91 protein-coding genes and 3 tRNA genes (2 of these 94 cut by a window edge) are annotated in these 115,343 nt (G+C 66.5%); 45 read left to right on the top strand and 49 right to left on the bottom strand.

Annotated features, from left to right (window positions below; all coding sequences use genetic code 11):
* The 4 genes from arcC to BM297_RS09845 all read right to left on the bottom strand — a co-directional run.
* A protein-coding gene (gene arcC / locus BM297_RS09860; RefSeq protein WP_092430724.1) for a carbamate kinase crosses the window boundary here: on the bottom strand, positions 1-266 show its beginning. 661 nt of this gene lie to the left of the window's left edge; 266 of the gene's 927 nt are visible here — the first part of the coding sequence; the start codon lies at positions 264-266; its stop codon lies off the left edge, out of view.
* A 13-nt stretch (positions 267-279) separates the two neighbouring features.
* Positions 280-1,290 carry an ornithine carbamoyltransferase gene (locus tag BM297_RS09855; RefSeq protein WP_092430722.1) on the bottom strand — a complete coding sequence of 337 codons (1,011 nt, stop codon included), beginning with the start codon at positions 1,288-1,290 and terminating at the stop codon, positions 280-282.
* A 78-nt stretch (positions 1,291-1,368) separates the two neighbouring features.
* Positions 1,369-2,622 (bottom strand): arginine deiminase, encoded by a 1,254-nt coding sequence (gene arcA, locus BM297_RS09850; protein ID WP_092430720.1) that lies wholly within the window; start codon positions 2,620-2,622, stop codon positions 1,369-1,371.
* Positions 2,623-2,735: 113 nt separating this feature from the next.
* A complete protein-coding gene (locus BM297_RS09845; protein ID WP_092430718.1) occupies positions 2,736-4,478 on the bottom strand; it encodes a SulP family inorganic anion transporter in 1,743 nt (580 codons plus the stop codon).
* Between the two features lie 455 nt (positions 4,479-4,933).
* Between BM297_RS09845 and BM297_RS09840 the strand changes: the two genes are divergently transcribed.
* The 3 genes from BM297_RS09840 to BM297_RS09830 all read left to right on the top strand — a co-directional run bounded on the left by BM297_RS09840 (position 4,934) and on the right by BM297_RS09830 (position 9,595).
* Complete coding sequence (locus BM297_RS09840; RefSeq protein ID WP_092430716.1) at positions 4,934-7,237, top strand: Orn/Lys/Arg family decarboxylase; 2,304 nt, start codon at positions 4,934-4,936, stop codon at positions 7,235-7,237.
* 70 nt (positions 7,238-7,307) lie between these two features.
* On the top strand, positions 7,308-8,642 hold the full coding sequence (gene potE, locus BM297_RS09835; protein ID WP_092430714.1) for a putrescine-ornithine antiporter: 1,335 nt from the start codon (positions 7,308-7,310) through the stop codon (positions 8,640-8,642).
* Between the two features lie 47 nt (positions 8,643-8,689).
* Positions 8,690-9,595: an amino acid ABC transporter substrate-binding protein gene (locus tag BM297_RS09830; protein ID WP_092430712.1), complete on the top strand. Its 906-nt coding sequence runs from the start codon at positions 8,690-8,692 to the stop codon at positions 9,593-9,595.
* A 139-nt stretch (positions 9,596-9,734) separates the two neighbouring features.
* On the opposite strand, the gene BM297_RS09825 is transcribed toward BM297_RS09830, so the two are convergent.
* Both BM297_RS09825 and BM297_RS09820 read right to left on the bottom strand, forming a co-directional pair.
* Entirely contained in the window at positions 9,735-10,091 is a 357-nt protein-coding gene (locus BM297_RS09825; RefSeq protein ID WP_092430870.1) for a bacteriocin, read from the bottom strand.
* A 213-nt stretch (positions 10,092-10,304) separates the two neighbouring features.
* Positions 10,305-13,115, bottom strand: coding sequence for an AMP-binding protein (locus BM297_RS09820; protein ID WP_092430710.1), 2,811 nt, complete (start codon positions 13,113-13,115; stop codon positions 10,305-10,307).
* A gap of 250 nt (positions 13,116-13,365) precedes the next feature.
* On the opposite strand from BM297_RS09820, the gene BM297_RS09815 reads away from it, so the two are divergent.
* The 6 genes from BM297_RS09815 (at position 13,366) to BM297_RS09790 (ending at position 26,789) form a co-directional block, all read left to right on the top strand.
* On the top strand, positions 13,366-14,685 hold the full coding sequence (locus tag BM297_RS09815; RefSeq protein ID WP_092430708.1) for an MdtA/MuxA family multidrug efflux RND transporter periplasmic adaptor subunit: 1,320 nt from the start codon (positions 13,366-13,368) through the stop codon (positions 14,683-14,685).
* Positions 14,682-17,798 (top strand): MdtB/MuxB family multidrug efflux RND transporter permease subunit, encoded by a 3,117-nt coding sequence (locus tag BM297_RS09810; RefSeq protein WP_092430706.1) that lies wholly within the window; start codon positions 14,682-14,684, stop codon positions 17,796-17,798. Before BM297_RS09815 ends, BM297_RS09810 begins: the two co-directional genes overlap by 4 nt.
* Entirely contained in the window at positions 17,795-20,902 is a 3,108-nt protein-coding gene (locus BM297_RS09805; protein ID WP_092430704.1) for an efflux RND transporter permease subunit, read from the top strand. Before BM297_RS09810 ends, BM297_RS09805 begins: the two co-directional genes overlap by 4 nt.
* A complete protein-coding gene (locus BM297_RS09800) occupies positions 20,899-22,359 on the top strand; it encodes an efflux transporter outer membrane subunit (protein ID WP_092430702.1) in 1,461 nt (486 codons plus the stop codon). Before BM297_RS09805 ends, BM297_RS09800 begins: the two co-directional genes overlap by 4 nt.
* 257 nt (positions 22,360-22,616) lie before the next feature.
* On the top strand, positions 22,617-24,095 hold the full coding sequence (locus BM297_RS09795; protein ID WP_092430700.1) for a Fic family protein: 1,479 nt from the start codon (positions 22,617-22,619) through the stop codon (positions 24,093-24,095).
* 225 nt (positions 24,096-24,320) lie between these two features.
* Positions 24,321-26,789 (top strand): patatin-like protein, encoded by a 2,469-nt coding sequence (locus BM297_RS09790; protein ID WP_092430698.1) that lies wholly within the window; start codon positions 24,321-24,323, stop codon positions 26,787-26,789.
* 39 nt (positions 26,790-26,828) lie between these two features.
* Here BM297_RS09790 and BM297_RS09785 read toward each other — a convergent pair whose 3' ends face one another.
* Positions 26,829-27,839 (bottom strand): DctP family TRAP transporter solute-binding subunit, encoded by a 1,011-nt coding sequence (locus tag BM297_RS09785; RefSeq protein ID WP_092430696.1) that lies wholly within the window; start codon positions 27,837-27,839, stop codon positions 26,829-26,831.
* 227 nt (positions 27,840-28,066) lie between these two features.
* Between BM297_RS09785 and BM297_RS09780 the strand changes: the two genes are divergently transcribed.
* A complete protein-coding gene (locus BM297_RS09780; protein ID WP_092430694.1) occupies positions 28,067-29,797 on the top strand; it encodes an autotransporter assembly complex protein TamA in 1,731 nt (576 codons plus the stop codon).
* Between the two features lie 8 nt (positions 29,798-29,805).
* Complete coding sequence (locus BM297_RS09775; RefSeq protein WP_092430692.1) at positions 29,806-33,465, top strand: translocation/assembly module TamB domain-containing protein; 3,660 nt, start codon at positions 29,806-29,808, stop codon at positions 33,463-33,465.
* A 113-nt stretch (positions 33,466-33,578) separates the two neighbouring features.
* On the opposite strand, the gene BM297_RS09770 is transcribed toward BM297_RS09775, so the two are convergent.
* From BM297_RS09770 to fnr, 9 genes are all read right to left on the bottom strand, one after another.
* Positions 33,579-35,723: a putative bifunctional diguanylate cyclase/phosphodiesterase gene (locus BM297_RS09770; RefSeq protein ID WP_342742279.1), complete on the bottom strand. Its 2,145-nt coding sequence runs from the start codon at positions 35,721-35,723 to the stop codon at positions 33,579-33,581.
* Positions 35,720-36,154, bottom strand: coding sequence for a response regulator (locus tag BM297_RS09765; protein ID WP_092430690.1), 435 nt, complete (start codon positions 36,152-36,154; stop codon positions 35,720-35,722). Before BM297_RS09765 ends, BM297_RS09770 begins: the two co-directional genes overlap by 4 nt.
* A 4-nt stretch (positions 36,155-36,158) precedes the next feature.
* Positions 36,159-38,435 (bottom strand): sensor histidine kinase, encoded by a 2,277-nt coding sequence (locus tag BM297_RS21985; RefSeq protein ID WP_092430688.1) that lies wholly within the window; start codon positions 38,433-38,435, stop codon positions 36,159-36,161.
* A gap of 114 nt (positions 38,436-38,549) precedes the next feature.
* Positions 38,550-40,367 carry an ATP-dependent zinc metalloprotease FtsH gene (gene ftsH, locus BM297_RS09755; RefSeq protein ID WP_092430686.1) on the bottom strand — a complete coding sequence of 606 codons (1,818 nt, stop codon included), beginning with the start codon at positions 40,365-40,367 and terminating at the stop codon, positions 38,550-38,552.
* A gap of 335 nt (positions 40,368-40,702) precedes the next feature.
* On the bottom strand, positions 40,703-42,421 hold the full coding sequence (polX, locus tag BM297_RS09750) for a DNA polymerase/3'-5' exonuclease PolX (RefSeq protein WP_092430684.1): 1,719 nt from the start codon (positions 42,419-42,421) through the stop codon (positions 40,703-40,705).
* Positions 42,418-43,548 (bottom strand): CapA family protein, encoded by a 1,131-nt coding sequence (locus BM297_RS09745; RefSeq protein WP_092430682.1) that lies wholly within the window; start codon positions 43,546-43,548, stop codon positions 42,418-42,420. Before BM297_RS09745 ends, polX begins: the two co-directional genes overlap by 4 nt.
* Before the next feature lie 63 nt (positions 43,549-43,611).
* The gene (locus BM297_RS09740; protein WP_217648255.1) at positions 43,612-46,032 is read right to left on the bottom strand and encodes a Lon protease family protein; all 2,421 of its coding nucleotides are present in this window, start codon (positions 46,030-46,032) and stop codon (positions 43,612-43,614) included.
* 169 nt (positions 46,033-46,201) lie between these two features.
* Positions 46,202-46,738: an Hsp20/alpha crystallin family protein gene (locus BM297_RS09735; RefSeq protein ID WP_092430680.1), complete on the bottom strand. Its 537-nt coding sequence runs from the start codon at positions 46,736-46,738 to the stop codon at positions 46,202-46,204.
* Positions 46,739-46,881: 143 nt separating this feature from the next.
* Positions 46,882-47,643 (bottom strand): fumarate/nitrate reduction transcriptional regulator Fnr, encoded by a 762-nt coding sequence (gene fnr, locus BM297_RS09730; protein ID WP_281250242.1) that lies wholly within the window; start codon positions 47,641-47,643, stop codon positions 46,882-46,884.
* Positions 47,644-47,788: 145 nt separating this feature from the next.
* Here fnr and fdhF point away from each other — a divergent pair, with 145 nt between their 5' ends.
* The 3 genes from fdhF to BM297_RS09715 are packed head-to-tail and all read left to right on the top strand — an operon-like array spanning position 47,789 to position 51,754.
* Complete coding sequence (fdhF, locus tag BM297_RS09725; protein ID WP_092430678.1) at positions 47,789-49,879, top strand: formate dehydrogenase subunit alpha; 2,091 nt, start codon at positions 47,789-47,791, stop codon at positions 49,877-49,879.
* Positions 49,872-50,921, top strand: coding sequence for a 4Fe-4S dicluster domain-containing protein (locus tag BM297_RS09720; RefSeq protein ID WP_245768243.1), 1,050 nt, complete (start codon positions 49,872-49,874; stop codon positions 50,919-50,921). The genes fdhF and BM297_RS09720 overlap by 8 nt, the downstream gene beginning before the upstream one ends.
* The gene (locus BM297_RS09715; RefSeq protein WP_092430676.1) at positions 50,909-51,754 is read left to right on the top strand and encodes an FAD/NAD(P)-binding protein; all 846 of its coding nucleotides are present in this window, start codon (positions 50,909-50,911) and stop codon (positions 51,752-51,754) included. Before BM297_RS09720 ends, BM297_RS09715 begins: the two co-directional genes overlap by 13 nt.
* Positions 51,755-51,854: 100 nt before the next feature.
* Here BM297_RS09715 and BM297_RS09710 read toward each other — a convergent pair whose 3' ends face one another.
* Positions 51,855-52,352 carry a CBS domain-containing protein gene (locus tag BM297_RS09710; protein WP_175526630.1) on the bottom strand — a complete coding sequence of 166 codons (498 nt, stop codon included), beginning with the start codon at positions 52,350-52,352 and terminating at the stop codon, positions 51,855-51,857.
* 190 nt (positions 52,353-52,542) lie between these two features.
* Between BM297_RS09710 and BM297_RS09705 the strand changes: the two genes are divergently transcribed.
* Positions 52,543-53,214 carry an acyl-CoA thioester hydrolase/BAAT C-terminal domain-containing protein gene (locus tag BM297_RS09705; protein ID WP_092430672.1) on the top strand — a complete coding sequence of 224 codons (672 nt, stop codon included), beginning with the start codon at positions 52,543-52,545 and terminating at the stop codon, positions 53,212-53,214.
* 103 nt (positions 53,215-53,317) lie between these two features.
* Here BM297_RS09705 and phaC read toward each other — a convergent pair whose 3' ends face one another.
* From phaC to phbB, 3 genes are all read right to left on the bottom strand, one after another.
* The gene (gene phaC, locus BM297_RS09700) at positions 53,318-55,033 is read right to left on the bottom strand and encodes a class I poly(R)-hydroxyalkanoic acid synthase (protein ID WP_092430670.1); all 1,716 of its coding nucleotides are present in this window, start codon (positions 55,031-55,033) and stop codon (positions 53,318-53,320) included.
* 134 nt (positions 55,034-55,167) lie between these two features.
* Positions 55,168-56,346 (bottom strand): acetyl-CoA C-acetyltransferase, encoded by a 1,179-nt coding sequence (locus tag BM297_RS09695; protein WP_092430668.1) that lies wholly within the window; start codon positions 56,344-56,346, stop codon positions 55,168-55,170.
* 95 nt (positions 56,347-56,441) lie between these two features.
* Positions 56,442-57,191, bottom strand: a complete 750-nt coding sequence (phbB, locus tag BM297_RS09690; RefSeq protein WP_090311470.1) for an acetoacetyl-CoA reductase — start codon at positions 57,189-57,191, stop codon at positions 56,442-56,444.
* 468 nt (positions 57,192-57,659) lie between these two features.
* Between phbB and phaP the strand changes: the two genes are divergently transcribed.
* Complete coding sequence (phaP, locus tag BM297_RS09685) at positions 57,660-58,235, top strand: TIGR01841 family phasin (RefSeq protein WP_092430666.1); 576 nt, start codon at positions 57,660-57,662, stop codon at positions 58,233-58,235.
* A 195-nt stretch (positions 58,236-58,430) separates the two neighbouring features.
* Here phaP and phaR read toward each other — a convergent pair whose 3' ends face one another.
* Entirely contained in the window at positions 58,431-58,961 is a 531-nt protein-coding gene (gene phaR, locus BM297_RS09680; protein ID WP_092430664.1) for a polyhydroxyalkanoate synthesis repressor PhaR, read from the bottom strand.
* 234 nt (positions 58,962-59,195) lie between these two features.
* Here phaR and BM297_RS09675 point away from each other — a divergent pair, with 234 nt between their 5' ends.
* On the top strand, positions 59,196-59,606 hold the full coding sequence (locus BM297_RS09675) for a PA2779 family protein (RefSeq protein ID WP_092430662.1): 411 nt from the start codon (positions 59,196-59,198) through the stop codon (positions 59,604-59,606).
* A 311-nt stretch (positions 59,607-59,917) separates the two neighbouring features.
* On the opposite strand, the gene BM297_RS09670 is transcribed toward BM297_RS09675, so the two are convergent.
* Positions 59,918-61,264, bottom strand: coding sequence for an amidohydrolase (locus tag BM297_RS09670; RefSeq protein WP_092430660.1), 1,347 nt, complete (start codon positions 61,262-61,264; stop codon positions 59,918-59,920).
* Positions 61,265-61,382: 118 nt separating this feature from the next.
* Here BM297_RS09670 and BM297_RS09665 point away from each other — a divergent pair, with 118 nt between their 5' ends.
* The 5 genes from BM297_RS09665 (at position 61,383) to BM297_RS09645 (ending at position 67,148) form a co-directional block, all read left to right on the top strand.
* The gene (locus tag BM297_RS09665; protein WP_092430658.1) at positions 61,383-62,366 is read left to right on the top strand and encodes a LysR family transcriptional regulator; all 984 of its coding nucleotides are present in this window, start codon (positions 61,383-61,385) and stop codon (positions 62,364-62,366) included.
* Complete coding sequence (locus tag BM297_RS09660) at positions 62,357-63,655, top strand: tyrosine-type recombinase/integrase (RefSeq protein ID WP_394328013.1); 1,299 nt, start codon at positions 62,357-62,359, stop codon at positions 63,653-63,655. The genes BM297_RS09665 and BM297_RS09660 overlap by 10 nt, the downstream gene beginning before the upstream one ends.
* A gap of 107 nt (positions 63,656-63,762) precedes the next feature.
* Entirely contained in the window at positions 63,763-65,097 is a 1,335-nt protein-coding gene (locus BM297_RS09655) for a ferredoxin reductase family protein (RefSeq protein WP_092430656.1), read from the top strand.
* A 130-nt stretch (positions 65,098-65,227) separates the two neighbouring features.
* A complete protein-coding gene (locus BM297_RS21855) occupies positions 65,228-65,365 on the top strand; it encodes a hypothetical protein (RefSeq protein WP_175526629.1) in 138 nt (45 codons plus the stop codon).
* Between the two features lie 61 nt (positions 65,366-65,426).
* Positions 65,427-67,148, top strand: coding sequence for an ABC transporter ATP-binding protein/permease (locus BM297_RS09645; RefSeq protein WP_245768242.1), 1,722 nt, complete (start codon positions 65,427-65,429; stop codon positions 67,146-67,148).
* Here the strand turns inward: BM297_RS09645 and BM297_RS09640 are convergent.
* The gene (locus BM297_RS09640; RefSeq protein WP_092430650.1) at positions 67,134-68,240 is read right to left on the bottom strand and encodes a glycoside hydrolase family 5 protein; all 1,107 of its coding nucleotides are present in this window, start codon (positions 68,238-68,240) and stop codon (positions 67,134-67,136) included. The two genes, BM297_RS09645 and BM297_RS09640, sit on opposite strands and share 15 nt — an antisense overlap.
* Before the next feature lie 122 nt (positions 68,241-68,362).
* Positions 68,363-69,337, bottom strand: coding sequence for a site-specific integrase (locus tag BM297_RS09635; RefSeq protein ID WP_092430648.1), 975 nt, complete (start codon positions 69,335-69,337; stop codon positions 68,363-68,365).
* A gap of 180 nt (positions 69,338-69,517) precedes the next feature.
* On the opposite strand from BM297_RS09635, the gene BM297_RS09630 reads away from it, so the two are divergent.
* Complete coding sequence (locus BM297_RS09630; protein ID WP_092430646.1) at positions 69,518-70,546, top strand: DNA-binding protein; 1,029 nt, start codon at positions 69,518-69,520, stop codon at positions 70,544-70,546.
* Positions 70,547-70,586: 40 nt separating this feature from the next.
* Here the strand turns inward: BM297_RS09630 and BM297_RS09625 are convergent, their stop codons facing one another.
* Positions 70,587-73,310 carry a cation-transporting P-type ATPase gene (locus tag BM297_RS09625; RefSeq protein ID WP_092430644.1) on the bottom strand — a complete coding sequence of 908 codons (2,724 nt, stop codon included), beginning with the start codon at positions 73,308-73,310 and terminating at the stop codon, positions 70,587-70,589.
* Positions 73,311-73,506: 196 nt separating this feature from the next.
* Here BM297_RS09625 and BM297_RS09620 point away from each other — a divergent pair, with 196 nt between their 5' ends.
* Positions 73,507-73,986: a copper chaperone PCu(A)C gene (locus BM297_RS09620; protein WP_092430642.1), complete on the top strand. Its 480-nt coding sequence runs from the start codon at positions 73,507-73,509 to the stop codon at positions 73,984-73,986.
* A 59-nt stretch (positions 73,987-74,045) separates the two neighbouring features.
* Here BM297_RS09620 and gorA read toward each other — a convergent pair whose 3' ends face one another.
* From gorA to gacA, 8 genes are all read right to left on the bottom strand, one after another.
* Positions 74,046-75,404 (bottom strand): glutathione-disulfide reductase, encoded by a 1,359-nt coding sequence (gorA, locus tag BM297_RS09615; protein ID WP_092430640.1) that lies wholly within the window; start codon positions 75,402-75,404, stop codon positions 74,046-74,048.
* A 104-nt stretch (positions 75,405-75,508) separates the two neighbouring features.
* Positions 75,509-76,348: a UTP--glucose-1-phosphate uridylyltransferase GalU gene (gene galU / locus BM297_RS09610; RefSeq protein WP_175526628.1), complete on the bottom strand. Its 840-nt coding sequence runs from the start codon at positions 76,346-76,348 to the stop codon at positions 75,509-75,511.
* A 36-nt stretch (positions 76,349-76,384) separates the two neighbouring features.
* Positions 76,385-76,471: transfer RNA gene (locus BM297_RS09605), tRNA-Leu, on the bottom strand.
* A 136-nt stretch (positions 76,472-76,607) separates the two neighbouring features.
* Positions 76,608-76,681, bottom strand: a tRNA-Cys gene (locus BM297_RS09600).
* Between the two features lie 40 nt (positions 76,682-76,721).
* A tRNA-Gly gene (locus BM297_RS09595) sits at positions 76,722-76,797 on the bottom strand.
* A gap of 64 nt (positions 76,798-76,861) precedes the next feature.
* The gene (pgsA, locus tag BM297_RS09590) at positions 76,862-77,422 is read right to left on the bottom strand and encodes a CDP-diacylglycerol--glycerol-3-phosphate 3-phosphatidyltransferase (RefSeq protein WP_092430636.1); all 561 of its coding nucleotides are present in this window, start codon (positions 77,420-77,422) and stop codon (positions 76,862-76,864) included.
* Positions 77,423-77,455: 33 nt separating this feature from the next.
* Positions 77,456-79,282 carry an excinuclease ABC subunit UvrC gene (gene uvrC, locus BM297_RS09585; RefSeq protein ID WP_092430634.1) on the bottom strand — a complete coding sequence of 609 codons (1,827 nt, stop codon included), beginning with the start codon at positions 79,280-79,282 and terminating at the stop codon, positions 77,456-77,458.
* Between the two features lies 1 nt (position 79,283).
* Positions 79,284-79,928 (bottom strand): response regulator transcription factor GacA, encoded by a 645-nt coding sequence (gene gacA, locus BM297_RS09580; RefSeq protein ID WP_092430632.1) that lies wholly within the window; start codon positions 79,926-79,928, stop codon positions 79,284-79,286.
* A 376-nt stretch (positions 79,929-80,304) separates the two neighbouring features.
* Between gacA and BM297_RS09575 the strand changes: the two genes are divergently transcribed.
* The 7 genes from BM297_RS09575 (at position 80,305) to BM297_RS09545 (ending at position 88,762) form a co-directional block, all read left to right on the top strand.
* On the top strand, positions 80,305-83,325 hold the full coding sequence (locus BM297_RS09575) for a PAS domain-containing hybrid sensor histidine kinase/response regulator (RefSeq protein WP_092430630.1): 3,021 nt from the start codon (positions 80,305-80,307) through the stop codon (positions 83,323-83,325).
* Positions 83,322-84,458 carry a response regulator gene (locus BM297_RS09570; protein ID WP_092430628.1) on the top strand — a complete coding sequence of 379 codons (1,137 nt, stop codon included), beginning with the start codon at positions 83,322-83,324 and terminating at the stop codon, positions 84,456-84,458. The genes BM297_RS09575 and BM297_RS09570 overlap by 4 nt, the downstream gene beginning before the upstream one ends.
* Positions 84,455-86,212, top strand: a complete 1,758-nt coding sequence (locus BM297_RS09565) for a sensor histidine kinase (protein ID WP_217648254.1) — start codon at positions 84,455-84,457, stop codon at positions 86,210-86,212. Before BM297_RS09570 ends, BM297_RS09565 begins: the two co-directional genes overlap by 4 nt.
* The gene (locus BM297_RS09560) at positions 86,212-86,571 is read left to right on the top strand and encodes a response regulator (RefSeq protein ID WP_092430626.1); all 360 of its coding nucleotides are present in this window, start codon (positions 86,212-86,214) and stop codon (positions 86,569-86,571) included. Before BM297_RS09565 ends, BM297_RS09560 begins: the two co-directional genes overlap by 1 nt.
* 197 nt (positions 86,572-86,768) lie before the next feature.
* The gene (locus BM297_RS09555; RefSeq protein WP_092430624.1) at positions 86,769-87,077 is read left to right on the top strand and encodes a hypothetical protein; all 309 of its coding nucleotides are present in this window, start codon (positions 86,769-86,771) and stop codon (positions 87,075-87,077) included.
* 253 nt (positions 87,078-87,330) lie between these two features.
* Positions 87,331-88,044: a hypothetical protein gene (locus BM297_RS09550; RefSeq protein WP_092430622.1), complete on the top strand. Its 714-nt coding sequence runs from the start codon at positions 87,331-87,333 to the stop codon at positions 88,042-88,044.
* Between the two features lie 64 nt (positions 88,045-88,108).
* Positions 88,109-88,762 carry an OmpH family outer membrane protein gene (locus BM297_RS09545; RefSeq protein ID WP_092430620.1) on the top strand — a complete coding sequence of 218 codons (654 nt, stop codon included), beginning with the start codon at positions 88,109-88,111 and terminating at the stop codon, positions 88,760-88,762.
* A 327-nt stretch (positions 88,763-89,089) separates the two neighbouring features.
* Here the strand turns inward: BM297_RS09545 and BM297_RS09540 are convergent, their stop codons facing one another.
* The 6 genes from BM297_RS09540 to BM297_RS09515 all read right to left on the bottom strand — a co-directional run bounded on the left by BM297_RS09540 (position 89,090) and on the right by BM297_RS09515 (position 93,873).
* Complete coding sequence (locus BM297_RS09540; RefSeq protein ID WP_092430618.1) at positions 89,090-89,524, bottom strand: arsenate reductase ArsC; 435 nt, start codon at positions 89,522-89,524, stop codon at positions 89,090-89,092.
* A 40-nt stretch (positions 89,525-89,564) separates the two neighbouring features.
* The gene (locus tag BM297_RS09535) at positions 89,565-90,485 is read right to left on the bottom strand and encodes a cation diffusion facilitator family transporter (RefSeq protein WP_092430616.1); all 921 of its coding nucleotides are present in this window, start codon (positions 90,483-90,485) and stop codon (positions 89,565-89,567) included.
* Positions 90,486-90,550: 65 nt separating this feature from the next.
* Positions 90,551-91,780 carry an organoarsenical effux MFS transporter ArsJ gene (gene arsJ, locus BM297_RS09530; protein WP_092430614.1) on the bottom strand — a complete coding sequence of 410 codons (1,230 nt, stop codon included), beginning with the start codon at positions 91,778-91,780 and terminating at the stop codon, positions 90,551-90,553.
* Between the two features lie 150 nt (positions 91,781-91,930).
* A complete protein-coding gene (locus tag BM297_RS09525; protein ID WP_092430612.1) occupies positions 91,931-92,938 on the bottom strand; it encodes an ArsJ-associated glyceraldehyde-3-phosphate dehydrogenase in 1,008 nt (335 codons plus the stop codon).
* A gap of 30 nt (positions 92,939-92,968) precedes the next feature.
* On the bottom strand, positions 92,969-93,466 hold the full coding sequence (locus BM297_RS09520) for a cyclin-dependent kinase inhibitor 3 family protein (RefSeq protein ID WP_092430610.1): 498 nt from the start codon (positions 93,464-93,466) through the stop codon (positions 92,969-92,971).
* A 50-nt stretch (positions 93,467-93,516) separates the two neighbouring features.
* A complete protein-coding gene (locus tag BM297_RS09515; protein ID WP_092430608.1) occupies positions 93,517-93,873 on the bottom strand; it encodes a metalloregulator ArsR/SmtB family transcription factor in 357 nt (118 codons plus the stop codon).
* A gap of 217 nt (positions 93,874-94,090) precedes the next feature.
* Here BM297_RS09515 and BM297_RS09510 point away from each other — a divergent pair, with 217 nt between their 5' ends.
* From BM297_RS09510 to BM297_RS09450, 14 genes are all read left to right on the top strand, one after another.
* Complete coding sequence (locus tag BM297_RS09510) at positions 94,091-95,158, top strand: ArsO family NAD(P)H-dependent flavin-containing monooxygenase (RefSeq protein WP_092430606.1); 1,068 nt, start codon at positions 94,091-94,093, stop codon at positions 95,156-95,158.
* 56 nt (positions 95,159-95,214) lie between these two features.
* Positions 95,215-96,294 (top strand): ACR3 family arsenite efflux transporter, encoded by a 1,080-nt coding sequence (gene arsB, locus BM297_RS09505; RefSeq protein WP_092430604.1) that lies wholly within the window; start codon positions 95,215-95,217, stop codon positions 96,292-96,294.
* 10 nt (positions 96,295-96,304) lie between these two features.
* Complete coding sequence (locus BM297_RS09500; RefSeq protein ID WP_092430602.1) at positions 96,305-97,309, top strand: permease; 1,005 nt, start codon at positions 96,305-96,307, stop codon at positions 97,307-97,309.
* 25 nt (positions 97,310-97,334) lie between these two features.
* Complete coding sequence (locus BM297_RS09495) at positions 97,335-97,571, top strand: thioredoxin family protein (protein ID WP_092430601.1); 237 nt, start codon at positions 97,335-97,337, stop codon at positions 97,569-97,571.
* Between the two features lie 100 nt (positions 97,572-97,671).
* On the top strand, positions 97,672-99,102 hold the full coding sequence (locus BM297_RS09490; RefSeq protein ID WP_217648253.1) for a hypothetical protein: 1,431 nt from the start codon (positions 97,672-97,674) through the stop codon (positions 99,100-99,102).
* A 208-nt stretch (positions 99,103-99,310) separates the two neighbouring features.
* Positions 99,311-99,889: a plasmid pRiA4b ORF-3 family protein gene (locus BM297_RS09485; RefSeq protein ID WP_092430599.1), complete on the top strand. Its 579-nt coding sequence runs from the start codon at positions 99,311-99,313 to the stop codon at positions 99,887-99,889.
* A 290-nt stretch (positions 99,890-100,179) separates the two neighbouring features.
* Complete coding sequence (locus BM297_RS09480; protein WP_092430853.1) at positions 100,180-101,412, top strand: tyrosine-type recombinase/integrase; 1,233 nt, start codon at positions 100,180-100,182, stop codon at positions 101,410-101,412.
* Positions 101,413-101,497: 85 nt separating this feature from the next.
* A complete protein-coding gene (locus BM297_RS09475) occupies positions 101,498-102,136 on the top strand; it encodes a hypothetical protein (protein WP_092430597.1) in 639 nt (212 codons plus the stop codon).
* Positions 102,137-102,258: 122 nt separating this feature from the next.
* A complete protein-coding gene (locus BM297_RS09470) occupies positions 102,259-102,471 on the top strand; it encodes a helix-turn-helix transcriptional regulator (RefSeq protein WP_092430595.1) in 213 nt (70 codons plus the stop codon).
* Between the two features lie 149 nt (positions 102,472-102,620).
* Complete coding sequence (locus tag BM297_RS21555; RefSeq protein WP_139231045.1) at positions 102,621-102,872, top strand: hypothetical protein; 252 nt, start codon at positions 102,621-102,623, stop codon at positions 102,870-102,872.
* Positions 102,865-103,755 carry a primase/helicase family protein gene (locus BM297_RS09465; RefSeq protein ID WP_175526627.1) on the top strand — a complete coding sequence of 297 codons (891 nt, stop codon included), beginning with the start codon at positions 102,865-102,867 and terminating at the stop codon, positions 103,753-103,755. The genes BM297_RS21555 and BM297_RS09465 overlap by 8 nt, the downstream gene beginning before the upstream one ends.
* Positions 103,752-105,497 carry a DUF927 domain-containing protein gene (locus BM297_RS09460; protein ID WP_092430593.1) on the top strand — a complete coding sequence of 582 codons (1,746 nt, stop codon included), beginning with the start codon at positions 103,752-103,754 and terminating at the stop codon, positions 105,495-105,497. Before BM297_RS09465 ends, BM297_RS09460 begins: the two co-directional genes overlap by 4 nt.
* A gap of 241 nt (positions 105,498-105,738) precedes the next feature.
* On the top strand, positions 105,739-106,059 hold the full coding sequence (locus BM297_RS09455) for a hypothetical protein (protein ID WP_092430591.1): 321 nt from the start codon (positions 105,739-105,741) through the stop codon (positions 106,057-106,059).
* Complete coding sequence (locus BM297_RS09450) at positions 106,056-106,694, top strand: hypothetical protein (RefSeq protein ID WP_092430589.1); 639 nt, start codon at positions 106,056-106,058, stop codon at positions 106,692-106,694. Before BM297_RS09455 ends, BM297_RS09450 begins: the two co-directional genes overlap by 4 nt.
* A gap of 536 nt (positions 106,695-107,230) precedes the next feature.
* Here BM297_RS09450 and BM297_RS22285 read toward each other — a convergent pair.
* The 10 genes from BM297_RS22285 to hsdR form a co-directional block, all read right to left on the bottom strand.
* Complete coding sequence (locus BM297_RS22285) at positions 107,231-107,365, bottom strand: hypothetical protein (RefSeq protein ID WP_281250241.1); 135 nt, start codon at positions 107,363-107,365, stop codon at positions 107,231-107,233.
* Between the two features lie 51 nt (positions 107,366-107,416).
* Positions 107,417-107,923 carry a glycine-rich domain-containing protein gene (locus tag BM297_RS09445; protein ID WP_092430587.1) on the bottom strand — a complete coding sequence of 169 codons (507 nt, stop codon included), beginning with the start codon at positions 107,921-107,923 and terminating at the stop codon, positions 107,417-107,419.
* Positions 107,924-107,950: 27 nt separating this feature from the next.
* Positions 107,951-108,232, bottom strand: coding sequence for a ParE family toxin-like protein (locus BM297_RS09440; protein ID WP_092430585.1), 282 nt, complete (start codon positions 108,230-108,232; stop codon positions 107,951-107,953).
* 61 nt (positions 108,233-108,293) lie between these two features.
* Positions 108,294-108,983: a hypothetical protein gene (locus BM297_RS09435; RefSeq protein WP_092430583.1), complete on the bottom strand. Its 690-nt coding sequence runs from the start codon at positions 108,981-108,983 to the stop codon at positions 108,294-108,296.
* Positions 108,973-109,320 (bottom strand): hypothetical protein, encoded by a 348-nt coding sequence (locus tag BM297_RS09430; RefSeq protein ID WP_217648252.1) that lies wholly within the window; start codon positions 109,318-109,320, stop codon positions 108,973-108,975. Before BM297_RS09430 ends, BM297_RS09435 begins: the two co-directional genes overlap by 11 nt.
* Positions 109,317-109,862: a hypothetical protein gene (locus tag BM297_RS09425; RefSeq protein WP_092430581.1), complete on the bottom strand. Its 546-nt coding sequence runs from the start codon at positions 109,860-109,862 to the stop codon at positions 109,317-109,319. The genes BM297_RS09430 and BM297_RS09425 overlap by 4 nt, the downstream gene beginning before the upstream one ends.
* A gap of 31 nt (positions 109,863-109,893) precedes the next feature.
* Positions 109,894-111,591, bottom strand: a complete 1,698-nt coding sequence (locus BM297_RS09420) for a restriction endonuclease subunit S (RefSeq protein WP_092430579.1) — start codon at positions 111,589-111,591, stop codon at positions 109,894-109,896.
* On the bottom strand, positions 111,588-113,285 hold the full coding sequence (locus tag BM297_RS09415) for a type I restriction-modification system subunit M (RefSeq protein WP_092430577.1): 1,698 nt from the start codon (positions 113,283-113,285) through the stop codon (positions 111,588-111,590). Before BM297_RS09415 ends, BM297_RS09420 begins: the two co-directional genes overlap by 4 nt.
* 141 nt (positions 113,286-113,426) lie before the next feature.
* A complete protein-coding gene (locus tag BM297_RS09410) occupies positions 113,427-114,158 on the bottom strand; it encodes a DUF3800 domain-containing protein (protein ID WP_092430575.1) in 732 nt (243 codons plus the stop codon).
* Positions 114,158-115,343, bottom strand: partial view of an EcoAI/FtnUII family type I restriction enzme subunit R gene (gene hsdR, locus BM297_RS09405; RefSeq protein ID WP_092430573.1) — the final stretch only. Its footprint extends 1,196 nt past the window's final position; the window shows 1,186 of its 2,382 coding nt (coding positions 1,197-2,382); its start codon lies beyond the right edge, outside the window; it ends in the stop codon at positions 114,158-114,160. The genes BM297_RS09410 and hsdR overlap by 1 nt, the downstream gene beginning before the upstream one ends.

Genomic DNA, 115,343 nt, shown 5'->3' with positions numbered 1-115,343 from the left:
TGCTCAATCATGTAGCCGATCATGCCTTCGGTCTCGGCGCCGAGCACGTCCAGCGGGTAGGGGTTGGCGGCATCGTAGGCCGCGCCCTGCAGGGCCAGCAGGCCGACCTGCGGCCCGTTGCCGTGGGCGATCACCAGCTGGTTGCCGGTGGCCACCTTGGCGATCTGCGCGCAGGCGACGCGCACGTTGTCGCGCTGGTTCTCCGCGGTCATGGCCTCGCCACGGCGCAGCAGGGCGTTGCCGCCCAGGGCGATGACTAGTCGCATGCGGGTTCTCCCTTCAGATGTCCACCAGGGTCGATACCAGGATCGCCTTGATGGTGTGCATGCGGTTTTCCGCCTGATCGAAGGCGATGCACCAGGGCGACTCGAAGACGTCCTCGGTCACCTCGATGCCGTTGGCCAGGTGCGGATATTGCGCGGCGATCTGCTGGCCGACCTTGGTCTCGCTGTTGTGGAAGGCCGGCAGGCAGTGCATGAACTTCACCCGTGGGTTGCCGGCCGCCTTCATCAGCTCGGCGTTGACTTGGTAGGGCAGCAGCAGCTTGATGCGCTCGCCCCAGGCCTCCACCGGCTCGCCCATGGACACCCAGACGTCGGTATGCACGAAGTCCACGCCCTTGACCGCGGCCTGGGCATCTTCGGTCAGGGTGATGCGCGCGCCGGTTTCCTCGGCGAACTGCCGGCAGGCGGCGACGTGCTCGTCGCTCGGCCACAGCGCCTTGGGCGCGGCGATGCGCACATCCATGCCGAGCTTGGCGCCGATCAGCAGCAGCGAGTTGCCCATGTTGTTGCGCGCGTCGCCCAGGTAGGCGTAGCTGATCTCGTGCAGCGGCTTGTCGCTGTGTTCGCGCATGGTCAGCACGTCGGCGAGCATCTGGGTCGGGTGGTACTCGTCGGTCAGGCCGTTGAACACCGGCACGCCGGCGTACTTGGCCAGATCCTCGACGATCTCCTGCTTGAAGCCGCGATACTCGATGGCGTCGTACATGCGCCCGAGCACCCGGGCGGTGTCCTTCATGCTTTCCTTGTGGCCGATCTGCGAGGAGCCCGGGTCGATGTAAGTGACGCTGGCGCCTTGGTCATAGGCGGCCACCTCGAAGGCACAGCGGGTGCGGGTGGAGGTCTTCTCGAAGATCAGTGCGATGTTCTTGCGCCTGAGGTGCTGCTGTTCGGTGCCGGTGTACTTGGCGCGCTTGAGGTCGCGCGACAGGTCGAGCAGGTAACGCAGCTCGCGGGTGCTGTGGTGCATCAGGCTGAGCAGGTTGCGGTTGTGCATGTTGAACGCCATGACGGACTACCTCTCGGGGAATCGGGGCTGCATGGGCTGGCAGGCGCGGCGGCCGGGCGGGGCCGCCGCGTTGGCGAATCAGTAGTCGAGCGGGTCGCGGATGATCGGGCAGGTCATGCAGTGGCCGCCGCCACGGCCGCGGCCCAGCTCGCTGGCGCTGATGGTCACCACCTCCACCCCGGCCTTGCGCAGCAGGGTGTTGGTATAGGTGTTGCGGTCGTAGCCGACCACCACGCCGGGGGACAGGCAGACGACGTTGTTGCCGTCGTCCCACTGCTCGCGCTCGGCCTCGTAGGCGTCGCCGCCGGTCTCGACCACGCGCAGCTGCTTCAGGTTGAGGGCCTCGGCCACCACCTGGATGAAGTGCTTGTCCTCGCGACGGATGTCCAGGCCGCCCGGCTTGCTGGCGTCGGGGCGGATGCTGAACGGCACGATCTGGTTGACCACTTCCGGGAAGACGGTGACCAGGTCGCGGTCGCAGAAGGTGAACACGGTGTCCAGGTGCATGGCCGCGCGCGACCTGGGCATGCCGGCGACCACGACTCGCTGGGCGGCGCCCTTGGCGAACAGGGCCCGGGCCACCTGGCCGATGGCCTGGCGCGAGGTGCGTTCGCCCATGCCGATCAGCACCACGCCGTTGCCCACCGGCATCACGTCGCCGCCTTCCAGGGTGGCGGCGCCGTGGTCCTCGTCCGGGTTGCCCCACCAGATCTCGAACTCGGCATTGGCGAAGTCCGGGTGGAACTTGTAGATCGCCGTGGTCAGCAGGGTTTCCTGGCGGCGCGCCGGCCAGTACATCGGGTTCAGGGTCACCCCGCCGTAGATCCAGCAGGTGGTGTCGCGGGTGAACTGGGCGTTGGGCAGCGGCGGCAGGATGAAGCTGGTGTGGCCGAGGAAGTCGACGAGCATCTTCAGCACGCTGCTGTCGCCGAGGCCCTTGAGCAGATCGGCGGCAGAGACGCCGCCGATCAGGAATTCGGCCAGCTGGCGGGGTTCCAGGCTCTCCAGCCAGCTGCGCATCTCGTCGCCGAAGCCGACGCCGACCTGGTTGGCCGACAGCTTGCGGTCGAGGATCCACTTCAGCGCTTCCTGGTTGTGCACGGTCTCGGTCAGCAGGTTGTGCATCTCCACCACCTCGACCCCGCGATCCTGCATCTTGGAGACGAAGTCGAAGTGGTCGCGCTTGGCCTGGGATACCCAGATCACGTCGTCGAACAGCAATTCGTCGCAGTTTCCGGGGGTCAGGCGCAGGTGGGCCAGGCCCGGCGAGCAGACCATCACCTTGTGCAGCTTGCCGGCTTCGGAATGAACGCCGAGTTTGATCTTGGCCATCGGGAACTCCTTGCGTGGATGCTATTGGTTCAGTGTAGAAAGCCCGGGCGGCGACCCCGCGGCCGCTGACAGCCGGCGTAGCCTGCGCTCAGCCGCCCGGGCAGTCCGTGTGCTCAGGGCGTCCAGTCCACCCCGTGATCGGCGAGGTAGTCATCCACGCCGGCGCCGACGGTGGGCTGGAAGATGTTGTCGCCGAATACCTCCAGCAGGCCGAAGCGCTTGAACTTGTCCTTGACCGGGTCCTTCATCTCCGCGAAATGCAGCTCGATCCCTCGCTCGCGCAGGGTCTCGCACAGCTCGGCGAGCATGTCGGCGGAGGTGACGTCGATGCTGGTGACCGGCTCTGCAGCTACTACCACCCGCCGAACCGGTGTGGGCGATTCCTCGACGGCCTCCATCAGGCATTCGCGGAACAGCTCGGCATTGGCGAAGAACAGCGGCGCATCCCAGCGGAACAGCACCAGGCCCGGCACCCGCCGGGCGTCCGGGTAGCGCTTGACGTCGTGATAGCCGCGCACGCCCGCGGCGCGGCCGAGGATGGCGTAGTGCGGGCGCCAGCCGTCCCACAGGTACTCGATCACCGCGATCCCCACCGCCAGGCAGATGCCGGGGATCGCGCCGAAGACGGCGACCCCGGCGAAGCAGGCCATCGACAGCCAGAACTCCCAGCGCTGGATGCGGAAGATGCGCTTGAGGTCGGCGAATTCGAACAGTCCGATGACCGCGGCGATCACCACCGCCGCCAGCGCACTGTTCGGCAGGTAGCGCAGCAGATCCGGCGCGATCAGCAGCAGCGCCGCCACCGCGAGGGCGCCGACCACCCCGGTCAGCTGGGTCTGCGACCCCGCCGCCTCGGCCACCGGGGTGCGCGACGAGCTGCTGCTGATCGGAAAGCCCTGGAACAGCCCGGCGGCCAGGTTGGCCGCGCCCAGACCGACCATTTCCTGATTGGGGTCGACCTGGGTCTGGGTGCGCGCAGCGTAGGTGCGCGACAGCACGCTGGTGTCGGCGAAGGAGACGATGGCGACCGCGCAGCCGCCGAGTACCACGGTGGCCAGGTCCACGCCGCTGAGCCAGGGCAGGGTGAAACTGGGCAGGCCCTGGGGCAGGTCGCCCAGCACCTTGACGCCGAAATCGTTGAGGTCGAACAGGCCGACCGCCACGGTGGCGAGAATCACCACGATCAGAATGCCGGGCAGCTGCTTGAAGGGCTTGAGCAGCAGGATCAGCGCCAGACTGCCGCCGCCGACCGCAAAGCTGTACCAGTTGGCCTTGCCGGCGGCGATGGCCTCGAGCAGATGCCAGAGATCGATCAGGGGACCTTCGCTGTCGATGGAAATGCCGAACAGCTTGGGCGTCTGGGCGATCAGCACGACCAGGGCGATGCCGTTCATGTAGCCGTAGCGGATCGGCTTGGACAGCAGTTCGGTGATGAAGCCCAGACGCAGCAGGCCGACGACGATGCACACCACGCCGGAAACCACCGCCATCATGCTGGCCAGGGTGATGGCGCGCATCGGATCGCCGCCCGACAGCGGCAGCACCACGGCGAGGATGGGCGCGGCCAGCGAGGAGTCCGGGCCGAGCACGAGGATGCGGCTGGGGCCGAACAGCGCGTAGGCCAGCAGCGGCACTATGGTGGCGTACAGCCCGTAGATGCCCGGCACCCCGGAAGCCTCGGCGTAGGCGATGCCGACCGGCACCAGCATCGAGGTGAGCACCAGGCCGGCGGCCAGGTCCTTGGGCAACCACTCGGTCTGGTATTGCCTGAGCATCAGCAGCCCCGGCAGCCAGCGCAGCCAGGAGGAGGTTCTGGTCGGGCTTGCAGGACTCGCGGGCACTGGCGGCACGGGCATGGTGGGTCGTCCTTGTTGATGACAGGGGGGGGGCTGCGCGGCGGGCACGTTTGCTGAAATCCAAAAGCAAGAGTAGGCCCGGACTGGCGCACACGCTCGGTTGGCCAGCGCTTTCTGGTCGAGATCTGCGCCAGATAATCGCCGGCTCTCCGTGTCTTTACGCCATTGATTAATGTCAATGACGCTGGATTGACGTCTTTTCGCGCCTTGCCGCGGTGCCAGACGCTACTACGCTGGAATTGCCGGGCATGGAAGTTGAGGGCTGTCACCAGTTGCCTCTTGTTGTCTCCCGCCGTCCTTGCCTGTCAGCCGCCACGCCAGGGTCACGTCCGCGTTTCCGCGCAGGAGATGAGTGCTGGGGAGCGTCAGACATGTCCGAGGCAGCCGAACGCCGTCCGCGCGACGGGAGTGCCCTGATGGAAAGCCGCAGCCAGTCCTCAACAAGGAGCTCGTCAATGAGTCGTACGCAAACGCCGTTGCCCCCGTCGCTGGCGCAGCGCTTCCCGGTGCTGGTCGTAGTCGGCAACCATGGCCTGGAGGCCGACAGCTTCCTTGGTCACAGCGCCAGGGCGGTCGGCCAGGCGCTGCGTGCCCACGATCTCGACGTCGAACTGGTGGGCTCGCTGGCGGATGCGGAAATCGCCTTCAGCGCCCAGCCGGCCTACAGCTGCGTGATCCTCGGCTGGGGGCCGTGCGAGCAGAATCTGGACAAGGCGCAGCAGGTGATCCGCCTTATGCGTCGGCGCACCGCGCAGCTGCCGATCATGCTGGGCATGAGCAAGGCGCATCACGGCCAGGTGCCGCTGGAATTCGTCGAGGAGATCGACGGTTTCATCTGGTTGCCGGAAGACAGTCCCGAGTTCATCGCCGGGCGCATCGCCGCAGCCGCCCGGCGCTACCTGGACACCATCCTGCCGCCGTTCTTCGGCGCGCTGGTCAACTTCGCCGACACCTGCGAATACTCCTGGCACACCCCGGGGCACACCGGCGGCACCGCCTTCATGAAGACCGCGGTGGGGCGCAGCTTCCTCGACTTCTATGGCGAGCAGATGCTGCGCTCCGACCTCAGCGTGTCGGTCGGCGAGCTGGGCTCGCTGAACGACCATTCCGGCCCGGTGGCCGCGGCCGAGCGCAATGCCGCGCAGGTGTTCGGCGCCGACTATACCTTCTTCTCGGTGGGCGGCAGCTCGGCCAGCAACCAGATCATCCTGCACTCGGCGGTGACCGACGGCGACGCCGTGCTGGTCGACCGCAACTGCCACAAGTCGCTGAACTACGCGCTGAACCAGTCCGGCGCGGTGCCGCTGTACCTGCGCCCGCGGCGCAACGCGCGCGGCCTGATCGGCCCGGTGCCGCAGAGCGAACTGACCCCGGATGCTGTGGCGAAGAAGCTCGCCGAGAGCCCGCTGGCGCGCGACAAGCAGGCGCGCCCGGTGCTGGCGGTGCTGACCAACTCGACCTACGACGGCCTCTGCTACAACGTGCAGACCACCACCCGCGAGCTGAGCAGGAGCGTCGACCGCATCCACTACGACGAGGCCTGGTACGCCTACGCGCGCTTCAACGCGCTGTACGAGGGACGCTACGGCATGCACCGCGGCGAGCGGCACGCAGACGACGCCACGGTGACCGTGACCCATTCGACCCACAAGCTGCTCGCCGCGCTGTCGCAGGCGTCGATGATCCACATCCGCTCGGGCAAGGTGCCGGTCAAGCCGGCGCTGTTCAACGAGGCGTTCATGATGCACACCTCGACCTCGCCGCAGTACAGCATCATCGCCTCCATCGACGTTTCGGCGAAGATGATGGACGATGCCGGCGAGTACCTCACCGAAGACTCGATCGGCGAAGCCATCGGCTTCCGCCAGGCGATGGTGCGGCTGGGCAACCAGATGCGCATGCGCAACGCGCAGGACTGGTGGTTCGGCGTCTGGCAGCCCGACGTGGTGGACGGCGTGCCCTTCGGCGACATCGACCCGCAGCGCCTGCATCACGGCGATGCCTGGGTGCTCAGGCCCGGCGCCAGCTGGCACGGCTTCGGCGATCTCGGCGCCGACTACTGCATGCTCGACCCGATCAAGGTGACGGTGCTGACCCCGGGGATGAGCCTCGAGGGGCGGATGGAGAGCAGCGGCATTCCCGGGCCGCTGGTGTCGCGCTTCCTCTCCAGCTGCGGCATCGTGGTGGAGAAGACCGAGCCGTACTCGTTCCTGCTGCTGTTCAGCGTCGGCGTGACCAAGGGCAAGTGGGGCTCGCTGGTCGCCGGCCTGCTGGAATTCAAGCGCCACTACGACGCCAACACGCCGCTGGACCACGTGCTGCCGGAGCTGCCGGACAGCTACCCCGAGCGCTACGCCGGCATGGGCCTGCGCGACCTGGCCGAGGCGATGCACCAGGACATGCTGGCTACGCAGATGCTGCACAACATGGATGCCGCCTTCACCCTGCTGCCCGACCCGGTGTCCTCGCCGCGCGAGACCTACGCGCGGCTGGTGCGCGGCGAGGTCGAGCAGATCCCGGTGCGCGACATGCAGGACCGCACCGTCGCCGTGCAGCTGGTGCCGTACCCTCCGGGCATCCCGCTGATGATGCCGGGCGAGAAGGCCGGCGCCGACAAGCGCGCCATCATCGACTACCTGCTGGCGATGGAGGCGTTCGATGGCCATTTCCCCGGCTTCGAGCACGACAACCACGGCGTCGAGATCCACCGCGACGCCCAGGGGCGCCCGGTCTACATGATCTACGTGGTCAAACAGTAACGCCCAGTCGCCCGTCCCGCGGGCCTGGCTGGCCGCGGGCTCCGGGTCAGAGCAGAGCAAGGAGTCTTGTATGGCTGAGTCAAGCAAGAAGATGAGCCTGTTCGGCCTCACCACCCTGGTGGCGGTCAACATGATGGGCTCGGGCATCATCATGCTGCCGGCGAACATGGCGCAGCTGGGCGCCGTATCGCTGCTGTCGTGGATCATCACCGCGGTCGGTTCCATGGCGATCGCCTACTGCTTCGCCCAGTGCGGCATCTACTGCAACCGCTCCGGCGGCATGTCGGCCTACAGCGAGGAGGCGCACGGCAAGTCGGAATTCTTCCTCTGCTCGTTCCTCTACTTTCTGTCGCTGGCGATCGGCAACGTGGCCATCGGCATTTCCGCGGTGGGCTATCTCACCTCGTTCATCCCCTGGCTGGGCAGCGGCGCCATCCCGCTGTGCATCGGCACCATCGCCCTGCTGTGGATTACCACCTTTGCCAACTTCGGCGGGCCGAGCATCACCGGCAAGATCGGCACGGTGACGGTGTGGGGGGTGATCATCCCGGTGGCCGGCCTCAGCGTGATCGGCTGGTTCTGGTTCAAGCCGGAGGTGTTCGCTGCCGCCTGGAACCCTAACAACATCGCCGTCAGCGACGCCATCACCCAGAGCATCCCGCTGACCCTGTGGGCCTTCCTCGGCATGGAGTCGGCGGCGCAGAGCTCCGACGCGGTGGAGGATCCCAAGCGCAACGTGCCGCTGGCCTGCCTGTTCGGCACCCTCGGCGCCGCGGTGGTCTATGTGCTGTCGACTACGGTGATCCAGGGCATAGTGCCCAACGCCGAGCTGGCCAACTCCTCGGCGCCGTTCGCCTACGTCTACGCGCAGATGTTCAACCCGCTGGTCGGCAACATCATCATGGCGCTGGCGGTGATGGCCTGCATCGGCTCGCTGCTCGGCTGGCAGTTCACCCTGGCGCAGACCGCCAAGATGACCGCCGACCAGGGCATGTTCCCGAAACTGTTCTCCAGGGTCACCGCCGCCAACGCGCCGATCATCGGCATGCTGGTCTGCGGCGTGATTCAGACCCTGATGGCGCTGTCGACCATCTCGCCCAATGCCAGCGAGCAGTTCGGCAAGCTGGTCAGCCTGGCCGCGGTGACCAACCTGATCCCCTACGTGACCGCGCTCACCGGCCTCTTGGTGATCATGCACAAGTCCAACGTCAGCGGCGCCGTGTACAGCCGCAACGTGGCGGCGCTGCTGATCGCCATGGCCTACTCGTACTACGCGATCTACGCCTCCGGCAAGGATGCGGTATTCGGCGCCCTGATCGTGATGGCGATCGGTTACCTGCTCTACGGCTTCATCGCCAAGAACTTCGTCGAAGAGCGCCCGGCTGCAATGGCCACCAGAGCCTGAGCGCCATCTCCGGGATTGCCATGACATCTGAGCGTAGGGACCAGGACATGAACATGAAGCCAAACAAACCCGTCAGTCTGCTGCTCGCCGGCCTGTTCGCGCTGCTGCCGGCACTGGCCGGCGCCGACACGCTCGAGCGCGTGCGCAGCAACAACGCTTTCACCATGGGCTATCTGCCGGACCTCGCGCCGTTCACCAGCGGGGAGGGCGGCAAGGCCAGCGGCTACGCCATCGAGATCTGCCAGAAGATCGCCGAGCGGGTGCAGGCCGGCCTCGGCCTCACCGACATGCAGGCGAACTACAAGGCGCTGAGCCTCGGCAAGGTCGTCGAGGCCATCAAGGCCGGCGAGGTCGACCTGTTTTGCAGCCCGACCCCGGAAACCCTGGAGCACCGCAAGTCGGTGAGCTTCTCGCGGCCGGTCTACACCGCGGGGCTCTCCGTGCTGGTGCGCAAGGATGCCCATCCGTCGCTGGTGAATGTGCTGAATGGCGAGGCCGTGCATACCGGCCCGACCTGGCGCGCCACCATCAACCAGGGGCTGGCCAGCCACACCTTCGCGGCCATCAAGGGCGGCGTCACCGAGGACTGGGTGCGCGACAAGATGCGCAAGCTCGGGGTGATCGCCACCCTGATCAACGTCGACAGCCACGAGGCGGGCGTGAAGATGGTCGCCGAGGGCAAGGCCAGCGCCTTCTTCTCCGAGCGCATGCTGCTGCAGAACTACGTGCAGGAGCATGCCGCCGCCGGCGACATGATGGTGCTGGAGCGCATCTTCGAGATCGCCCCGGTGTCCATGGCCCTCGCCCGTGGCGACGAGGACTTCCGCCTGCTGGTGGATACCGCGATCAGCGAGATGTACCAGTCCGGCGAGATGGAGCTGTTACACACCAGGTACTTCGGTGCGCCGGGCGAGATGCTGAAGATCCTCTCCCGCGTGTACGCGCTGCCGTAGGGAAAGCGACTGGAGCGATCTGGCCGCTCGGGGTGTCGGCTGGGCTCTACCCAGCCATGCCGGGAATTGACAGTAAAAAGCCCGCAGAGCGCGGGCTTTTTACTTTTTACTATGGGCGATGCGCTCGGCGCGGCTAGGATCAGCGGCCCATATTGTTGCCGACAGCGCCGCCAGCCGCGCCGCCCAGGCCTGCGCCGATGGCGCCGCCGGTGCTGCCGCCGAGGGTGTTGCCGAGCAGCGAGCCGCCGGCCGCGCCGAGGCCGCTGCCCACGGCGACCTTGGTCTTGTTGCCGCTCTTGGCGGTCATCGCGCCGCCGGCGGCGGCACCCAGGCCGGCGCCGACCGCGGCACCGGTCTTGCCGCCGACTGCCTGGCCGAGAACGTTGCCCAGGGCGCCGCCGACGCCGCCGCCGATGGCCGCCTTGGTGCCGCCATCGGCCATGGCGCCTTGGGCGCACAGCAGGCTCAGGGTCAGAACGGAAAGTGCTTTACGCATGGTGTGAACCTCGATGAAAAAACGCGGTGGATTGTCGCGGGCGGCTCGACGCAGGGCAAACGTCAGGCTCGCCATTTGAGAATTGGTGCGCGCACGGGCGGATGGCGCGGGAGTTCGCATTACTGCGGTTACCCGGGCAGGCTCCGGTTGCGACGCCGCAAGCTGTGACAACGGCGCAAGGCTCTGGTTCGCTGGCCGGCGCGCTGTTGCACCTCAGCTGGGAGCGGCGCCGGCCAGGTCCGCCTCGCCGCAATGGGCGAGAATCGCGCTCCTGGCCCCCGCGCGCAGGGCTAGCGCGGCGTGCCAGTCGTCGCCGTCGGGGGCGAGCGATGGGCAGACGGTGACCGCCAGCGGGCCGCGGCGCGGGCGCCAGGAGCCGTCCGGCAACACCTGGCGACTGCCGGCGAGCGCCACCGGCACCAGCGGCAGGCCCTGCTGCACGGCGATCAGGAAGGCGCCGAGGCGGAACGGGCGCAGGCCCGGTTGCGCGCCGAAGGTGCCTTCGGCGAAGAACAGCAGCGCTGGCGAGGCGCTGGCCAGCGCGGCGAGCGTCCGCACATCCTCTGCTCCCTGCAGGGAGTCGCCGCGCTCGACGAAGCGTGTCCCCATGCGCTCCAGCAGTCGCCGCAACAGCGGGCGGCGTTTGAGCTCGGCCTTGGCGATGAAGCCGACTGCCTGCGGCAGGGCGGCGGCCAGCAGCAGGGCGTCGATGTAGCTGGCGTGGTTGGCGACCAGCACGCAAGGGCCAGCGGGCAGCCGTTCCAGCCCGGTGACCCGCAGCGGACACGCGCAGAGCGCGGCGAGCAGGCGGGTGAGGCCATGGGCTGCCGTCCAGCGCTGGCGCAGGCTCGGCAGCAGGACGATGGCCAGCACGGCGAACGGTAGCAGCACAGCGAAGCAGCTCCAGGCCCAGGCAGCGTAGAGCCACGCGCCCAGGCTGCCGATGCCGTTGCGCAGCCGCCCCGGCAGGCTGGCGCTGACCAGGTGTAGCAGCTGCAGCCAGGGTGCCTGGGCCGAGGCGCCGAGGGTGCCGTGCTCGAAGGCCTCGCGGATCGCCGCACGGCGGATCTTGCCGCTGGAGGTCTTCAGCACGCTGTGCGGCGGCGCCAGCACCACCTCGTCCGGCGGCAGGCCGAGCTGGTCGACGGCGAGCGCGACGATGCGCCGCTGTAGCGCGGCGCGGGCGCCGGCTTCGCGTTCGCGGGTTTCGGCGATCACCACCAGTCGTTCGCCCGCGCTCGCGGTGGCGGGCATGCCGAATACCGCCACGCAGCCGCGGCGCACGCCGGGCAGTTCGCCGACCGCCTGCTCGAGGTCGTAGGGGTAGAAGTTGCGTCCGCCGCGGATGATCAGATCCTTGCTGCGGCCGGTGATGTGCACCTCGCCGCCGGCCAGATAGGCATAGTCGCCGGTCACCAGCCAGTCGTCATGGAACAGCCCGGCGCTGGCCGCCGGGTTGCGGTAGTAGCCGGCGGTGGCCGAGGGGCCGCGAAACTCCAGGTGTCCGACCCGGCGCTCCGCCAGCGGTCGACCGGCGTCGTCGACGATACGCAGCGCGTGACCGGGCAGCGGCGGCCCGCAGGACACGAAGCGCAGCGCCTGGGCATCGTCGGCCGCTGCGGGCTGGGCCAGGCCGTGGGTCATGAACGTCTCGCGCTCGACCCGGTCGACCAGCACGCCGCGCCCCGGCGGCGGTACGGCCAGCCCCACGGTGGCTTCGGCGAGGCCATAGGCCGGGGTGAGGATCTCGCGGCGCAGGCCGTAGCGGGCGAAGCAGGCGGCGAAACGTTCCAGGGTGTCCGGGCTGATCGGTTCGGCGCCGTTGGCCGCCAGCCGCCACGACGACAGGTCGAGGCCGCTCAGCGAGCGGTCGGCGAGCCGTCGCACGCACAGATCGAAGGCGAAGTTCGGCGCCGCCGCGACGGTGCCGCGATGGCGGTGGATGGCCCACAGCCAGCTCTCCGGACGGGCGAGGAAGTCCAGCGGCGACAGCAGCACCAGCGGGCAGGCGTGATACAGGCTGCCCAGCCAGGCGACGATCAGGCCCATGTCGTGATACAGCGGCAGCCAGCTGACGCAGACGTCCGTCGAGGACAGCGCGACCGCGCCGCCCCAGGCGCGGATGTTGGCGAGCACGTTGCGGTGGGCGAGGGTGACGCCCTTGGGGTCGCCGGTCGAGCCCGAGGTGTACTGGATCAGGGCCAGCGCGTCCGCTCCGCTCGTGCGCGGCGCCAGCGGCGCGGCGGCCTGCAGTTGCTCCGGCAGCAGCACCTGGCGCAGGTCGGGAGCGAGGCCGGTGAGCAGGCGGGCCAGCGGGCGCACCAGCCCGGAGGTGATCAGCAGCGGCGCCTGGCAGTTGCGCAGGATGCCGGCCTGACGGCGCAGATGGTCCTCGAGCTGCGCGGGGCGCGCCGGCGGGTACATCGGCACCGGAATGCCGCCGGCGAACAGGATGCCGAAGAAGCAGCGGAAGAAATCCAGCCCCGAAGGCAGCATCAGGGCCACGCATTGGCCCGGTTGCAGGCCACTCGCCGCCAGGGCGGCGGCGATCCGCCCGGCCGCGTCGGCGAGCTGGGCGTAGGTCAGGGTTTCGGTGGTCTGCTCATCGCGGTAGAAGATCACCTGGGGACGGTCGGGGTGGCGCTCGACATGCCACTGCAGCACCTCGACCAGCGTTGCCTGTGCCTCGGGGTGGCCCTCGGCCTGCTCCGGAGCGGATTGGCGGGCATGGGGCAGCTCGGCAGGGCCGGGATTCAGGCCGGCGGCTTCGAGCGCGGTGAGCAGCTGGCGCGGGGTGAGCGCCGTGGCCAGGGTGGCGCTGGGCAGGCGCAGGCCGAACGCGCCTTCGACGCGGGCTAGCAACTCGACCCGGGCCAGACTGTCGAGGCCCAGATCGCGGTCGAGCACGCTGTCGAGCGTGGCGCGCACCGGCATGCCGGGCTGAACTTCCTGGATCAGCTGATCGACCAGCGCCAGCAACCGGGCGGCCTCGGACGGTTGAGTGGAAAGCTTGGAACGAGGCATGCCTGCAGTGTGCGGAGCGGCCGCTCGCTTGGCAAGCCGCCGTGCCGGGCGAAGCAAACGAGCGGCAACAGGCTTGGGCGGTTGCTGCGGCGCCTGGTGCACGGAGGCTGGCCAGCCAGGGCAGTTTGCGGATTCCTCCGGCTTGTCCTGTCAGTAGTTTGCCGGCAACAGGTAAAGTGCAGGTAAAGAGCCTTTGCGCCCCAACTGAGAAGCCTTATCGTTCAGGCTCCCAAGGAAAGTGACCTGCACCATGTCCGAGATCAACCACCCAACCCGTTCTTCCCGTAATCGCTGGCTGGCCGGCGGCATCGTCGTGCTGCTGGCCGCCGCGCTGGCCTGGTGGCAGTGGCCGGCGACCGACCAACCGGCATCGGAGGGTGCCCGCGGGCCGGGAGGCGGCAGCCTGAGCGGTCCGGGCGGTCGCCCGGGCGGTTTCCGTGGCATGGGGATGGGCGGCCCGGTGCCGGTGCGCCTGGCCACGGCGGCGCTCGGCGACTATGCGGTGGAGCTCAAGGCCCTCGGCACCGTCACCGCCTTCAACACGGTGAGCGTGCTGCCGCGCGTCGACGGCCAGCTGGTCAAGGTGCTGTTCGAGGAAGGCCAACTGGTCAAGGCCGGCCAGATGCTGGCGCAGATCGACCCGCGTCCGTACCGTGCGGCGCTGGACAAGGCCGAGGGTGATCTCGCCGAGCGCCGCGCCGAGCTGAAGAACGCCGAGCTGGACCTCAAACGCTACCAGGGCCTGTACGCCGAGGACTCCATCGCCAAGCAGACCCTCGATACCCAGCAGGCCACGGTCGAGCAGCTGCGCGGCGGCCTGCAGAGCCTGCAGGCGGCGGTGGCCGAGGCGCGCCTGAACCTCGAGTTCACCGAGGTCAAGGCGCCGATCGCCGGGCGCCTCGGCCTGCGCCAGGTCGACGTCGGCAACCTGGTGACTTCCGGCGGCACCACGCCGCTGGTGACCATCACCCAGACCGCGCCGATCACGGTCAGCTTCACCCTGCCCGAGGCCGAGCTGCCGGCGCTGCTGGCGCGGCATCGCGGCGGCGAGGCGCTCAAGGTCGAGGCCTGGGACCGCGGCGAACGCCAGCGTCTGGCCGAAGGCGTGCTGGCCAGCCTGGACAACCAGATCGACACCGCCACCGGCACGGTCAAGCTCAAGGCGCGCTTCGATAACGGCGACGAGCGCCTGTTCCCCAACCAGTTCGTCAACGTGCGCCTGCTGCTGGAGACTCGCCGCGAGGCCCTGTTGCTGCCGGCGGCGGCGGTGCAGTTCGGCTCGGCGGGCACCTTCGTCTACGTGGTGGGCGCAGACAACAAGGTGATAGTGCGCCCGGTCACGGTCGCCGCCAGCAATGGCGAGCAGAGCCTGATCGGCGCGGGCCTGGCCGCCGGCGAGCAGGTGGTGCTGGAAGGCACCGACCGCCTGCGCGAGGGCAGCACGGTCGAGGTGGTGGAGGGCGCAGCCAAGGAAGTCACCCTGCCGGTCGCACCCGCCCCGGCTACCAACCCGCGCGGCGAACGGCCGCTGCCGGCTGACGGCGCCCCGGCACGGAAGCCCACGGCATGAGCCTGTCGCGCCCGTTCATCCTGCGCCCGGTGGCCACCACCCTGCTGATGGTGGCGATCTTCCTCGCCGGGCTGATCGCCTACCGCATGCTGCCGGTGGCGGCGCTGCCGCAGGTCGACTACCCGACCATCCGCGTGCTGACCCTGTACCCCGGCGCCAGCCCGGAGGTGATGGGCAGCGCGGTGACCGCGCCGCTGGAGCGCCAGTTCGGCCAGATGCCGGGCCTCAAGCAGATGTCCTCGACCAGCTCGGGCGGCGCCTCGGTGATCACCCTGCGCTTCGGTCTCGACGTCGAGCTGGACGTCGCCGAACAGGAGGTGCAGGCGGCGATCAACGCGGCCAACAACCTGTTACCCAACGACCTGCCGGCGCCGCCGGTCTACAACAAGGTCAACCCGGCCGACACCCCGGTGCTGACCCTGGCGATCACCTCGCAGACCCTGCCGCTGCCCGAGGTCAACGACCTGGTCGACACGCGCATGGCGCAGAAGCTGGCGCAGATCAGCGGCGTCGGCCTGGTCAGCCTGGCCGGCGGCCAGCGCCCGGCGGTGCGCATCCGCGTCAACCCGCAGGCGCTCGCCGCCTACGGCCTCAACCTGTCCGACGTGCGCAGCCTGATCAACGCCGCCAACGTCAACCAGCCCAAGGGCAACTTCGACGGCCCGACCCGCGTCTCCCAGCTGGACGCCAACGACCAGCTGCGATCCGCCGCCGAGTACCGCGACCTGGTGCTCAGCTACAGCGCCGGCGCCACCCTGCGCCTGGGCGACATCGCCGAGGTGGTCGACGGCGCCGAGAACGAGCGCCTGGCCGCCTGGGCCGACCAGAGCGCCGCGGTGCTGGTCAACGTGCAGCGCCAGCCGGGCGCCAACGTCATCGAGGTGGTCGACCGCATCCAGGCGCTGCTGCCGCAGATCAGCGCCAGCCTGCCGGCCGGCGTCGAGGTGGCGGTGCTCAGCGACCGCACCCAGACCATCCGCGCCGCGGTGCGCGACGTGCAGTTCGAGCTGCTGCTGGCCGTGTGCCTGGTGGTGCTGGTGACCTTCCTGTTCCTGCGTCGCCTGGCCGCCACGGTGATCCCGTCGATCGCCGTGCCGCTGTCCTTGATCGGCACCTTCGCGGTGATGCACCTGGCCGGCTTCTCGGTCAACAACCTGACCCTGATGGCGCTGACCGTCGCTGCCGGCTTCGTGGTCGACGACGCCATCGTCATGCTGGAGAACATTGCCCGCCATCTCGAGGCGGGCGAGACGCCGCTCAACGCCGCGCTCAAGGGCGCCAAGCAGATCGGCTTCACGCTGATCTCGCTGACCTTCTCGCTGATCGCCGTGCTGATTCCGCTGCTGTTCATGGCCGACGTGGTCGGGCGACTGTTCCGCGAGTTCGCCATCACCCTGGCGGTGGCCATCCTCATCTCCCTGGTGGTGTCGCTGACCCTGACGCCGATGATGTGCGCGCGCCTGCTCAAGCATCAGCCCGAAGGCGAGCAGGGGCGCTTCTACAAGGCCAGCGGCGCGTGGATCGACTGGCTGATCGCCCGCTACGATCACGGGCTGACCTGGGTGCTGCGCCACCAAGGCGCCACCTTGCTGGTCGCAGTACTCACCCTGGGTCTCACGATTGTTCTGTATCTTGCTGTTCCCAAAGGATTTTTCCCGATACAGGACGTGGGCGCCATACAGGGCATCAGCCAGGCACCGCAGAGCATCTCGTTCAAGGCCATGAGCGAACGTCAGCAGCGCCTGGCCGAGGTGATCCTGCGCGATCCGGCGGTGCTGAGCCTGTCTTCCTACATCGGCGTCGACGGCGACAACGCCACCCTCAACAGCGGACGCATGCAGATCAACCTGGTGCCGCACGGCGAGCGCGAGCTGACCGCCGCCGAGGTGATCGAGCGGCTCAAGCCCGAGCTGGCGCAGGTGCCGGGCATCGAGCTGTTCCTGCAGCCGGTGCAGGAGCTGACCGTCGAGGACCGCGTCAGCCGCACCCAGTACCAGTTCAGCCTGGAGTCGCCGGATGCGGCGCTGCTCGAGGAGTGGACGCCGCGCCTTGTCGAGGCGCTGGAGCCGCTGGCCGAGCTGGCCGACGTCACCAGCGACCTGCAGAACCGCGGCCTGCAGGCCTTCCTGCAGATCGACCGCGACCTGGCCGGGCGCCTCGGGGTGACCATGAGCGCCATCGACAGCGCACTGTACGACGCCTTCGGCCAGCGGCAGATCTCCACCATCTTCACCCAGACCAGCCAGTACCGCGTGGTGCTGGAGAGCCAGGGCGCCCGCGATCAGGGGCTGGCCGCCCTGCGCGAGATCCACGTGGCCGGCACCGACGGCGTGCAGGTGCCGCTGGCCAGCCTGGTGCGGGTCGAGGAGCGCGCCACCGCGCTGCAGGTCAACCGCATCGGCCAGTTCCCGGCGGTCACAGTGTCGTTCAACCTGGCGCCGGGGGTGGCGCTGGGCGAGGCGGTGGCGCGCATCGAGCAGGTCGAGGCCGCGATCGGCCTGCCGGAAGGCGTGCAGAGCCGCTTCCAGGGCGCCGCCGAGGCGTTCCGCGCCTCGCTGTCCAGCACCCTGTGGCTGATCCTCGCCGCCATCGTCACCATGTACATCGTGCTCGGCGTGCTCTACGAGAGCTACATCCACCCGATCACCATCCTCTCGACCTTGCCCTCGGCCGGAGTCGGCGCGCTGCTGGCGCTGCTGCTCAGCGGCAACGACCTGGGGATGATCGCGGTGATCGGCATCATCCTGCTGATCGGCATCGTCAAGAAGAACGCGATCATGATGATCGACTTCGCGCTGGAGGCCGAGCGCCACCAGGGCATGGACCCGCAGGCGGCGATCCACCAGGCGGCGCTGCTGCGCTTCCGGCCGATCCTGATGACCACCCTGGCCGCGCTGTTCGGCGCCGTGCCGCTGATGCTCGCCTCGGGCTCCGGCGCCGAGCTGCGCCAGCCGCTGGGCCTGGTGATGGTCGGCGGCCTGCTGGTCAGCCAGGTGCTGACCCTGTTCACCACCCCGGTGATCTACCTGTGGTTCGACCGCCTGAGCCGGCGCTTCATGGGCCGCAGCGCGGCGGGTGTGGCGGTCGAGGCGATGCCCGAGGGCGGTCGATGAACCTCTCCGCCCCCTTCATCGTCCGCCCGGTCGCCACCCTGCTGCTCAGCCTGGCGATCCTGCTGGCCGGCGCCTTGAGCTTCGGCCTGCTGCCGGTGTCGCCGCTGCCGCAGATGGACTTCCCGGTGATCACCGTGCAGGCCAGCCTGCCCGGCGCCAGCCCGCAGGTGATGGCCTCTAGCGTGGCCACGCCGCTGGAGCGCTCGCTCGGCACCATCGCCGGCATCAGCCAGATGACCAGCCGCAGCAGCCAGGGCTCGACGCGGATCATCCTGCAGTTCGAGCTGGGTCGCGACATCAACGCCGCCGCACGCGAGGTGCAGGCGGCGATCAACGCCGCGCGCAACCTGCTGCCCAGCGCCATGCGCAGCATGCCCACCTACCGCAAGGTCAACCCGTCGCAGGCACCGATCATGGTGCTGTCGCTGACCTCGCCAGTGCTGGAGAAGGGCCAGCTGTACGACGCCGCGTCGACCATCATCGCCCAGAAGCTGTCCCAGGTGCCCGGGGTCGGCGAGGTGCAGATCGGCGGCAGCTCGCTGCCGGCGGTGCGCGTCGAATTGCAGCCGCGCCTGCTCGAGCAGTACGGCCTGGCCCTCGACGACGTGCGCCAGGCGCTCAGCGACGCCAACGTGCGCGGCCCCAAGGGTGCGCTGGAGGCCGGCGCGCGCCACTGGCAGGTGGCCAGCAACGACCAGCTGGACCGGGCCGCCGACTACATCCCGCTGATCATCCGCCACCAGGACGGCGCGGCGATCCGCCTGGGTGACGTCGCCACGGTGCGCGACAGCGTGGAGAACCGCTACAACAGCGGCTTCTACAACGACGAGCAGGCGGTGCTGCTGGTGGTCAACCGCCAGGCCGACGCCAACATCATCGAGACCATCGAGGGCATCCGCGCCGAGCTTCCGGCGCTGCGCGCGGTGCTGCCGGCCAGCGCCGAGCTGGCGGTGGCGATGGACCGCTCGCCGACCATCCGCGCCACCCTGCACGAGGCCGAGCGCACCCTGCTGATTGCCGTCGGCCTGGTGATCCTGGTGGTGCTGGCCTTCCTCGGCCACTGGCGCGCGGCGCTGATCCCGGCGCTGGCGGTGCCGGTGTCGCTGGTCGGCAGCTTCGCCGCCATGCACCTGCTGGGCTTCTCGCTGAACAACCTGTCGCTGATGGCGCTGATCATCGCCACCGGCCTGGTGGTCGACGACGCCATCGTGGTGCTGGAGAACATCGCCCGCCATATCGAGGCCGGCGAGAAGCCGCTGGCCGCCGCGCTCAAGGGTTCGCGCGAGGTGGGCTTCACCCTGCTGTCGATGAACGTGTCGCTGGTGGCGGTGTTCCTCTCCATCCTGTTCATGGGCGGCATCGTCGAGCGGCTGTTCCGCGAGTTCTCCATCACCCTGACGGTGGCTATCGTCATCTCCCTGCTGGTGTCGCTGACCCTGACGCCGATGCTCTGCGCACGCTGGCTGCGTGCCGAGGATAAGGAGCGCGCGCCCAACCGCTTGCAGCGCCTGGGTAGCCGGGTGCAGGAGCGGGTGCTGGCGTTCTACCGCGTGAGCCTGGAGTGGGCGCTCAAGCACTCGCTGCTGACCCTGCTCAGCCTGCTGGCGACCATCGCCCTCAACGTCTGGCTGTTCGTCAGCGTGCCGAAGACCTTCATGCCGCAGCAGGACACCGGCCAGCTGGTCGGCTTCATCCGCGGCGACGACGGCCTGTCGTTCCAGGTCATGCAGCCGAAGATGGAGATCTTCCGCCGCGCGGTGCTCAGGGACCCGGCGGTGGAGAGCGTGGCCGGTTTCATCGGCGGCGAGGGCGGGATCAACAACGCCTTCATGATCGTGCGTCTCAAGCCCGTGGCCGAGCGCGGCGTCAGCGCCCAGCAGGTGGCCGAGCGCCTGCGCCGCACCCTGCCCAAGGTGCCCGGCGGCCAGCTGTTCCTGATGCCCGACCAGGACCTGCGCTTCGGCGGCCACCAGGGCGGCAGCTCGGAGAACGAGTACGTGCTGCTGGCCAGCGAGCTGGAGGATCTGCGTACCTGGATGCCGAAGGTGCGCGATGCGCTGAAGACCCTGCCGGAACTCACCGACATCGACGCCAACGAGGGCGAGGGCGCCCAGCAGATCACCCTGGTGGTCGACCGCGACGCCGCCAAGCGCCTGGGCGTGGACATGAGCACGGTCACCAGTCTGCTCAACAACGCCTTCAGCCAGCGCCAGGTGTCGACCATCTACGAGAGCCTCAACCAGTACAGCGTGGTGATGGAGATCGACCCGCAGTACGCCCAGCATCCCGAGGCGCTCGACCAGGTGCGCCTGGTCGGCAGCGATGGCCAGCGGGTGCCGCTGTCGACCATCGCCCATTGGGAACGCAGCCTGGAGGAGGACCGCGTGCAGCACGACGGCGCCTTCGCCGCCGAGAGCATCAGCTTCGCCCTGGCCGAAGGGGTGAGCCTCGAACAGGCGACCACCGCCATCGAGCGCGCCATGGCGCTGATCGACCTGCCCACCGAGGTGCAGGGCAAGATGGGCGGCACCGGCGGCGCCTTCCAGCAGGCCCAGCAGTCGCAGCCGCTGATGATCCTCGGCGCGCTGCTGCTGGTGTACATCGTCCTCGGCATCCTCTACGAGAGCTATATCCACCCGCTGACCATCCTCTCCACCCTGCCTTCGGCCGGGGTCGGCGCGCTGCTGGCGATCCAGCTCACCGGCGGGCAGTTCAGCCTGATCTCGCTGCTCGGCCTGTTCCTGCTGATCGGCGTGGTGAAGAAGAACGCCATCCTGATGATTGACCTGGCCCTGCAGCTCGAGCGCCAGGAGCGCCTCAGCCCGGCCGAGTCGATCCGCCGCGCCTGCCTGCTGCGCTTCCGGCCGATCGTGATGACCACCCTGGCGGCCATCCTCGGCGCGCTGCCGCTGCTGCTCGGCAGCGCCGAAGGCGCCGAGATGCGCCAGCCGCTGGGCATGACCATCGTCGGCGGGCTGATCCTCAGCCAGCTGCTCACCCTCTACACCACCCCGGTGGTCTACCTGTACCTCGACCGCCTGCGCCACTGCGTCAACCGCTGGCGCGGGCGGCCCAGCGATGCCGCACTGGAAGCTCATCCATGAAACGCAAGCACACCATTCCCGCACTGGCCCTGCTGACCCTGGCCCTGACCGGCTGCGCCATCGGCCCGGACTACCAGCGTCCCGAGCTGAACACCCCGGCGGCGTTCAGGCAGGCAGCAGGCTGGAAGGCCGCCGAGCCGGCCGATGCCCTGGCGCGCGGCGCCTGGTGGGAGCTGTACGGCGACGCCACCCTCAACGACCTGCAGCAGCGCCTCGAGCAGTCCAACCAGAGCCTCGCCCAGTCGCTGGCGCAGTACCGCGAGGCGCAGGCACTGGTGCGCGGCACCCGCGCCGCGTTCTTCCCCTCGGTGTCGGCCAATGCCGGCAGGACCCGCTCGGGACAGGGCGGTGGCAGCAGCACGGTGCGCCTGGCCGACGGCTCCACCGTCACCAGCTCCGGCAGTGGCGGGGTTTCCAAGAGCTACGACCTGACCTTCGGGGTCAACTGGGAGATCGACCTGTGGGGCAAGCTGCGCCGCCAGCTGGAGGCGGACAACGCCAGCCTGTCGGCCAGCGCCGCCGATCTGGCCGCTGTGCGCCTCAGCCTGCAGTCCGAGTTGGCGCAGAACTACCTGCAGCTGCGCGTGCTGGACGAGCAGCAGCGCCTGCTGGATGCCACGGTGGCGGCCTACGCCCGCTCGCTGAAACTCACCGAGAACCAGTACCAGGCCGGCATCGTGCCGAAATCCGATGTGACCCAGGCGCGCACCCAGCTGAAGAGCACCGAGGCGCAGGCCATCGACCTCAAGTACCAGCGCGCCCAGCTGGAGCATGCCATGGCCGTGCTGATCGGCGTGCCGCCTGCCGAGTTCGCGCTGGCCGCGGTGGACGGCGTGCCGGCGCTGCCCGAGGTGCCGGTCAGCGTGCCCTCGCAGCTGCTGGAGCGCCGTCCTGACGTGGCCAGCGCCGAGCGCGCGGTGATGAGCGCCAACGCCGAGATCGGCGTGGCCAAGGCCGCCTGGTTCCCCAGTCTGAATCTGAGTGCCGCCGGCGGCTATCGCAGCGGCACCCTCGATCGGTGGCTCAGCACGCCCAACCGCTTCTGGTCGATCGGCCCGGAATTCGCCATGACCCTGTTCGACGCCGGGCTGATCCGCTCGCAGGTCGACCAGGCCGAGGCGCGCTACGACCAGACCGTGGCCGGCTACCGGCAGACCGTGCTGGACAGCTTCCGCGAGGTGGAGGACTTCCTGGTGCAGCTGCGCGTGCTGGAGGAGGAGAGCGCCGTGCAGCAGCAGGCGCTGGACGCCGCGCGCGAGTCGCTGCGCCTGGTGGAGAACCAGTACAAGGCCGGCACCATCGACTACAACAGCGTGGTCAGCGTGCAGACCGCGGCGCTGTCCAACGAGCGCACCCAGCTCGACCTGCTCGGCAGCCGGCTGACCGCCAGCGTGCAGCTGATCGCCGCGCTGGGTGGCGGCTGGCAGGGGCCGGAACAGGCAGCCAGGCGGGAGTGACCGACTCACCACGGTCATGCTGATACGGTCTGCCTCGTGTAGACCCTGTGCTGCCGGGTGGGGCAGGCTGGCGACGCCCTGCGCATAACCCGGCAGCGACACTATCGGCGAGATATCCAACATGCGGAGCGCATCCGGACCCGCTGACCGACGACGTCTACGCAAAAAAAATGGTAAAACTGCCATCCAGCACAAAAAATCCTGGCGCCGCACAAGAAATTCGCTGTGCTGGGCGGTATTCAAGAGGGAACTGAGCCATGCAACCCGTCGGTTACAGCCGCCTGCTTCAGGAGCCGGCAGTCAGGGCGTTGCCGCCCGTGCGCCTGGCCGAGACCCGGACGGTCACCCGCAAGGAAGTGATCGGCCAGACCCTGGCCATCCCGGCCAGCATGGCACCTGCGGCTGACGACCTGCTCGGGCATGTGCTGTTCGCCCTCAAGCACGAGGGTATTGATCTGGCCATCCTGGCCCAAGTCCTGCCGCTTATCCCCGAGCCGGTCATCCGCGCCGCCATCGACGCCAGCCCTACCAGCCAGTACTTGCGCAAGGTCTGCTACCTGTGGGAGCACTTCACCGGCCAGCATATCCAGCGCCACAGCGACAGTCTGCGTACCACCTACGTGCCGCTGTTCGACCCCGCCCAGTACATCACTGCCGCTGGAGAGAAGAACAGCCGCTGGCGGGTGCTGTTCAACGGCATCGGCAACCTCGACTACTGCATCACCCTGCGCCGCACCGACGAGTTGCAGGCACTGCTCGACCGCAACCTGTTGCAGCAGGCCACCGAATTCAGCGAATCGCTGCCCCGCGACATCCTGAACCGCGCCCTGGCCTGGGCCTACCTGCACGAAACCCGTGACTCCTACGCCATCGAAAGGGAAAGCCCCAGCGAGGACAAGGCCAGCCGTTTCGTTAACCTGCTGAAGCAGGCTCACCAGCCCCGCCCGCTGGACGAAGACTACCTGGTCGAGCTGCAGAATGCGGTGATCAGCAACGTCTACGCCCTCGCGGCGGCCTTCCGCCACGAACAGAACTACCTGAGCAACGGCCTGCGCGGTGCGCTCGGCGTCACCTATGTGCCGCCACCGCCCGAACTGGGGCGCGAGCTGATGGTGCAGCTGATGCAACTGGCCAATCAACCGCCTGGGGATCTCGATCCGCTGCTGCTGGCCAGCATAGTGTCCTTCGGTTTCGTCTTCATCCACCCCTTCATGGATGGCAACGGCCGCCTGTCGCGCTTCCTCTTCCATCAGGTGCTCTGCCAGCGCGGTGCGCTCAAGCACGGCCTGCTGCTGCCGGTATCCGTGGTGCTGCGCCAGAACGAGTCCGACTACCTGGCCACCCTGCAGGGCTTTTCCGAACCGGCACGGCGTTTCTGGGAGGTGACCTTCATCGACGAAGGCCAGTTCGCCTTCGACTTCACCGGCCACCCTGCGCTGTACCGCTACTGGGATGGCACCACCTGTGCCGAATTCATGCTGCGCGCCACCGAGCAGGCACTCGAACGCCACCTCAAGGAAGAAACCCTGTTTCTCAACCGCTACGACGCCATATACCGGCGCATCGACCAGCAGTTCGACATTCCCAACAGCGTCCTGTCGCGGCTGGTGATGTTCTGCCTCGACCAGAACGGCAAGCTCTCGCAGAACCGCCGCAAACAGTACCAGTATCAGGTGCCCGAAGCGGTCTTCGATGCTCTGGAAACTGCCTGGCGAGAGGTGCTGGACCAGCCTTGAAAACAGGGATAGCGACGATGCCCTTGTACTGCCAGCTTGTGTGTGTGTAGAAGGCAGCTCAGCTGCTCCCGGCCGAGTCGGGCCTGCTCAGGGGGACAGGTCATGTGGAGTTGAAGACACTTCGGCAATCGCACGCTTTCTGCGCTAGCTTTGATGGCGGCGGTGGTGTCTGGCAGCCGCCCCGGCGATGACTTGCAAAGGCGCCGCGTCCGCAACGGAGCGACCATGAAAGAGAAAGAACTCCGCTTGGCGCTGGTGTTCTTCGGCGGGGTCTCCCTCGCGGTCTACCAGCACGGCATCAACCGGGAAATCCTCAATCTGGTGCGCGCCTCGAAGGTCTATCACGCCGGCCGCTCCGGCGACGAGGATGTCGGGCCTGGCCGCAGTTTTCACCAGCACTATCCCGACGAGCCAGAGCGCTCCACCGGCGACATCTACCGCGAGTTCCTCGATGCCCTGGGCAAGGACATGGCCCTGCGGGTGATCGTCGACGTCGTCGCCGGCTCCTCGGCGGGCGGGATCAACGGCATCACCCTGTCCGCCGCCCTGGCCCACGACCGCTCGTTGATGCCGATCACCAGCATGTGGCTGGAGCAGGCCGACATGCTCAACCTGCTGGCGCCCGAAGCCAAGGCGCGGATGTGGAGCAAGTGGTATTTCTGGCCGCTGCTGCGCCCGCTGCTGTCGCGCCTCGGCCGCGAGGGCCTGCTGCCGGGGCAGGCGGATGCCGAGATGGGCAAGCGCATCTCGGTGTTCCTGCGCTCGCGCTGGTTCAAGCCACCGCTCGATGGCCGGCTGCTGAGTTCGCTGATGCTCGACGGCCTGACCGCCATGCATGATTCCGGCTCGGCCTGGGATTCACTGCTGCCCAAGGGGGAGCGGCTCGACCTGCTGGTGACGGTGACGGATTTTCGCGGCCTCGAGCGGCCAATCTTCATCCACGATCCGCCGGTGGTCTACGAGCGCGAGCACCGCCATCTGCTGCGCTTCGCTCTCGAACACCGCAAGACCGGCCATCTGCTCAGCGACTTCGATGCCGACAACTTCCCCTCGCTGGCCTTCGCCGGCCGCGCCTCGGCGTCCTATCCCGGCGGCTTTCCGCCCGCTCAGCTGCGCGAGATCGATGACCTGCTGGCCGAGCGACACCTGCCCTGGCCGGCGCGCTCGCGCTTTCTGGCGGAGAACTTCCGCAACTATCGCGAGCGCGGCGAGAACCCCGAGGAAGCGGTGCTGGTGGACGGCAGCATCCTCGACAACAAGCCGATCATGGCCTGTGTCGAGGCGATCCGTACCCACGGTGCCTTCCGCGAGGTGGACCGTCGCCTGGTGTACATCGACCCGCATCCGAAAAGCACCAAGCTACCGCGGGGCAGCGGCGTGCCGGGCTTCTTCGCCACCCTGCGCGGGGCATTCACCGATCTGCCGCGCAACGACCCGGTGTACAACGAACTGGCGATGATCAGCCGCTACAACGTGCAGGCGCGGCGGCTGAAGGCGGCCATCCTCAATGCCCGCCCGCAGATCGCCCGACTGATCGAGGCGGAGACCGAGGGGCGGCTGAAGGGCGAGTTCACCGTCGAGGACCTGCGTCACTGGCGGCTGTTGTCGATCACCCTGCTGTCCGGCACCTCGGTCGTCTACGACGCCTGGCTGCGTTCGCTGATCTTCGAGGCGTTGGACTTCATCGTGCGGCTGATCGCCACCGCCTGCCAGTACGCGCCGGACTCGCCAGAGGCACGGCGTGTCCAGGAGGCCATCGAGGCCTGGGCGCGCCGGCAGGAGATCATTGCCGAGACCTATGCGATGTCGGCGAACCTGTACCGCAACGTCGACCTGCCGCTGTTCGCGCGGATGATCCTCGACTTCGGGCTGATCTACAAAAGGCGCCGGCTGAACTTCGTGCTGCACGAGATCAACGAACTCTACCCCGACGTCAGCGAGGGTCCGGCCGCCGAGGAGGAGACCGAGGCCCTCGACCTGCTGAAGATCAAGATCCACAAGTGCATCACCGAGCTGGCCGCCTACGACGACCTCGACTTCCTCAGCCGCCACGCGCTGAACGCCTGCCGCGAGCTGTTTCTCGAGGACTGGGCGGAGCAGCGCCCGCTCACCGCCGAGGTGGTGGACGCCGACCCGGAGGCGGTTGCCGCGCTCAGCCATCTGATCGAACGGCTGGCCCAGGAGTGCGACATGGCGCGCAGTGCCGACGATTCGGACACGGCGCTGGCCTCGTCGCTGGTGCAGGGGCTCAAGGAGCAGAGCCGCATCGCCATCCTCACCGGCTACCTCGGCTATTTCTTCTGGGACGTGATCCTGCGCCCGACGGCCAGCGCGCTGTCGCTGGACGAGGGACCGATCGAGGAGATTCTGGTCGACCGCATCAGCCCGGAAGACGCCAGCAGCATCGTCCTCGACGAGGGCAAGCCGGTGCTGCTGGGCAGCTCGTTCGCCGGCTTCGGCGGTTTCCTCGGCCGGGCGGTGCGCGAGAACGACTACCTGTGGGGGCGCCTGCATGCGGTGGATCGGCTGTTCGACATCCTGCTCAGCACCGTGCCGGCCAATCTGCGCGATGGTCTGGCGGTCGACGCGCTGAAGAAGCGCGCCTTCGAGCGGGTGCTGGAGGAGGAGGGACGGCGCCTGGAGCTGGTCCCCGAGCTGCTCGCCCGCATCAGTGACGCGGTCAGCCGGCTGTAGCGGCTGCAGGCACCGCGCGCCGAGCGGTGCCTGCAACACTCAGTTCCGCGTCGTGCGGTTGGCCGCCTTGGCGGCGCGCAGCACGGTGGCGCCGATCTCGCCTTCGAACTGCTGCCACACCGGTTGCATGGCCGCCCGCCAGGCGGCGCGCTCCGCGTCGCTGAGGGCGATGATCCGGCTCTGCCCGGAGGCGGCGATGCGCTCGCGGTCGGCGGCGTTGAGGCGCGCGGCCTGCTGGTTCACCGCGTAGGTCACCTCGTCGATGATCGCCTCCAGCTCGCTGCGGATCTCGTGGGGAATGCCGTACCAGAAGCGCGCGTTGCTCACCAGCATGTAGTCCAGCACGCCGTGGTTGGTCTCGCTGATGTAGGGCTGCACCTGGTGCAGCTGCTGGCTGTAGAGGTTCGACCAGGGGTTTTCCGCCCCCTGCACCTTGCCGCTCTGCAGCGCGCCGCGCACCTCGGCGAATGGCAGCTTGACGCTCTTGGCGCCGACGGCGGCGAACTGCGCCTCGAGCACCTTGGACGACTGGATGCGGAAACTCAGGTCGCGGGCATCCGCCGGCTGCTGCAGGGGACGGCTGGCGGACAGTTGCTTCATGCCGTTGTGCCAGTAGGCCAGACCGATGATGCCGTGCTGGTTCATCGACAGCAGCAGGTCGCGACCGGTCGGGCGCTGCTGGAAGCGGTCGACCGCCGCCAGGTCGTCGAACAGGAAGGGCAGGTCGAACACCTTGAGCTTGGGCGTGTACTGCTCGAACTTGGCCAGCGACGGCGCGAGCAGCTGTACCTCGCCGCGCTGCAGGGCGGCCAGCTCCTCGGCATCGCCAAACAGGCTGGAGTTGGCGTGCACCTCGACCTTCACCCGGTCGCCGAGGCGTTCGGTGACCAGTTTCTGCAGCAGCAGGGCACCCTGGCCCTTGGGGGTGTCCTCCGTCACCACGTGGGCGAAGCGGATCACGATGGGTTCGGCGGCCGCGGCCGCCTGGACGATGGCGCTCGGCAGGAGCAGTCCGGTGGCGAGGCCGGCGGCCAGCAGTGTTTTCAGCATGGGGGATTCCCTTTTCTTCTGTTTTTCGGCCCGTGAGGGACCTGTCGACAGGGCAATAGCTGTGCCACACGCTCAGGAATGGGCTGGTGGAATGCAAAGGGTGATGTGGATCACGTTGTGATGGCGGCTTTTCGCCGTTGTTGGCTGATGATTTGGCGGAAATCCGCCACAGGGTCGCGCAGGGTGAATAGCCGGAAATATCCGACGAGCGTGCTAGGATCGGGAGCATGAAAAGCATTTTCCTTTCCGCCCCCGCCGTGCTGCTCGCCCTGCTGGTCGCCACCAGCGGTGCCGCCGCGGCCGAGCTGGAGGTGCTGCTGTCACCCAGAAGCAAGGCACTGCGCGAGAATGTCGAGGCGCACGTCGGCGAGCTGGGCGATCGCGATCTGCGCAGCCTGCAGCGCTTCTCCCGCCACGCCGAGCGCGAGGCCGCCAAGGCGCTGCAGGCGCTGGGCTACTACCGGGCGAAGATCCGCAGCGAAGTGCTGGAAGAGGATGGCAACCCGCTGCTGCGCCTGCACATCGAGCGGGGCGAGGCGGTGCGTCTGCGCACGGTGGAGATCCGCGTTGAAGGCGAGGCCGCGCAGTTCCCGCGCTTTGGCGTACCGCGCAGCGCCAAGCTGGCGCCGGGCGCGGTGCTCGACCACGGCGCCTACGAGGATGCCAAGCGGCTGATCCGCAACCGGGCGCTGCGCTTCGGCTTCTTCGACGGGCGCTTCGTCGAGCAGAGCCTGCTGGTCGATCCCGAGGCCGGGGTGGCCGACATCCATCTGGTCTACCAGAGCGGCGCGCGTTATCACCTGGGCCAGGTGCAGTTCGAGGGCGAGACGCCGTTCGACGCCGACCTGCTGGCGCGCATGGTGCCGTTCCAGGCTGGCGTGCCCTACGACTCCGACCTGATCGGCGAACTGAACCGCGCGCTGGTCTCCAGCGGCTATTTCGAGGACGTGCGGGTGGATGCCGCGCCGGAGCAGGCCGAGGACCATACCATCCCGGTGCAGGTGCGCCTGCAGGCGCGCAAGCCGCGCACCCTGGCAGCCGGTGCGGGTTACTCCACCGACGTCGGTCCACGCCTGCGTGGCACCTGGCGGCGGCATTGGCGCGGCGCGCAAGGCCATCGCCTGGGCGCAGACTTCGAGTTCTCCAGCCCACGGCAGAACATCAGCAGTTGGTACGAGATCCCGCTGGATCCGCCGATGACCGACAGTCTGCGCTTCACCACCGGCTACCAGATGGAAGATCTGGTCGACACCGAGAGCGAGCGGCTGACCCTCGGCGCCCAGTGGCAGCACCTGCCGGAGAACGAGTGGCAGCGCATCGTCTCGCTGCGCTGGGAGCAGGAGCGCTTCACCACCGGTGAGGATGAGGGGCGCAGTACCCTGTTGCTGCCGGGTATCGGCTTCAGTCGCACGGTCAGCGACCACAAGATCGATCCCAGTCGCGGCTGGCGCCTGCAGGCGGACCTCACCGGCGCCAGCCGAGCCTTGCTGTCGGATACCGACCTGCTGCACCTCAACCTGCTGGCCAAGGGCCTGACCAGCTTCGCCGGCGGGCACCGCTTGCTGGGGCGCGTGCAGTTCGGCGGCATCGCCACCAACGACTTCGCCGCCATTCCGCCTTCGCTGCGCTTCTTCGCCGGCGGCGACCAGAGCGTGCGTGGCTACGACTACCAGACCCTGTCGCCGCGCGACAGCGAGGGCGATCGTGTCGGTGGCCGCTATCTGCTGGTCGGCAGCCTGGAATACCAGTACCCGCTGCGCGAGCGCTGGCGCCTGGCCACCTTCGTCGACCACGGCAACGCCATCGACGGCTTCAGCGACCCGCTGAAGACCGGCGTCGGCATCGGCGTGCGCTGGGTGTCGCCGGTCGGCCCGTTGCGCCTGGACCTGGCCCACGCGCTGGACCAGGATGAGGGGTCGGGCTTTCGCATCCACTTCTCCATGGGGCCGGAGCTGTGAAGAGGCGAATGCTGCGCTGGCTGGGCATCGCCGGGCTTCTCCCGCTGCTGGCGCTGGCCGCCGTGCTCGCCCTGCCGGCGACCGAAACCGGCAGCCGCTGGCTGCTCGGTCGGGTGCCGGGCCTGGCGGTGGAGGATTTCCGTGGTCGCCTGCTCGGCGACTGGAGCGCCGGTGCGTTGCGTTGGCAGTCCGGGGAGACGCGGGTGGCGCTGGAGCAGCTCAAGGTGGTCAACCGCCTGGCCTGCCTGCGCCAGCAGCTGCTGTGCCTCGACGAGCTGAGCGCCACGCGCCTGCAGCTGGAGCTGCCGCCCGCCGCGGAGGACGCCGCCAGCGCGCCGCTGAGCCTGCCGGATATCCGCCTGCCGCTGGGCGTGGCCATCCAGCGTCTGCAGCTGGGCAGCCTGGAGATCAATGGCGTGCAGCAGCTGCATGACCTGGCACTGGCTGCCCGCCTGGATCGCCAGGGCTTGCAGCTGTCCGCCGTGGACCTGCAGCGCCCGGACCTGCGCCTGACCCTCAGCGAACTGAGTCTGCAGCCCCACGGCGACTGGCCGCTGCGCGCCCGCGCCACCCTGCAACTGCCGCCGGTGGACGAGCGGGCCTGGCAGCTCGGCCTGCAGCTGGACGGCCGCCTGCTGCAGCGCCTGGAGCTGGTGGCGCACAGCGAGGGCTACCTGAACGGCGAGCTGCGTGGCTGGCTGCAGCCGTTGGGGGAAGGGTTGCCGCTGGACGTCAAGCTCACCGCCACGGATTTCCAGGCCCTGACCAGCCTGCCGCCGAGCCTGCGCTTCACCACCCTCGCTCTGAGCGCCAGTGGCACCCTGCGCGAGGGCTATGCACTGGACGGCACCGCCACCCTGGCCGGAACGGCGCAGCCGGTGAGCGTGGCGCTGCGCGGCAGCGTGGCTGCCGGCGGTGCGCAGGTCGAGCGCCTGCGCCTGCGGGACGCTGCCGGCGAAACCCTGCAGCTCGCCGGCAGCCTCGACTGGCGCGAGACCTTCGCCGCCGACCTGACCCTCGAGGGCGGCGCCTTCGCTTGGCAGCAGCTGTATCCGCAGGAAGGTGTCGATCTGGAGCTCCAGCAGCTGCAGGCCGCGCTCAACTATGCCGACAGCCGCTACCAGGGCGATTTCGATGTCCGCCTGCAGAGCCCGGCCGGGCCGCTGCGCTTGCGCAGCCCGCTGCAGGGCGATCATGGCCAGCTGCAGCTGGCCGAGCTGCGCCTGGACGCCGGCAAGGGCCGGGCGGAGGGCGAACTGGCGCTCGGCTTTGCCGAAGCCTTCAGCTGGCAGACCCGCCTGCAGCTGGCCGAGCTCGATCCGGCCTACTGGCTCAAGGAGTTGCCCGGACGCATCGGCGGCAAAGTGGCCAGCAGCGGCGAGCTGCGCGATGGCCGGCTGCAACTGCAGGCCGACTGGGGGCTGGACGGCCAGCTGCGCCAGCAGCCGCTGGACTTAAAGGGCCGCCTGCAGGGCGAGAACCAGCGCTGGCAACTGGCCGAGCTGGCCTTGCGTCTGGGCGACAACCGCATCGACGGCCAGGGCGCGCTGAATGAGCGGCTGGACGGCCAGTTCAGGCTGGCGCTGGCGCGCCTCGACCAGCTGTGGCCCGAGCTGCACGGGCAAGCCACGGGCGAACTCAAGCTGGCCGGAACCCTGGCTGCGCCGCAGGGCAGTCTTGTGGTGCAGGGTAAGGGACTGGGCCATGCGCAGCAGCTGGTGCGGGAGCTGGCGCTGGATGCCCGCCTCGATGCCCGCCAGCACGCCACTGTGCAACTGGACGCCCGTGGCCTGCGCAGCGGCGACAGCGACTTCGGCCAGCTGGCGCTCAAGGGCAGCGGCAGCCGGCAGCAGCACAGCGTCGAGCTGAACCTCGACGGCGAGCCGCTGCGTCTGGCCCTGGCCCTGGCCGGTGGTCTGGACCACCAGCAGGACTGGCGCGGCAGCCTGAGTCGCGGCGCCGCCAGTGCCGCCGGCTTCGACTGGCAGCTGCAGCGCCCGGCCAGCCTGGAGCGAACCGCCGCCGGACGGATCACCCTGGGCGCCCATTGCTGGCACTCGGAGGAGGCCAGCCTGTGCGCCGACAACCAGCGCCTGCTGCCCGAGCCGCAACTGCGCCTGCGCCTGCGCGATTTCGATCTGGCGCGCCTGCGCCGCAGCCTGCCGCGCGGCACGGCCCTGGTCGGCCGGGTGAACGGCGATGTGCGCCTCGACCTGCCGGCCAGCGGGCCCAACGGCGAGCTGCGCCTGGACGCCGGCAGCGGCCAGCTGCGCATCCGCGAGCGCGGCCAGTGGCTGGAGATTCCCTACCGGCAGCTGCTGTTCACCAGCCAGCTGCGCCCGCAGCAGATCGACAGCCGACTGCTCCTGTCCGGCCCGACCCTCGGCGCGCTGGAGCTGGATGCGCGCATTGACCCGAGCCCGCAGGACAAGCCGTTGTCCGGCAGTTTCCGCCTCGATGGCCTGGACCTCGCCCTGGCGCGACCGTTCGCCCGCCAGGTCGAGCGCATCGAGGGGCGCATCGATGGCAGCGGCCGGTTGGCCGGAAGCCTGCTGGCGCCGGTGGTCAATGGTCGCGTGCAGCTGCGCGACGGCCACCTCAGTGGCGGCGAGCTGCCGCTCACCTTCGAGCAGCTGCAGCTGGCCCTGCAGATCAGTGGCCAGCAGGCGCAGCTCGACGGCAGCTGGCGCAGTGGCGCGCAGGGGCAGGGCAGCGTCGCCGGCAGCCTGAGTTGGGCCGGCACGCCGCAGATGGACCTGCAGGTCCGTGGCAGCCGCCTGCCGGCGGTGGTCGAGCCCTACGCCAACCTCGAGGTCGAACCCGACCTGCAGCTCAGCCTGCGTGACAACCAGTTCACCCTCGGCGGGCAGGTGGCCGTGCCGCGCGGGCAGATCACCGTGCGCGATCTGCCACCAGAGACGGTCAGGGTTTCCGGGGATGCGCAGATCGTCGGCCAGCAGCCGGCTGCCGCGGCCGCCCCCGGCCTGAAGATCGACCTGCGCCTGGCCCTCGGCGCGGAGCGCCTGCGCTTTGCCGGCTTCGGCCTGACCGCCGACATCAAGGGCAACCTGCGCCTGCGCGACAACCTCGACAGCCGCGGCACCCTCGACCTGGAGAACGGCCGCTACCGCGCCTATGGCCAGCGCCTGACCCTGCGCCGAGCGCGGCTGATCTTCGCCGGCCCCATCGACCAGCCGCTGCTGGACATCGAGGCGATCCGCAAGGTCGACGATGTCACCGCCGGCCTGCGCATCAGCGGCCGCGCCGATGCGCCGGTCAGCGAGGTGTTCTCCGAGCCGGCGATGAGCCAGGAGCAGGCGCTGTCCTATCTGGTGCTCGGCCGCGCCCCGGGCAGCAGCGGCGACAGTGACATGCTCAGCCAGGCCGCGTTGGCCCTGGGCCTGGCCGGTGGCACGCCGGTGGGTGGCGCCATCGCCGAGCGCCTCGGGATCAGGGACTTCCTGCTGGAAAGCGAAGGCACAGGCGCGTCCAGCAGCGTGGCGGCCAGCGGCTACCTCTCGGAGAAGCTCAGCCTGCGTTATGGCGTCGGCGTGTTCGAGCAGGGCAACGTCTTCGCCCTGCGCTACGACCTGACCAAGAAGCTCTACCTGGAGGCCGCCAGCGGCCTGGCCAGCTCGCTGGATCTGTTCTACAAGCGGGATTACTGAGCAGGCGCTGAACAAGCCACTTCGGCAACCGCGGGAAAAGGCACCTGTCGTCGCTCCCGCGCAGGCGGGCGGCAGGTGCTGTGCGCCTTGCGGATCCCCGTCTGAGGGAATGACTACTTCTTCAGCGTTTTCCCGGGCTGCCTGGCCTGTTGCAGGTAGCGCTCCAGCTCGGCAAACGGCATGGCCCGGGCGTAGAGGTAGCCCTGGAAGGCGTCGCACTGGTTGCGGCTGAGGAAGTCGGCCTGTTCGGCGGTCTCCACGCCTTCGGCCACCACCATGAGGTCGAGGTGGTGGGCCATGGAGATGATGCCCTGGGTGATGGCAGCGTCGCGGCGGTCGCTGATCAGTTCGTGGACGAAGGAGCGGTCGATCTTCACCTTGTCGATTGGCAGGTCCTTCAGGTAGCTGAGGCTGGAGTAGCCGGTACCGAAGTCGTCCAGCGCCAGGCCGACACCCAGGGCGCGCAGCTCGTGGAGCAGCTCGATGGCTCGCTCGGCGTTTTTCAGCAGCACGCTTTCGGTGATCTCCAGCTCCAGCAGGTGCGCCGGCAGAGCGCTGTTGTCCAGAGCGCGGCGCACGGTCTCGACGAAGTTGCTGCGCAGGAAGTGCACGGCCGAGATGTTCACCGACACAGCACCACGGGCCAGTCCCTGGTCGAGCAGCTGGCGATTGTGGCGGCAGGCGGTATCCAGCACCCACTGGCTGATCGGAATGATCTGCCCGGTGTCCTCGGCCACCGGAATGAACTGCATGGGTGAGATCATGCCGCGCTCGGCGTGCGGCCAGCGCAACAGCGCTTCGCTGCCGATCACGGCGCCGCTGCGCGCATCGATCTGCGGCTGGTAGTGCAGCTCGAAGCTCATGGTCTCGATGGCTTTCTGCAGCTCGTTGCGCAGGGTCATGCGCTCGCTGACTTCCTGATTGAGGTGCTCGGTGTACCACTGGTAGTTGTTGCGGCCGTGCTGCTTGGCCTGGTACATGGCCAGGTCGGCTTCCTGGATCAGCTTCATCGGCTGCTCGATGTCGCCGTCGCTGAGGGTGATGCCAATGCTGGCGGTGACGTGCAGTTCCAGCTCGTTGAAATGGTAGGGGCGGGCGATGCTGTGGATCAGCCGTTCGGCCACCAGCAGCGCATCCTCGCCATGGGCGAGGTCGGGCAGCAGCACGACGAACTCGTCGCCACCGAGGCGGGCCAGGGTGTCGCCCGGGCGGATCTGCGCGTTCATGCGCTGGGCGACTTCCACCAGTATCTTGTCGCCCATCGCGTGGCCAAGGGTGTCGTTGATCGGCTTGAAGCCGTCGAGATCGATCAGCATCACCGCCAGTTCCCGCGCGTAGCGCCGGGCAATCTGGCAGCCCTGCAGCAGGCGATCCTCCAGCAGGGAGCGATTGGGCAGGCCGGTGAGCACGTCGTGGCTGGCGTTGTAGGCTAGCTCGGACTCGAAGCGCTTGCGTTCGGAGATGTCGTTCTGCACACCGATGTAGTGGGTGATCACGCCGCGCTCGTCCGGCACCGGGGCGATGTACAGGTCGTTCCAGAAGGCGCTGCCGTCCTTGCGGAAGTTGCGCAGCACCACGTGCGCCTCGCGCTGTTCGGCCATGCAGCGGCGGATCTCGGCGATGCCGGGTTGCTGGGTCTGGTTGCCCTGCAGGAAGCGGCAGTTGCGGCCGAGCACTTCTTCCTCGCGGTAGCCGGTGATGCGCTCGAAGGCCTGGTTGGCGTAGATGATCGGCTGGTCGGCCGCCCGCGCATCGACGATCAGCACGCCGTTGTAGCTGGCTTCCAGGCAGCGTTGCAGCAGAGTGGAACGGGTATTGCTGCGGCTCAGCCGCTCGCGCGCGGTGGCGCGCTCCAGAGCGTAGCGGATGCTGCGCCCGAGCAGGCGACCGTCGAACTGGCCCTTGACCAGATAGTCCGAGGCACCCAGTTCGATGGCGCGAGCGTCCAGATCGCTGTCGTCCTGGCCAGTGAGGAGAATCAACGGATGCTGCATGCCGCGGGCGCTGGCATGGCGCACCAGTTCCAGGCCGGAGTCGGCGCCGAGCCGGTAGTCGATCAGATAGAGGTCGTGGGCATCGCTGTCGATGGCGTTCAGGCCGCGTTCGAAGCTGTCCACCCATTCCAGCACGTAATGCAGGTTGCCGGCCTCGCGCAGCAGGTCGCGGATGATCAGGAAGTCGTCCTCGTCATCTTCGATCAGCAGCAGGCGCAGCGGGTGCTCGGGCAGGCTCATGGACGGGGCGGCTCCGATGGTCATTCGACGGCTTCCAGGCAGTAGTCACCGAGGCGGCGGACCACCTCTAGCAGGCCGCTGTAGCTGGCCGGCTTGCTGATGAACGAGTCTGCCCCGGCCGCATAGCTGCGGCGAATATCCTCATCGTCGCAGGAGGTACTGAGCACGATCACCGGTATGCGGCACAGCACGGCGTCTGCCTTGAGCGCGTGCAGGGTTGCCCGGCCATCCATGCGCGGCATGTTCAGGTCGAGGAGGATCAGGCCCGGCAGCGGGTAGCGCTGGGCGTCGTTGTAGGGTGGACGGTGGTTCAGGTAGTCCAGCAGCTCTTCGCCATCCTGGACAAAGTCCACGCGGTTGGGCAGCCGGCATTCGCTGAACGCCTCGCGGGTGAGCAGACAGTCGTCGGGGTCGTCATCGGCAATCAGGATGGGGGCGGCGATGGCGCGCGGCATGACTTTACTCCTTGTCCGACGCGGGGAAGGTGACGCGAAAGGTCGCGCCTCGCCCCGGTTGGCTGCTGGCGGACAACCGGGCACCGTGTCGTTCGACGATCTTCTTGACGATCGCCAGCCCGATGCCCGTGCCCGGGTACTGCTGACGGCCGTGCAGACGCTGGAACGGATTGAAGATGCGGTCGAGGTACTTCTCGTCGAATCCCACGCCGTTGTCGCTGATGCACAGGCGCCATTCGCCAGTGGGTTGATTTTCAGCATAGATGCGAACGTTTGGCAATTCGCCCGGTTTGTGGAATTTCACCGCGTTGCTCAGCAGGTTCTGCAGCAGCTGGCGGATTTGCGACGGGTCGCCCTCGATGGCCGGCAGTCGTTCGCGCTCGATGTGCGCGCCGCTGCTCTGCAGGGTGCCCTCGAGGTCCTGCAGCACCTCGTCGAGCACGCGGTCCAGCTCGAGATGGACGAACGGCTCGCGGCGCGTGGCGACCCGCGAGTAGGCCAGCAGGTCGCGGATTAGCGCCTGCATGCGGGCCGCCGCCGAACTCATGCGCACCAGGTAGTCGCGGCTTTGCTCGTCGAGGGCGTCGGCACGGCTCTGCAGGCGTTCGGCAAAGGTCTGGATCTTGCGCAGGGGCTCCTGCAGGTCGTGGGAGGCAACGAAGGCGAACTCCTGCAGCTCGCGGTTGCTGCGCTCCAGCTCGGCGAGGATGTTCCGGTGCTCGATGGCTATGGTCGCCAGATGGCTGGCGGTTGCCACCAGCTCCTCCAGCTCGGTATCCACCTGCAGCGGGCCGCGCTGGTAGATCGCGAAGGTGCCGAGCAGGGCGCCGTCGCCAGCCAGCAGGGGCGTGGACCAGCAGGCATGCAGCCCTTCTTCGGCGGCCAGCTGGTGCAGGCCCTGCCAGCGCCGGTCGTTGGCGATGTCGGCGACCAGCACCGGTTGGCGCAGGTAGGCGGCGCTGCCGCAGGCACCCATGCCCTCGCCGATACGCAGGCCTTCGACGGCCTGGTTGTAGCGCTCGCCCAGGCTGGGGGCGGCACCGATGGTCAGGCGCTGGCGGCTGTCGTCGACCAGCAGCACCGAGCAGATCACCCGGGGATTACCTTGTTCCATCAGCAGGCAGAGTTCGCGCAGGATCTGCTCGAGCGGCTGCAGCGTCGAGATCATGCCCATGATCCGGCGCTGCGCGGCTTCGTACTGCTGCTGTTCCAGCAGGCGCTGCGCCTGCTGCTGGGCATGCCAGGCCAGGCGCTGGCTGACCATCAGGAAAAAGCTCAGGGCCAGGCCGCAGAGCAGGACGAGCAGCGCCAGGTACTGGCCCGACGCATACATGTGGTTGCGATCGAGGTGGGTGCTCAGGGTCCAGGCTGGGGTCTGCGCCAGGCCAAGCGGCTGCGCGCCGACCGGTACGCTGTGGTCTGGCGAGCCGCTGTCGAGTGAGGCGTACAGCTGCAGTTCGCCCTCGTGGACATGGAAGACGAATTCGCCGAGGTGATCGCCGAGGACACGGTGCAGGGTGTCATTCACGGCCAGGCTGGCGACCAGCAGCCAGCCTTCGGCGCCGGGCAGGCTCAGGGGCATGGCGATCAGGGCTTGGGGAGGGTCGCCGGGGCGCGCCTGCGAGGGGCTCAGGTGTGCGCTGCGCCCGCTGCGCACCGCGTGCAGCCAGGCACGTCGCTGTGGCTCGGCGAGAAAATCCTCGAGCCAGCGAGTGGCCGCCGGCTGGCGCTGCTCGCTGCGCCGGACCACAAGGTTCGCGTCGACAATCGCCAGCAGGTTCAGGTCGGGCAGGTCGCGCAGGTAGCTGCCGGTCTCCTGCTGCCAGAGCGAGTCGGAAGGCAGGCTGCCGATGTTCTCCCAGCGCTCGGCCATGCGCCGGATCAACGCCAGGCGGGTGGCGAGGGTGTCTTCGGCGGAGTCCTTGATGCGGTTGAGCAGCAGCTGGCTCTGCTCGGTGATGAGGGTGACGTTGTGCAAGTTGAGCAGATACCAGCCGAGCGTCGACAGCAGCACGCCGAAGGCACCAGCCGCCAGGGTGCGGCGGTCGAAGGAGGGCGGGCCGGGGTGGCCTCGCCGGCGCTGCAACAGCCAAACCCCCAGGGCAGGCAGCAACAGCAGCGCAATGATCGCCAGCAGCATGCCGTCAGACAACGACTGCTGGCGGTGGAGGCCGGGCGCCGGTTGTACCAGGAGATCGAACAGGCTGACCCCGGCCACCGCCAACAGGGTGAACGCCAGGGTGTACAGGTAGGCTTGGAAGATCAGGTGACGATTCTTCATCGGCAGCAATGCTGTCCCGCGTTGTATTGATTGCGGGCGATCATGTCTGCTTCAGTGGCGGGTGACAACCGGCGCTTGCGCTCCTGCGCATGCTGGCCTAAAGGACTGCGGTGGTCAGCTGTTGTTGGCCGCCGGGGTCGGGCGCAGCGGCGGGAAGTCGTCGGGGGTGATGGTCTCGCGCTCCAGCAGCAGGCGGGCGCCTTCGTCCAGATCGGCGCGGCGTTGCAGGAGGATCTCCCCGGCGCGGCGGTAGGCCTTGTCGATCAACTGGCGCACGGCCAGGTCGATTTCCCGCGCGGTCTGCTCGGAATAGTCCTTCTCGCGCATGGCGATCACGTTCTCGCCCAGAAAGCTGTTGCCCTGGCGCTCCAGCACCGCCTGGCCGAGGTCGGCGTTCATGCCGAAGCGGGTGACGATCTGCCGGGCAATGTCGGTGACCTTGACGAGATCGTCGGCGGCACCGGTGGAGATCTCGCCGAACAGCAACTGCTCGGCGGCGCGCCCGGCGAGCAGCACCACCATGCGGTCCTTCAGTTCGCTGTAGGTGATCAGGAAGCGGTCGTCGGTCGGCCGCTGCAGGGTGTAGCCAAGGGCACCGATGGAGCGCGGGATGATCGACACCTTGTGCACCGGGTCCATGCCCGGCAGGGTGCTGGCGACCAGGGCGTGGCCCATCTCGTGGTAGGCCACCACCTCGCGCTCGTGGGGCTGCAGCAGGCGGCCGCGACGCTCGGCGCCGGCGACGATGCGCTCGACGGCGCGGGTGAAGTCGTCCATGGCGACCTTTTCGGCGCTGCGCCGGGTGGCGAGGATGGCCGCCTCGTTGACCAGGTTGGCGAGGTCAGCGCCGGTGAAACCGGGGGTGATGCCGGCGATCTGGTCGAGGTCGACATCGGCGGCAGTCTGCACGCGCTTGATGTGCACCTTGAGGATGGCCACCCGGCCCTTGCGGTCCGGACGGTCGACCACGATTTGACGGTCGAAGCGGCCGGCGCGCAGCAGCGCCGGGTCGAGGATCTCCGGGCGGTTGGTGGCCGCCAGCAGCACCACGCCTTCGCGCGGGTCGAAGCCGTCCAGTTCGGCCAGCAGCTGGTTGAGGGTCTGCTCCTTCTCGTCGTTGCCGCCGAAGGCGCCCACGCCGCGCATCTTGCCCAGCGCATCCAGCTCGTCGATGAAGATGATGCAGGGGGCGGCCTGGCGCGCCTGCTCGAACAGATCGCGCACCCGCGCGGCACCGACGCCGACGAACATCTCGACGAACTCCGAACCGGAAATGGAGAAGAACGGCACGCCAGCCTCGCCGGCCACCGCCTTGGCCACCAGGGTCTTGCCGGTGCCGGGCGGGCCGACCAGCAGGATGCCCTTGGGAATCCGCGCGCCGAGGCGGCTGTACTTGGGCTGGTCCTTGAGGAAGGAGACGATTTCCTCCAGCTCGGCCTTGGCCTCGTCGATGCCGGCGACATCCTCGAAGGTCACCCCGGTGTCGCGTTCCACGTACACCTTGGCCTTGGACTTGCCGACGCTGACCAGGCCGCCGAGGCCCTGCTTGTCGGTCAGGCGGCGGAACAGGAAGCTCCAGAAGGCGAAGATCAGCACCAGCGGCAGCAACCAGGACAGCAGGTTGGAGAGGGCGGTGTTCTCCCGGACCGCGCTGAACTTGGCCCCGGAGGCGGCCAGCTCCTCGGCTAGCGCCGGGTCGACGCGGTTGGTCACGAAGCTGCTGCGGTTGTTGATCGGCTCCAGCAGTTTGCCGCTGATCTGCTGGTTGTTGATGCTCAGCTCGCTCAGCTTGCCTTCGTTGAGCAACTTGAGGAACTCGCTGTAGGCGATCGGCTCGACCGCCTGGCGCTCGGCCCACCAGCCCTGGAACATCAGCAGCAGGCTGAAGGCCAGCAGGAAGTACCAGGCGTTCCACGGAAACTTCTTGTCCATGCGCTACCTCGGTTCGCTCGTAACCCCGCCTGTGCAGGATAGACCCGTCAGACCGAGGAGGGTGGGGGTCGACATCAGTCATTCCACTGGCGCAGAGACCCGCGGCCCCGGCTGGCACGTCCTTACTCGCTCCCCGACGCGATCAGCAGGCGCTGCCGGCAGCCGCCGCCAGGCAGGGCGCCTGTTTGCAGGTTACGTTATTTAACATAATGAAATGGAGGTTCGCCATTAGTGAATTTCCGCTCCGTGCATTGACGGGCAATCAGCGGGAAGGGGCGGGTGGGAGTTCGCGCGGATTGCGCGCTGGTGCAGGGCGGCGCGAGAAACGCTGGGGGTCAGGGCTTGAGCAGTCGCCGCACTTCGCCGAGCGGCCGCGTATTCAGCACGTCCCTGGCTTCCAGCCAGCCGCGCCGCGCCTGACCGATTCCGAAGCGCAGGCCGGCGAAGTCCAGGGTGCTGTGGGCATCCGAACTGATCGCGATGGGGACGCCCTGATCGCGCGCCTCGCGGCAGTGCAGGTCGTTGAGGTCGAGCCGCTCTGGCTGGGCGTTCAGCTCCAGAGCGCAGCCGCGCTCGCGCGCCGCCGCGATCAACGCGGAGTAGTCGCAGTTGATCGGCGGGCGTTCGCCGAGCAGGCGGCCGCTGGGGTGGGCGAGGATGCTGAAGTGTGGGTGCTCGAGGGCACGCAGCAGGCGGCGGGTCTGCTGCTCCTTGGTGAGCGTGAAGGCGCTGTGCAGCGCGCCGACGACCAGATCGAGACGGCAGAGGATGCTGTCCGGCAGGTCGAGGCTGCCGTCCTCGAGAATGTCCACCTCGATGCCCTTGAGCAGGGTGATGCCGCTCAGCCGTTCGTTGAGGGCGTCGATCTCGTCGATCTGCCGGGCCAGGCCGTCGGCGTCCAGGCCATGGGTGATCGCCAGGTGCCGCGAGTGGTCGGTGATCGCCAGGTATTCCAGCCCCGCGGCCTGGGCGGCCAAGGCCATTTCCTCGAGGCCGTTGCGCCCGTCACTGGCGCGGGTATGCGCGTGCAGGTCGCCGCGCAGGTCGCCGAGTTCCACCAGCTGGGGCAGGGTACCAGCCTGCGCAGCCTCGATCTCGCCGCGCGCCTCGCGCAGTTCCGGGGCGATCCACGGCAGGCCGAGGGCCTGGTAGATCGCCGCTTCGCTGTCGCCGGCGAGGCGCTGCCTGCCGCGGTACAGCCCGTATTCGCTGATCTTCAGGCCGCGCTCCTGGGCCAAGCGGCGCAGGGCGATGTTGTGCGCCTTGCTGCCGGTCAGGTAGAGCAGCCCGGCGCCCCAGGCCTGAGGCGACAGCAGGCGCAGGTCGACCTGCAGGCCCGAGTGCAGGCGCACACTGGCGCGGGTGGTGCCGGCGGCCAGCACGCTGGCGACCTGCGCATCGCCGGTGAGGCGCTGGATCACCGGGCTGCCGCGGCGCGCGCTGACCAGGATGTCCAGATCGCCCACGGTATCGCGACAGCGGCGCAAGCTGCCGGCGGTGGCCACCTCGATCACGCCCGGCACTTCGCGCAGCGCATCGAGCAGGCGCTCGGCAATCGGCGCCACACGGGACAGCAGCCAGCGCTGCGGGGTATGCAACAGCAGTTCAACCGATTGCAGGAGCTTTTCCTCGCTGCCCTCGCCGAAGCCGTGCAGCTGGCGAATCTGCCCGCTGCGCGCGGCCTGCTGCAGTTCGGCAGGGGTCTGGATACCCAGCTCGTGCCACAGGCGAGCGACCCGCCGCGGACCGAGCCCGGATACCTTGAGCAGTTCGCGCAGGCCGGCCGGCACCTCGCCACGCAGGCGCTGGAGCAGGGCGCAACTGCCGGTGCCGGCGATTTCGCCGATCTTACCCGCCAGATCCTCGCCGATGCCCGGCAGCTTGGGCAGCGCCTGGCCGCTGGCCAGCAGGCTGGCGATGTCCGGGGCGAAGGCCTGCAGGGTGCGGGCGGCGTTGCGGTAGGCGCGGATGCGAAAGGGATTGGCCGCCTCCAGTTCGAGAATGTCGGCGACTTCCTCGAGTACCGCGGCGATCTCGGCATTGCTGACGGTCACGGCCCGCCACTCCGTGGCCAGGTCAGGGCAAAGGCGCCGTCGGTCTGGATGTGGATGCCGCAGCCGAAGTTGGCGCATTCGCGGGTCAGGGTGTCGAACAGCCAGCGGCGATCGACGCCATCGGCGCGGTTGATGCGCAGCCGCTGCAGGATGGTCGGCACCATCTCCAGTGCCTGCAGGCGGCCGTCGTCGTGCAGGCGCACGAAGTACAGCAGGCCCAGGTCGCCCCGAAAGGCGGGGTGGCCCTCGATGCCTTCGTAGTCGTTGATGCGGTCGCCGCAGCCATAGAGGATCAGCCGTTCGCGATGCACCTCGAGGCCCTTGATGTGGTGCGAGGAGTGGCCGTGGACCAGGTCGACGCCGGCCTGTTCGATCAGGCCGTGGGCGAAGGCGCGCTGTTCGTCGGGAATCGCGAAGCCCCAGTTGTCGCCCCAGTGCAGCGACACCAGCACGCGGTCGCCGCTCTGCCGGGCGGTGCGCACCAGGCTGGCGACATGGGCCAGGCTGCGCGGCGACAGGTCGTCCAGCCGCGCCACGCCGGCCTGGTGCGGCCCGGCCGCCCACCAGAGCGGAATGCCGCTGTCCGGCAGGCCGAAGGCGAACACCAGTAGCCGGCCGCCCCCGGCAAGCGGCAGCACGGCCGGGGCTTCGGCCTGGGTGCGGTCGAGGCCGGCGCCGGCGTTGGGCATGCCACGGGCGGTGAGTGTGTCCAGGGTGTCGCGCAGGCCGGTTTCGCCCCAGTCGAGCACGTGGTTGTTGGCCAGTACGCAGCAGTTGATCCCGGCGGCGCGCAACAGCGGGAAATTCTCCGGGGTCATGCGGTAGTTGATGCCCTTGGGCTCCGGGCGGCCGTGCCGGGTCACCGCGGTTTCCAGGTTGATCAGGCGCACCTGGGGCTGACGCTGCTGCAGCTCGGCCAGCGCATCACCCCACACGTAGGCGAAGTCCACCGGATGCTCGATGGGCCCGCAGCGCCGCTCGGCCAGCGCCACGTAGTCGCGGGCATCGTGCACGTAGTCCTCGTACAGTCGTGGGTCCCCGGGGTGCGGCAGGATCTGGTCGATGCCTCGGGCCGGCATGACATCGCCGAGGAGAAACAGACTGAGGGGTGGATGCACGCTGGCCATGGGAGCCTACCTTGCGGCGCTCGATCCGCCGCCGGGACGATCAGAGTGGGTGTCTCCCTGGGTTCATTTCTCGGTCTGCCCATTGCCGGCAGGTCCGTCCTGTTGTGGATGAGCATAGCGCTGCCGCAGCTCGCTCAGTTCGCGCAGACGTTGTTGCACCGCGCCATTGACCGTCCCCGCCGGGAACCGGCCCTGCGCGTCGGCGCTGCCGGCTGGCTGGCCGGTGAGCAGTTCCATGGCCTGGTCGGCATGCGCGACGGCATACACATGAAAGCGTCCGCCAGCCACGGCCTCCACCACTGCGCGGCGCAGCATCAGGTGCTGGATGTTGCCCTGCGGAATGATCACCCCCTGGCTGCCGGTCAGCCCCCGGGCGGCGCAGAGGTCGAAGAAGCCTTCGATCTTCTCGTTGACCCCGCCGATCACCTGCATGCGGCCGTGCTGGTCCACCGAGCCGGTGATGGCCAGATCCTGGCGCAGGGGCAGGGCGGCCAGGGCCGATTGCAGTACACACAGCTCGGCCGCCGAGGCGCTGTCGCCCTCGACGCCGCCGTAGGACTGCTCGAACACCAGGCTGGCGGAGAAGGACAGCGGCTCCTGGCCACCATAGCGGCTGGCCAGATAGGCGCCGAGGATCAGTACCCCCTTGGAGTGCAGCGCGCCGCCCAGCTCCACCTCGCGCTCGATGTCGATCAGCTTGCCGTCGCCCAGGCGCGCCGTGGCGCTGATCCGCGCCGGGTGACCGAAGGCATGGGCACCCAGCTGCAGCACGGCGAGGCCGTTGATCTGCGCCACGCAGCTGCCGCTGGTGTCGATGTGGTGCAGGTCGCGCAGGGTTGCCTCGAGCAGGCGTTCGCGGATCTGGTCGGCGCGGTGCAGGCGCTCGGCCACCGCGCGCTCGACGTCGTCGCGGCGGACCAGTGTGTGCTGCTGTTCGCCGGCCCAGTAATCGGCCTCGCGCAGCAGGTCGAGCAGATCCTGCTGGTGCAACGACAGCTTCTCGCCATCGGCGGCCTCGCGCGCGGCCTGCTCGATCATCCGCGCCAGCGCCGCGCTGTCCAGCGGCCGCAGCTGCTCGCGGCGCTGCAGGGTGGCGATCAGGCGGGCGTACAGTTGGGTGTTTTCCGCGCTGCGGGGGAAATCCTCGGCGAAGTCCGCCTCGACCTTGAACAGCAGGGGGAACTCCGGGTCGTACTGGGTCAGCAGGTAGTAGAGCCAGCGGTCGCCGATCAGCACCACCTTGACGTCCAGCGGGATTGGGTCGGGCTCCAGGGAGATGGTGCTGGCCAGGCTGAGGACCTGCTCCAGCGACTGGATGCGCAGCTCGCGGGCCTGCAACGCGCGCTTGAGTGCCTCCCAGGCGAACGGCGTGGTCAGCAGCTTGCGCGCGTCGAGCAGCAGGTAGCCGCCGTTGGCGCGGTGCAGGGCGCCACCCTTGATCAGGGTGAAGTCGGTGTGCAGGGCGCCCATGTGGGCCTGATGCTCGATGCGGCCGATCAGGTTCTGGTAGCTCGGGTAATCCTCGTAGATCAGTGGCGCGCCCTGGCTTGCGCCATTGTCCACCAGCACGTTGACGAAGTAGCGGTTGAACGGGGTCAGCCGCTGGCGGTCGAGCAGCTGTTCTGCCGGCGCCGAGCCGAAGATTTCCAGCCCCTTCTCGATGATGTCGCGCTTCACTTCGGCGAGGAATGCGGTGACCTGGGCGAGAGTGGCGTAGCGGGCTTCCAGATCGGCGAACTGCCGCTCGACCGTGGCTCGGGTGACCGCCTCGTTGAGCTGCTCCACCTGCTGGTCATGCTCGCGGCTGGCCGTGGCGACCTGATGCAGGGCCTGGCGCAGCATCTGGCGCAGCTGCTCGCTGCGCTCGTCGATCTGCTGCCGTTCTTCGGCGGAGAGTTTGTCGAAGGCCTCGGCGTCGAGCACCTCGCCGTCCTTGAGCGGGGCCAGGGTGAAGCCGGCCGGGGTGCGCAGCAGGACGATGCCGGCAGCCCGCGCCGCGCTTTCCACCTCGCCGAACAGCTGTTCCTCGCGCGCCTTGAACTTGTCCTTGAGCGTCTGCATCGCATTGCGGTATTCGTCGCTGTCGAACGCCGCCGGCAATGCGACCAGCAGGCTGCGCACGAGGGTGCGCATGTCAGCCTGCAGGACGGCGCCGGTACCGGCGGGCAGACGCAGCGTGCCAGGCTTGTGCGGCGTGCGGAAATTGTTGACGTAGCACCAGTCGCTGGGCGTCTCCACCTGGGCCGCCTGCTGGGCAAGCAACTGGCGGACGATGGCGTGCTTGCCCAATCCCGGCGAGCCCATCACATAGAGGTTATAGCCCTCGTGCTGGATGCCGACGCCGAAGTGCAGGGCACCCAGCGCACGCGCCTGACCGAGGCCGGACTCCAGATCGGGCAGGTCGGCGGTGCTGTCGCAGCCCAGCATCGCCACGTCGCAGGCGTGATAGAGCTGCTGGGCGGTCAGTTCGTGAGGGTTCGACAAGCTGCGCCTCCTTACCCTTGGGGCTGCCCCGCGGGCGTCTGCATTCCATTAAAGATCACCCGCAGGCAAATATCTTGGCGCCGGGCGGGCGGTTTCGGCGCAGGAGAAGTGGAGTGGGTGTGCCTGGAGCGGTGGAGCCCTGCCCGGAGTCGGGCAGGGCTTGCCAGGGTCAGCTGGTCTTGATGTTGATGGTCTTTTCCTTCTGTGCTTCGGGCTTCTTGGGCAGGGTCAGGGTCAGAACACCCTTGCTGAAGTGCGCCTCGATCTTCTCGGGGTCCACACCCTCGGGCATGCCGAAGGTGCGCTGGAAGGAGCCGTAGTGCCGCTCGGAAAGGTAGTAGTCCTTCTTCTTCTCTTCGCGCTCATCCTTCTTTTCGCCCTTGATGGTCAGGTTGCCGCCGCTCAGCTTGATCTGGATGTTCTTCTCGTCCATGCCCGGCAATTCGGCAGAGATCTCGAAGGCATCGTCCTTCTCGATGATGTCGACGGCCGGCATGCCGGTGAAGCTCAGCTCGCGACGCCAGAACGGCTCGATGTCGAAGCCGCTGCGGGAAAAGGGCATCCGCCAACCGCGGTCGAAATCCTCGAACAACCGGTCGACCTGGCGGCGCAGGCCCTCCAGTGGGCGCAGGGCAGTGGACGTGGGACTGGCGGGTTTGGTCGATTTTTCTTCGGTTTCCACAGGGATCTTCTTGTCTTCGTTCATCGCGGACTCCTCCAAAATGGCCTGACATGGCCTGACATGGCCTGACATGGCCTGACATGGCCTGACATGGCCTGACGGATTGCGCCCCCAATCTGTAGCGGCGCAGGGGCGGACGCCTTGACTTTCATCAATCTGCAAATGACCTACTCGTCGGCCAGCGCCGCCGCGGACAACCCACACAGCTGCTGCAGCCGCTGCACGTCCTTGAGCAGCACCTCGCGACCGCGGATTTCCACCAGGCCTCTGGCGCGGTAGCGGGCGAGCAGGCGGCTGACGGTTTCGCTGGTCAGACCCAGGTAGTTGGCGATCTCGCAGCGGCTCATCGGCAGGATGAAGCTCTGCGCGGAATAGCCGCGCAGCAGAAAGCGTTGCGACAGCTCCAGCAGAAAGGCGGCCAGGCGCTCTGCGGCGGGCTTGCGGGTCAGACGCAGCTGTTGGTGATCGGCGTGGATGGCCGCGCTCATCACCCGCAGCAGCTCGGCGCGCAGGCGCGGAATGCTGCCGGCCAACTCCTCCAGCCGGGCCAGCGGGATACTGCAGACCATGCTGGTTTCCAGCGCCACGGCGAACCCCGGGTGGCTGGACGCGCCCAGGCCGTCGAGGCCGAGAATCTCGCCGGGCAGGTGAAAGCCGGTGATCTGTTCTTCGCCTTCGCGGCTCAGCAGGTAGGTCTTGAGGGCGCCACTGCGTACCGCATGGAAATAGTGGAGCGGGGTACCGGCATCGAACAGGGGTTCGCCCTTCTGCAGGGGGCGGCTGCGCAGGATGATGCTGTCCAGTTGCTGCAGTTCGCCGCCCTTCAGGTTGGCCGGAAAACAATGCGGGCGTATCGCGCAGGCGCCGCAGTGGATGCGTTCACGCGAGCATCGAGCGGAGGGCGGCAGGCCATTGTTTTCGGGTATCAAAAGCAGCTCTCCCGCAAGGCAGATAAGTGGTGAGCATCTTCCAGTCTAGGTCATCACTGAAAAACGGCCGTTCCTGATCAGGATCAAGTTCGCCGCTGGTCTGGCGGTCTAGCTTGAAAGGGATTACACGGCAGGAGAGGCGGCGATGCGCGTGGTTCCGAGCATTTGCACGTTCTGCGGGGTTGGCTGCGGTATCGGCCTGCGGGTGGAAGGGGGGCGGGTGGTCGGTGTCGAGCCGCAGCCAGGCCATCCGGTCAGCCAGGGCCAGTTGTGCAGCAAGGGCTGGTCGACCAGCTTCGCCATCGACACCGCCGACCGCCTGACCCGTCCGCTGATCCGCGAGGCCACCGGCTTGCGCCCGGCCAGCTGGGACGAGGCGCTGGAGCGGGTGGCCGGCGCCTTCCGCGACGCACTGGCGGAAGGTGGGCCGGGCGCGGTGGGGGTGATCAGCTGCGCGCGGGCGACCAACGAGGATAATTACGCGGCACAGAAGTTCGCCCGGGCCGTGCTGGGCAGCAACAATGTCGATCACTGTGCACGCATCTGCCACAGCCCCTCGGTGGCCGGCCTGACCCTGACCCTTGGCTCCGGAGCGATGACCAGCAGCATTGCCGATATCGACGAGGCCGACCTGATCCTGCTGATCGGTGCCGACGCCAGCGAGAATCACGCGATGATCGGTGCGCGCATCCTGCGCGCCCAGGCGCGCGGGGCGCAGCTGGTGGTGGTCGATCCGCGCCAGACGCGCCTCGCCCGCCTGGCCGACCAGCATGTGCAGCTCACGCTGGGCAGCAACATTGCCCTGCTCAATGGTCTGCTGCAGATCATCTTCGCCAATGGCTGGGAGAACCGGGCGTTTCTCGACCAGCGCTGCGAGAACGTCGACGTCCTGCGCCAGCATGTGGCCGGCCTGACGCCTGAGCTGACCAGCGCGCAGACCGGCGTGGCGGTGGCCGAGCTGGAGCGGCTGGCCTATGCGCTGAGTCACGCCAGGGCGGCCTTCATCGCCTACGGCATGGGCATCACCCAGTTCCAGAGCGGCACCAACAACGTCATCGCCGTGTCGAACCTGGCCCTGGTGTGCGGCCAGGTCGGCCGCCCGGGTGCCGGCATCAACCCGCTGCGCGGGCAGAACAACGTGCAGGGGGCCTGCGACATGGGCTGCCTGCCCAACGTCTATCCCGGCTACCAGAGCGCGGCCAGCGACGAGGTGCAGGCCAAGTTCGCCCAGGCCTGGGGCGTGCCGATGCCGCAGGCGCCGGGGCTGACCTCGCTGGGCATGACCCAGGCGGCGCTGGCCGGCGAGTTCAAGGCGCTGATGATCATGGGCGAGGAGCCGGTGCTCACCGACCCCGACCAGCACCACGTCGAGCGTGCCCTGCGCGCCCTGGATTTCCTGGTGGTGGTCGAGCTGACGATGACCGAGACCGCCAAGCTGGCCGACGTGGTGTTGCCGGCGGCGTCCTTCGCCGAGAAGGACGGCACCTTCACCAATTGCGAGCGCCGGGTGCAGCGCATCCGCCGCGCAATCAGCCCGCCGGGCGAGGCCTGGACCGACTGGCAGATCCTCGGCGCGCTGGCGGCGCGCATGGGCTATCTGGGGATGATCTGGACGGATGCCGAGGCCATCTTCGACGAGATGGCGGGCCTGACGCCGATCTGCTCGGCCATGAGCTACCCGGCGCTGGATGCCCACCACGGCCTGCACTGGCCGTGCGATGCGGCGCATCCGCAGGGCTCGCCGCTGCTGCATGCGCAGAGCTTCCCACGCGGCCGCGGCCGTCTGCTGCCGGTGTCGCAGGTCGCCCCGGACGAGTGTCCGGATGCCGAGTTTCCGTTCTTCTTCACCACCCAGCGCCTGCACTTTCATTACGGCGGCGGCTCGATGACCCGCAAGTCGCCGCTGCTGGAGCGGGAAACCCCGGCCGGCCTGCTGTTCATCCATCCGCAGGATGCCGCCAATCTGCACCTGCAGGACGGCCAGGGCGTGCGCCTGCGCTCGCGCCGCGGCAGCTTGGAAACCTGCGCGCGGATCACCGACGACGTGCCGCCCGGCACCCTGTCCATGCCGTATCACTTCCGCGAGGCGCCCTGCAACATCCTCACCAACAGCGCCCAGGACCCGCAGAGCAAGATGCCGGAGCTGAAGGCTTGCGCGGTGGCCATCGAGCCGCTGCCGCCGGGCGTGGCGCCGCGCTCGCCGGAAGAGCTGAGCAAGGAGACTGGCGATGGTTAAGGCTGAATCGGACGACTTCGCGCTGGCCTGTTTCGCGCTGGACAGCGTCGAGCGGCTGCGCGCCCACCTGGCTGGCGGCCGTACCCTGTACGAGGTGCGCGAGGACGGTCAGGGCGGACGCCACTGGCAGGCGCTGGCGGCCGACGACCCCACGCCGTTCGTGGCGCAGACCGAGCCGCCGCCGTTCTCCGCCAAGGCGTTCTTCTTCGCCGAGCGCGAGGCGGTGTTCCGTTTCGACGGCGAGCGCTTCGTCGCCATCGAGCCCCCGGCGCCCGCGCAGGTGCTGTTCGGTCTGCATGCCTGCGACCTGGCTGCCGTCGCCTATCAGGACCAGTTCTTCGCTGCCGATGCTCACTATCAGGCCCGCCGTGCGGCGACCCTGCTGGTGGGGCTCGATTGCCGGCACAGCTGCAGCCAGGGTTTCTGCACGCTGGTCGACAGTGGCCCTGAGGTGCGCGCCGGCACCGCCGACCTGATCCTGTTGCCGAGCGAGGACGGCTGGTTGCTGCTGGTTGCCTCGGCGGCCGGCGCTGCGGCGCTCGCCGATCTCGACCTGCCGCCGGCGACCGTCGACTGGCAGGCGCAGCGTGCGCTCCATCGCCAGCAGGTGGCCAGCGAGCAGGGCGACGGGCAGTGGCTGCAGGCGGGCATCGCCGCGATCAATGCCGGCCAGATCAGCGCCGCGACCTGGGAAAGTCTCGGCCTGCGCTGCCTGGTCTGTTCCGGCTGCACCACGGTGTGTCCGACCTGCTCCTGCTTCGCGCCGCTGGAGCGCCAGCTGCCGGACGGTGGCGTGCAGCACGAACGGGTATGGGATTCCTGTCTCTACGAAGGCTTCCAGAAGGAGGCCAGCGGCCACAACCCCGCGGGCATGCCGGGGCAGCGAGTGCAGCGTTTCTGGCAACACAAGTTCGGCGAGGGCTTTCGGCAGACGTTCGGCCGCTATGGCTGCGTCGGCTGCGGGCGCTGCGACCAAGTCTGTCCCGGTGGCATCGGTGTGCATGCGGTCATGCACAAGGTGGGCAAGCCATGCTCGAACTGACGCCGCGGGCGCTGCGCCTGCTCGACTTCTACGCCGACGGCCAGGATAGCCGACACTTTCGCCTGCGCATCGACGCGCCAGAGGCGGGGGATCTGGCGGTGATACCCGGACAGTTTTTCATGCTCGGCGTGCCCGGCTTCGGCGAGGCGCCGTTCACCTATGTCAGCCCGCCGGATGCGGGCGGCGAGTTCAGCGCGCTGATCCGCCGCAGCGGCCGCTTGACCGCGCGCCTGTTCGAACTGCAGGCGGGAGCGCTGCTCGGTTATCGCGGCCCGTTCGGCAAGGGTTGGCCGCTGTTGCTCGGGGCGCGGCGGGTGCTGGTGGTGGCGGGCGGCTGCGGTCTGGCCCCGCTGGCCGGCTGGATCGAGGAAGCCCTGCGCCATGCGGCGCCGCTGCAGCTGCGGGTGCTCTACGGCGCGCGCAGTGCCGCCGCCCAGGTGCTCGGCCGCGAGCGGGAACGCTGGCAGCAGGTCCTGCCGCTGCTCGAGACCCTCGAGCATGGCGGGCCCGAGGCGTTGCGTGGTTCGCCACTGGTGCAACTGGATCGTCTGTTTGCCGAGGAACTGCCGCAGGTGGTGCTGTGCTGCGGTCCGGAGGCCTTCATGCTGGCCATCGCCAAGGCCTGCGTGCGGCGCGGCGTGGCGGCGGACAACATCTGGCTGTCGGTGGAGCGGCGCATGCACTGCGCGGTGGGCCTGTGCGGACACTGCTACATCGCCGACAGCTATGCCTGCGTCGACGGGCCGACCTATCGCTATGATCACTATCGGCAGCTGCTCGCACGCGGCAACACCGGCCGCGCCGGCGGCGAATTGGGGGTGGGGCCCTGTTGAGGCGCCGACCCGGATGCCTGGACTGCAGGTCCGGGCCGGCGTTGGGGAGGTAGGTTTTCCGGGCAGCCTTATCTGCTGCAACCCTTAGCTGCGGTCAAAATTAGCGCCCGTAGTCACCGAAGTCGGGCATGGTGATCGGCAGGCTCGGCGTGGTGACGCTGTTGAAGGCCTCCAGGGCTTCGCGCCAGTCTTCGGGGGCTGTCTGGGCTTTGGCGCCGTACATGCTCAGGCGGTGGAGAATATCCGACATGGCGACCATGCCATGCAGCTCGCCATCGGCGCCGACCACCGGCAGGCGCCGGACCTTCTTGTCCGCCATCATGTGCAGTGCCTCGTGCACATCGGTGTCGTCATGGCAGGTGTACAGATCGTGCTGACCGGTCAGCTCGCCGGCCTTCAACTCCCACAGTGGCTTGTGCCGCTGCGCCGCCGCCAGGGCGATGTCGCGGTCGGTAACGATGCCGACCGCATGATTGCTCTGGTCGACCACGGCGATCGCACCGCAATCGTGCTGGGCCATCATCTCTGCCGCCTGCTCCAGACTGTCGCCGGCATGGCAGCATTGCGCCGGCGTATGCATCACTTCACTGACGTTCATGATCCTGCTCCTCGCTAAGCGGGCGCGCAGTCGTTCCCGGGGCGCTGACCGCATGGACCGAGATCTCATCCTCCGGATGAGCATGGATACATCGATCATTAAACGCCCGTACCGGGGGTTCGGCAACGACCGCCGGACGCCTCGCCTAGACTGTTGGAGTTGCTCTCAATTTCAACAGGAGGCCGCGATCATGGGCGAAGCTCAAGCGCCGCTCCAGCGCAGCATCAGCGTAGCTCTGGAGGATGCCCTGTTGCAGGGCGAACTGACCCTGCCGGAGGGTGCCGAGGGATTGGTGCTGTTTGCCCACGGCAGCGGCAGCAGCCGTTTCAGTCCGCGCAACCAGATGGTCGCGCGCTATTTCAACGATCTAGGGCTGGCGACCCTGTTGCTCGATCTGCTCACCGAGGACGAGCAGGACGTCGACGAGGTGACCCGCGAGTTCCGCTTCGACATCCCGTTGCTGGCGAACCGCCTGGTCGGCGTGGTCGACTGGCTGCAGCAGGAGGAGCAGCTGCAGGAGTTGGCGATCGGCCTGTTCGGCGCCAGCACGGGCGCGGCGGCGGCACTGATCTGCGCGGCGCAGCGCCAGCAGGCGATTGCCGCGGTGGTGTCGCGCGGCGGGCGTACCGATCTGGCCGGTGAGGCGCTGGGGAAGGTGCGGGCACCGACCCTGCTGATCGTCGGCGGCGAGGATGACCAGGTGCTGGCCCTCAATCGCGGCAGCGCGCGGCGCCTGGTGGGTATCCAGCGTCTGGAGGTGGTGGCGGGCGCGACCCACCTGTTCGAGGAGCCGGGCAAGCTGCTGCTGGTGGCGGAGCGGGCGGGAGAGTGGTTCCTGCGCTATCTGCGGCGGATTCCGTAGCCTGGGTTACGGGCTGGCCGCCCCCTGGCGATAGCCGGCCCGTAAAGCAGCAGGCCCGGACAGCATAGGCGCTGGCCGGGCCTGTTGTTTCAACGCACGCGATTCAGTCGCGCTGTTTCACGTAGCTGCCGGGGGCCGCTTCCAGCGGCGGGTAGTCGCTGGAGCCGAGGCTGGCTACGGCAGGCGCGCGCGGGCCGGCATGTTCGGCCAGCCAGGTCGTCCAGTCGCCCCACCAGCTGCCCGGATGCTCCTGCGCGGTTTCCATCCAGCTGTCCGGATCCATCGGCAGCGCGTCGTTGGTCCAGTAGCTGCGTTTCTTCTTCGCCGGCGGGTTGATGACCCCGGCGATATGACCGGAGGCGCCGAGGATGAAGCGCAGCGGACCCTTGAGCAGGCGGGTGCTGGCGTAGGCGCCGCGCCAAGGCACGATGTGGTCCTCGCGGGTACCGACCAGGTAGGTCGGCATGTCCAGCTTGGTCAGGTCGATGGTTTCGCCGCAGCACTGCAGCTTGCCGGTCTTCAGGTCGTTCTGCAGGTAGGTGTGGCGCAGGTAGCCGCAATACATCGGACCGGGCAGGTGGGTGCTGTCGTTGTTCCAGTACAGAAGGTCCAGCGAGCGCGGCTTCTGGCCCTTGAGGTACTTCTCGACGCCGTAGTTCCACCACAGCTCGTTGGGGCGCAGCAGGGAGAAGGTGTTGCCCATGTCTTCGCCACGGAACAGGCCGAATTTGCCCTGTTTCCCGCCGATGGTGCGCTCGCGGTAGCTGACGATCTCCTCATCGACGAACACGTCGAGCACGCCGCTGTTCTCGAAGTCGAGCAGGGTGACCAGCAGGGTCAGGCTGGCCGCCGGCTTCTCGCCGCGCGCCGCGAGTACCGCCAGGCCGCAGGAAAGCAGGGTGCCGCCGACGCAATAGCCGAGGATGTTCAGCTGATCCTGGCCACTGATGGCCTGGCTGACCTTGATCGCCTCGATGATGCCCTTTTCCACATAGTCGTCCCACGTGGCGCTGGCGATGCTCTCGTCGGCATTGCGCCAGGACACCAGGAACACCGAGTGGCCCTGCTCCAGGGCGTAGCGCACCAGCGAGCTTTCCGGCTGCAGGTCGAGGATGTAGAACTTGTTGATCGCCGGCGGCACGATCAGCAGCGGGCGCTGGTGCTGGGTGTCGCTCTGCGGTGCATAGTGGATCAGCTGGAACAGTTCGTTCTGGTAGACCACCTGGCCCGGGGTGGTGGCCAGGTTGACGCCGACCTCGAAGGCGCCGCTGTCGCACTGGCGCAGCTTGCCTTCCTTCATGTCGCTGGCCAGATGCAGCATGCCGCTGAACAGGCTGGCCCCCTGGGTTTGCACCACGCGCTCGAGGGCTTCGGGGTTGCTGTTCAGGTAGTTGCTCGGCGCGCCGGCGGCGACCAGTTGTTCGACCAGGAAGGTCATGCGCTGACGCATCTTGCCGGATTCGATCGGCAGCTCGTCGAGCAGACGCATCAGGAAGCGCGAATTGAGCAGATAAAGCGCAGCCAGCGAGCCGAACAGCGGCTGGCTCCAGGCGTTGCCGGAGAAGCGCGAATCGCTGAAGGTGAATGGCTGCTGGGTCAGCAGCTGCATGCCCAGTTGGGCCCATTCGCCGTTGTACTCGGCCTGCAGGCGGTCGAGTACGGCCCCCTCCACCTCGAACCAGGCGTCAGTGTTCTTGCCCTGGAACCAGGGATTGTGACGCACCCAGAAACGCAGCTGTTCCAGCGCCGCGCGGGCGACAAAGGGCATGTTGGCCGAGAAAAAAGCCGAGAAAGGTGAAGAGGGTGGGGAGTTGTCCATCTCAGTGTCCGCTATCCAGAGTCTGCAGTTTGTCGAAGCTCGCTCATGATCGAAACGCCGATCGTGAACGGGCTATCCGGCCGAGAGAGGCCTGCACCGGCATGGCCATCGACCACGCCGGTGCAGTAACCCTATCAGCGTTCGACTGCCAGGGCGACGCCCTGACCACCGCCGATGCACAGGGTGGCCAGGCCCTTGCTCAGGTCGCTGCGCTGCATCTCGTGCAGCAGGGTGACCAAGATGCGGCAGCCGGAAGCGCCGATCGGGTGGCCAAGGGCGATGGCGCCGCCGTTGACGTTGATCTTGGCGACATCCCAGCCCAGCTCCTTGTTGACGCTCAGGGCCTGCACGGCGAAAGCCTCGTTGGCCTCGACCAGGTCGAGCTGCTCGATGTCCCAGCCGGCCTTTTCCAGGCACAGGCGGGTCGCCGCAACCGGGCCGATGCCCATGATCGCCGGATCAACGCCGGAGCTGGCGTAGGCCTTGACCTTGGCCAGCACCGGCAGACCCAGTTCGGCAGCCTTCTTGGCGCTGGCGAGCAGCACCACGGCGGCGCCGTCGTTGAGGCTGGAGGCGTTGCCGGCGGTGACGCTGCCGTCCTTCTTGAACGCCGGACGCAGTTTGCTCAGGCTGTCGTAGGTGGTGTCGCCGCGCGGCTGCTCGTCGGTGTCGAACACCAGCGGATCGCCCTTGCGCTGCGGGATCAGGATCGGGGTGATCTCGCTCTTGAAGCGCCCGGCTTCGATGGCGGCGGCGGCCTTCTGCTGGGAGGCGGCGGCGAAGGCATCCTGCTGCTCGCGAGTGACCTCGAAGCGCGCGGCCAGGTTCTCCGCGGTGACACCCATGTGGTAGTCGTTGAAGGCATCCCACAGGCCGTCCTGGATCATGCTGTCGACCAGTTCGGCATGGCCCATGCGCAGGCCGGTGCGCGCCTTGGGCAGCACATAGGGGGACAGGCTCATGTTTTCTTGGCCGCCGGCGATGATCAGTTCGGCGTCGCCGCAGCGGATGGCCTGCACGGCCAGTTGCACGGCCTTGAGACCCGAGCCGCAGACCTTGTTCAGGGTCAGCGCCGGCACTTCGTGGGGCAGGCCGGCCTTGATCGCGGCCTGGCGGGCGGGGTTCTGCCCGGAGCCGGCGACCAGTACCTGGCCGAGGATCACTTCGTCGATGGCACCCGGCTGCACGCCGGTCTGCTCGAGGAGCTGGCGAATCACCGCGGCGCCCAGGTCGGGAGCGGAAATGGAGCTCAGGGCACCCTGGAAGCTGCCGATGGCGGTACGGGTAGCGGCGACAATGACAACATCGTTCATGGTGAAACCTCTGCTGCAAACACAATCAAGGGGAGGGGCGACTGGGCGGGGGAGCGATTGCCCGGCCAGTCGCCGCGGTCGGCTGAGCGGGCCGATCAGGCCATGTTCAGACCGCCGTTGACCGAGAAGTCCGCGCCGGTGGCGTAGGCGGCCTCATCGGAGGACAGCCAGGACACCATGGAGGCGATTTCCTCGGGCTGGCCCAGGCGGCCGACCGGAATCCCGGCAACGATCTTCGCCATCACGTCTTCACGGATCACCGCGGTCATATCGGTGAGGATGTAGCCGGGGGAAACGGTGTTGACGGTGACGCCCTTGCTGGCCACTTCCCGCGCCAGGGCCATGGTGAAGCCGTGGATGCCGGCCTTGGCCGCCGAGTAGTTGGTCTGGCCGAACTGGCCACGCTGACCGTTGACCGAGGAGATGTTGATGATGCGGCCAAAACCACGCTCGACCATCGAGTCAACCACCTGCTTGGAGGTGTTGAACAGGCCGTTGAGGTTGGTGGAGATCACCGCGTTCCAGTCTTCCGGGGTCATGCGCTTGAAGGTGGTGTCGCGGGTGATGCCTGCGTTGTTGACCAGGATGTCGATCTGGCCGACTTCCTCGCGCACCTGGGCGAAGGCACGCACGGTGTCGTTCCAGTCGGTGATGTCGCTGGTCATGCAATGAAATTCGTAGCCTTCCTGGCGCTGCTGCTCCAGCCATGCGTCCTTGCGGGTGGACTGCGTGCTGCAGCCGACCACGACGATATAGCCATCGCGGTACAGGCGCTGGCTGATCGCCGTGCCGATACCACCCATGCCGCCAGTTACCAGTGCAATACGCTTGTTGTTGTTGGTCATGCTCGGTCACTCCATCGAATGTTTGAAAGCTGGATAACGCTGCCGGTGCGCTCGGGTCGTGTGGTGCCCGCTCATCTGACCGGCAATCGGGCTTTTTCTGTTCTGGCCCGATGTGACTACCTTGCTGGGGGATTATTGCGTTTTCTTGACGGGAAACCGCGTGGCTTCTCCCGACCGTCGCGTCACCTCCTGTTGCTCTGCAAAAATGCCGTCTGGGTCCATGTCCTCAAGCATCGTCACGTGAAACATAATGGACACAAAATAATGTTACGGCTAGCTGCCTTGGCGCAGATCTCTACGGTTCACCTCCTTTTTGCGGAGTGGCTGAGGGTCTGAGATGGTTTTTGTGCAGTGCAAAAAAATAGTTGCGCATTGCGCCGGAATCGCCAAGAATGAAATTGCAGGTCGGGTGCATGGGTACACGACAGCATGGTTTTTCAGCCTTTCTCATCATCAGGAGATTCATCCATGACCTTCTTCGATTCGGAAAAACTGCAGGCGACCCAGAAGTCCAATCTCGAGCTGCTGCAGCAGATGAACAGCAAGTTCCTCAAAGGCATCGAGCAGATCAGCCATCTGCAGATCGCCACCCTGCGTTCGGCCAGCGAGGAAACCTTTGCCAACGCCAGCAAGCTGCTCGCCGTTCGTGATCCGCAGAGCTTCACCGAAGTGCTCAGCTCCATCGCTCATCCCGCCCAGCAGGCCGAGCGCCTGATGGACTTCAACCGCAAGGTCTACGACCTGCTGTCCAGCACCCAGGCTGACATCGCCAAGCTCAGCGAGCGTCAAGCGGCTCGCAACGCCCAGCAGGTTCAGGAGCTGGTAGAAGAGATTGCAAAGAATGCGCCAGCTGGCTCCGAGTCGGCGGTGGCGGTGCTCAAGTCGGCCGTCGAGACTGCTGGTAGTGTCTACGAAAGTGCACAGAAAACCGCCAAGCAGGCAGCAGAAATCGCCGAAAACGGCATCACTGCCGCGGCCACTGCCGCTGGTCAGGCAACTCGTGAAGCTACCAAGGCCGCGGCTGGTACTACTCGCAGCAAGTAAGCGGTGGGAATGGTGAAAGGAGAGGGGAGTCGCTTGTCAGTGCCGCAATGGTGCTGGATGGGCGGCTCCCTTCTTGCGTCAGGCGCCTGAGCACGGCGGGCACCTGGCGGAGGAAAGGGCTGAGTACGGGGCAGCGTGCAATGCCCCAGCTAGCGCGGCCTTGCACGCATCTGGTGCGAGGTGCTTCAAGACCGTTCAGGCCTTGTCGTCACCATCGTCCTTCTTGTCCTTGTCGCTGCGGCCCGGGGTGCCTGGAAAGCCCGGAAACATGCCGAACAGGTTCTGCGTGTTCAGGTACAGCTGCTTCGACTGCTCGACGTACTGGCCCATCAGATCCTGCATCACCGGCAACTGGCTGCGCATGTAATCGCTCCAGGCCTGGGAGGATTGCTGGCCGGTCTTCGCCTGGATGTCGACGACCGCCTGGATGCTCTTTTCCAGGTAGTTGCCGAGCATGCCCTGGAAGGGGCCATAGAACCGGATGATCCCCCTGAGCATGTCGCTGGAAAAGATCGGCTCGCCGTCGCTTTCGGCTTCCTGAATGATCTGCAGCAGGATGCTGCGGGTCAGGTCTTCGCCCGTCTTGGCATCCAGCACCTGGAAGGGCTCTTCATCGATGACCAACTGGCGAATGTCGTGCAGCGTGATATGCGTGCTGGTCTGCGTATCGTAGAGACGGCGGTTGGCGTATTTTTTGATCAGGCGGACGTGGTTCTGATCAGACATGCTGCGGACTCTCGCGAACAGGGTTGTGTCAGCCATGTTAACCCAAACCACCACGCACTGGACTGACCTGTGCCGTTTGCCTGACACCTCGACGTCAGGGGGGGCTGAGACATCCCGAGCGGAACATGCAGCAGCTTCGTCCATACAGGCGAACTTATTCCCGTCATCTATGCTGCCCTAGAGCCAGCGTCATCCTGCGCTGGTCGATAGCGGATCAAGTAAAGGAGTGCCCTTATGTTCAAGCGTGCATTTTCCCGCCGACTGGCAGTGCTGCTTGCCGCATCGCACCTGCTGCTGGTCGTGCAGGTGCCGGTAGCGCAGGCGTCGATGATCGGCACCACGGAAGTCGTTCAGGCGCAGCAACAACAACTGGATCGCCAGCAACTGCTGGCCATGCTGGATAACCAGGATGTGCAGGGCAAGCTGGAAGCTCTGGGGGTCGAGCGCGATCAGGTCGAGCGGCGCATCCAGAGCCTGACCAATGCCGAACTGGCCCACTTCAACCAGCAACTGAGCGCAGCGCCGGCCGGTGCGGGGGTCGGTGGGGTCCTGGGGATCATCGTGCTGTTCCTGGTGATCTTCATCATTACCGACATGCTGTGCGCCACCAACGTGTTCAAGTTCGTCAACTGCATCAATCGCTGAGACTGGAATCGTCAGCCGGTACCCGGCAGTTGCGCGCACGTGTCGCAGCTGCCGGAGAGCTCCAGACGGTGGCAGAAGAAGAGTGGACCAGGGATGGCGTTGGCAAATCTAGGCAGCTTGAACGCATATACAATTTAACATAACCATAATTATGCGTATTTACGCACAAGTCCGAATCCGAGCCAGGAGGAGTTCATTACGGAAATCCATCAATGCAATATCCGATAACGGCCAGACCCGGATATTGCATTTGAGCAGTGCCTGGGCTCCCGCCGAAGCGGCAACCCAGGCAGATACCTTGCCGTGTCGCCTCAGCGCTTCGACTGTTCCAGATAGTCCAGTGCCAGCGCCGCCAGGCTGCGCGCGCCGACGGCCAGTGCAGCCTCGTCGATCTCGAAGTACGGCGAGTGATTGGGCGCCGCGGTTTTCGGATCCCGCTGCGGATCGGTCGAACCGAGGAAGAAGAATAGTCCGGGCACCTGCTTCTGATAGGCCGAGAAGTCTTCGGACGCGCTGAGCTTGGGTGCAATCACCGCCTTGCCGCCGGTCACCTGGCGCAGCGTCGGTGCCATCTGTTCGGTCAGGCTGGCGTCGTTGACGGTGGTGGCATAACCGGGCTTGAGGAACTTGATCTCGGCCTGGGCTCCGCTGGCCTGGGCGATCGACTCGGCGGTGACCTGCATGCGCTTGAGGGTTTCATCGCGCATGCCGTCATCGAAGGTGCGCACCGTGCCGAGTAGCTCGACACTCTCCGGAATGATGTTCTCCCGGTTGCCGCCCTGGATCGAGCCTATCGAGATCACCGCCGGCTCGCGCGACAGGTTGAGCTGGCGACTGACGATGGTCTGCATTCCCATGATGATCTGCGCGGAGCTGACGATCGGGTCAATACCGTTCCAGGGGAAACCACCGTGGGTCTGCTTGCCGGTCACCTTGAGGGCGAAGGCGTCGCCCGAGGCCAGGATCGGTCCCGGGCGATAGGCCACGGTGCCGGTCGGGAATGCCGGGATCAGGTGCAGGCCGAAGATGGCATCGACCTGCGGATTCTCCAGCACGCCGGCATCGATCATCGCCTGGGCGCCGATGTGCGCATGCTCGTCGTGCGGCTCCTCGGAGTGTCCCTCTTCGGCGGGCTGGAAGATGAACTTGACGGTGCCGTGGATCTGCTCGCGCATGCCTGCCAGCACTTCCGCCGTGGCCATCAGGATGGCCGTATGTCCGTCATGCCCGCAGGCATGCATGACATCCACCTCCTTGCCCATGTGCATCCCCCTCGCCTTGGAGGCGTAGGGCACATTGGTCAATTCCTTGATCGGCAGCGCATCCATATCCGCACGCAAGGCGACCACCCTGCCCGGCTGGCTGCCTTCGAGGATGCCGACCACCCCGGTGCCGCCGACATTCTCGCTGACCTTGAAACCCAGGCTGCGCAAGTGCTCGGCGACAAGTCTGGCTGTGCGATGCTCCTGGTTGGAGAGTTCCGGATGCTGATGGATGTCACGGCGCCAGCCGATCATCCGGGTTTCGATGGCGCTCACCCGTGACTGGATGTCGGCCAGTACCGGCGCCTCGAGGGCATGCGCTGACGGTGCAAGGCTCAGCCAGGTAGCGCTCGTTGCCAGGCCAATGGCAGCGAGCTTCAGATTCTTTCTTGTCATTGTTCTGCTCCGAAACACTCGATCATCCTGGCCTGCTGACCAGTCGATGCAAAATACGAAGCCACTTCTGATGCGTCTAATGCTAAATTTTCATTATTCTGATTACAGAGTGTAATCCTTGAACCTGAATCACCTTCGCCATCTCCTGGCGCTCGCCGAGCATCAGTCCTTTCGCAAGGCCGCCGAGGCGCTCTGCCTGACCCAGCCGGCCCTGACTCGCAGCCTGCAGGCCCTGGAGCAGGAACTGGGCGTGCGCCTGATCGATCGTGCCGGCAAGCGCAATGCCCTGACGGCTCATGGCCGGCAGGTGGTCACTCATGCCCGGCGGATCCTGTTCGAGGCCGCTGATCTGCTGCGCGGCATCGAGCAACTGGAAACCGGTCAGATCGGCAATCTCAGCATCGGCCTTGGGCCTACGCCGGCTTCGATCCTTCTGGTGCCATTTCTGCGTCATATGGCGACGCATCACCCGCGGGTCAGGGTCAAGGTGGCCCGTGGGGCGGTGAACATGCTGGTGCAGTCGCTTCAAGAGGAGTCGGTGGACGTCATCGTCGTCGACCAGCGGGCATTGGCCGCCTCGGACGATCTGCACATCGAACGGCTGGCCTCGCTGGGCGGTGGCTTCCTGTGCCGCGCCGGCCACCCGTTGCTCGAGTTGGCCCAGGTCGACCTGCAGGCGCTGCGCCAGTATCCGTTGGCGTCGATGCCGCTGAGTGACGAGATTGCCCGCAACCTGGTCTGCGAGCTGGGCATCGACGCCCACCCCAACCGTCTGGTGACGATCAATTGCGAGGATGTGAGCAGCATGCTGGAGGTCGTCGAGACCACCGATGCGCTGTTCTTCGGTATCTTCGCCAGCGCCTGCGCGCAGTTGGCCGAGGGCCGGCTGCGCGAACTGCGGGTACAGCCGCATGTCGAGCGCGCCGGGCAATATGCGCTGGTCAGCCTCGCCGGCCGCAGCGAGTCACCGGCGCTAGTTCTCTTTCGCCGCTTCGTGCACGAGCACTTCAAGGATTGCCCAGAGGGAAATTCCGCAAACGCGACCCCATGCCCAGCACAGCCCGGCCCGATCAGAGAGCGGCACACACCTCCATGCCCATAGCCAAGACACCCGCCCCGCTGTTCGACACCTACCGCGAGTTCCTCGCCCTGAACTTCCTGCAACTCAGCGAGGAGCGTCCTCTGGTGCGCGACTACCTGACGAGTTTCCCCGCCGAGCTGCAGGCCGCCGAGGGTTATCTTGCGGTTCGCGGCTTTCTGAAGTCCTACGCCGGCAACGAGCCCACCTTCAATTCCTACCGCACCCATGTCGAGCGTCTGCTGCTGTGGACGTTGCTGATCGCCCGCAAGCCGCTGCTCGAGTTGCGCCGGCGGGATGCCGAAGCCTTCATGGAATTCTGCCTGCGACCACCGAAGGACTGGGTCGGGCCGATGGTCAAGTCGCGCTTCGTGAGGATCGGCGGCCGCAAGAAGCTCGAGTCCGACAGCTATGTGGTCAACGAACTCTGGCGGCCGTTCAGCATGACCGTGTCCAAGCGTAACCGCGCGCTAGCCGAAACGGCCTCTCAGGATGTCAGCGAGCGTCTCTACAAGATGTCCCAGGGATCGGTGGCGCAGGTTTTCGCCGTCTGCGGCAGTTTCTTCCAGCACGCCACCGATGAAGGCCTCACCGAGGTCAATCCGTTCCGGGCGGTCAAACAGAAGTCGATCTACAAGCAGCGCAACACCCTGGACGTTGCGGGTCGCTCGCTCACCCAGTTGCAATGGAGCTACGTGATCGAGACCGCCGAGCAAATGGCCGACGAGGATGAGGGCCACGAGCGCACGCTGTTCATCCTGGCCACGCTGTTCTCGATGTACCTGCGGGTCTCCGACCTGGTCGGCCGCGACAACTGGGAGCCGACGATGGGCGACTTCCGCCGCGATACCACCGGCAACTGGTGGTTTCACGTGGTCGGCAAGGGCAACAAGGCCGCCAAGATCAGCGTGCGCGATGACTACATCCAGACCTACCTGACCCGTTACCGGCGCCATCTGGGGCTGCCTGCCCTGCCCTCGTCCCATGAGACCCAGCCCTTGCTGTCAACCCTCAAGGGGCGTGCCGGCCTTTCCGATCGTCACCTGCGGCTGTTGCTGCAGCAGGTTTTCGATCGCTCGCTGCAACGCATGGTGGCCGAGGGCTGGAGCGATGACGAAGTCGACCACCTGCGCTCCGCCTCGCTGCACTGGCTGCGGCATACCTCGGCCACCTTCGATGCTCCCCATCGGGACATGAAGGACCTGCAGGCCGATCTGCGCCACAACAGCCTGAGCACCACGCAGAATACCTACTACAACTCGCTCGACGAGCAACGCGCGCACTCGGTGAAGAACCTGCGCATCAAGGATTAGCACGCCGTTAGCGGGAACGCTCGGCATGTGAGGGCAAGGACCGGCCGGGATGCCCGCCTGCGGTATGCTGAGCAGGCTCACCGCATTGCAGAAGGATTTGTCCCTCCATGAAGAACATCAAGCTGAGCCTTCTGGCTCTGTTTGTCGGCCTCAGCCTGCTCTGGCTGCTGGCCGACGATATGCTGAGCGTGCCCTATGCGCTCTTTCCCCTGCGCGCCTCGCTGATCAACTACACCGGCGTGCTGGCCATGGGTGCGATGAGTGTCGGCATGCTGCTGGCGATCCGCCCGCGGCGTATCGAGCCCTTCCTCGGCGGCCTGGACAAGAGTTACCGGCTGCACAAGTGGCTGGGCATCAGCGCGCTGGTGCTGTCCATCGTCCACTGGCTGTGGGCCCAGGGGGTGAAATGGCTGGTCGGCTGGGGTTGGCTGGAGAAGCCGGCGCGCAAGGCCGCCGCGGCGACCGCCGAACCCTCGCCCATCGCCGACTTCCTGCGCAGCCAGCGCGGCCTGGCCGAAGACCTCGGCGAGTGGGCCTTCTATGCCAGCGTGGTGCTGATCGTGCTGGCGCTGCTCAAGCACTTCCCCTATCGCTGGTTCTTCAAGACCCACCGACTGCTGGCCATCGTCTACCTGGTGCTGGTGTTCCACTCGGTGGTGCTGATGAAGACCGCCTACTGGAGCTCGCCGATCGGCCCGCTGATGGCCCTGCTGATGCTCGCCGGCAGCGTGGCGGCTGGTATTTCCCTGCTGCGCCGGGTCGGCCACAGCCGGCGGGTGGTCGGCAACATCGAGACCCTCGAGCTGCACCCGGACAATCGCGTGCTCGGCGTCGGCATCCAGCTGCAGGGCAGCTGGGCTGGCCACCAGGCCGGGCAGTTCGCCTTCGTCACCTTCGATCCGGCCGAAGGCCCGCACCCCTTCACCATCTCCTCGGCCTGGCACGACGATGGTCGCCTGCGCTTCCACATCAAGGGCATCGGCGACTACACGGCCAGCCTGCCGCAGACCCTCAAGGTCGGCGACCCGGTCACGGTGGAAGGTCCCTACGGCCGTTTCGACTTCGGTGGCACGCAACCGCGGCAGATCTGGGTGGCCGGAGGCATCGGCATAACCCCGTTCATCGCCCGGCTGCAGGCCCTCGCCCAGCAGCCGGACCAGCGCCCGGTCGACCTGTTCTACAGCACCGCCGAGCCTGACCAGGAGTTCATCCAGCGCCTCAACGCGCTGGCCGAGCGGGCGCAGGTCAAGCTGCACGTGCTGGTCAGCGGCCGCGACGGCCGCTTGAATGCCGAGCGGCTGTGCCAGCAGGTGCCCGAATGGCGGGATGCCTCGATGTGGTTCTGCGGACCGGCCGGCTTCGGCCAGGCGCTGCGCCAGGACCTGGTCGCCCGCGGGCTGGCGGTCGCCGACTTCCACCAGGAACTGTTCGACATGCGCTGAACGCTTCAGCCTCCAGCAGCGCCCGCTGCCCGGCGTGCGCCCTTCTATACTGCAGGACAGCGCGAGCAGCGACCGCTGGCTAGCCGGCCTGCCGCCCCTCGCCCCGTCCGATCGGCACGACGAGGTAACCATGCTCATCCTGGCAGCAGACATCGGCGGTTCCCGCGCGCACCTGTTCTCGCGCCACGGCCGGGGCCGCCGCGAGCGGCCGCTCTCCGGCGCCGGGTCTGCCTTCCTCGTCGGTCGCTTGATCGCTCAGGCGGGCTGAATCGATGGCGCAGTCCAGCCCGCCCCCTGCCCCTCGCCCGCCGGGCCTCAGCAGGCAGTTCATGCGCCTGGGCGGCACCTACTGGAACAGCGAGCGCAAGTGGATGATCCGCAGTGCCGTGCTGTTGCTGGTCGCACTGACCTTGGCCCAGGTGGTGCTGGCAATCTGGATCAGCTACTGGAACCGCGAGCTCTTCGATGCCCTCGAGGCGCGCTCGTTGAACGATCTGTTGCTGTTGATCGCCACCTTCGTGCTGATCTTCGTCCTGACCATGCTGGTCACCGCGCTGCACCTGCACGTCAAGCGCTGGCTACAGTTGGACTGGCGACGCTGGATGACCGCGCGCCTGCTCGATCAGTGGATGGCCCATGCCCGCCACTACCAGCTGCAGTTCACCAGCGGCGAGCACGACAACCCTGACGGCCGCATCGCCGAGGACATCCGCATTGCCACCGAGGCGGCCATCGCTCTGGCCCTGTCGCTGCTCTATTCGCTGCTGATCCTCGGCAGCTTCGTCGACATCCTGCTCAGCGTCTCCGGCAGCCTGCCGATACCCGGCACCAATCTGGAAGTGCCCGGCTACCTGGTGCTGTTGGCCTTCCTCTACGCGGGCGGCGGTACCGTGCTCGGCCTGCTGCTTGGCCGGCCGCTGATCAAGGCCACCAACCGCCTGCAGACGGTGGAGGCCAACCTGCGCTTCGGCCTGGCGCGCGCGCGGGAGAACTCCGAATCGATTGCCCTGATGCACGGCGAGGACATCGAGCACCGCCAGGCCGATCAGCTGTTCGAGGATGTCGGCCGCGGCTGGAACCGCCAGACCTTCGGCTACCTTGGCATCGTGTCCTTCTCCACCGGCTACGGCACGCTGCTGCCGGTCTTCCCGATCCTGGTCGCCGCACCGCAGTTCATCGCCGGGGCCATGTCGCTGGGCATCCTGATGCAGGCGGCGCAGTCCTTCCAGAAGCTCACCTCGGCGCTGTCCTGGCCGATCGACAATCTGGGCGAGCTGGCCAGGTGCCGGGCCTCCGCCGAGCGCGTGGTGAGCCTGTACAACGACATGCTGCTGCTCGAGGAGCGCACCGCCAATCCGCTGGAGCACCGCATCGACCTGCGTCCTGGCCGGGGCGACGAACTGGTGCTGCGCGGCCTGAGCCTGGCCAACCCGGATGGCCGGGTGCTGCTGGAGAACCTCGACCTGAACATCCAGCGCGGCGAGCGCGTGCTGATCAGTGGTGATCCGGGTCTGGCCATCGGCCTGTTCAAGGCGGTCGCCGGACTATGGCCCTGGGGCCGGGGGGAGATTCGCCTGCCGGTCGGGCAGAGCATCGTGTTCCTGCCGCAGCGCCCTTTCCTGCCGGACGGCACCCTGCAGGCGGCGCTCAGCTATCCGTACGCCTCCGGCCATTTCGGTCATGCGCAAATCCAGCATGCGCTCACCTGTGCCGGGATCGCCTGGCTGGCGCCGCGCCTGGAGGACAGCGATGACTGGGACCGGGTGCTGCCGCTGCGCGCCCAGCAGCGCCTGGGTATCGCCCGCCTACTGCTGCATCACCCGGCCTGGGTGTTCATCGAGGAGGCCACCGACGCCTTCGACGTCCAGGGAGAGGAGTGCATGACCGAAGTGCTGCACCGCGAGCTGCAGGGCTCGACGCTGCTCACCATCAGCTTCCACTCCACGCTGGAGCACTACTACACCCGCAAGCTGGTCCTTGACCGCCTCTGCGAAGACAAGTACCTGACCTGCGCGCCCGCCCCCGCCGCCTGCAGCCTACGCGAACCGTGACGGCAGCCAGCCACGCGTCACGCACTCGCGAAAGCACCAGGCGGGGGTGGTTTCGGTCTTGTAGCTCCAGAAGAACCAGCCCAGATACTTCTCGTAGGTCGCCAGCTGACCGGCCGCGTAGCCGCGGTAGGCCACCGTTTCCTGGAAGGCATCCATCTGCTCCAGCGCGTGGTTGAACGGACCTTCCGCCCACAGCGATACCACCTTCAGGTCCAGCCCCAGGCTCCACTCGCCACAGAGCGTCGGCAGGCCCAGCTCGGTGATGATCGCGTCGGCCTCCTGCTTCCACTCGCCGGCTGCCTTGCGGATATGGCCGTAGATGTCCATGTCGATGTCGCCGCGCTCGAAGCACTGGTAGCGATGGATGTCGAAGATCACGTTGCGATAGTCCGGCTCCTGCATGAAGCCCAGGTACTCGCGGAACGAGCGGAAGCCGTCGTGGAACACCACCGCCACGTGGTCGGCCGGGCAGTGCCGGCGGATGTGTTCATAGGCCGCTAGGTAGTAGCTCTTCAGGTAATCGGTGGGTACGTCCCAGCGTGGTTCGTTGAGCACCTCGATGGCATGCAGCGCCGGATGATCGCGATAGCGCTCGGCGAGGCGCTCCAGCACGCCCAGCGAGTGCTCCAGGTATTCGGGACGGGTGTGCCATTCGCAGACGTCCTTGATCCCGCCGTTGTCGAAGCCGTTCTGGCAGCCGGGCGCGGCGTGCAGGTCGAGCACCACGCGCAGGCCGAACTCCTGCGCCCAGTCCATGGCGCGGTCGAGCACCGCGATGCCGCCCACCACGAAGGGATGGCGGTTGGCGCCGTAGCTTGGGTGATAGGGATAGTCGGCGCCAAAGATCCAGTGCCCCAGCGGAATGCGCACGGCGTTCAGGCCGTGCTCGGCCAGCCAGGCAAAGTCGTCGCGGGTGACGAAGCTGTCCCAGTGCCGCTGCAGCTTTTCGCCGGCCGCTGCACCCAGTTCGGCGCACCAGGTGGTTTCATCGGTGGCGGCCAGCCCCTCGAACAGGCTGGGCACCATCCACTTTTCCAGTACCAGCCAGCTGCCCAGGTTGACCCCGCGCAGCTTCATGCCTGCCTGCTTCATCTTTCGCCCCCTGTCCGCAACGGCTGTGCGCCCTGCTATTCACGCTAGCAGATCCGTGGCGCGGTCAGGCTGGCCCGCGCCGGCACTGACTGGAAGCGCTCAACCAGCGGGCTCTGGCCCGATCACCCTGCGGGGCCGGTGTCCCTGCCGATGGCCGTCAGCGGCAAGGCAGCCGCGTCCTGCACGGCCAGGCCGGCAAAGGATGCGGCGCTGTCGATGTAGCGCAGCGCCGACTTCATATCCTTCCAGCCGACATAGTTCATCAGCGCCTTGAGGTCCCAGCCGTTGGCGCTGGCCCAGGTGGCGAAGCCGCGGCGCAGCGAATGGCTGCTGTACAGCTCGCCGGGCACGCCGGCGCGGCTCAGGGCCTGGCGCAGCAGCGGGATGATGCTGTTGGCATGCAGCCCCGCCTCGCCCAGATTGCCCCAGCGATCGATTGCACGGAACAGCGGACCGCGCACCAGGCCGGCGCTGCCAATCCAGTCCATGCAGGCCTGCACCGGGCAGAGCTGCTTGAGTGCCGGCACTTGATAGGTGCTGCCCAGATTGTCACGGTCGCCTTTGCTGCGCGGCAGATACAGGCTCATGCCGACGCCCGGGCGCACGACGATGTCCTCGATCTGCAGACGGCACAGCTCGTCGCTACGAAAGCCGCGCCAGAAACCCAGCAGGATCAGCGCCGCATCGCGCCGGCAGCGCAGCAGTCGGCCCAGGTCGCCGGCGGCAGTGGCCGCGGCGCCCTCCTCGGCCAAGCGCTCGACCACCTGCTGCAGATGGCGCAACTGCAAGGGTTCGGCCTGCCTCTCCCGCACCGGATGCAGCGCGCGAATGCCCTTCTGCGTCTGGCGTACCAGCGGCGCCTTGGTCGGGTCGGGGAAGCCCTGGCTGTTGTGCCACTGGGCCAGCGCCGACAGGCGCAGCTTCAGGGTGTTGAGCGACAGCTTGCCGGCGTAGCTGGCCAGGTAGCGGGCGACGCTCTCGCTGGTCGCCGGCAGGAAGCCGCCCCACTCCACCTCGAAATGCTCGATGGCTGCGCGATAGCTGCGGCGGGTGTTGTCGCGGGTGGCGGCCTGCAGGTAGCGGTCGAGGTCGGACATGCGGGTTTCCAGGGGCGTTTCGTACGGGCAGCGGCGTAGTGTGGCGCGCTTTCGCCAATTCAGATTGGATAATACCAGTATATCCCGCATCTATAACTTCAATTTATAGCGTGCAATTCCTGTTAATTAAATGCGTAATTACATAGTATGTAATACGGTACGAAATCGACGGAGAGCAGCATGGCACGCGGCGGCATCAACAAGGCACTGGTTCAGCGGGCACGGCAGGCCCTGCTCGCTCGTGGCGAGCACCCGAGCATCGACGCGGTGCGTGCAGAACTGGGCAATACCGGCTCCAAGACCACCATTCACCGCTATTTGAAGGAGTTGGACGAGACTGATCCGCGCCAGGCGGGCGGCCAGCAGCAGCTAAGCGCGGAGCTGGGCGACCTGGTGGCGCGACTGGCCGAGCGCCTGCGCGAGGAAGCCGAGAGCGAGCTGCGCGCCGCGCAGGACGTGTTCGCCACCGAGCGGACGGATCTCATGCAGCAGGCCGAACAGGAGCGGGTACGTATCGCTGAACTGGAGCAACGGTGTGCCGGGCTCGAACAGACCCTCTCCAGCGAACAGGCGGCGCACCAGCAGCTGCGTGGCCAGGCCCAGCAGATGCAGGTCGAACTGGCGCGGCTTGACCAGTTGCAGCGCGATCAGCAGATGCGCCTGGACGAGCGCGAGGCGCAGATCCGCTCGCTGGAAGACAAGCACCAGCACGCCCGCGAGGCGCTGGAACACTACCGCACTGCGGTGAAGGAACAGCGCGAGCAGGAGCAGCGCCGCCACGAGGGGCAGGTCCAGCAGCTGCAGGTCGAGCTGCGTCAGGGCCAGCAGACGCTGGCCATCAAGCAGGCAGAGGTTCTCCAGCTCAACCGCGACAACGAGCGCCTGCTCGGCGAGGCGCGCAGCGTCCAGCGCGAGCGGAGCACGCTGCAGGAACAGCTCGAGCGTCTGCAGCGCGAGCAGGCCAGCCTGCACAACCAGTTGGCCCGTCAGGACGCCTTCAACGGCGGACTGCAGGAACGGCTCGCCCAGCTGGCTGGAGAACAGGACGCCCTGCACGCAGCGCTGCAGCAGGCCCAGGCCCGCGAACTGGCCCAGGCTCGCCAGCAGCAGCAGGCCGAGCAGGCCCTGCAAATAGCCCTGGCCAAGGCCGAGGCCGAGCTGCAGCTGCTGCGCCGCCAGGCCGAACAGCCGGCGCCCGCAGGGGAGTGAAACCGGGCGCCGACGGCTCGCGGCCGGTCGGCGCCGGAGCTCAGCCGTGGGCTACCCTCGCCGCCAGCGGGGTGCGGCGGATCACCCACTTCTCCAGCTCGGCGACCACGAACACCAGCAGCCCGGCGCCGAGCACCTTGAGCCAGTCGCCCGCGCTCAGGTCGGTCGAGCCGAAGATGCCCTGCATGAACGGCGCGTAGGTGAAGGCCAGCTGCAGCGGGATGCACAGGGCGATGGCCAGCAGCACGTAGTGGTTGCCGGTCAGGCCCTCGCGGTTGAGCACCGAGGCGAGGATCGAGCGGCTGTTGAGCAGGTAGAACATCTCCGCCATCACCACCGCGTTGACCGCCAGGGTCCGTGCCGTTTCCACGCTGCCGCCGTTGTTCATTTCCCAGAGGAACAGACCGAGCGCGCCGGTCATCATCAGCAGCGAAACCATCAGCACCCGCCAGACGAAGAAGCCGGACAGCAGCGCCTGGCCCGGCGGCCGCGGGCGACGGGCCATGATGGCGCGCTCGGCCGGCTCGAAGGCCAGCGCCAGGCCCAGGGTGCAGGAGGTGACCATGTTGATCCACAGCACCTGTGCCGGGGTCAGCGGCAGGGTCAGCTCGAAGAGGATCGCGGCGATCACCACCAGCGCCTCGCCGCCGTTGGTCGGCAGCATGAACAGGATGAACTTCTTCAGGTTGTCGTAGACCGCCCGGCCCTCGCGCACCGCGGCGGCGATGCTGGCGAAGTTGTCGTCGGCCAGCACCATGTCCGCGGACTCCTTGGCCGCCTCGGTGCCCTTCAGACCCATCGCCACGCCGACATCGGCGCGCTTGAGCGCCGGCGCGTCGTTGACCCCGTCGCCGGTCATCGCCACCACTTCGCCGTCGTCCTGCATCGCCTGCACCAGGCGCAGCTTGTGCTCCGGGCTGGCGCGGGCGAACACGTCGACACTCCTGACCACCTGACGCAGGGTGGCGTCGTCCATCACCGCGATCTCGGCGCCGGTCACCGCCGGGCGTCCGACGCCGATGGCCAGCTGGGCGCCGATGGCCCGGGCGGTTTCGGCATGGTCGCCGGTGATCATCTTGACGTTGATGCCGGCGCGGTGGCAGTCGTCCACCGCGGCGATGGCTTCCTCGCGGGGTGGATCGATGATGCCAACCAGGGCCAGCAGGCTGAAGCCCTCATTCATGTCGTCGAAGGCCAGGTCGCTGCCCTGCGGGCCGCTGTGCCGGCAGGCCAGGGCCAGTAGACGCAGGCCGCGGGCGGCGGTGTCGGTGGCCATGCGCCGCCAGTGATCGACGTCCAGCGCCTGCTCGCCATCCTGACCCATCTGCGTGGCGCACATCTCGAGGATGCGCTCCGGGGCGCCTTTGACGAAGATCCACGAGGCGCCGTCGCTGTCGTGGTGCCAGGTGGCCATGAAGCGGTGCTGCGACTCGAAGGGGATCGAGTCGCGGCGCGGCCAGGCTGCTTCGGCGAGGTGCTGGCTGAAGCCGGCCTTGGCGCCGAGCACCAGCAGCGCACCCTCGGTGGGGTCGCCGCCCACCTGCCACTGGCCATCCTCCTCGTGCAGGCGGGCGTCGTTGCACAGCACGCCGGCGCGGATCGCCAGCGACAGCGGCGGGTAGTGCTCGACATCGACGGCCCGCCCGTCGAGGCTGAAGTCGCCCTGCGGCTGGTAGCCCGCGCCGCCGACGGTGAACACCTGCTCGGCGCAGACCACCCGCTGCACGGTCATCTCGTTGCGGGTCAGGGTGCCGGTCTTGTCCGAACAGATCACCGTCACCGAGCCGAGGGTCTCCACCGCCGGCAGGCGGCGGATGATCGCGTTGCGCTGGGCCATGCGCTGCACGCCGAGGGCCAGAGTCACGGTCATGATCGCCGGCAGACCCTCGGGGATCGCCGCGGCGGCCAGGGCCACGACCATCATGAACATCTCCGCCGCCGGATGACCGCGCCACAGAGTGCCGAACACAAAGGTCAGCGCGGACACGCCGAGGATCGCCAGGGCCAGCAGGCGGCCGAACTGGTCGACCTGGCGCAGCAGCGGGGTGGCGAGGTTCTCGATGCCCTTGAGCATCTGGTTGATCTTGCCCAGCTCGGTGGTCGCGCCGGTGGCCACCACGATGCCGGTGGCCTGGCCGTAGACCACCAGGGTGCCCGAGTAGGCCATGCCGAAGCGGTCGCCCAGCGGCGCATCCTTGGCCGCCTCGCCACAACTCTTCTCTACCGGCAGCGACTCGCCGGTCAGCGCCGCCTCCTCGACGCGCAGCTCGCGGCTGGCGACCAGGCGCAGGTCGGCCGGCACCCGGTCGCCGGAACCCAGCACCACCCGGTCGCCGGGCACCAGTTCGGCGGCATCGATCTCGCGGCGCCGGCCGTCGCGGATCACCGTGGCGTGCGGCGAGAGCATGGCGCGGATCGCATCCAACGCCGCCTCGGCCTTGCCCTCCTGGATGAAGCCGATGATCGCGTTGATCACCGCCGCGGCGAGCAGCACGCCGAAGTCGACCCAGTGGCCGAGCAGCGCGGCGATCACCGCCGCGCCGAGGATCACGTAGAGCAGGATGTTATGGAACTGCAGCAACAGGCGCAGCAGCGGGCCGCGGCGCTTGGGCGGTGCCAGGCGGTTGGGGCCATGCTCCTCGAGGCGGCGCGCCACCTCCTCGGTGCTCAGGCCGCCGCTGCCGCTGTGCAGCGTCTGCTCGACCTCGCCGGGCGACAGGGTATGCCAGGCGGGGGTGTGCGGGGGGAGCGGGCGATCCTTCATCTGGCGGTGCCTCCGGGCGTCCTTAATAAGTGCACTTCGAGCCCCACCCTAGCCTGCTTTGCCGGACGATTCCAATCGCACGGATGCCGGCGCCTGCGCACTGCTGCGCGCTTTGGTCGCGACGCTCACCGACATCGGGCTGTGCTATGTTCGCGGCCATGGCCACCGACCACCCATCCCCCGAGGAGCACCCTGCATGCTGATCCGTTCCCTGAGCTTCGCCGCCCTGCTCGCCTGCGCTCTGCCCAGCGTCGCTGCCCAGTACCAGGCCGGCGATCTGCTCATCGACCAGCCCTGGTCGCGCGAGCTGCCACCCAATGCTCCGGCCGGCGCGGCGTACTTCACCCTGCACAACCAGGGCGGAACCTTCGACCGCCTGATCGGGGCCAGCACCCCGCGGGCCGAGAACAGCGAGCTGCACACCCACGTGCACCAGGATGGCCTGATGAAGATGCAGCAGATTCCCGCCGTGGAGATCCCCGCCAACAGCGCGGTAGTGTTCCAGCCCGGCGGCAATCACGTGATGCTGTTCGGGCTGGGCAAGCCGCTGACGGCGGGCGAGCACTTCCCGCTGACCTTGGAATTCGAGAAGGCCGGCAAGGTCGAGGTGCAGGTCGAGGTCAAAACTGCCGACGGCCAGATGCCGATGTCGCACGGCCAGCACCAGGGCCACTGAGCGAGCGGACAGGAACGACAAGGGCGCTGATGGGCGCCCTTGTCATTTGCGGTGATCGGTCAGTCCGCTCGCGGCGTACGCATGGTGACGAACTCTTCTGCCGCCGACGGGTGAATGCCGAGGGTGTCGTCGAACACCGCCTTGGTCGCCCCCGCCTTCAGGGCCACCGCCAGCCCCTGAATGATTTCGCCAGCGTCCGGACCGACCATGTGGCAGCCCAGCACACGATCGGTTTCGGCATCCACCACCAGCTTCATCAGAATGCGCTCCTGGCAATCGCCCAGGGTCAGCTTCATTGGCCGGAACCGGCTCTCGAACACCTGCACGGCATGACACTGCTTACGCGCCTGCTGCTCGGTGAGGCCGACGGTGGCGATGTTCGGCAGACTGAACACCGCGGTGGGAATCAGGGCATAGTCCACCGGGCGATATTCCTCGGGCCGGAACAGCCGGCGCGCCACCGCCATGCCCTCGGCCAGCGCCACCGGGGTCAGCTGCACGCCTCCGGTCACGTCACCGATGGCGAGAATCGACGGCACGCTGGTGCGATACTCGTCATCAACGCTGATGAAGCCGCGCTCGTCCAGCGCCACGCCGGCATTCTCCAGGCCCAGGTTGTCCAGCATCGGCCGGCGCCCGGTGGCGTAGAACACGCAGTCGGTTTCCAGCACGCGACCATCGCGCATGGTCGCCAGCAGACTGCCGTCGGCCTGCCGCTCGATGCGCTCGATGTCGCTGTTGAACTGCAGGTCCAGGCCCTTCTTGCGCAGCTCTTCTTCCAGATGGCTGCGCACCGCCTCATCGAAGCCGCGCAGCAAGCGCTCGCCGCGATACAGCAGCGCGGTCTGCGCGCCCAGTCCGTGGAAGATCGACGCGAACTCGACGGCGATGTAGCCGCCACCGACCACCAGCACCCGCTTGGGCAGCTGCTCCAGATAGAACGCCTCGTTGGAGGTGATCGCCAGCTCGCGCCCCGGAATCTCCGGCACCTGCGGCCAGCCGCCGACGGCGACCAGGATGTGCTCGGCGCTGAAGCGCTGACCATTCACCTCGACCGCATGGGGGCCGAGAATCCGTGCATGCCCGTCCAGCAGGTTGACCCCGCTGTTGACCAGCAGGCTGCGGTAGATGCCGTTGAGACGTTGGATCTCGCGGTTCTTGTTGGCGATCAGCGTCGGCCAGTCGAAGCGCGCACCCTCCAGCGACCAGCCGAAGTCGCCGGCCTGCTCGAGATCGTCGGCGACATGGGCGCCGTAAACCAGCAGCTTCTTCGGCACGCAACCGACGTTGACGCAGGTGCCGCCCAGGTAGCGGCTCTCCGCCACCGCCACGCGAGCGCCGAAGCCGGCGGCGAAACGCGCCGCGCGCACACCGCCGGAGCCGGCGCCAATCACAAACAGGTCGAAATCAAATGCCATGTCGGATCTCCTTGCCTTGTGCCGGCAGCATACCACCCCAAAAAAACAAAACCGCCCTGCACCGGATGGCGCAGGGCGGCTGGCTGACGCTGGCGAGCAGGCGATCAGTACGCCTTACCGGCCTTGTAGATGTTCTCGAAGCAGAAGTTGGTCGCCTCGACATAGCCCTCGGCGCCGCCGCAATCGAAGCGCTGGCCCTTGAACTTGTACGCGATCACGCAGCCATCCTGGGCCTGCTTCATCAGCGCGTCGGTGATCTGGATCTCGCCACCCTTGCCGGGCGGGGTCTGCTCGATCAGGTCGAAGATGTCCGGAGTGAGAATGTAGCGACCGATGATCGCCAGGTTGGACGGCGCATCTTCCGGCTTGGGCTTCTCGACCATCGAGTTGACCCGGTAGATGTCCTCGCGAATCATCTCGCCGGCGATCACCCCGTACTTGTGGGTCTCCTCGCGCGGCACTTCCTGGATGGCCACGATCGAGCAACGGAACTGCTTGTACAGCTTGACCATCTGCGCCAGTACGCCATCACCCTCAAGGTTCAGACACAGGTCGTCGGCCAGCACCACGGCGAAGGGCTCGTCGCCGATCAGCGGGCGGCCGGTGAGGATGGCATGGCCGAGGCCCTTCATCTCGATCTGGCGGGTGTAGGAAAAGGTGCACTCGTCGAGAAGACGGCGGATACCGACCAGGTATTTTTCCTTGTCGGTATCGCGAATCTGGTGCTCCAGCTCGTAGCTGATGTCGAAGTGGTCTTCGATCGCCCGCTTGCCGCGGCCGGTGACAATGGATATCTCACTCAGGCCGGCGTCCAGCGCCTCTTCGACGGCATACTGGATCAGTGGCTTGTTGACCACCGGCAGCATTTCCTTGGGCATGGCCTTGGTTGCGGGCAGAAAACGGGTGCCGTAACCGGCCGCCGGGAAGAGACACTTCTTGATCATCTGGGAGAAGCCTTGCAGGTAGGAGACAAGGATTTTTGGTGCCCGAAGCCGGACTCGAACCGGCATGACCTTGCGGCCGAGAGATTTTAAGTCTCCTGCGTCTACCGATTTCGCCATTCGGGCGGTAGCGCTGCGCTGCTGAGCAGCAACAAGGGGCGGACTATAAACAGCCGGTGCCACTCCCTGCAAGCTGCCTTGGTAAAACGTACCTGAAAAGAAAAAGCCCTGTAGATCAGAGACCTACAGGGCTTTTCTATAGTGGAGGCCGAGGTCGGAATCGAACCGGCGTACACGGATTTGCAATCCGCTGCATGACCACTCTGCCACCCGGCCTCAAATGAACACCCAAACATCAGCATTCATCATGAAAAATTGGAGCGGGAAACGAGACTCGAACTCGCGACCCCGACCTTGGCAAGGTCGTGCTCTACCAACTGAGCTATTCCCGCTTCGTGGTGACGGGCGCCATTCTATACGAACCCGAACCACTGTCAACCCTTTGATTCAAAAAAGTTATTTCCCGTTGGCACCCTTGCTGAGATGGGGCCAGGCGGCACGCAGATACTGCACCATCGACCACAGGGTCAGACCGGCGGCGACGATGAGCAGGGTGAAGCCGAGGCCGACCCAGAAGTCCATCCGCGGCGGATTGCCGAGCAGGATGATCAGCGCCACCATCTGTGCGGCCGTCTTCCACTTGCCCAGCTGCGACACCGCCACCTGGGCGCGCGCCCCCAGCTCGGCCATCCACTCGCGCAGGGCGGAGACGACGATCTCGCGGCCGATGATGATCATCGCCGGCAGGGTCAGCCACAGGCTGTTGTGCTCCTCCACCAGCAGGACCAGCGCCACGACCACCATCAGCTTGTCTGCCACCGGATCGAGAAAGGCGCCGAACGGCGTGCTCTGCCCCAGGCGGCGGGCCAGGTAGCCATCCAGCCAATCGGTCGCACTGGCCAGGGCAAACACACCACTGGCAGCCCAGTAGCTCCAGCTGAACGGCAAATAGAACAGCCCGATGAACACCGGGATGAGCAGCACGCGCAGGATCGTCAGCAGATTCGGGATATTCATCGGCACGCTTTATATTCAAAGAGTTGCGGCATTCTACTCACTGTGCAGAGCGGTATAAATCGACTCCGCAAGCTTTTTGCTGATACCTGGCGCCTTGGCGATCTCCTCGGCACTGGCCCGGGTCAACTCCTGCAGGCCGCCAAAGTGCTTGAGCAGGTCGCGTCGGCGCTTGGGGCCCACGCCCGGCACCTCCTCCAGGCTCGAGGTACGCCGCGCCTTGCCGCGCCGCGCGCGATGCCCGGTGATGGCGAAACGGTGCGCCTCGTCACGGATCTGCTGGATCAGATGCAGCGCCGGCGAGTCGCCCGGCAGGGTGAACTCGTGCTCGGCGTCGTTGAGGTAGAGGGTTTCCAGGCCCGGCTTGCGGGTCACTCCCTTGGCCACGCCGAGCAGGACCAGATCGACCACGGCCAGCTCCTGCAGCACTTCGCGCGCCATGTTCAGCTGACCCTTGCCCCCGTCGACCAGCAGGATGTCGGGCATCTTGCCCTCGCCTTCCTTGAGGCGGCGGAAGCGCCGGGTCAATGCTTGGTGCATGGCCGCATAGTCGTCGCCGGCCGTGACCCCCTCGATGTTGAAGCGCCGGTAGTCCGACTTCAGCGGACCCTCGGGCCCGAACACCACGCAGGAGGCCACCGCGGCCTCGCCGCTGGAGTGACTGATGTCGAAGCACTCCAGGCGCTGCGGCGGCTGGTCCATGCCCAACGCCTCGCCGAGCGCCTCCATGCGCGCCGCGACATGCTGGCGGTTGGCCAGCCGTGAGGCCAGCGCCTGCTCGGCATTGGTCACCGCCAGTTGCTGCCAGCGCGCCCTGGTGCCGCGCACGCGATGGCTGATGGCCAGCTCGCGGCCGCGCACCTCGGCAATCGCCGCTGCCAGGGTCGGGAAATCCTCGTGCACACAGTTGACGATCAGCTCGTTGGGCAAATCGCGTTCACTGCTGCCCAGGTAGTACTGCGCGAGGAAGGCGACCAGCACATCGGCAGGCTCCTCCTCGATCGCCACTTGGGGAAAGAAGTTCTTGCTGCCCAGCACCCGCCCGCCGCGCACGCTGATCAGGTGCACGCAGGCGCCGCCGGGGCTGACCATGGCCGCCACCACATCCACGTCGCCGCTACCGCCCTCCATGCTTTGTTGATCCTGCACCCGGCGCAGCAGGGCAATCTGGTCGCGCAGCTCGGCGGCGCGCTCGAAGTCCAGTTCGGCGGCGGCCTTTTCCATCGCGGCATTCAGCTCGTCGGCCAGCTGGTTGCTGCGCCCCTCGAGGAACATCGCCGAATGGCGCACGTCCTCGGCGTACTCTTCGGGACTGACCAAGCCGACGCAGGGGCCCTTGCAGCGCTTGATCTGGTACTGCAGGCAGGGCCGCGTGCGATTCTTGAAGTAGCTGTCCTCGCACTGGCGTACCTGGAAGGTCTTCTGCAGCAGGTTGAGGCTCTCGCGGATCGCCAGGCCGCTGGGATAGGGGCCGAAGTAGCGGCCTTTGGCCTTCTTCGCCCCACGATGGATCCCCAGGCGCGGGTATTCGTCCTCACTGCTGAGCAAGACGTAAGGGTAGGATTTGTCGTCGCGCAGCAGGATGTTGTAAGGCGGCCGCCATTCCTTGATCAGCGTCTGCTCGAGCAGCAGCGCCTCGGTCTCGTTGGCGGTGATGGTGGTCTCGATCTGGGCGATGCGCGCCACCAGCGCGGCGGTCTTCGGCGCCAGCCCGCTCTTGCGGAAGTAGCTGGCCAGACGCTTCTTCAGGTTGTTGGCCTTGCCAACGTAGAGCAGGCGGGCTTCGGCGTCGAACATGCGATAGACACCGGGGCGGGAGCTGCACCCGGCGAGGAAGTCGCTGCTGTCGAACGCCGCGCCCATCTCAGCTGACGACATCGACCATGCGATGGCGCACGGCCATCATGGCCAGCTCCACATCGCTGGTGATCTCGAGCTTCTCGAAGATGCGGTAGCGGTAAGTGTTCACCGTCTTCGGCGACAGGCACAGCTTGTCGGAGATGCTCTGCACCTTCTGGCACTCGGCGATCATCAGAGCGATCTGCATCTCGCGCTCGGACAACAGATCGAAGGGCGAAGCATCGCCCTGCGGCTGGAATGGCTTGAGCGCCAGTTGCTGGGCGATATCGGCACTGATGTAGCGCTGTCCGGCGAACACCTGGCGAATCGCCTTGATCATCTCTTCCAGCCCGGCGCCCTTGGTCAGGTAGCCGGCCGCACCGGCCTGCAGCAGTCGGGTGGGAAACGGCTCTTCGTCGCAGGCCGTCACGGCGATGACCTTGATGTCCGCGTGGCTGCGAATGATCTTGCGGGTCGCCTCCAGGCCGCCGATGCCCGGCATCTTCACATCCATCAACACCAGGTCGGGGCGCAGTTCACGCACGCGCAGCAGCGCCTCTTCGCCAGAAGCGGCCTCGCCCACCACGCTGACTCCAGCCACATCGGCGAGCATCCGGCGAATGCCGGTGCGCACCAGATCGTGGTCATCCACAACGAGCACGTTGATCACGCAGTACCTCGATAACCCCAGGTCGTCTCAAGACAGAGCCGAAAATTCAGCGCGGACCTTAACAAATGCGCCCGACAAAGGACAGAAGTGCCAATCTTGTCGAAATTCCAGCTCGCAAGGCGGCAACTATCTGACGCGCCTCAAAGGCATTCCCAGCCATGCAGGGCCTCGCACAGCAGGGCTTGCGCCGTCTTTGCGCATGAAGCATGGCTCACCCGCGGATTGGCTGCCAGACCCGCTGCGACTTGCGTTGGAACAATGCTGATTGCCGTTGAGTTATGCAGACTGCGTCACATAAAATTGGTCGAATAATGACGCCACAAACCGGTGCGCCCCACGGCACCTGTACCGCTCGTGCAGCCCCCGCGGAGCCCCCATGCGCATCGACACCAGCAGCAAGCTGATCAGCCTGATGATCGCCACGCTGTCACTCATCAGTCTCGGCTCTACCCTACTGCACTCGCATTTGCTGCAAATGCGGGACCAGGTTGTCGCCCAGCTCGGCGCTTCGCTGGGCGCCACCCAGTCGTTCGCCGACAGCAGCGACGTCCTGACTCACGCCGCGCGCGGCTATGCGGCAACCGGTGACGAGCGCCACCAGCAGGCCTTCCAGAGCGAGCTGGATATCCTGCTCAGCCGCGAAAGAGCCGTCGAACAACTGCATGCGCTGGGTGCGCTTCCCGAGGAGCTGGCGCTGGTCGCGCAGGCCAAGCAGAACTCCGACAACCTGCTCGACGTCGAGCGACAGGCCCTTGCCGCGGCCCGCAATGGCGACCGCCAGGGCGCCCTGGCATCGCTCTACAGCGTCGACTACGCGCAAGCCAAGGGCGGCATCGCGGCGCCCCTCGATCAGGCGCGCCACCTGATCGAGGCTCGTCTGCAAGGACGGATCGAGCAACTGACGAGCCAGGCGCAACGGGTCGACAGCATCGCGCTCACCCTGCTGGTCGGCAATATGCTGGCGGTGCTGACCGTCCTGCAGCTGTTCTACCGACGCCGACTGGTCATTCCCATCGCCGCCATGACCGCCAAGGCTCGGCGCCTGCTCGCCGATGACCGCAGTGTCCGCTTCGACGAAGGCACACCCGGCTCGGAAATCGCCGCGCTGGCCATGGCGCTGGAGGACTCGCGGCAAGCCGGGCTGGCCCTCCGTGCGCAGGCACTGCAGCTGGAGAACCTGACCCGCGAGCTGAGCGCCGGACAGGAGCGCCTGCGCCAGACCGAAGCCTGGTATCGCAGCATCATCGAATCCGCGCCCGACGGCATCCTGATTGCCGACGAGCAGGATGTGATCCTGCTGGCCAATCCCAAGGCCGAAAGCCTGTTCGGCTACGGCCCCGGCGAACTGATCGGCCGCCACCTGGCGAGCCTGGCGCCGGCCAAGGCATCGACGCCCTACCCGGCGCTGCGCAAGCAGCTCCTCGAGAGTCAGGAGCGACTGCTATTCATGCACCTCGATGGTGCGCGCAAGGATGGCGCGGAGTTCGTGGTCGAGGCCGGACTGGCTCGCCTGCCGGCAGTCGACGTGCACGACTTCAGCCTGTGCGTCATGGTTCGCGACATCAGCGCGCGCCAACAGGCGGAACTCGAGATGCAACAGGCCCGCACGCTCGCGGAACACACGGCCCGGGCGAAGTCGGACTTCCTGGCCAACATGAGTCACGAGATCCGCACCCCGATGAACACCATCATCGGCATGAGCCACCTCATCACCGGGACCAATCTGGATGCCCAGCAGCGCGACTACCTGCGCCAGCTGCAGAATGCCAGCGAACGCCTGCTGACGCTGATCGACGATGTGCTCGACTTCTCGCGCCTCGAGAGCGGCAGCCTGGAGCTGCAGCGCGAGAGCTTCTCGGTACAGGAACTGCTCGATGCCTTGCGCGCCCAGTTTGCCGAACGAGCGCGGGCCAAGGGCCTCAGGCTCGACTGCCGCGCGGAGGCTGACCTGCCTGCCCAGCTGGAGGGCGACAGCCGGCGCATCGGCCAAATCCTCAGCCATTTCCTCGACAACGCCATCAAGTTCACCAGCCAGGGCGAGATCGAGGTCAGCGTGCGCGGCACGCCGTCGGGCACTGCGGCATTCACCCTCAACGTGTTTGTCCGCGACACCGGCATCGGCCTCACCGCGCAGCAGCAAGGCGCCCTGTTCACCGCCTTCCATCAGGCCGACACCTCGAGCACGCGCAAATATGGCGGCACCGGCCTGGGGCTGGCCATCGCCCGCAAGCTCGCCGAGCTGATGGGCGGCTCGGTCGGCGTCGATAGCCAGCATGGCAAGGGCAGCACCTTCTGGCTCAGCGTGCCGCTGCGCGTCGTTCCCGGCAGCCTACAAGAGTTGCTGCCGCGCCTCGATCTGCAGGGTTGCCGGGTGCTGCTGGCCGAGGATCACGAAGTCAATCAGCGTCTGGTCGGCAAGCTGCTGCAGCATGTCGGCGTGGAGGTGGAGGTCGTCGAGAACGGGCAACTGGCCGTGGACCGGGTCCGCGCGCAGGACTACGACCTGGTGCTGATGGACATGCAGATGCCGGTGCTCGACGGCGGCGGCGCGACCCTGGCCATCCGCGCGCTGGGCGCGCGCGGCCAGTTGCCGATCATCGCCATCAGCGCCAGCGCCATGCCCGAGGATCGCCAGCGCTGCCGCGAACTGGGCATGAACGGTTTCCTGGCCAAGCCGCTCAAGGTGGAACAGCTCTATGCCACCCTGCGCCAATGGTTCAAGCGCAGGCCAGGCGCCTCGCCAATGCGGACGCCGCCGCCCGCGCCGGTGCAGGCGCACACCGCCATGCCGACAATCAGCGGACTGGAAGCCCGCGAAGGGCTGCAGCGGGTATTGGGCGACCACAGCCTGTACCTCGACCTGCTGCGCCGCCTGGTCGTCAGCGAGCAGGATACGCCCGGCAATATTCGCCAGGCGCTGGCGCGGGGCGATGCGCCGACCGCCCAACGCCTGGCGCATACCCTCAAGGGACTGGCCGGCACCGTGGGGGCCAATGCCGTGATGGCCTGCGCCGCCGAGCTGGAGCGGGCTATCCACGACGATCTGCCCGCCGCAGCTACCGAGCAGGCCCTGGCACAACTGGAAGCCCAGCTGAGCCCGCTGCTCGTCGCGCTGCAGCAGTTCCTCGGCAGCGTCCCCACTCGGCAGGCCGAGGCGGTGGACCCCGGGCAACTGGCGCAGATCTGCCATAAACTGGCTGGCTTGCTGAACGAGGACGATGCCGAGGCGGCCAGCTGGTTCAACGAGCAGTCAGGGGTGCTGCGCGCCGCCTTCCCGGACGACTATCCGCAACTCGAAGGGGCGATCCGCCGCTTCGAATTCGGCAAGGCGCTGGCCACCCTGCAAACGCTGATGACGCTGCAGCAACCCGAATCCCCCAGGTCGAGAAACGCATGACGATGGACGCCGACAAGAAACCGACCATCCTGGTGGTCGACGACACCCCGGACAACCTGATCCTGGTCAGCAGCCTGCTCAAGCACGAGTACCGGATCAAGGTCGCCAGCGATGGCCAGGCCGCCCTGCGCATCGCCGCCGGCCAGGAGCAGCCCGACCTGATCCTGCTCGACATCATGATGCCGGACATGGACGGCTATGAAGTCTGCCGCCAGCTCAAGGCCGACCTGCAGCTGCGCGACATTCCGGTGATCTTCCTCACCGCCCGCACCAGCATCGAGGACGAACAGCACGGTCTGGAGCTGGGCGCGGTGGACTACATCACCAAGCCGATCAGCCCGCCGGTGATGCTGGCCCGGATCAGGACCCACCTGAAACTCAAGGCTTCCGCCGACTTCCTGCGCAACAAGAGCGCCTACCTCGAGCAGGAGGTCCAGCGTCGCATGCGCCAGGTGCTCGAGGTGCAGGACGTGACCATCGAGATGATGGCGTCCCTGGCGGAAACCCGCGACAACGAAACCGGCAACCATATCCGCCGCACGCAGAACTATGTGCGCACCCTGGCGCAGCACCTGCAGCAGCACCCGCGTTTCCGCTCGTTCCTCACCGACACCCACATCGAGCTGCTGTTCAAGTCGGCGCCGCTGCACGACATCGGCAAGATCGGCATCCCCGACAGCATCCTGCTCAAGCCCGGACGGCTGGACCAGCATGAGTTCGACGTGATGAAGACCCACGCCACCCTGGGGGGCGAAGCCATCGCCCGAGCCGAACGCCATGCCGGCGGGGAAATCCCCTTCCTGCGCATCGCCAAGGAAATCGCTTTCAGCCACCACGAGAAGTGGGACGGCAGCGGCTACCCGCAAGGTCTGATCGGCGACGAGATTCCGGTCGCCGCCCGCCTGATGGCCATCGCCGACGTCTACGACGCGCTGATCAGCAGCCGCGTCTACAAGGCGCCGATGTCCCACGACGAGGCGACCAAGATCATCAGCGCCGGCAGGGGCTGTCACTTCGACCCGGACATGGTCGATGCCTTCCTCGAGCTGCAGGAGGCGTTCCGGGAGATCGCTGCGCGCTACGCCGACCATCCCGAGCCCGTGGCGCTCGACACCAGCGGGGCCTGCGCGTGACCAACTCCGCGTTCCCGACGCTGCCGGCCACGGGCAAAGCACCGTCGTGCCTGCCGCAACCGGTCAAGCCGAGCGGCAGCTGGCGCGAAGGCAAGCTTGCCTATGCACTGCTTCTCGGCCTCACCCTGCTCCTGGTGAGCGCCCTATGGGGCGGGGTGATCCTCAAGACCGCCAGCGAGCAGGTGCGCACCGAGGATGACCTCAAGCGCGACACCCTGAACCTCGCCCGCGCCTTCGAGGCCCACGCCGCGCGCACCATCACCAGCGCCGATCAGTCGCTGCGCTTTCTCCAGCAGCAGTACGAGCTGCACGGCCGCCAGATCGACATCCGCGCGTTTGTCCGCGACGGCCTGATCATCAGCAACATCTTCAACCAGCTGGGCATCATCGACGAAAACGGCACCTACATCCTGTCCAACCTGCCCCAGCACACCGCGATCGACCTCTCCGACCGCGAGCATTTCCGCATCCATCGGGACAACGCCTCCGACGAGCTGTGGGTCAGCAAGCCGGTACTCGGCCGCGCCAGCGGCAAGTGGTCGATCCAGATGACCCGGCGCATCGACAAGCCGGACGGCAGCTTCGGAGGCGTGGCGGTGATCTCCATCGACCCCTTCTACTTCACCAGCCTGTACAACGACGTGGAAATCGGCCGCGACGGCATCATCACCGTGGTCGGCTTCGACGGTATCGTGCGTGCCCGCCGCTCCAGCACCGAAGAGGAGCTCAACAACAATATCGGCCGGGACATTTCCGGCTCGCCGCTGTTCAAGCTGCTCGAGCAGGACAGCCAGGGCCACTACATCAGCGCCAGCCGGGTCGACGGCGTCGAGCGGATCTTCAGCTTCCGCAAGGTGCTCGGTCTGCCGCTGGCCGTGGTGGTCGGCGTCGGTCGCAAGGAAGCCATGGCCGACTACCTGCAGCGGCGCAATGGCTACTTCCTGTTCGCCGGCCTGATGTCGGCGGTCATCCTGCTGTTCGGCCTGCTCTCCGCCGGCCTGTTGCGCCGCCAGCATGCCATCTCCGCCCGTCTGCGCCTGAGCCAGGCCCGCGCCGAATCGGCCAACCGTCTCAAGTCGGAATTCCTCGCCTCGATGTCGCACGAGCTGCGCACCCCGCTCAACGGCATCGTCGGCTACGCCGAATACCTGCGCGAAACCGGCAGCGACGCCACCAGCCGCGAATTCGCCGGGATCATCCACAAGAGCAGCCGCCACCTGCTGAACCTGCTCAACGACATTCTCGACCAGGCCAGCATCGAGGCCGGGCGCATGCAACTGTTCCTGCGCGACGAGGATCTGCACAGTCTGATCAAGGATGCCCTCGACATGCACCGCGCCTTCGCGGCGAGCAAGGGTCTGAGCCTGGAGGTGCAGCTGCCGACCGATCTGCCGGCCAGCCTGCGCTGTGACCGCACCCGCCTGCTCCAGGTGCTCAGCAACCTGCTGCACAACGCGATCAAGTTCACCACCACGGGGCAGGTAAGACTGAACGTCAGGCAGAGCAACGGCGAGCTGTGCTTCGCGGTGGCGGACTCCGGACCGGGCATTGCCAGCGACCAGCATGAGCTGATCTTCGAGCGCTTCCGCCAGGCGGATACCTTCGTGACCCGCCAGCACCCCGGCACCGGCCTGGGGCTGGCCCTGTCCCGCGAGCTGGCGGCCATCATGGGCGGCAGCATCAGCCTGAGTTCCGCGCCGGGCCAGGGCAGCGTCTTCACCCTGCACCTCCCTCTATCCCCGCGGGAGGATTGATGAACGTTCTGCTGGTCGACGACACCGAGTTCAATCGCACCCTGCCGCGGGTCCTGCTGGAGCGCTATGGCTGCCGCGTGAGCGAGTGCAGCAACGGCGCGGATGCCCTGCGCCTAGCCAGCGAGAAGGACTTCGACTGCGTCCTGCTCGACATCATGATGCCGGGCATGTCCGGCATCGAGGTCTGCCAGCAACTGCGCCGCAACCCCGCCCTGGCGCAGCTGCGCATCATCGCCTACACCGCCCATGCCTTGCCGGCGGAAACCCGCGAGATCATGGCCGCCGGCTTCGACGACATTCTGATCAAGCCGATCGACATCCGCAATCTGCTGACCATGGTGGGAATAACTGCCGAGTGAACTGCGTTGTGCGCTGCAACAGCTATATTTAAGCTCGGCCGCAAGTATGTTGAGACGGCCTGGACTGCTGGCATGTGTCTTGCTGTAAGCCTTGCTGAAAGGCACAAGGCAGGTCGCTGACAGATGGCCGCTCAAACAGACATCCTCAACGCCGACACTGCACTGCGCGCACAAATACGAGACATGGAGAACACCGCATGGATGCCCCGTCCCCGCCCGATATCGATTTCGAAGCTGCCTTCACGCTTGCCGAACTCAAGGACATCGAGACGAACGACCGCTTCACCTTTGGCCGCCGCGTGATGCTGCTGGCCTTGAGCAAGAGCAAACCGGAGCTGGCCAGCACGGTACGCAGCATCGGCGCTAAGCCCTTCGGCGCCTGGCTGGACCATATCGAGGTATTCCAGCGTGACCTCAAGCATCTCCAGGAGCTATCCGAAAGCGCCCATGCGCGACTGCTGCTAGCCGGGCAGATGGTGCTCGAGCAGGACCGCCCGGCGAACTGATCAACCTGCCTGAAACGCCAAAGCCCCGGAAACCGGGGCTTTGGCGTATTTGGTAGTCGGCGGGCTGGAGAAAGCCGCGGCACGGTGCCGGAGTTTTTGTGAAACAGGACAGATTTCTGGGTACCTCCATCTGCCAGAAGGTTGTTGCCGGCCCTGGCCAAGGGGCATCCTGCTTGAATCGACAGTCTCGAGACGGGTTGGCCGGACGCTTGCCACTCGAAGACCCCATGTCCCGTTTCCTCGCAGGATGCGCATGAACAAATTTTTTGTACCGGGCCTGTTACTGGCGGCCGGCCTGTATTGGTACCTGTCTCAGCCAGAGAAGTTGAAGGACGAGGTGGTCGCGACGGTAGAACGCATCGAATCGACACTGCCAACCCAGCCTCCCCGTGGCACTGAATCTTCAAGCTGGGTGATCCACAGCACAACCACGCGCGAAGGGACAACAGCCGCAGGCCAGATTTTCTCGCCCAACCCGCAAACTCCGATTCTGTTCAAGGTCGGCTTCCTCATGGCCCAGCACAATCACAACGGCCTGGAGCCGGAGGCCAATTTCCAGCTGATACTTTCCGAATGGCTGACGGATCGGCCGGCACCCATGGAGATATGGGCATCGGAACCCCGCCTGTTACCAAGCATCAGTCAGAGCTCCCTGAGTAGCTGGCAAGATTTCGACATTCCGCACATTCGGCTGGATCCCAGCAAGGAATACATTGCCTGGGTCACGCTCTCCGAGCTGGGCAACCCTGGCGGAACCAGAATCGCCATTCACAACATGGGGCCTAGCTACTCAGGCCCACCAGGCTCCGGTGCCAAGCCACGCTTTGACTATGCAGAGGGCCGCAGCGCCTTCTTCAGGGAGGCGAACCCCAACGGCCGCAGGGAGCACATGGCAGGGTTCGCCTGGCAGACGCAGAATCGCGGGCACAACCTCCACTTCAGGATGTCCTTCGAAAACCGCGAGTGATTGCAGAGCCTGCAGTCATTTGCAGTGATCAACCCATTCCAGCCACTGTGAAAAAGGAGTTTCCATGTTTGCCAGACTTGCCAGACTTGCCAGACTTGCCAGACTACTGATCCTAGCGGTCGCCACCCTGGCCCTTGGAGGTTGCAAGGATGTCTTCCAGGGCGATAGCACACCGGATTGGGCGCTGATCAATACGTCAAAAATCCAGGCTGCCGTTCGCGACATCGTCAAGGAGCAGAATCCGTATCCTGCGGATATCGACGACAACTATCAGGCCAAACAGCAGGAGTACTCGCGAATCAACGAGCAGATCTCCGAGCTCAAGCGAAGCAGTATGCAACGCTGCCTGGGCCAACAGAGTGGCGCTGGTGCCAGGGTATTCGAAGGCAGCGTTCCGCAAGCCATCACCTCGGCCGCCAGTCCAGAGCTACATGCGTGCATCAAAAGCATCGAAACCGATGAACTGATCCTTGACCTGAAAGCCAAAGCGAAGACATTCACTGAACTACAGCAGCGGCGGAGGGAGCACGACATCAAGGTGCAGAAAATCATGGATGAGACCATACGGCAGGCGGTTGCCAGCTACGCAGTCAAGAACGACCTGGCCCTCATCATCACCAACGAACCCAGCATCGCCTACAACAAGGCCAATCAGGTGCTGGATGTGACCGGCGGGGTCATTACACAAGTCCTGAGCCAGCCAGAAGCTTCGCAGTAGAGCTGATTTCAGGCGGACCTGACTTCCTGGAGAGCAGCAGAACGAGCGTCATAGCCCTTTGTCTCGGCGGCGCACGTGCACTGATCCCCTACGGGGACAGCAACCGTATGGAGACGGCGCAAACCCTCCTTACCCAGAAGAAAGAGGTGCTCGCCGACTTCCGTCCACATGGCTTCATCGTGCTGCTGGGCTGCGATGAAGCTACCTGGCGGCACTCCGATATCGGCTATCGGCGCGCAATACCCTCACGACCCGAACGCCTGGGCCTACTGCCCAGAGCGATACCGTATACAAAATGGCAGGGACAAATGTTCCTGCTACTGCGGGTCACCAACCATGCACGGGTAACGTCTTCAGCCAGGCGTCCAGGTTTTCCTTGATCTCCTCCCGGGCCTGGCGAAAAGCTGCCAGCCGGTCAGCGTCCGAGCCAGGAGAGTCGCTCGGATCGCTGCACTGCCAGTGCAGGCTATGGCCGTCCCTGGCGAAGTCCAGGCAACTGCCCACCACTTGCTCACAGAGCGTCACGACATAGTCGAACTGCATGTCCTCGTAGTCGTTGAGGTGCTTGCTCGGCTGCCCGGCGATATCGATGCCGACCTCCTGCATGGCGGCTACCGCCAGCGGATCCAGCGGACGGGGATCGATCCCTGCACTGTGTACCTCGAAGCGGTCGCCGCCCTCGACTCGCAGAAGACCCTCGGCCATCTGCGAGCGGTCGGCGTTACCCTCACACAGGAACAGCACTCGAATGGGCTGGTGCATAGCGGTCACCTCTGTTTGTGCTTGGTGAAGAATCCGTGCTTCAAGTGGCGGCGGGACGGGCGCAGCCCAGCGGGCAGCCAAGATCCCGCTCCAGTTGCAGCGTGGCATGGCTGATGCCGAAGTGCTCGTGCAACTCGTGGGCGACGCTCTGCAGGAAGCAGTCATCCTCGGGCAGCGGACTCATCGCCATGTGCGCGGTCAGCGCCACCTCGGCGGTGCTCATCGCCCAGACGTGCAGGTCGTGCACGTCACAGACGCCCGGCTGCTCCAGCAGGTACCGGCGTACCGCCGCCAGGTCGACGTGCTCCGGCACGCCGTCGAACAGCAGGTGCAGGGACTGACGAAACAGCGACCAGGTGCCGAACACGATCACCACCGCAATCGCCAGGCTGACCAGCGGATCGATCCAGCTCCAGCCCTGCCACAGGTACAGCCCCCCGGCCAGCACCACGCCGATGGAGACCAGGGCGTCGGCCGCCATGTGCAGGAAGGCCCCGCGCAGGTTGAGGTCGCTGCGGCTGCCGGAAAGGAACAGCGCTGCGGTGGCGGCGTTGACCAGCACGCCGATGCCGGCGACCACCATCACCGTCTCGCCGACCATCGCCACCGGCTGCTGCAGGCGCTGGATCGACTCCCAGCCCAGCGAGCCCATGGCCACCAGCAGGATCGCGGCATTGCCGAAGCTGGCGAGGATCGAGCCGCGCTGCCAGCCGTAGGTGTGGCGGTCATTGGGGCGCAAGCGGGTGGCCGCTAGCGCCGCCCAGGCCAGGATCAGCCCGCCAACATCGCTGAGGTTGTGGCCAGCGTCGGCCAGCAGGGCCAGCGAGTTCACCTGCCAGCCGTAGAAGGCCTCGACCAGCACGAAACCGAGGTTCAGCACGATGCCGATGGCGAAGGCGCGGTCGTAGCGCTGCGGTGCGTGGGCGTGAGAATGCTGCTCGTGATGATGGGCATGCGCCATGTGTTGCCTCCACTCCAGTACGCCCGGCATGGGCGCGTCTGGCCAATCCCTGCGCTGGTTCCTGCTCAGGATGCCTGAGCGACCGGGGCATGTCGCGGCAGGCCGATGGAAATCAGCGCGGCGAGCAGCACGAACGCACTGGACACCCACAGGCAGGCTTCGAGGCCCCAGGCCTGGAACACCCAGCCGGACAGCAGGGTGCCGAGCAGCCGGCCCAGCGCGTTGGACATGTAGTAGAAGCCCACATCCAGCGATACGCCGTCCTCCTTGGCGTAGCTGACGATCAGGTAGCTGTGCAGCGAGGAGTTGATGGCGAACAGCGCGCCGAACAGCAGCAGGCCGCCGATCAGTACCGTCTGCGCGGCAAGTTCGCTGCCCAGGCCAAGGGCGATGGCCGCCGGCAGGCCGGCCAGCAGTGTCGCCCAGACGAAGGCCGCACGGCCGTCCGGCAGCCTGCCGCTGCGCTTGCCGGTGAAGTACGGGGCGAACGACTGCACGATGCCGTAGCCGATCACCCAGACGGCGAGAAAGCCGCCGACCTGCCAGAAGTCCCAGCCGAAGCTCGCCGACAGGTACACCGGCAGCGCCACCACGAACCACACGTCGCGGGCGCCGAACAGGAACAAACGGGCGGCGGAGAGGATGTTGATCGCCCGGCTCTTCGACAACAGGTCGCGGAACTTGGGCTTGCTCTTCGCCTTGCCCAGATCCTTCTTCAGGGTCACCAGGCTGGCCAGCCAGATCAGCGCCAGCACCGCCGCCATCGCCAGCACCGCACCGGTGAAACCAACCCCCGTCAGCAGCGCGCCGCCGAGGAAGAAACCGACGCCCTTGAGGGCGTTCTTCGAGCCGGTGAGCAGCGCCACCCACTTGTACAGCGTGCCCTGCTGGGAATCGGCCACCAGCAACTTGATCGAGCTCTTCGCACTCATCTTGTTGAGGTCCTTGGCGATGCCGGACAGCGCCTGCGCCGCCATCACCCAGGGCACGGTGAGCATGGCCGCCGGCACGGTGAGCATCAGCAGCGCCGCCACCTGCAGGCCCAGACCGATGTTCATGGTGCGGTTGAGACCCAGGTGCGCGCCCAGCCAGCCACCGACCAGGTTGGTGACCACGCCGAAGATCTCGTAGAACAGGAACAGCGCGGCGATCTGCAGCGGGCTGTAGCCCAGGCCGTGGAAATGCAGCACCACCAGCATGCGCAGGGCGCCGTCGGTGAGGGTGAAGGCCCAGTAGTTGCCGGTGACCAGCAGGTACTGGCGGATTTCGGGAGAGAGACGGGACAGGGCGTGCATGGGGGTACCCGATGAGTGGAAACCGTAGGGTGGGTTAGGCCGCAGGCCGTAACCCACCAATCGGCCGTGAGGCCGACAACAGGATGCCTACTGGCATCCGTGGCGGGTTACGCCGCGGTGCGGCTAACCCACCCTACGCAAAGCGCGTTTTCAGCCGGCCAGGCCGACCTTGCGCGCCAGTTCGACGGTGCGGTTGGCGTAGCCCCACTCGTTGTCGTACCAGGCGTAGACCTTCACCTGGGTGCCGTTGACCACCAGGGTCGACAAGGCGTCGATGATCGACGAGCGCGGATCGGTACGGTAGTCGATGGACACCAGCGGACGCTCTTCAAAGCCGAGGATGTCCTTGAGCGGGCCTGCGCTGGCCGCGGCCTTGAGCAGGCCGTTGACCTCCTCGGCTGTGGTCGCGCGCTCGACCTCGAACACGCAGTCGGTCAGCGAGGCGTTGGCCAGCGGCACGCGCACCGCGTGGCCGTTCAGCTTGCCGCGCAGTTCGGGGAAGATCTCGGCAATGGCGGTAGCCGAGCCGGTGGTGGTCGGGATCAGGCTCATCAGCGAGGCGCGCGCGCGGCGCAGGTCGGTGTGCGGCTGATCGAGCAGACTCTGGGTGTTGGTCAGGTCGTGGATGGTGGTGATCGAGCCGTGGCGGATACCCAGAGCCTCGTGGAGCACCTTGACCACCGGCGCCAGGCAGTTGGTGGTGCACGAGGCGGCGGTGACGATGCGGTGCTTGGCCGGGTCGAACAGCTGGTCGTTGACGCCCATGACGATGTTCAGTGCGCCCGCCTCCTTCACCGGCGCGCTGACCACCACGCGCTTGACGCCCTGGTCGAGGTAGGCCTGCAGCACGGCGACGGTCTTCATCTTGCCGCTGGCCTCGATCACCAGGTCGCAGCCCGACCAGTCGGTGTCGGCGATGGCCTTGTTGTGGCTGACCTTGATGCGCTGGCCGGCGATGACCACGCAGTCGCCGTCGCTGCTCGCCTCGTGCTGCCAGCGGCCGTGCACCGAATCGAAGTTGAGCAGGTGCGCGTGGGTCGCCGCGTCGGCGGCCGGGTCGTTGATCTGCACGAACTCCAGCTCCGGCCAGCCCCAGGCGGCGCGCAGGGCCAGACGTCCGATGCGGCCGAAGCCGTTGATGCCTACCTTGATGGTCATGGTCTTGTTCTCTCTGTTCCCGGTGAAGGTTTATGCGGCGTCGAACTGTTCGAGCCAGGCGACGTGCGCCGGATGCTGGATGGCCTTGGGGCGCAGGGCCTGCACCAGGGCGATGGCCTCGGCGCGCGACAGGCCGCGGTCGATGAGGATGCGTGCGGCGATCAGCCCGGTACGCCCGGAGCCGCCCTTGCAGTGGATGGCGATGCTGCGGCCTGCGTCGAGCAGGCTGGCGATACGCTCGCGGGCTTGTTCCCAGGCAGCGTCGAAGTCGTCCAGCGGCACCTGCTCGTCGGCCACCGGCAGGTGGAACCATTCCAGGTTGCGCGCGGCACACAGCGCCGGCAGTTCGGCGGCCCGGTTCTGCTCCAGCTCGCTGGCCGGCATCAGGGTGATCAGCGCCTCGGCGCCGGCCGCCTGCAGGGTGTCCAAGGCTTCGGCCACGCTGGTGTCCTTGGTGCCGGGGCACGGAGTGAAGATCAGGCGGCCCGGAGAGCCGGGCGCGGCGAGGATGTCATGGGGATGTTGCACGATGCAGGTTCCTTCGAGTTTCAGGTGACGCGGCCCGCGGCCGGCGTCATTCAGCAGCAGGCCGTGCTGCGTTCGGGGCGCTCGCCCATCTCGGCCAGGCGGCGGGTTTCCGGGCTCAGCCAGTGGCGGTTGGACTCGAGCATCAGCCTGAGCAGGTCGTGCACCCAGTCCGGCAGGTCGGGGTGCAGGCGATAGAAGACCCACTGCCCCTGGCGGCGGTCGGCGAGCAGGCCGCTGCTGCGCAGCTGCGCGAGGTGGCGGGAAATCTTCGGCTGGCTCTCGCCCAGGGCGCAGACCAGTTCGCACACGCACAGCTCGCCCTCGCGGGCGACCAGCAGGGCAATGCGCGCGCGGGTCTCGTCGGCCAGACTCTTGCAGACCAGCGGCGGGGTCAGGTGTTCGGTCATCGGCGGAATCCCGGGCAGAACGGAGGGGCAGAACATATGCCAGATCGAATACTTCGTAAAGACGCAGTATTGTCGGAATTCAGCGTAGCAAGATGGCCATCATTTTCCATCCATGGAGATCTATATCCGCTTATCCATATGTTAAGGTTCGTGCGAATTCTGATTTGCACCCGATGACAGATTGATGACCGGCGCTACCCGCGCCCCGGAGTCGCCCATGTCCGCATCCCCCACCGAAGTCGATGTCCTGGTCATCGGCGGTGGCCAGGCCGCCCTGGCCACCGCCTACTTTCTGCGCCGCACCCATCTTTCCTTCCTGCTTCTCGATGAACAGGCCGCGCCGGGCGGTGCCTGGCTGCATGGTTGGGACTCGCTGCGCCTGTTCTCGCCGGCGACCTGGAGCTCGATCCCCGGCTGGCCGATGCCGGCCAGTGCGTCCACCTACCCGACCCGCGCCGAGGTCATCGACTACCTCAGCCGCTACGAGGAGCGCTACCAGTTGCCGGTACGGCGTCCGGTGCATGTCGCGTCCGTGGAGCGCGACGGCGACCGCCTGCGGGTACGTGCCGATGAGCACGTCTGGCGGGCACGGGCGGTGGTCAGTGCCACCGGCGCCTGGAGCAACCCGTACATCCCCGACTATCCCGGCCGCGAGCAGTTTGTCGGGGTGCAGCTGCACTCGGCGCACTATGTCGATCCGGCGCCCTTCGTCGGCCAGCGGGTGATGATCGTCGGCGGCGGCAACTCCGGGGCGCAGATCCTCGCTGAGGTATCGAAGGTCGCCGAAACCCTGTGGATCACCCCGGAGCCGCCGCTGTTCCTCGCCGACGATGTCGACGGCCGCGTGCTGTTCGAGCGCGCCACCGAGCGCTGGAAGGCCCAGCAGGAAGGCCGCACGGTCGACCAGCCGATCGGCGGCCTCGGTGATGTGGTGATGGTCGAGCCGGTGCGCGAGGCGCGCAGCCGCGGCGTGCTGGTCAGCGAAAGGCCCTTCGAGCGCTTCACCGAGCACGGCGTGGAATGGGCCGATGGCCGCCGCGCCGACATCGATGCGGTGATCTGGTGTACCGGCTTCCGCCCGGCCCTGGCCCATCTTGGCGAGCTGGGCGTGATCGAGGCCGACGGCAAGGTGGCCGTCGAGGGCACCCGCGCGCTGAAGCAGCCCAACCTGTGGCTGGTCGGCTATGGCGAATGGACCGGCGCCGCCTCGGCCACCCTGATCGGCGTGACGCGCACGGCGCGCAGCACGGTCAGCGAGATCGACGCGGCCCTCGGCGGGCACTGATTATCCGGCGCTGCCCGTCGGCAGGCCGCATTTGCACGAAGAGGAAGGAAACACCGATGTCCAGTCCCTGTGAAGTGGCAGCCAAGCAGGCCGCCGGCGCCCCGCTCGGCTTCTTCGAGCGCTACCTGACCCTCTGGGTGTTCCTGTGCATTGTCGCCGGCACCCTGCTCGGCCTGTCGGTGCCGGCGGCGGCCCAGGCGGTCGGTGCGCTGGAGGTGGCCCAGGTCAACATCCCGGTCGGCGTGCTGATCTGGGTGATGATCATCCCCATGCTGATGAAGATCGACTTCGGCGCCCTCCACGAGGTGCGCGAGCAGAAGGCCGGCATGGGCGTCACCCTGTTCGTCAACTGGGCGGTCAAGCCGTTCTCCATGGCGCTGATCGGCTGGTTGTTCATCAAGGTACTGTTCGCCGACGCCCTGCCGGCCGGCGAGCTGGACAGCTACATGGCCGGGCTGATCCTGCTCGGCGCGGCGCCCTGCACAGCGATGGTGTTCGTGTGGAGCAACCTGTGCAACGGCAACGCCAACTTCACCCTGACCCAGGTGGCGCTCAACGACCTGGTGATGGTGTTCGCCTTCGCGCCCATCGTCGCCCTGCTGCTCGGCGTGTCGTCGATCCCGGTGCCCTGGGACACCCTGCTGCTCTCGGTGGTGATGTACATCGTCATCCCGCTGGCCATCGCCCAGTTCCTCCGCGCCCAGTTGCTCAAGCGCGGCGAGGCGGCGTTCCAGGCGGCGCTGGCGAAGATCTCGCCGTTCTCCATCGTCGCCCTGCTGGCCACCCTGGTGCTGCTGTTCTCCTTCCAGGGCGAGGCGATCGTCGCGCAGCCGCTGATCATCGGCCTGCTGGCGGTGCCGATCCTGCTGCAGACCCTGTTCATCGCTGCGCTCGGCTACTGGCTGTGCCGCCGTCTCAAGGTGCGCCACGACGTGGCCGGCCCCGCGACCATGATCGGCGCCTCCAACTTCTTCGAGCTGGCGGTGGCGGTGGCCATCGTGCTCTATGGTTTCGACTCCGGCGCCGCACTGGCCACCGTGGTCGGCGTGCTGATCGAGGTGCCGGTGATGCTCTGGCTGGTGCGCATGGTCAACCACAGCCGCGCTTGGTACGAACGCGCCCTGCCGCGCCGCTGAGGTAACCCGCATGGAAATCTTCAGGTGGCTGAACGATCAGTTGCTGCGCATGGACTGGCTGGCGTACCTGGTGCGCCTGCTGGTCGAGGACGTGTTCGGTCTGGACATGGCCAGCCGTATCGGCGGCAGCCTGCACTTCTTCATCTACGACGTGATCAAGATCTTCATCCTGCTGTCGGTGCTGATCTTCGCCATCTCCTGGGTGCAGAGCTACTTCCCGCCCGAGCGCACCCGCAGGATTCTCGCCGGCATGCAGGGCTTTCGCGCCAACGTGATGGGCGCGCTGCTCGGCACGGTCACCCCGTTCTGCTCCTGTTCGTCGATCCCGCTGTTCATCGGCTTCACCAGCTCCGGGCTGCCGCTGGCGGTGACCTTCTCGTTCCTGATTTCCTCGCCGCTGGTCGACCTGGCCTCGATGGTCCTGCTGGCGAGCATCTTCAACTGGTCGATTGCCCTGGCCTACGTGGCGGTCGGCATCGTGCTGGCGGTGCTCGGCGGCGCCCTGATTGGCCAGGCGCGGATGGAGCGGTACGTCGAGGCCTTCGTGACCCAGCACAAGGTGCTCGACCTACCCCAGGAGCAGCTGAGTCTGCGCGATCGCCTGGGCTACGCCCGTAAGCAGGTCGCCGAAATCATCCGCAAGGTCTGGCTGTATATCCTGATCGGCGTCGGTATCGGCGCAGCGATCCACAACTGGATTCCGGCAGACCTGATCACTGCGCTGATCGGCCGCGACCACTGGTGGTCGGTGCCGCTGGCCGCGCTGGTCGGCGTGCCGATGTACGCCGACATCTTCGGCACCCTGCCGATCGCCGAGGTTCTGGTGGCCAAGGGCGTCGGCCTGGGCACCGTGCTGGCCTTCATGATGGCGGTGACCGCGTTGTCGCTGCCCTCGCTGATCATGCTCAAGAAGGTGGTCAAGGCGCCGCTGCTGGCGCTGTTTTTCGCCATCGTGGTGGTCGGCATCATGGTCATCGGCTATCTGTTCAATACCTTCACCTACCTGTTCCTCTGACCCCTTCCCCTCCAGGAGAACCACCATGATCGTCAAGATCCTCGGTACCGGCTGCAACAAGTGCGTCACCCTCACCGAAAGCGCCCAGCAGGCCCTGCGCAACCTCGGCCTCGACGCGGAGATCGTCAAGGTCACCGACATCGTCGACATCGCCGCCCACGGCGTGATGTCGACCCCGGCCCTGGCCATCGACGACAAGGTGGTGTCGGTGGGCAAGGTGCTCACCCCAGGCGAGGTCGAGGTCCTGCTCAAGGCCCGCTGACCGGCCCGCCCCGGCGGTCTGCCCGCCCTCGCGCAAGGCCGTCCGCATTCGCAGCCGCCGCCTTTCAGGCCCGCTGCCGGACATCTGGAGAGACGCATCAATGACCAAGCCGACCCCGTCACTGCTCGCCAGCGATGCCAGCTTCCTCTCGACGGCAGAGGCCGCCGCCTCCCTGGCCGGCGTTTCCATCGAGGCGCTCAACAGCCGCTGTTTCTGCATCAGCCTGGATCACGAGGCGCTGCGCAAGGCCCTGGCCTCGGCCCTCGATGCACCGGATCTGTTCGAGCTGGTCCGCCAGCGCTGCCCGCACCTGTTCGCCACCCGCCCGGTGTTCGTCGCTCCGGCGCACTTGGAGCGCATGGCCCTGGTCGTGCAGGCCATCGAAACCATCGTCGTCCTGCCAGCCTGGCGCGAGGAGGTGCTGGCCCGCTCGCCGGCCATTGCCCGCCATGATCCCGGCGGCGCCAAGGGGGTGTTCTTCGGCTACGACTTTCACGTCGAGGAAAGCGGACTCGGCCTGATCGAGATCAACAGCAACGCCGGTGGCGCAATGCTCAACGCCGTGGCGGCCCGCGCCCAGCGGGCCTGCTGTCCATCGATTGAGACACTGCTACCGCCCTCGGCCCGTGCCGAGCAACTGGAGGCCCGGATCGTGGCGATGTTTCGCCAGGAGTGGTCGCGCGCCGGACATGACCGGCCGCTGCGCAGCATCGCCATCGTCGACGAGGCACCGGAGCAGCAGTACCTCTACCCCGAGTTCCTGCTGTTCCAGCAGCTCTTCCAGCGCCACGGCTGGCAGGCGGTGATCGCCGATCCCGGCGAGCTCAGCCTCAAAGACGGGCAGCTCTGGCATGGCGAGCTGGCCATCGATCTGGTCTACAACCGCCTGACCGACTTCGCCTTCGAGGATGCCGGCAACGCCACCCTGCGCCAGGCCTATCTGGAGCATGCGGCGCTGATCACCCCGCACCCGCAGGCCCACGCGCTCTATGCCGACAAGCACAACCTGACCCTGCTCAGCGATGATCGGCAGCTACAGGCGCTGGGGGTCCCGGAGGCCACCCGCGAACTGCTGCTGGCCAGCATCCCCCATACCGAACGGGTGAGCCCGGCCAACGCCGAGCGCCTGTGGCGCGAGCGTCGCCGCTTGTTCTTCAAGCCCTGCACGGGCTTTGGCAGCCGCGCTGCCTACCGCGGCGACAAGCTGACCCAGCGCGTCTGGCAGGAAATTCTCTCCGGCGACTACGTCGCCCAGGCGCTGGTCCCGCCCGGACAGCGGGTCATCTCCCGCGCAGCCGAGGAGCAGACCCTGAAGTTCGACTTGCGCAACTACGCTTACGACGGCGCCGTGCAGTGGGTGGCCGCCCGCCTCTATCAGGGGCAGACCACCAATTTCCGCACGCCGGGGGGCGGCTTCGCGCCCGTCTATCCCGGGCCAGCGCCGATGCCGCAAGCAGGACAGGCACACCACGCGAATACCGAGGCTCCGCTCAGCCAGTGCGGGATTAGCCCCGAGGATCAGGAGCGCTGAGCCTCGCGCTCCCGGCAGCGTTTAGCCGAGGCTTGGGCTGCCGGCCGGGTCGACGCAATTATTGGAAATTCATAATTCCCGCTAACCGCACCGACATGCCTCGGGGGCATGGGCTGTACTGTGTTACCGCCCGCTTGCTCCAAGAGGCTTGCCGAGAGCGACAGGATTTCTCGATCAGATGGATCAGGCGTGATTCAAAGGAACATCCATGGCCAATCAACCCGTTTGCTTGATCCTGCACGTCCAGCTGGAGCCGCTGCACTTCAATCCGCCCATCTGGCGCCGTCTGCTGGTCAGTGGCTACTGCACGCTGCGCAAGCTGCATCACTTCATTCAGGCCGCCATGGGCTGGCATAGCTGTCACCTGCACGAGTTCAGCGACGGCATACGGCGTTATCTGCCGCTGGATGCCGACCTCCCCGATTCCGAAGCGCTGGATGATCGCAAGTACAAGTTGCGCCGGCTGCTCAATGAGGGCGACCGTCTGCGCTACGTCTACGATTTCGGTGACACCTGGCAGCACGTCATCGCCGTCGAGGCAGTGGAGCCTTCGAGCATCACCGGCACCTGGTGCGAGGTGCTCGACGGCGCACGGGCCTGCCCTCCCGAGGATGTCGGTGGCGTACCTGGCTACCTGCAGTTCCTCGACGCCATCCACAAACAACCGCTCAGTGAGCAAGGGCGTCAGGCACTGCAATGGGTCGGCGGCTCGTTCGATGCCGAACTGTTCGACCGCCGCGCGGCGAATGCCGCAGTACAGCGAATCTGCAACAACTTCTGGGGATGAGGCGGTAGCCTCCTCAAGAAACGCGGCTATCCAGTCGTGCCCGGTTGGCCTGACGTGAGCGACCCCCAGAAACGACAAAGCCCCGGAATCCGGGGCTTTGTGTGAGGTAGATGGCGGAAGCGTAGTCCGCCAATACTTAGTCCGCACCTTTTCGCAGAATCCCACAAGACATAGATTCCACGCGGCTTTCAGCCTATTATCTGTCCGTAACCGTTCGCCCCGCCCTGCCCCTTTCCACGAAGAAATGGGGGAACAAGTGGGGGAACAGATCCCAGACAATGGAGCTGAGCATGGGCAAGCTGAACCCGAAGCAAGTAGAGAACCTGGCAGAGCCGGGAACCTACGAGGATGGCGACGGCCTGCGCCTCGTCGTGAAGGCGACCGGACGCAAATCATGGGTGCTGCGCTTCCAGCTCAACGGCAAGCGTCGGGAAATGGGGCTAGGCGGCTTCCCTGACGTGAGTTTGAAAGTCGCCCGCTTGGCTGCCGCCGAGCAGCGCAAGCTGCTGAGCACCGGAATCGACCCTATGGCTGCCCGTGACGCCGAACGGGAGCAGCTACGAGCCAGCCAGCTGGCTGCAGCCACCAGAGCTGTAACCTTCAAGACTGTCGCCACTGATTACATCGCTGCGCACCGCGCCGGATGGAAGAATGCCAAGCACGCTCAGCAGTGGGAGAATACCCTGGCCACTTATGCAGAGCCGGTCATCGGCCATCTGCCGACCAGTGAAGTCTCCACAGCTCACGTTTTAGAGATTCTGCAACCGATCTGGACAGAGAAAACCGAGACAGCCAACCGACTGCGCAACCGGATCGAGCTGATCCTCGACGCCGCCAAGGCTCGTGGCCTGCGCGAGGGAGAGAACCCCGCGCGCTGGCGTGGGCACCTAGACAAGCTGCTGCCAAAGCGCTCGAAGGTGCAAGCACGCGCCCATCACGCCGCCCTGCCTTGGCGCGACCTGCCGGCCTTCATGATCGAGCTGTCTAATCATGACGATTTGACCTACAAAGCCATGAGACTGACCATCCTGACCGCATGCCGCACCTCGGAGGTGCTGGGTGCCGCCTGGGAGGAAATCGATCTGGAAACAAGCACCTGGACGATTCCCGCCCAACGCATGAAAGCAGGCAAAGAACACCGCGTCCCGCTATCTGATGCCGCCCTCGAGGTACTGAGCAGCCTCCCTCGTATTATGGGCAGCCCATACCTTTTCCCGAGCACCCGCCAAGGCAAGCACTTGTCCAACATGGCCATGCTGATGGGGTTGCGACGAATAGGCCGTGAGGATCTGACCATGCACGGCTTCCGCTCTACATTCCGCGACTGGGCAGCCGAACGTACACCCTACCCGCGTGAAGTCTGCGAGATGGCCCTGGCTCACAAGGTCGCAGATGGAGCCGAGGCGGCGTACTGGCGTGGTGACATTTTTGAAAAACGCCGCTCGCTAATGGCCGACTGGGCACAGTACGCGACCACCCCGCCAGCGGAAAATGTCATTCATGGCGACTTCAAACGAGCATGAGCGCTGTCCAGTTGGTCCGGGGCCTCTCTACCCCCTGTCGGCCAACTGACCATTCAGGAACCGGGAAAGCCAAGGAGGACGAGCGATGAGCAAGCGCAGCAAGACGGCAAGCACTCAAGAAATCAGCATTGAACTTGCCGAGGAGGCACAAGACGCGCTTCTAGAGGTACTTCAAAAAACCCAGTGGGTCGAGCTGCCGTTCCGGGATGCCGTCATGCACCTTGAGCAAGAGTGCGACCGTTTTTTTGATTCGGAATACCCCGAAGGTTTTTTCTTTTTCGCAGCCCAGTACTTTATTCAAGCAACAGATGAGAGGCGCTTCGGCTCGCCGATGGTTGATCTGCTGGGCGTCCTGTTCGCCTGGGAGACCCAGATTCGAGATTTCGGAAAGGAGTGGTTCAAGGAAAGAACTAGCCACCTTTTCGAGCTCATGAGGACGCTGCCACCAGAGCAAGACATGACACTTCTTGCCCTTTTGCACGCCCTTGATCCCAGCGCACACAAGATCATGTCTAACTTCGCCAGCCAAGCCGCCCGCAAGGCAGCCGATGCCCGTCACGAGTCCAACAGAGTGAAGCGGCGCGCAGTCTTGGCCGAGTGGGATGCCACAGCCAATGAGTATGAAAGCCGCTCCGATTTCGCTCGAATCATCAGCCAACGGGATAAGCTTAAGTATCGTACGGTCCGTGAATGGACTGTCGAGCACGACAAAACCAAGAGCTAGCCCTTACGGTCTGCGCGCACACCGTAACCGTATGCGCGCAGACCGCACTGTAATTGCCCAGCCTCGTTGTATTGAATACCCATCGTCCGCCGCGCATCGCGGCATACCCAGAGGTAACGACGATGGCCGCAACTGTTCAACACCCCCGCTGTATCTACCGCCTGCCGACCGTGAAGGCCCGTACTGGCCTGAGCCGCACCACGATTTACGACCTGATGAAGGAAGGCCGCTTCCCTAAATCCCGTCGTATCGCTGGCGCCCATGCGGTCGGCTGGGACTCGCTGGAAATCGAGGCCTGGATTGCCGAGCAACTGGGCGAGGTGGCCCGGCAATGAGGACCTCCACCCGCACGAAAGAACTGCGCTGCTGCTCGGTCGGCCAGTGTGGCACCGCCACCGATGAAGATCCCTGCAGGATCGCCCGCATCCGCGCCCTGACAGGCCTCGCCAAGACCGACGTCCCAGACACCGCAAGGGAATAATCAATGACCGATTTTCAACGCTGCCAGCAGGCGGCGACGGCACCGGCTTGCCCGGAGAAAGTCACCGGTCTGCTCACACCCCGCCACCTGGAGCTGATCCACCAAATCAGGCAGGCGCTCCATCGAGCCACCAATCCGAACGCCACCGCCGGCGAGCGTGTTGCAGCACTGCCTGCATGGCAAGCCGCTGCAGAGCGCCTGGCCGTAGCTCTTGTTTCCCGTCTAGCAGTCATCGAGGAGGCAGACTGTGAGTGATCCCGTGATTCTGTTCCGCGAGGCTATGGCCGCCACCTTCGGCCCGCTGGACTTCCTGCCGATTCCTGACGGCCAGATCCACCGCTTCCGCGTCCCCGGCGACCGCGCCGGCTCCCGCAATGGCGCTTATGCCCTGTACCTGGACGGCATCGCTTCGGGCTGGTTCGGGAGCTGGAAGGATGGCGTCTGGCAGCCCTGGAGCAGCCGCAAGCCTGCAGACCATCTGGAGGCGGACATGATCGCCAAGCGCATCGAGCAGGCCCGTCGCCAACGCGAAGCCGAGCAGCGCCAGCGCCAGCAGGTCGCCGCCGCTGAGGCTGTGGGGCTGTGGGCCGTCGCCGAGCCTGCCGACCCCGATCACCCCTACCTAGCCCGCAAGGGCTGCCATCCGCACGCCCTGCGCCAGCTCGGCGACGTGCTGCTGGTGCCGCTGTACCTGGGGCGCCAGTTGGTGAACCTGCAACGCATCCACCTAGACGGCACGAAGAAGCGCTTCCTGCCGGGGGGACAGGTGACAGGCTGCTATTCGCCCCTCGGGCGATTGGAGGAAGGACAACGCATCTTCGTCTGCGAGGGCTGGGCGACCGGGGCGACGATCCACGAGTACAACGGCGCTGCCGTGGCCTGCGCGATGTACGCCACAAATCTGTTTGCCGTGGGCGACCGCCTGCGCCTTGCCTACCCGGACAACCCGCTGGTCATGGCCGGCGACGACGACCGCGAGACTGAAGCCGAGGGCAAGGGCAACCCTGGCCGTACTGCTGCCACCAAGGCCGCCGCCGTACTCGGCTGTGAGTTGGTATTCCCGAACTGGAGCGGCGATGAGCCTCTGGAGCTGTCCGACTTCAACGATTTGCGCCAATGGCGGAGGGTCAAGCAATGAGCAACGTCATCGAGCTGATTCCCGCCCCCGAAGCGGCGCCGCTCACGCGCCCGTGCTTCCGCACCTACGACCATGCGACCACTCTGGACGACAAGCCGCTCAAGCCGGGCGTCTGGCACCACGGCAACAAGCGTGACGCGGACGGTAACCTGACGCCCGTGGACGAGTGGCTGTGCGGCCCCCTGCATGTGGAGGCAGTGACGCGCTGCGAGTCGAGGAAAGCCGAGTATGGCCGCCTGCTGCGCTTCCGTAACCTGGACGACCGCTGGTTGACCTGGGCAATGCCCGGTGAGCTGCTGGCCGGCCAGCCTGCCGACGTGCTGCGCGTGCTGTTCAACATGGGGCTGAAGATCGCCCACCGGCACCGCGCCCGTGTGGTGGAGTACATCGCCGAGCAGAGCCCCAACCGCCGCGTGACCGCCGCCACTTCGACCGGCTGGCACGGGCCGGAGCTGTTCATCACGCCCTTGGAGAACATCGGCAAGGGCGACGCCATTCACCAGGCCGAGAGCGCCGCCGATGGCGACTACGGCAAGGCCGGCACCCTGGACGGCTGGCGCGAGGGCATCGCGGCCCTGCTGCCGGGCAATCCCATCCTGCAACTGGCCATCGGCACCGCGCTGGCCGGCCCGCTGCTGGCGCCGCTGAACATCCACACGGGCGGAGGCTTCCACCTGCTGTGGGACAGCTCCAACGGCAAGACCACTGCCGTGCTATGCGCGGCATCGGCCTGGGGGCATGGCGCGCACTTCACCCTGAAATGGAACGCCACCGCCAACGGCTTGGAGGGTATCGCCGCCCTGCGCAATGACGGGCTGCTGGCGCTGGACGAGCTGGGGCAGGCCGATCCGCGCTACGTCGGCGACGTGGTGTACAGCGTGGCGGACGGCACCGGCAAGCAGCGCGCCGGACGGTCGAGTGCTGCGCGCCGGGTGCGCCGCTGGCGGGTGATGCTGCTGTCGTCCGGCGAGGTGACGCTCGAAACCAAGATGGCCGAGGCCGGCAAGCGCACCCGCGCCGGGCAGGAAGTCCGCCTGGTCACGGTATCGGCGGGGCGCACCTTCGGCGCCTGGGACAACCTGCACGACCACCAGAGCGGCGCCAGCCTGTCCGATGCGCTCAAGCGCGCCAGCTCCACCCATTACGGCCACGCCGGCCCGGAGTTCGTGCGCCTGCTGATCGAGAGCGGCGACCTGGGCAGGCTGCCGGAGATGCTGGAGACGATCCGCGCGCATTTCTCGGCACCTCCCGGCCAACCGGCCCGCGTGGCGGAGCGCTTCGCCATCGTCGCCCTGGCGCTGGAGATTGCGGCCGGCATGGGGTTGCTGCCGCTGGCGCAGGGCGCGGCGACCGCCAGCATGGTCGAGCTGTTCGAGGGCTGGCGCGGGGAGCGTGGCGAAGGCCCGAGCGAGGACCGGCAGATTCTCCGCGCGGTTGCCGACTTCATCGACCGCCACGGCGGGAGCCGCTTCCAGTCCCTCGAAAAGGGAGCCATCGAGGTGCGCGACCGTGCCGGCTACTGGGAGAAGACCGACAACGGGCGCCTGTACCTGTTCACCAGCAGCGGCTTGAAGGATGCGGCGCAGGGCTTCGAGCTGGCGCGTGTGGGCCGCGCCCTGGACAGCGTGGGGGCGATTGCCAAGAAGGAGAGCGGTAAATACCAGTACCGCAGGAGCCTTCCAGACGGCAGCAATCCCGGCCTGTACTGGATCAACCCAGCCCGGCTGGACGGCGCGAGCTGATCGCGCTTGCTGTTTCGATAGGGAACACGGGGAGCAGAGGGAACAGCCTAGAGCCACGCGGCTTCCGGCTGTTCCCTGGCTGAAAACGGCCTAGGGAACACAGGGAACAGGCTTCGACCGCTGTTCCCTGTGTTCCCTACCGGGAAATGGCGCAGGGAACAGCTACAACCCGCGCCGTTACTGGCTTTTCCCTGTGATCCCTATGTTCCCTGCGCAAAACGTCAAAGGACGAACACGCATCATGGGCAACCTATTCGATCTGATCGCCGGCCTGAACAAGCCAGCAGCCGAGCGGCCAGCCCTGCACCTGGTGGAGATCCCCACCCCGGAGGCAGCCGCAGACGCACCACCAGCGCCAGCAGCAGAGGCCGCCAGCGAGCCGCAGCACTTCATCCGCACCGCCGCCACGGCTTCACCGGCCTGGCTGGCAGTGCGCGACCAGTTCCACAGCCACATCTTCGGCGATTGCCCTTGCTGCCATCCGCCGACAGGCCGCTACTGCCCGACCGGCGCCGAGCTGCGCGCCACCTACGACACTACCCCTATGGAGCTGACACCATGACAACGGACACCATCCGCAGCCCGGAAGCCATCGCCACCCTGGAGCGCATCGGCAGCAAGCCGGGCACTAGCCACCGCGACCTGCTGACCATCACCCGGCGCATCGTTCGCCACTTCTGGGCGCAGCGTCGCATCATCCGCTCGGAGCGCCAGTCCCTATCCCGGCAGGCTAACAAGCTGCGCCAGTCCGGCCCGTTCAGCCAGCGGCGAGCCGATGCCCTGGAGCAGCTGGCGAACGACCACCGCGCGGACGAGCTGGAGAACGTGCTGGATGTGCTGGAGGACTACGGGCGTGTGTTGGTGCTCGACCGCGAAGGCTACGCCAAGGCGCTGGGCTTCGAGATGTTGGCCGACCTGCTGAACATCAATCGCGTGGACCGTGAGCGTGCACGCCGGGGCGGATGGTTCCGCCTGGTCGATCTGGTCGCCATCGAGGGACTGGAGAACAGCGCCGAGCAGTGTGGCGACGGCCGGGAGTTCCACAGCCCGCTCCAGCTGGCGTGCGTGCTGGCGCTGTGGGTCATGCGTACCCGCCTACCAGACCAGTTGCCCGAGCCGCGCACGGTTGACCGCGCTCGCAAGGGCCCCGTCCTGATTGTTCACGATGCCAGTGGTTCACGTCTGGTGGAGCGGTAGTCGGGGCGACATCCATGAAGCCAGTTGCAGCAGGCGCAAGCCCGATGACGTTCGATGACGGATGACACCGCTGCAACATGAGCCTGGCTCAAGTTCGACAGTCGCAGGTTCGCAAGCAGGTTCGCAAGCAGGTTCGCACGCAAACCTTGCTCAGCGCGGCGGTACGCAGTCTGGTACGCACGTTGGTACGCACGCATTTGCGTATTTTTCTTGCGTACCAGAGCAACGCAGTCACCGGCAACATGATCAAAAGATTGAAGTCTGGCTGGGCCTCGAACGCAATGAGCAGCCTTTTGCGGGTCACCAGCTTGGCCTCCTCACGCAGACGCGGGCGCGGGCGCGGCCGCGGGCGCAGGGAGTCTTCGCGCAGGCTTGCCCACTGACTGCGGTTACCGCTGAGCACTGCGTCATAGTGATCTGCAATTGCAGGCTGCGGTAGGTCGCCAGTACCAGGCGACGCCCCGAGCACATGCCCCCTCATTACGCCCACCTCAACAGCGGCAGGCCCTCCTTCCGAAGGGCCTGCCGGTCAGTGGTTACGACTTCTTCTTCGGCGGGTAGTTACCACGGCCACCGCCCGAGGGATTTCCGGTCGTGCTCGGCAGGTTCGGCACCTTCGGGCGCGGGGCGGGCTGCGGGGGCTTCGGCGGGTTCTGGCTGTTCTTGCTCATGATGGTTGTGCTCCAGTGTCGTTGCGATCTGTGGAAGGCAGGTGCCAGGTATTACTTGCACGCGCCCGGTACACGGCAGGCGCAGCTGGTCGGCGCATGGCAGGCATGATCGTCGCCACAGCGCATCGCCTGCTCCTCGGTGCCGCCGCCCGGATAGGCGCCGAAGTGCTTCTCGTACAGCGCCACGGTGTGGGCGAAGCTGGCCTTCAGGTTCTGGTAATCGTCCTCGCCGTAGATGCCGAAGTACGGGTAGTGGTCGATGAAGCGGCCGAACACCTGGTGGCAGTCCTCGCGATAGGCGCGGGTGTCGAGGATGTGCGCGTGCCAGATCTCGTCGATCTGCTTGCTCGGCACCAGCGCCACCGCCGGGTACAGGCACTTGAGGGTCAGGAAGCGGCGGTACTCGAGCTCCGCGCGATCCCAGTCTTCGGCGCTCATCTGCGCCTCGGACGATGCGGTGTACTTGTGCTTGAGGCGCTGGAAGTCCAGCTGGCTGACCTGCATTTCCAGGCCGTCGGCGCTCAGCAATGGCTGTTTCAGGGCTACGAGGGTGGTCATGGGTGTTTCTCCGGTTAAGTGAAGGAATCAGGGCTTGATGGCCCGTCTTCGCTTCAGTTCACGCTCGAAACACTGGCGGCTGACCAGGCTATGCGGAACGTAGCCGCGTTCGCCGAACACGTAGAGCAGGCGCCAGTCGCAGCCCAGCTTGAAGCGCACCAACCCACTGCGGCAGCGCACGCGCTTGCCACCGAGAGCGGTGAAGGGGATGCCGGACTGGAGGGCCTGATCGATCTCGATGGCCTTGCCCTGATGACAGGGACCGACCTGATGGGGACAGGTCGCGAGGATGTGCTGGATGGTGGTCATGACGTGCTCCTGTGTGATGACGGAGCCAGTGTTTATCTGTGGATTCCACAACCAAGACCGTTCATCGCCAGGCGTCGAGCAGGTCGTCGAAGTCCTTCGCCTCCTGGTAGGCGTCCAGGATCAGTTGCCGATACTGCCGCAACAGCGGGTTATCCGTTTGCAGGCCAATTGCCGCTGCATAGGCCTGCTCCAGCTCGCCATTGAAGTAATGCACCATCATGCTGTCGCCCATCGACAGCGCCGCCGTCTGGGTGGCCAGGGCCTTGAGCAGGTTGCCGCCGTAGTCGCCGAGACCCATCTGCGGCAGCGCGTTTTCGAAAGGGTTGGGCAGGCGCTCCTGCTTGAGATCGGCCGCCGAGTCGAGCAGGTCGAGGAAGCGCAGCAGCTCCCGACTGATCAGCCCCAGGCTCGCAACGGACTGCCTCTCCAGCAGCAGGCTCCTGGCCCACTCGGCATGCTGGCGGCGCTCTTTCGGTTGGCTGAAGATCCTGATCACCACCTTGGGTTCACCGAACACGCCATGCAGCAGGATGGCGTTGTTCAGGCCGATCAGTTCGCTGCGCGGCAGTGTCCAGCGGTTGCGCCCGCTGGCACTGGCAATGCTCTCCTCTTCCAGTTTGAGCTGCTTGGCCTGGCTCATCGCCTTGACCAGCGTGTTCACCGCATTGCGCAGAACCGGGTGCCTGGCCAGCGGAATGCCGAACAAGCGATCCACCGCCTGAGGCAGGGTCAGGCCCTGCTCAATAGCCACAGGCTTTCGCCAGCAGGTCGTCGACATCCAGCTCCTCGAGCTGTGCAGGTGAGTGGCGTGCGATGATCTCGGCCTGGTCGCGCCAGTCGCTTCTCCTGCATTGGTAATGGCGCCGATACTCGTCGAGTACCCCACGGCAATAGCCCGCGCGCATGGCCTCGGAGAGCGCAGTGGTCTGCGCGGCGGCAAAGCGCAGCTGGTCGCGCTTCACGTAGATATCCACCAGCTCGGCGCAACTCTCGACCAGCCGGGACGGATCGGTGCTGGCCTGGCTGGCGTGCATCGGCAGACTGGCCAGCGCCAGCGCCAGCGCCAGCAGGGGGGCGAAGGGTTTCACAGACTGACCTCCTTGTCCGGATTCGAAGAAAGGCTGGGCTCCCGGCGAACGCTGGCCGCCTCGGGGATGGCATCCGCGGCTTTGCGCGGGCGCGTCGGCGCGCCCAGGTAAACCGCCAACAGCACGAAGGCAAGCAGCGAGAGAACACTCTCCTTGTTCTCGTAGCTCAATTCATTGGAAAGCGTTGCCTGTGCTTCCAGTGAAGCGACCAGTCCGAAGACAGCAAGCCCTACGACGAGCACGATGCCCTGCGCGCCCAGCCAGCGCGCCAGCCCCCGCCAGAACCCGTAACCGAAGCGCCGCGAGTAATGGACATGCCGCCAGGTCAGGGCCAGCAGCAGAAGCATGAAGCCCCATTCGTGCAGGGAGATATCGGCCAGGCCCTCGCCGTACTCGAAGATAAGGCCGAAGCAACCAGCGAGGCCGGTCAGGCCCAGCAACCAGAGTGCGAGGTGCTTCAGCCCGCCGAGCAGACCGCAGACCCCGCGTGCCAGGCCGGTATCGGCCTGGCCAAGCAGGGAGGGTTTCGGGGTTTCCATCATGGGGTTACGTCCTTGTAGAAAGAGATGAAGATCAGGCCACCGCCTGCTCGACCAGCACCCCGGCCAACCGCTCGTGGAGCTGGCGGGCGGCGGTCAGGTGGCTCTTGAGCTGGTCGCAGAGGGACATCAACTGGTCGAGCTTGGCGACGATGCGGTGTTGTTCGGGGAGGGGGGGCAGAGCAAAGGGCATGCTTGCGACTTGGTTCGTAGAGATGTGCGGAACCCCATTGCTCCGACCAGGATCAATGGACTCGACGAAAAAGCGTGAATTTAGCCAAGCCGATAGATAACCAACGCTTACAGCACCCGCATACGGGGCTATTTTTGCAACCCGTTGTAGCAGTAAACAGGGAAGATCACTGCTGCTTATGACTGCATACTTCAAGCCTGTCGAAATGATCGGACGATCCAGTGTCAGGACGACATCATTCTCGGCCAACAGAAACCCTTGAAACTCGGCTGCCTGTTCTTCCGAAATGCATGCGGTATCTTTCCAATTGGCTGCACCATGCGAAACATTCACGTTGCGTAGCAAGCGGATGCCCTCTGGCTTAAACCACTCGCTTTTGAAGGCGTACCCATTCAGAAAATTGAAAACCTCCGTCTTTCTTACCCATTGCCAACCCTGCGGTAACTCGAACAGCTTTTCCCCCTCACCAACCTCCGCCAGCGGCTTCTGCTTCCTGAGCTTGCCCTCCGCCACCAGCCGCGCCTTTTCCTCGGCAATCCGCTTGAGCAGCTCGCTGGCCGGCTCGTCGCTCGGATCCTGCGGCACCAGCTTGCCCATCACCGCCAGTTGCAGCAGGGTCTGCTTGAGGGCGTCGATGCTGGATTCGCTGGTGAACAGGCTGTGGAAGTGCTCGGCGAGGCGCTGCCAGCTGGCGGCAAAGTCGTCGGCATCGCTGGCCTGGGTCAGGCTGTCGAGCAGCGCCTGTACCAGCCGGGCATGGGCGCTATCGGCGTCGGCCTGCCGGGCTTCCAGACGGTCACACAGGGCCATCAGCTCGTCGACCTTGGCGACGATACGGTGTTGTTCGGCGAGTGGAGGAAGAACTAGGGTAAGTGCCTCAAGCTTTCCTTTAGTCACATGCTGTAAACCCACACCACCGTGCGCCTTTGAAATGAGTTCATCGAGGCGTGTGTTGATCGAAATCTGCAAAAAATCTTCAAAAAAGGCCTTACCCTTTTGCACACAAGAGAAAATGTGCTGATTGAGTGCCGCCTTTCCTCTGCGCCATATGAAGGCACCAAACGATGTTCCCGGCGTCCCGGACCAACTGATCAAGAAGGTGCCGTCATTGATGAGGTGCCGAGCATCAACATCATCCTCATTGCAGTAGTTGAATGGCGCATCTTCTCTATTCAGATTCTGGATACGAACAATCGGCAAACCCGACGCCTTCCACTCAGCGGGCTTGAATGCTCGGCCGTTGATCATTTCCAGCGAATCACCAAGGCGTACCCACTCCCACCCTTCCGGCAACTCGAACGGCTTTTCCTCCTCGCCAATCTCCGCCAGCGGTTTCTGCTTCCTGATCTTCCCCTCAGCCACAAGCCGCGCCTTTTCTTCGGCGATGCGCTTGAGCAGCTCGCTGGCCGGCTCGTCGCTGGGATCCTGCGGCACCAGCTTGCCGCGCACGGCCAGTTCGAGAATCAGCTCGCGCAGCTTCTGGATGCCGTTAGGCGCGCCGGCCAGCAGCGGCAGGTTGTCGGTCAGCAGCGCGGTCATGCCTTGCTCTCCAGCGCATCGGCCAGCACCGCCTTGAGCTGCTCGCGCAGCTCGGCGATCTCGCCCTGCAACGTGGCGTAGTCGCGCAGCAGCTCGTCCGGATCGTGGCTAGCAGTTTCGGCACGGTGCGGATTCTTGTGGTCGAGGTTGTAGATCGGCCAGTACAACTGGTCGCCTCTGCTCTGTGCGGCTCGTGCTTGCTGACGCAGGGCAAGCGCCTGTTCACGCAGCTTGGCCATCTGCTGCTCGACATGTTTGCGCTGAGTTTGGTCAGTGACGCCCGTCAGGGAGCCTCGCAAGCTTCGGCTTTGGCTCTCGAGGCTGCCCGCATCGGCATTCAACTGATCGGCCTGTTCCCAGTGCGGTTTGGCCGCCTGTTCAGCCTCCTGCCGGCAACTAGCAAAGTCGAATTTCCACGCGAACTCGTTCTCCTCGCGGCTGGCGAAGCCATCGGCCTCGCTGCCCCACCAGGCCTGTTCGGCGGCGAACTCCTCGACACGCATCGGGCGGGTCTTGCTGTAGTTCTTGTAGCCGGCCGGGTACGGGTGCTCGTAGAACCACACGTGCCGGGTCGGCGTGCCCTTGGTGAAGAACAGCAGGTTGGTCTTGATCCCGGTGTAGGGGTTGAACACACCGTTGGGCAGGCGAACGATGGTGTGCAGGTTGCACTCGGTGAGCAGCTTTTCCTTGATCCGCGACTTGATGCCCTCGCCGAACAGGAAGCCGTCCGGCAGCACCACGGCGGCGCGGCCGCCGTCCTTGAGCAGATGCATGATCAGCACCAGGAACAGGTCGGCGGTTTCGCGAGTTTGGAAGGTGGCCGGGAAGTTGGCCTCGATGCCGTCCTCCTCCATGCCGCCGAACGGCGGGTTGGCGACGATGCAGTCGACCCGCTCCTTCGGCCCCCAACTGGTCAGCGGACGGGCCAGGGTGTTGTCGTGGCGGATCTGGCTGGGCACCTCGATGCCGTGGAGGATCATGTTGGTGGTGGCCAAGAGGTGCGGCAGCGGTTTCTTCTCCACGCCGAAGATGCTGGCCTGCAGGGCGCGCTCGTCCTCGGCGGTCTTCACGTAGTGCTGGCGCTTGTGCTCGATGGTGCAGGTGAGGAAGCCGCCGGTGCCGCAGGCCGGATCCATCACCTTGTCGTCGAGCTTGGGGTCGACCATGCGCACCATGAATTCGGTGACCGGGCGCGGGGTGTAGAACTCGCCGGCGTTGCCGGCGTTCTGCAGGTCGCGCAGCAGCTGCTCGTACATGTCGCCGAAGGCGTGGCGCTCCTGGGCCCTGTTGAAGTCGACGCCCTCCTGGATCTTGTTGATCACCTGGCGGATCAGCTGGCCGGACTTCATGTAGTTGTAGGCGTCTTCGAACACGCCGCGTACCACGAAGGCGGCCGGCGTCTGGCTGTACTGGTCGAGGGTCTGCAGGGTCGGGAACAGGCGGCTGTCGATGAACTCCTTCAGCGCGTCGCCGGTGATGCCCTCCGGATCCGCCGCCCAGTTGCGCCAGCGGTAGCTCTCCGGGATCGGCGAGCGGTAGTCGTCGTCGAGCAGCTCCCATTCCATCTCACGGTCGTCGAAGATCTTCAGGAACAGCATCCACACCAGCTGGCCGATGCGCTGCGCATCGCCGTCGACGCCGACGTCCTTGCGCATGATGTCCTGGATGGATTTGATGGTGGAGCTGATGGACATGGGGTTTCCTTGGGTAACGCTCGAGCCGCGCGGGCGGCTCTTGGACAATGAGTGTTTTTCTGCCAGAATCCTTGGCAAATGGACTGGGAGTGCCCGGTCGGCGTCATGGCCTCGGTGAGTTCACCGGGGCCTTTCGCTTTTCTAGGGGAAGCATTTGAGTCCCCAGCCCTTCTTCTCCGCGCCGCCGTAGAGTTTGCAGCGCAGGACGTCATAGGCCCGGTTGGGCTGCTCCGGACGCAGGATCGACATGCCGATGGGCCGTGCCACCATGTCGGCCAGCTGCAGGCCGGCGGAATTGGTCTTCTTGTCGGCGAAGCGGATAGCCAGCGGCAGCGGCCGGTTGAACCAGTTGGCGCCGTCGCAGATGCGTCGAAACTCCAGCTCCAGCTCGTCATCTTCCTTGCGCCCGCGGCGCTCCACCACGATGTGGGTAACGCGCTCGCCCTGCCCCTGGGCCTGCAGGTAGCGATAGACCCGCTCCAGGCCAAAGGCCAGCGCCAGATGGTAGGGGTTGCTCGGCGTCTGATAGCGCTGCAGCAGCTTCTGTTTCTCGATCACACAGGCCACCAGCGAGAACTCCGCCTGTTCGATGACCGTGGTCAGTTGCTCGAGGAAGGCCATCTTCTCCTGACGATTGCGGAAGCAGGCAAAATCGCCGGTCTCCTTGCGGATCTCATGCTCATGCAGGATCACCAGGTCATGGCCGAACTGGCGGAACTTGAGCTTCTGCACGGCGGGCACGACCTGCTCGGCATAGCTGTGCTTGGCAAAGATGCAGAAGGCCAGAACAAACAGCGGATAGTTGGGGTCGAGCGTGGCAAGGCCATGATCGCCGCTCTCGTCGACGTAGACGATGTAGTCGCTGAACTCCATCAGGCGGCTCCGTTGCGGCTGTAGAGGGCAGCCTCCAGCTCGTGCACGGCACGGGTGTAGCCGGCCTTGCCACCGAACGCCTTGACCAGCTCGATGGGCGCGCCGATCTGGCTGAACGGGTCGAGCTGGAGGATCTTGATGTCCTCGATGTGTTCGATGCCGGTGTCGGCGTACTTGTCGAGCAGTGCCTCGAGCACCTGGCGGGCCGCGCCCTGGTACTTGCCGAAGTAGTTGCGCTTCTTCACCTGCTCGGCGCGCTCACGACGTGACAGCGGCGGCTGGTCGAAGGCGACGTGGCAGATCAGGTCGAAGGGATCGAGCGGCTTGGCCAGCTTGGCTTCGACTTCCTCGCTCAGCGCTTCCCAGAGCACGCCCTGGGCGGCCAGTTCGTCGATGATCGCCTTCTTCTGCTCGGCATCGCTCCAGCGGCGCAGGAAATCGTCCAGCGAGGCGAATTGCTTCTTCACACAGCTGCGGGTGTAGTCGCGCAGGGACTCGGTGATCAGCTTGCCGTCCGGGCCGTAGTACTGCACGCGCTCGGCGATCACCGAGATCGGCACGTTGTCGATCACGTACTTGATGCGCTTCTGGCCGTCGCCCTCGCCCAGCGCGCCGAACTCGTCGCCATCAGCCTGCCCCGTGTCGCCGGCGACGATGCCATCGCCTTCCATGCCATCGTCGGGCGGCACCGGGGAGTCGTCGCCCTGCGGCGCGTAGATCTGCACCGGATCGCCGTCGAAGGCCGGGTCGGCGAACAGCTCGGTGGCCTTCTTGAAGTCCATGATGGTGAACCAGTACTTGCCGTAGTCCTCGTTGATCCGCGTGCCGCGACCGATGATCTGCTTGAACTCGGTCATCGAGCGGATGTGCTGGTCGAGGACGATCAGCTTGCAGGTCTGCGCATCGACGCCGGTGGTCATCAGCTTGCTGGTGGTGGCGATGACCGGGTAGCGCTCTTCCGGGTTGATGAAGTTGTCCAGCTCGGCCTTGCCTTCCTGGTCGTCGCCGGTGATGCGCATGACGTACTTGCGGTTCTCGGCCACCCGCTCGGGGTTGAGGTTGACCAGCGCCTGGCGCATGCGCTCGGCATGGTTGATGTCGTCACAGAAGATGATGGTCTTCTGGAACGGATCGGTGGCCTTGAGGAACTCTGTGACCTTTTCGGCGACCTTCTGGGTACGCGCC

Source organism: Geopseudomonas sagittaria, from assembly GCF_900115715.1.
Taxonomy (GTDB): Bacteria; Pseudomonadota; Gammaproteobacteria; order Pseudomonadales; family Pseudomonadaceae; genus Geopseudomonas; species Geopseudomonas sagittaria.
This window is presented reverse-complemented; position numbering and strand designations above follow the sequence as displayed.

Excerpts from the sequence above, each read along its gene's own strand:
- BM297_RS09855 (WP_092430722.1), bottom strand. The coding sequence starts at position 1,290 with ATGGCGTTCAACATGCACAACCGCAACCTGCTCAGCCTGATGCACCAC.
- arcA (WP_092430720.1), bottom strand. The coding sequence starts at position 2,622 with ATGGCCAAGATCAAACTCGGCGTTCATTCCGAAGCCGGCAAGCTGCAC.
- BM297_RS09845 (WP_092430718.1), bottom strand. The coding sequence starts at position 4,478 with ATGCCCGTGCCGCCAGTGCCCGCGAGTCCTGCAAGCCCGACCAGAACC.
- BM297_RS09840 (WP_092430716.1), top strand. The coding sequence starts at position 4,934 with ATGAGTCGTACGCAAACGCCGTTGCCCCCGTCGCTGGCGCAGCGCTTC.
- potE (WP_092430714.1), top strand. The coding sequence starts at position 7,308 with ATGGCTGAGTCAAGCAAGAAGATGAGCCTGTTCGGCCTCACCACCCTG.
- BM297_RS09830 (WP_092430712.1), top strand. The coding sequence starts at position 8,690 with ATGAACATGAAGCCAAACAAACCCGTCAGTCTGCTGCTCGCCGGCCTG.
- BM297_RS09825 (WP_092430870.1), bottom strand. The coding sequence starts at position 10,091 with ATGCGTAAAGCACTTTCCGTTCTGACCCTGAGCCTGCTGTGCGCCCAA.
- BM297_RS09820 (WP_092430710.1), bottom strand. The coding sequence starts at position 13,115 with ATGCCTCGTTCCAAGCTTTCCACTCAACCGTCCGAGGCCGCCCGGTTG.
- BM297_RS09815 (WP_092430708.1), top strand. The coding sequence starts at position 13,366 with ATGTCCGAGATCAACCACCCAACCCGTTCTTCCCGTAATCGCTGGCTG.
- BM297_RS09810 (WP_092430706.1), top strand. The coding sequence starts at position 14,682 with ATGAGCCTGTCGCGCCCGTTCATCCTGCGCCCGGTGGCCACCACCCTG.
- BM297_RS09805 (WP_092430704.1), top strand. The coding sequence starts at position 17,795 with ATGAACCTCTCCGCCCCCTTCATCGTCCGCCCGGTCGCCACCCTGCTG.
- BM297_RS09800 (WP_092430702.1), top strand. The coding sequence starts at position 20,899 with ATGAAACGCAAGCACACCATTCCCGCACTGGCCCTGCTGACCCTGGCC.
- BM297_RS09795 (WP_092430700.1), top strand. The coding sequence starts at position 22,617 with ATGCAACCCGTCGGTTACAGCCGCCTGCTTCAGGAGCCGGCAGTCAGG.
- BM297_RS09790 (WP_092430698.1), top strand. The coding sequence starts at position 24,321 with ATGAAAGAGAAAGAACTCCGCTTGGCGCTGGTGTTCTTCGGCGGGGTC.
- BM297_RS09785 (WP_092430696.1), bottom strand. The coding sequence starts at position 27,839 with ATGCTGAAAACACTGCTGGCCGCCGGCCTCGCCACCGGACTGCTCCTG.
- BM297_RS09780 (WP_092430694.1), top strand. The coding sequence starts at position 28,067 with ATGAAAAGCATTTTCCTTTCCGCCCCCGCCGTGCTGCTCGCCCTGCTG.
- BM297_RS09775 (WP_092430692.1), top strand. The coding sequence starts at position 29,806 with ATGCTGCGCTGGCTGGGCATCGCCGGGCTTCTCCCGCTGCTGGCGCTG.
- BM297_RS09770 (WP_342742279.1), bottom strand. The coding sequence starts at position 35,723 with ATGACCATCGGAGCCGCCCCGTCCATGAGCCTGCCCGAGCACCCGCTG.
- BM297_RS09765 (WP_092430690.1), bottom strand. The coding sequence starts at position 36,154 with ATGCCGCGCGCCATCGCCGCCCCCATCCTGATTGCCGATGACGACCCC.
- BM297_RS21985 (WP_092430688.1), bottom strand. The coding sequence starts at position 38,435 with ATGAAGAATCGTCACCTGATCTTCCAAGCCTACCTGTACACCCTGGCG.
- ftsH (WP_092430686.1), bottom strand. The coding sequence starts at position 40,367 with ATGGACAAGAAGTTTCCGTGGAACGCCTGGTACTTCCTGCTGGCCTTC.
- BM297_RS09745 (WP_092430682.1), bottom strand. The coding sequence starts at position 43,548 with ATGGCCAGCGTGCATCCACCCCTCAGTCTGTTTCTCCTCGGCGATGTC.
- BM297_RS09735 (WP_092430680.1), bottom strand. The coding sequence starts at position 46,738 with ATGAACGAAGACAAGAAGATCCCTGTGGAAACCGAAGAAAAATCGACC.
- fdhF (WP_092430678.1), top strand. The coding sequence starts at position 47,789 with ATGCGCGTGGTTCCGAGCATTTGCACGTTCTGCGGGGTTGGCTGCGGT.
- BM297_RS09720 (WP_245768243.1), top strand. The coding sequence starts at position 49,872 with ATGGTTAAGGCTGAATCGGACGACTTCGCGCTGGCCTGTTTCGCGCTG.
- BM297_RS09715 (WP_092430676.1), top strand. The coding sequence starts at position 50,909 with ATGCTCGAACTGACGCCGCGGGCGCTGCGCCTGCTCGACTTCTACGCC.
- BM297_RS09710 (WP_175526630.1), bottom strand. The coding sequence starts at position 52,352 with ATGAACGTCAGTGAAGTGATGCATACGCCGGCGCAATGCTGCCATGCC.
- BM297_RS09705 (WP_092430672.1), top strand. The coding sequence starts at position 52,543 with ATGGGCGAAGCTCAAGCGCCGCTCCAGCGCAGCATCAGCGTAGCTCTG.
- phaC (WP_092430670.1), bottom strand. The coding sequence starts at position 55,033 with ATGGACAACTCCCCACCCTCTTCACCTTTCTCGGCTTTTTTCTCGGCC.
- BM297_RS09695 (WP_092430668.1), bottom strand. The coding sequence starts at position 56,346 with ATGAACGATGTTGTCATTGTCGCCGCTACCCGTACCGCCATCGGCAGC.
- phbB (WP_090311470.1), bottom strand. The coding sequence starts at position 57,191 with ATGACCAACAACAACAAGCGTATTGCACTGGTAACTGGCGGCATGGGT.
- phaP (WP_092430666.1), top strand. The coding sequence starts at position 57,660 with ATGACCTTCTTCGATTCGGAAAAACTGCAGGCGACCCAGAAGTCCAAT.
- phaR (WP_092430664.1), bottom strand. The coding sequence starts at position 58,961 with ATGTCTGATCAGAACCACGTCCGCCTGATCAAAAAATACGCCAACCGC.
- BM297_RS09675 (WP_092430662.1), top strand. The coding sequence starts at position 59,196 with ATGTTCAAGCGTGCATTTTCCCGCCGACTGGCAGTGCTGCTTGCCGCA.
- BM297_RS09670 (WP_092430660.1), bottom strand. The coding sequence starts at position 61,264 with ATGACAAGAAAGAATCTGAAGCTCGCTGCCATTGGCCTGGCAACGAGC.
- BM297_RS09660 (WP_394328013.1), top strand. The coding sequence starts at position 62,357 with ATGCCCATAGCCAAGACACCCGCCCCGCTGTTCGACACCTACCGCGAG.
- BM297_RS09655 (WP_092430656.1), top strand. The coding sequence starts at position 63,763 with ATGAAGAACATCAAGCTGAGCCTTCTGGCTCTGTTTGTCGGCCTCAGC.
- BM297_RS21855 (WP_175526629.1), top strand. The coding sequence starts at position 65,228 with ATGCTCATCCTGGCAGCAGACATCGGCGGTTCCCGCGCGCACCTGTTC.
- BM297_RS09645 (WP_245768242.1), top strand. The coding sequence starts at position 65,427 with ATGCGCCTGGGCGGCACCTACTGGAACAGCGAGCGCAAGTGGATGATC.
- BM297_RS09640 (WP_092430650.1), bottom strand. The coding sequence starts at position 68,240 with ATGAAGCAGGCAGGCATGAAGCTGCGCGGGGTCAACCTGGGCAGCTGG.
- BM297_RS09635 (WP_092430648.1), bottom strand. The coding sequence starts at position 69,337 with ATGTCCGACCTCGACCGCTACCTGCAGGCCGCCACCCGCGACAACACC.
- BM297_RS09630 (WP_092430646.1), top strand. The coding sequence starts at position 69,518 with ATGGCACGCGGCGGCATCAACAAGGCACTGGTTCAGCGGGCACGGCAG.
- BM297_RS09625 (WP_092430644.1), bottom strand. The coding sequence starts at position 73,310 with ATGAAGGATCGCCCGCTCCCCCCGCACACCCCCGCCTGGCATACCCTG.
- BM297_RS09620 (WP_092430642.1), top strand. The coding sequence starts at position 73,507 with ATGCTGATCCGTTCCCTGAGCTTCGCCGCCCTGCTCGCCTGCGCTCTG.
- gorA (WP_092430640.1), bottom strand. The coding sequence starts at position 75,404 with ATGGCATTTGATTTCGACCTGTTTGTGATTGGCGCCGGCTCCGGCGGT.
- galU (WP_175526628.1), bottom strand. The coding sequence starts at position 76,348 with ATGATCAAGAAGTGTCTCTTCCCGGCGGCCGGTTACGGCACCCGTTTT.
- pgsA (WP_092430636.1), bottom strand. The coding sequence starts at position 77,422 with ATGAATATCCCGAATCTGCTGACGATCCTGCGCGTGCTGCTCATCCCG.
- uvrC (WP_092430634.1), bottom strand. The coding sequence starts at position 79,282 with ATGGGCGCGGCGTTCGACAGCAGCGACTTCCTCGCCGGGTGCAGCTCC.
- BM297_RS09575 (WP_092430630.1), top strand. The coding sequence starts at position 80,305 with ATGCGCATCGACACCAGCAGCAAGCTGATCAGCCTGATGATCGCCACG.
- BM297_RS09570 (WP_092430628.1), top strand. The coding sequence starts at position 83,322 with ATGACGATGGACGCCGACAAGAAACCGACCATCCTGGTGGTCGACGAC.
- BM297_RS09560 (WP_092430626.1), top strand. The coding sequence starts at position 86,212 with ATGAACGTTCTGCTGGTCGACGACACCGAGTTCAATCGCACCCTGCCG.
- BM297_RS09555 (WP_092430624.1), top strand. The coding sequence starts at position 86,769 with ATGGATGCCCCGTCCCCGCCCGATATCGATTTCGAAGCTGCCTTCACG.
- BM297_RS09550 (WP_092430622.1), top strand. The coding sequence starts at position 87,331 with ATGAACAAATTTTTTGTACCGGGCCTGTTACTGGCGGCCGGCCTGTAT.
- BM297_RS09545 (WP_092430620.1), top strand. The coding sequence starts at position 88,109 with ATGTTTGCCAGACTTGCCAGACTTGCCAGACTTGCCAGACTACTGATC.
- BM297_RS09540 (WP_092430618.1), bottom strand. The coding sequence starts at position 89,524 with ATGCACCAGCCCATTCGAGTGCTGTTCCTGTGTGAGGGTAACGCCGAC.
- BM297_RS09535 (WP_092430616.1), bottom strand. The coding sequence starts at position 90,485 with ATGGCGCATGCCCATCATCACGAGCAGCATTCTCACGCCCACGCACCG.
- arsJ (WP_092430614.1), bottom strand. The coding sequence starts at position 91,780 with ATGCACGCCCTGTCCCGTCTCTCTCCCGAAATCCGCCAGTACCTGCTG.
- BM297_RS09525 (WP_092430612.1), bottom strand. The coding sequence starts at position 92,938 with ATGACCATCAAGGTAGGCATCAACGGCTTCGGCCGCATCGGACGTCTG.
- BM297_RS09515 (WP_092430608.1), bottom strand. The coding sequence starts at position 93,873 with ATGACCGAACACCTGACCCCGCCGCTGGTCTGCAAGAGTCTGGCCGAC.
- BM297_RS09510 (WP_092430606.1), top strand. The coding sequence starts at position 94,091 with ATGTCCGCATCCCCCACCGAAGTCGATGTCCTGGTCATCGGCGGTGGC.
- arsB (WP_092430604.1), top strand. The coding sequence starts at position 95,215 with ATGTCCAGTCCCTGTGAAGTGGCAGCCAAGCAGGCCGCCGGCGCCCCG.
- BM297_RS09500 (WP_092430602.1), top strand. The coding sequence starts at position 96,305 with ATGGAAATCTTCAGGTGGCTGAACGATCAGTTGCTGCGCATGGACTGG.
- BM297_RS09495 (WP_092430601.1), top strand. The coding sequence starts at position 97,335 with ATGATCGTCAAGATCCTCGGTACCGGCTGCAACAAGTGCGTCACCCTC.
- BM297_RS09490 (WP_217648253.1), top strand. The coding sequence starts at position 97,672 with ATGACCAAGCCGACCCCGTCACTGCTCGCCAGCGATGCCAGCTTCCTC.
- BM297_RS09485 (WP_092430599.1), top strand. The coding sequence starts at position 99,311 with ATGGCCAATCAACCCGTTTGCTTGATCCTGCACGTCCAGCTGGAGCCG.
- BM297_RS09480 (WP_092430853.1), top strand. The coding sequence starts at position 100,180 with ATGGGCAAGCTGAACCCGAAGCAAGTAGAGAACCTGGCAGAGCCGGGA.
- BM297_RS09475 (WP_092430597.1), top strand. The coding sequence starts at position 101,498 with ATGAGCAAGCGCAGCAAGACGGCAAGCACTCAAGAAATCAGCATTGAA.
- BM297_RS09470 (WP_092430595.1), top strand. The coding sequence starts at position 102,259 with ATGGCCGCAACTGTTCAACACCCCCGCTGTATCTACCGCCTGCCGACC.
- BM297_RS21555 (WP_139231045.1), top strand. The coding sequence starts at position 102,621 with ATGACCGATTTTCAACGCTGCCAGCAGGCGGCGACGGCACCGGCTTGC.
- BM297_RS09460 (WP_092430593.1), top strand. The coding sequence starts at position 103,752 with ATGAGCAACGTCATCGAGCTGATTCCCGCCCCCGAAGCGGCGCCGCTC.
- BM297_RS09455 (WP_092430591.1), top strand. The coding sequence starts at position 105,739 with ATGGGCAACCTATTCGATCTGATCGCCGGCCTGAACAAGCCAGCAGCC.
- BM297_RS09450 (WP_092430589.1), top strand. The coding sequence starts at position 106,056 with ATGACAACGGACACCATCCGCAGCCCGGAAGCCATCGCCACCCTGGAG.
- BM297_RS22285 (WP_281250241.1), bottom strand. The coding sequence starts at position 107,365 with ATGAGCAAGAACAGCCAGAACCCGCCGAAGCCCCCGCAGCCCGCCCCG.
- BM297_RS09445 (WP_092430587.1), bottom strand. The coding sequence starts at position 107,923 with ATGACCACCCTCGTAGCCCTGAAACAGCCATTGCTGAGCGCCGACGGC.
- BM297_RS09440 (WP_092430585.1), bottom strand. The coding sequence starts at position 108,232 with ATGACCACCATCCAGCACATCCTCGCGACCTGTCCCCATCAGGTCGGT.
- BM297_RS09425 (WP_092430581.1), bottom strand. The coding sequence starts at position 109,862 with ATGATGGAAACCCCGAAACCCTCCCTGCTTGGCCAGGCCGATACCGGC.
- BM297_RS09420 (WP_092430579.1), bottom strand. The coding sequence starts at position 111,591 with ATGACCGCGCTGCTGACCGACAACCTGCCGCTGCTGGCCGGCGCGCCT.
- BM297_RS09415 (WP_092430577.1), bottom strand. The coding sequence starts at position 113,285 with ATGTCCATCAGCTCCACCATCAAATCCATCCAGGACATCATGCGCAAG.
- BM297_RS09410 (WP_092430575.1), bottom strand. The coding sequence starts at position 114,158 with ATGGAGTTCAGCGACTACATCGTCTACGTCGACGAGAGCGGCGATCAT.